Origin of the sequence: Nocardia sp. NPDC058499, from assembly GCF_042719915.1 — a bacterium.
Taxonomy (GTDB): domain Bacteria; phylum Actinomycetota; class Actinomycetes; order Mycobacteriales; family Mycobacteriaceae; genus Nocardia.
On sequence record NZ_JBHXMZ010000012.1, the window covers coordinates 57,672 to 159,763 of the forward strand.

A 102,092-nucleotide genomic window follows, 5' to 3' on the forward strand; every position below is an offset into this window, starting at 1 on the left:
TCGGCGGCAACGCTGGTAACCAGGCGGCAATACCGGTGACCACGAGTGCTCCGTCATCGCCGCACAGGTTTCTCGTTCACGGCCGGGATACCGACCGCAGTCCGGCCACCGCACACGAAAGGTCCCAGCGTGGTCCTGCGAATATTCGGTTTATCCCTGGTCGTCACAGTGCTGTCATTGGGGGTGGCGTTCCTCTACGGCGGCCCCACCGCCCTGGTACTGTGCATCCTCCTCGCCATCCTCGAGATCTCCCTCTCGTTCGACAATGCCGTGATCAACGCCACCATCTTGGAAAAGATGAGTGAGTTCTGGCAGAAGATCTTCCTCACCATCGGCATCCTGATCGCCGTCTTCGGTATGCGGCTGATCTTCCCGCTGGCGATTGTCTGGGTGACCGCGGGACTGAACCCGGTCCAAGCCTTCGACCTGGCCCTCAACCCGCCGGCCGACGACGCCGCCTACTTCCCCGACGGCAGCCCCAGCTACGAAACCCTGCTCACCGACGCCCACCCGCAGATCGCGGCGTTCGGTGGCATGTTCCTGGCAATGCTGTTCCTGAACTTCATCCTCGCCGAACGCGAACTGACCTGGCTGACCTGGCTGGAACGCCCGCTGGCCAAGGTCGGCAAACTCGATATGGCCGCCGTCGTCGTCGCCGGTATCGGCCTGATCCTGGTCGCCGAATTCCTCGCCGAGGCCGACGACCGCTCCACCGTGCTGCTGGCCGGCCTGATCGGCATGGTCGTCTACATCGCCGTCAACGGGCTCGGCAACATGTTCCATGTCGAAGAGCACGCCGAAGAAGCCACGGGTGGGCCGTCCACCCTCGCGAAGGCAACCGGTAAGGCCGGATTCTTCCTGTTCCTCTACCTGGAAGTCCTGGACGCCTCGTTCTCGTTCGACGGTGTGATCGGTGCGTTCGCCATCACCTCGGATCCGATCATCATCGCCCTGGGCCTGGGCCTCATCGGCGCGATGTTCGTCCGGTCGATCACGATCTACCTGGTGCGCAAGGGCACACTGAGTGAGTACGTCTTCCTCGAGCACGGCGCCCACTGGGCGATCGGCGCGCTGGCACTGATCCTGATGGTCTCGATCGGCGTGCACGTCAACGAGATCGTCACCGGCCTCATCGGTGTCGCGTTCATCGGTGCCGCGGTGATCTCCAGCATCCGCCGCAACCGCAACGAAGGCGAATCGGAGAAGACGCTGACCTCGGAGCCCACTCCGGTCGCCTGACCCGGCAACCGAGTAGCAGAAGCGGGAGCGGACCATACGGTCCGCTCCCGCTCTCCTTTTCACAGGCACCCCGGCTCTCTTCTTCACATGGCCACCCCGGCCGGGACGTCCTGATCGCGCGGGCCGGCCAGGTGGGCGGGGTCGAGATCGAGGTTGCGCAGCAGTTGGGCGTTGAGCGCGACGACGATCGTGGACACCGACATGAGCACCGCGGCGACGGCGGGAGAGATCGCGATACCGGCGAAGGCCAGCACACCCGCTGCCAGCGGGACGGCGATGATGTTGTAGCCGGTGGCCCAGAGCAGGTTCTGCCACATTTTCCGGTAACTGGCGTGGGACAGTTCGATGATCGACAGCACCGCGCGCGGGTCGTTGGCGGCGAGGACGACGCCGGCGGATTCGATGGCGACATCGGTGCCGGCGCCGATCGCCACCCCGACATCGGCGCGGGCCAGTGCGGGAGCGTCGTTGACGCCGTCACCCACCATCGCGACCTTGTGCCCGCGGTTGTGCAGTTCGGTGACCTTTGCGTCTTTGTGTTCGGGCAGCACTTCGGCGAACACCTCGTCGATACCGAGGTCGGCGGCAACGGCGTCGGCGACCTGACGGGCATCGCCGGTGATCATCGCGACCTTCACACCGCGGGCGTGCAACGCGTCGATGGCTCGGCGGGATTCTTCGCGGACGGCGTCTTCGAGGGCGACGGCGCCCAGCACCCTGTCACCCTGGACGATATGCAGCACCGAGGCGCCGCGTTGTACCCAGCCGCGGGTGACGGTGGTGACGTCGTCGGGTACCGGCACCCCGGAATCGGCGAGCATGGCCGGACCGCCGACGGTGACCTCTGTGCCGTCGACGCGGGCGCGTACCCCGCGGCCGGGCAGTGAGCGGAAGTCGCCGGCGGTCGGCTGTTCCGATGCCGGGACGCGGGCAACGGCTGCGGCCACGACGGCCCGCGCGAGGGGGTGTTCGCTATCGGCTTCGACGGCCGCGGCAAGCGCGAGCAGATGCTCTTCGCTCGTGCCGGCGGTGGCGGTGACCCCGGTGAGCTGGTGACGTCCCTGGGTCAGGGTGCCGGTTTTGTCGAACAGCACCACATCGACGGTGCGCATATGTTCGAGCGCGAGACGGTCTTTGACGAGTACCCCGGCCTTTGCGGCCCGTTCCGTGGAGATCGCGATGACCAGCGGGATCGCCAAACCCAAGGCGTGTGGGCAGGCGATGACGAGGACGGTCACCGTGCGCACCACCGCCTCGTCGAGGTTGCCGAGCAGCGCCCAGATCGCGAAGGTGAGTACGCCGGTACCGGCGGCGAAATAGAACAGGAATGCGGCGGCTTTATCCGCCAGCGCCTGGGCGCGTGAGGAAGAGGCTTGGGCGTCGGCGACCATGCGCTGGATTCCGGCCAGGGCGGTGTCTTCGCCGATCGCGGTGATCCGCACGCGCAGGGCGCTGTCGGTGGCGACGGTGCCCGCGACCACGGTCGCACCGATATCGCGGGTGACAGTCTTGGATTCGCCGGTGATCATGGATTCGTCGACCTCGGCGCGGCCGTCGGTGACCGTGCCGTCGGCGGGTACCCGCGCCCCGGCCCGCACCAGCACCAGATCATCGCGGGACAGCTCGTTCAGCGGCACCTCGTCGATACCGTCGCCGCTGATTTTCTCCGCGGTGTCGGGCAGCATCGCGGCCAGGGCGTCGAGTGCCCCGGACGCCGAACCCAGCGCCCGCATCTCCAGCCAGTGCCCCAGCAGCATGATGACGATGAGCAGGGCCAGTTCCCACCAGAAGTCCAGTTCGAACCCGCCGATCCCGAGCGTGGTGACCCAGGAGGCGACGAACGCGACCGTGATCGCCATGGCGATCAGTAGCATCATCCCGGGCCGGCGAGAACGGAGCTCGGTCCAGCCGCCGGTGAGGAACGGCATCCCGCCGTACACGAAGATCACCGTGCCCAGGACCGGCGGAATCCACGAGACGCCCGGGAAGTCCGGCAGCTGGTAGCCCAGCAGTTCGGCAACCATATGGCTGAACCCGACGACCGGCAGCGACAGGATCAGACTGACCCAGAACCGGCGGCGGAACATCTCCCCATGCCCGGCATGCCGATCGTGACCACTGCCCTCGGTCCGGCCGCCGTGCCCGGAATGACCGGCGGGCCCAGGGTGGATGTCGTGGCCGAGGTGGCTGTCGTGGCCGGCGGTGACGGAGCCGGTATGCCGGTGCTCTGGATGCGACATCGAGAAGCCTCCTGACTATTCGACCGGAGTCTGCTGCAGGGGAATCTTCCGCTTCTGGGTCGTCGTAGCGTCCTCCCACTCATCCTCCACGCCATTGCTGGCGGTGAGCCATCACAGCCCGGAACGCGAGCCAACCGTAATGCCCGCTCCCGCAGCCCAGCGGCCGAGCTCAGCGACGTATCGGGCTTGCCGGTTCGCGTCCCTTCCGGTCGATACCATCGGGCACACCGTCTCCGGCGGTCCCTTCGGGCTGTGACCGGTCGAGCCGGTACAACGCCGCCGCCGCCGCTGCCCCGATGAGACCGAGCCCGGCCCATACCGCCCAATCCGCACCGGCGGTGCGCGCGGCGCCGACGACCGCGCCGGTGGCGAGGTTGCCGGCCAAGATGCCGATACCCACGATCGTGTTGTAGAAGCCGTAGTGGGTGGCTACCAGTTTTCCGTCCGCGAGCGAGACGACGGTATCCATTTCGAAGGGGAACACCGCGGCGGTTCCGACCGCGAGCACCGCCGTGGACAGGAGCAGTGCGACGATCGCGGCGGGGACACCGAACCGCCCGGGTCCGGGTACCAGGAGCAACGGCAGGAACGCCGCCGCCAGTATCGCCATACCCACCGCCAGGCTGCGCCCGGTACCCCAGCGCGCCCGGAACCACCCGGTGATCCGCAGCTGCCCGGCCACGGCGACCACCCCGGAGACCACGAACAGCGCCGATACGAGCACTTGCGATTGCGCACCGGCCAGATATTCGGCCTGCAGCGGTAAGGCCAGATACACCTGGAACGACAGCACATACGAGCCGATCATCGTCAGCGAGAACAGCAGGAAGCGGCGGTTGGCCGCCACCGCGCGCCAGTCCTGCAGCACCGAGGTCGGTTCGGTGGCCTTCTGCTCGCGGCGCGGCGGCAGCGCGAACAGCTGCGCGACGGTCAAGGCCGCGAATACGACCGCCGCGGCCGCGGCGGTCACCCGGAAATCCAGGAACATCAATGCCAGGCCCACCAGCGGCCCGGCCAGGATGCCGGCTTGGTAGAAGATGTTGAACACCGCGAACGCTTCTACGCGCCGTTCCCCGGTATCGGCCGCCAGATAGGCGCGAACCGCCGGGTTGAACAGCGCCCCGGCGAAACCTGTTGCGGCGGAGGCGATGAGCACCCAGGGCAGCGAGGTGGCGAACACCAAAAGGGCGAACCCGCCGGTACGCAACAGACAGCCTGCGACGATCAAGGGTTTGTAACCGAGCCGGTCGGCGAGAGTGCCGCCGATGAGGAACATCCCCTGCTGGGAGAAGTTCCGCACCCCGAGTACCAGGCCGACCGCCCAGGCCGCCAAGCCCAGCGGTCCGGCGAGGTAGCCGGCCAGATACGGCATCAACATATAGAAGCCGAGGTTGATGCCGAACTGGTTGATCATCAACAGCCGCGCGGCGAGGTCGAAGCTGCGGAAGCTCCTCAGTACGGTCACGATTCGGCTCCTCCTGCCCGGTCGGTGGCGTACGGGTCGACGACGGTGGTGCAGCGGGTCCACGAGTGCACCACCCGCTGACCCGGATGCGCGATAACGTCGGGTTCGATCGGCGGATCGGTATCGAGCAGGCCGTGCTCACGGCAGTAGTCGTCGTTGTAGACGGTGTCGAAGTAGCGCTGCGGCCCGTCCGGGAACACCGCCGCGATCCGGGTACCGGCCGGCCGAGTACGTGCGACCCATCCCGCGACCAACGCCACGGCACCCACGCTCCAGCCACCGGTCGCATAATGCGTACCGGCCAGCGCCCGGCACGCCCAGACGGCCTCGGCCGGTGCCACCCAATGCACTTCACGGAACGCCGAATAGTCGACGTTGCGCGGGAAGATGCTGGACCCGAGCCCGCGCATGACCCGAGGACCGGCGGGCTGGCCGAAAATCGTGGAAGCGACCGTATCCACACCGATCAGCTGCAGGTCCGGATTGACTCGGCGCAGCACCCGCGCGACACCCGCGGAGTGACCGCCGGTGCCGACGGCGCACACCAGCACATCGATCTCGCCCAGCTGCTGTATCAGCTCCCGCCCGAGTGATTCGTATCCGTCGATATTGTCGGGATTGCTGTACTGGTCGGGGCACCAGGCCCCGGGCTCGGCCGCCATGAGTTCGGCGACCCGCTCGCGACGTGCTTGCTGCCAGCCACCGCTGGGATGCGGTTCGGCCACCAGCTCGACCCGCGCACCGTAGGAGGCGAGCAGGCGATCCACGATCGGTTCGAGTCCCGGATCGGTCACCACGGTGACGGGGTGGTGGTACACCGCCCCCGCCAGCGCCAGCCCCAGTCCGAGAGTGCCGCTGGTGGATTCGATGATGCGGGCCCCGGGCGCCAGATCTCCGCGCTGTTCAGCCCGCTGGACCATGTGCAGGGCGGGCCGGTCCTTCATCCCGCCGGGGTTGAAACCTTCGAGTTTCGCCCAGAAACCGCGACCGGCGGGCGCCAGCGGCTCCCCCACCCACAGAACGGGGGTATTGCCGACCAGCGAACTCGATTCCCGCGCCGGAGCAGGCGGGGTGAGCACAATCGAAGCAGGTTCGGCCGACTTGCCGAACACGATGTCGTTCATGATTGTCGCTTTCTGTATCCGAACCGCCCCACAGGGCGGTCGAGACGGTGAGCGGGCAGCGAACACCGGCCGACGACGGGAAGGTCTCGGCCTGGCGCTGACCGATCAGCGTCGGGAGATACAGAAATTCGCGAGAATGGCTTGCCCGTTCAACACGGGCAAGCCGCCGCCCGGTGGGCCCCGGATCCCGCGCGTACCGGCGGATACCAGGGCGAGCGCGGTGAAGAGGGCCATCCCGATCAGCACCGTCAACAGCAACTGCTGGACGGTCGCGCCGCCGGAGGGCAGCACCGATTTCTCGACGCAGTGGATCATGTGCTGATCACAGTGATCGAGGTGACCGCTCATACCGTGCAGGTGACCGGTGTAGGCGCTACCGATGGCCGCCGCGGCAACCGGACCGCTGTGCTCGTCTTCCAGATGCAGAGTGCAGTCGAGGATCGGGGCGATGAGTAGCACCGCCATCACCAGTGCCACCGATACGCGGCGCAGCCGAGCGGATATATTCACCGCGGAGCACTCGGATCCGGGCGCCTGAGGCCCTGCGTCGGTGCATCGACCCCCGGAGACCGTGCGCCGCGGTCCCGGACATGATCTTCGCGTTCACGCTGTCCATCGACGTGTACGAATTTCCCGGTCGTCACCGCACCACCTCCTTCTCTTCGCCCAATTGTTCTCGCGGCGAGGCCGTATCGGCGAAGTAAACCGCACCGGTCGCCAAACAACCTACTCGCCACACCCACCCCGACCCGCCATCCTGTGATCAGGGCCACCGGCGGCGCCGACCATGGGAAGAGCGCCCCCGGTACGCGGCGACCACTCGGCGCCGCATACCGGAGGCGGCCCGACCCCAGCGTCTCTCACGAGGCGCGGGGACCGAGCCTCGCCGGGGCTCACTCAGGCGACGACGCGGTAACCGGCAACTTCCACAGCTTTCCTGATGGCATCGCTGCCGACCGCGCCCTCTGCCTCGACGGTGACCCGGCCGGTCGCCGGATCGGCGTCGACTCGGGTGACACCGGCGAGGGCCCCCACCTCTTTCTTTACTTTGGAAGCGCAACCGCCACAGGTCATTCCGGCGACTGTGATGATCGAGGTATTCATATCGTTTCCTATCGATCTGTTGAATCCCACGGAGCCATCCGAATCCGTGACGCCCGCTCGCGGGAAGGACGCTACATAGATACAATACCCCCGTTAGGTATGCAAGGTCTACAAACGGAGTCGGGCGGTCGATGCGGACACCACCCGGCGCAACACCGTAGTGCTACATGCTGTAGTAGAAAGGGAAGGTGGCGAAACGTCCTTCAGCACGAACAATGGCGCCGTGGGCTGCTTTGACCTCGGCGGCGATCGGGTGCGTCGCGATAGGCGCATGGCAGTGGGACCAGCTCGAGAGCGCAAGCGGTGTCGACCAGAACGCCGGCTATGTGCTGCTATGGCCGGTATTCGGCGCATTCCTGTTCACCGCCGGCCTGACCTGGCGACGACTACAACGAGCAGCTACCGGCTCCGCCCACACCACGGCAGCTCGTCTCGAAACCCTGGCGACCCGGGAGCTGCCGCCCGGACTGCTACCCGGCCGCGCCACGACGCTCCCGGAAACCGATGACGCGACCGCCCGCTACAACGCATACCTCGCCACCCTGAACGATCGCGATCTGCGACAACAGCTCCGCGCGGCCGGGCTCGACAACCCCGGCCGGAGCCGTCGCGATTGACGACCGATCGCGGAACCCCCGATCGGTCACCGGAACCGCCGCTGTAGGGTCCAAAAACCCGTGACATCCCACAGCGCCGCCACCTGCAGCTTTCCAAGTTGCCTCATGACCTGGCCACCATCGTCTGTCTCGAGAATCTGACATTTTCCAGAGGGAGGAGTTGCTCAGCGTCTCGCGCGCTCATGTCCAGGTATGGCAGAACGAGGCGCTCGCGGTCAGTGAGTTGGTCGTGCATCCTCGCAGCTTGGTCGCCGACGACGACCTCGTCGTATGACCGTTGCGGGGCGGGGTCGAGTGCGTCTACATCCGTCATGGCCGAAACGACCCGGAGCTGCACCGTTGGCCGATGTCGCCCGAGGGGCCGACAGGGACTCGTGTCGGCAGTCAAGCGACCTGGGGCAGTTCCGGTAGCGGTTGGGAGATCAGCCGTTGCGCGGTGCGCTTGTTCATGCCGAACATTCGCAGCATGCGGTAGGTCATCTCGTCGGAGAGGGCGTCGGCGTCGGCCGCGGGGCGGGCATCGAGCAACTGGAGCAGGCCGAGTAGAGCGCCGCCGGCGGCCATGACGGCCATATCCGGATCCATCGGCTCGAACCGTCCGCTTTCTTGGGCGGCGAGGATATCGCGGCGCGCTCTCGGGGCCAGGCCTTCGTCGCGAAGCATGATCGAGATTCCGCTGTTGAGTACGACGCGGACCATCTCCGGGATCTGGCGTTGCAGGCGGCCGGTCATGCGAAAGCTGACGGCGAACACTTCGGCCGGGTCGTCGTAGAGGGCCACGATCGCGTCGCGCATCTCGCTGTAGGCCTGGAGTGCGGATCGAACGGCCTCGTCGAACAGCTGATCTTTCGAGTCGAAGTGGTTGTAGAACGAGCCGAAGCCGACGTCGGCGGCATCGGTGATCTCCTGGATGCTCACCGCGGAACGTCCTTCGGACAGGAACTTGCGCGCGGCGCCCAGCAGGGCATTGCGGGTGCGCTCGCGGCGCCGATCGGCGCGGGTGCGCACCTCGGGTTCGGCAGTCATCGGCCCCTCCACCTCGGATCGTCACCGCGATCGTAACTGACGAAACCATCAGACACGATTTCGCCACCAAGACGATCCGATGACAGCGGACGGTAGCGGGCAGCGTTTTTGATTATTTCATCATTTCTTCTTGACAAAGGATTCGATCTGGACTGATGATTTCATCATTAACTCCAGTGGAGGTGGCCGTGACAAGCACAGACAATGGCGTCGAGGCCGGACGGACGGTCCGGGTCGGCGACCGCGACATCTTCTTCACCGAATCGGGCTCCGGGCCGGTGGTCGTGCTGCTGCACGGCGGCGGGCCCGGAGCCTCAGGCCTGTCGAACTATTCCCGCAATATCGAGGCGCTCGCCGTCCGATTCCGGGTGATCGTGCCGGACATGCCCGGCTATGGTCGGTCGACCAAACGGATCGATCAGTCCGATCCGTTTGGTGACCTTGCGGCTGCGATCGGCGGTTTGCTCGATGCCCTCGAGATCGAGTCGGCACATCTGGTCGGCAATTCCTACGGTGGTGCCGCGGCGCTGCGGCTGGCCATGGATCGCCCGGAGAAGGTCGGGAAGCTGATCCTCATGGGTCCCGGTGGTATCGGAACCACCAGGGCACTGCCCACGAAGGGTTTGCAATCGCTGTTGTCCTACTACGGCGGAAGCGGGCCCAGCCGAGTCGAGCTGGCCGACTTCATCCGCGAATACTTGGTCTTCGACGCCAGTGCGGTAACCGAAGAGATGATCGACACCCGGTACCAGGCCAGTCTCGACCCTGAGGTGATGGCGAACCCGCCGCTGCGGCGGCCCTCGGGTCCGTCCGCGCCGAAGACGCTGTGGCGGATGGACTTGACCAGGGATCCGCGACTGGCGAAGGTCACTCATCCGACGCTGGTGCTTTGGGGTGCGGACGACAAGGTGAACCGCCCGGCCGGGGCGCGGATGCTCGCCGAGCGGATGCCGAACTGCGATATCTACCTGCCCGCGCAGACCGGGCACTGGGTGCAGTGGGAACGGTCGGAGCTGTTCAACTCCCTCGCGGCAGCCTTCTTGGAGCCCACGTCGTGACCGGCTTCCTGCACCCGAATTGCGACGGCTCGGTGTTCGGTGCTGTGCACCTGGGATACCTGGCAGTGCAGTCGCGCAGACTCGCCGAATGGCACCGGTTCGGTGCGCTGGCGATCGGCTTGCACGTAGACGAACTCGACGCCGATACGCTGCGATTCCGGCTAGATGATCGAGCGTGCCGCTTCCTGATCCAGCGTAGCCCGGCCGAGGATGTGACCGCGCTGGGCTGGCAGGTCGACGACCACGAAACCTTCGACCGGATTCTGGCCCGCGTCAGCGACCGTGGGGTGCCGATCGAGGAAGGAACCGCTGAACAGGCGGCCCTGCGCGGTGTGGAGCGGTTGTGGCGGTTTCCCGGTCCGAAGGGGATCGCGACCGAGATCTTCACGACCGCGGTGACCACCGCCGAACCGTTGCGGATGCTCAGTTCCGGCTGGGTGACCGGCGAGGCGGGGATGGGGCATGTGGCGATCGTGTCCCGGGAGCCGGAGTCGATGCACGGCTATTACCGCACACTGTTCGATTCGCGGTTGTCGGATCTCATCGACGAGAACGTCTCCGGGCTGAAGATGAAGATCCGATTTCTGCGGGTCAACGAACGCCACCACTCGATCGCGGTCGCCAATATCCGCGGCATCAAGATCGATCCGATCCGTACCCGGGTGCAGCACGTCAATATTCAATCCGCGACGCTCGACGATATGCTCGCCGCCTTTGGACGAGTCACCGACCTCGGATTCCGGATGGCGTGGTCGGTCGGCCAGCACACCAACGATCGCGAACTCTCCTTCTACTGCGTCACCCCCTCGGGGTTCGAACTCGAAGTCGGCTGGAACCCACTCGTGCTCACCCCCGACGTCGAAGCCGCGTGGAAGCCGGTCACCCATCAGGGCATCAGCATCTGGGGCCATCACACCGTGTCGGAGACCGTGCTGGACAAACTCGCGCGAGCCCGGACCGTCGCACGCCGGCTCCGTGCCCCGGAGATCACGATCCCGGCACTGACGGAAAGCCTGCCCCGATGAGCGGAATCGACTACGAGGTGGTCATCGTCGGTCTCGGCCCCACCGGCCTGACCCTCGCCAACCTGCTCGGACGCCGCGGAGTGCGTGTGCTGGTCCTCGAACGCGAACCGGTGTACTACGGGCTGGCACGCGCGGTCTACACAGACGACGAATGCCTGCGAATCTTTCAAACGGCCGAACTCGCCGACGAACTCGCCGCCGATATGAACGTCGACTCGACCGTCCAATGGGTCCGCGGCAACGGGAAGGTCCTCGCCCGGTTCAACGAGACCGAACAACCGTTGAGCTGGCCGGTATCGAACTTCCTCTACCAGCCCTACCTGGAGACCTCCCTGGAACGCGCGCTGGCACGCTACCCGCACGTCACGGTGCGCCGCGGCCGGGCGGTCACCGACTTCGACCAGGACAGCGCACTGGTCAGCGTCGAACACGCCGAATGCCCCGGCTCCGGCTACGGCAAACGGGAAGCCACAACCGACCCCCGTACCGCCGAACGGGTGCGCGCAAGATTCCTCGTCGGCTGCGACGGCGGCCGCAGCGTCGTGCGGACCCGGCTCGGCATCGAGATGTCGGGCACCAGCTTCCCCGAACGCTGGCTCGTCGTCGATCTGAAAGCACGCGACGGTGTCGACGCGTTCCGGCATCTGCCGTATTTCGACTTCGTCTGCGAGCCCGAACTACCGATCGTGTCGTGCCCGCAGCCGGGCGGACATCATCGTTTCGAGTTCATGCTGCGCGCCGAACAGTCCAAAGAGGAGATGGAGGACCCGGACACCGTGCGACGCCACATCTCCCGCTACGTCGACCCCGACGAGGTCGAGGTCCTGCGCAAGCTCGTTTACACGTTCAATGCCGTGGTCGCCGACCGCTGGCGCGACGGCCGGATCCTGATCGCTGGGGACGCGGCGCACATGACCCCGCAGTTCATCGGCCAGGGCATGAACTCCGGGGTCCGCGACGCCGACAATTTGTCCTGGAAGCTCACCGCGATTCTGCGCCACGGCGCCGCGCCGGCGATCCTGGACAGCTACGAAAGCGAACGCCGGCCACACGCGAAGGCCATGATCGACTTATCGGTGGTCAACAAGAACATCGTCTCTGTCGACAAACCTGCTCTGGCGAAAGCGCGCGATATCGGGCTGATGACGGCGATCCGGGTGCCGGGCCTCGGCGGTTGGATCAAGGGCGCGAAGATGAAACCCCGCCCGCGCTTCCGCCGCAACGCCTACCTCGGGCTACCCCGCCCGATCCTGCGCGGTGTCGCGGGCACGCTGGCCCCACAGCCCGAGGTCCGCACCTACTACGGCCGCCACCAGCGACTCGACGATGCCCTGGGTATCGGGTTTGCAGTCCTCGGTTACGGCGCCGACCCCCGCCGTGCGCTGTCCGCCGCCGACCTCGCCACGCTGCGCGCGCTGGAGGCCACATTCGTCACCGTCTACCCCCTCGGCGGGCGGCCACAAGGAAAGCCGGGGGATGGGCGCGACGATATCGTCGATGTCGAAGACCACACCGGTACGTTGACCGGATGGTTCCGCAAAGCGCGGATCGGCCCCGGCGGCCTGGTCCTATTGCGTCCGGACCGGTTCGTCTTCGGCACCGCGGCGAGCGCGGACAGCGCGCCACTGATCGCGCAGTTGCGTCACCAGCTGGGTCTCTCTCCGCAGTTGGTCCCGTCGGTGGCGCAACTACCCGCAGAACAATCCGGTATTGCTGCGGTCTCCGACTGAACCCGCTGACCTCGATTGTGACTTGTTGTCCGACACCAGAAAGTTGGCCTTGATGAGCAACCCTCGCTCCGCTGGTTCGACAAGCCGGCGGCGTCTACTCGGCGGCGCGGCTGCCGGAACCGTGGGCATCGCCGCACTGGCGGCATCGGGCCTCGGCGTCCCGGAAGCGCAGGCGCGCCTGCGTCGACAGTCCCCGCCGCCGACCGGCTCCTACCGAATAGACCTGCATGCTCACTTCTTGCCGCCGGACTACCGCGCGTCGCTGATCGAACACGGGCACTTCACCATCGGCGGCTACCCGACCCCGAACTGGTCACCGGAGGAAGCCCTCGGGTTCATGGACTACTACGGCATCCAGGCCCAGGCCCTCTCGGTCTCCGATCCCGGAGTGTCCTATCTGCGGGGCCGGGAGGCCAACGATATGGCGCGCTACTGCAACACCTACGCCGCCGACCTGTTCAAGAAGTTTTCTACGCGTTTCGGTGCGTTCGCCGTGCTACCGATGCCGGATGTCCCCGCCTCCATCGAGGAGGCGATTTTCGCCTTGGATACCCTGCGTCTCGATGGGGTGGTGCTGCTGTCCGCCTACGACGGCATCTACCTGGGCGACCCGCGGTTCGAACCGCTGATGGTTGCGCTGAACCAGCGCAAAGCCTATGTGTTCGTGCACCCCGCCGCGATCCCCGCAGGGGCGAAACCTGAACTGCCGCTGCCGGATTTCCTGGAAGAATTCACCTTCGACACCACACGCGCAGCAACTCTGATGGTCGCCACCGGAATGACTCAACGGTATCCCGACATCCGTTTCCAGCTCGCCCACGCCGGTGGCACCCTGCCGTTCTTGTCCCACCGAATCGGTGTCGCCTCACAGACCGCTGCCGGACAATCGTGGCCTGCCGATCTGCCCAAACCTTCGCTCCTCGATACCGAGCGGCAGATCTCGCGCTTCTACTACGACACCGCGCTGAGCGCCTCACCCGCCGCCATGGCCGCCACCCTCGCCGTGACCGGCCGCGACCACATCGTCTTCGGCTCCGACTGGCCCTTCAGCGCCTCGACCCTGCCACAGACCGGCGACAACGACCCCGCACCGCGGCTGAGCGAAATCTTCGACACAGATCAGCGCATGGAGATCGAACGCCATAACCCGCTGCGGCAGCTGCCGCGTCTGGCCGAAGCTGTCGGAGGATGAACGCTATGGGCAACGACCGTATCGACGTCCATCAGCACCTCGTCCACCGATGCATCGGGATGCACTGCGGAACCATGGCGTAGCGACGGCCGGGGGCCGGGAGGTACCCGAGTGGAGCATCGAATCCGCGCTGCAGCTGATGAGCACTGCGGGAATCGCCTCGGCGGTGCTGTCGGTGTCCACACCCGGCACCACCTTCCTGCCCGACTCCGGCGAAGCGGCGGCGCTGGCACGTGAACTGAACGACTTCTCGGCGGAGCTGGTTGCGGCACGGCCACAGCAGTTCGGGTTTTTCGCCACGCTGCCGATGCCCCTGCGGCCGCGACCGAAGCCCGCCGGGCGCTGGATGTTCTCGGCGCCGACGGAGTGGTGCTACTCGGCAATGCCCGCGGCAGCTACCTCGGTGCCGAGGCGCAGGACGAGCTGTTCGGCGTGTTGCGACGAGAACGACCGCGACACTTCACGCTCGTCATCGCACCGGAAGGCGACCTCGACAGAATCGGCACTGACCGACTCCACGGACCTGGACTCTTTCGACACCGGCAGCTCGATTCTCCGATGTAGCGATCCGAACGGTGCATCCATCCGTCTCGCGCCACCATGGTGAGGAACCGCGCTTGGAATCCCGCCGAAGGAAAGTCTCGAAGCCGTGTCACATATGACAAGCCGGCGACATTCGCTTTGAGATTGCGACACGGATTTCGAGACCGTACACCCGCGGTCAGCCGCGGGCCATATCCACGAACCGGGAGAGATGCAGCTGGTGAGCGACGGTAATAGTCGCTGTGGGGCCGTTACGGTGTTTACCGAGAATCAGGTCGGCCTCACCGCCACGCGGATCGTCCCGCTCGAACGCATCGGGCCGGTGCAACAGGATCACCATGTCCGCATCCTGTTCCAAAGACCCCGATTCGCGCAGGTCAGAGACCTGCGGGCGCTTATCCGTCCGCTGCTCCGGCCCGCGGTTCAGCTGGCTGATCGCGACCACCGGAACCTCCAGCTCCTTGGCCAGGAGTTTGAGATGCCGCGAGAATTCCGAGACTTCCTGCTGCCGCGATTCGACCTTCTTACCGGAGGTCATCAGCTGGAGATAGTCGACCACAACGAGTTTCAGATCGTGCCGCTGTTTGAGCCGCCGCGCCTTCGCCCGGATCTCCATCATCGTCAGGTTCGGTGAATCGTCCACGAACAGCGGCGCCTCACTGATCTCACTCATCCGCCGCGCCAGCTTCGTCCAGTCGTCGTCGCTCATCCGCCCCGACCGCATATCCCCGAGCTTGATCTTCGCCTCCGCCGAGAGCAGACGCATGACGATCTCGGTCCGGCTCATCTCCAGCGAGAAGATCACGCTCGCCAGCCCGTGCCGAATCGAGCAACTGCGCATGAAATCCATTCCCAGCGTCGAATTGTGGGTCGGGATCATGGATCGTCCGGCCAGGTACATATGTGCGTCGTTGTCCACCTCGACACATCGGACCGGAACGGAATCGACCCGGCGGACATCGACGATGAACCTCGAGTCAGCTCGCGACTCGCGGCCCGCACGCCGTTCCTTGTGCAGTGCTGCCTTCCGGTAGAGCCCGAAGACGACATCGTCGGTGGAAAAAGTGAGTGTGTAGGCAATAGACCGCTGCGGATTTCGGCCGGCGACAGACTTTGTCGAAACGCCACAACGATAGCCGAGACCGACCACGAGCTCGCGAACGTCGAAGAACAACCGCTCGTCGGTGACGGAAAACTGAACGCAACCACTCTGGGTCACCGTCCCGTCCGTATCGAGCAGCCCGGCCAGCATAGCGCGGCGCTGGGCTTCCGATGACCGCTGATACTCCATGGGGATGTGTTTGGAGTTGAGTACGCCGATCGTACGAAGACGCGCTTGAAGGCTGCCCACTCGGTTGCGGCACTCCTGGCACATCCGCAGACCTATCGACGGGCCGCCACAGCGAGGGCAGGTCGGCGCGGCCACCGGAGCGGAAACAAACCGTGCTCGGCCACCGCACGAACGGCCGCAGGTCCGGACCTCGCTGGTGAACGGTACGAAGGATTTGCCGCATGCGACACAGACTCGCTCAGATATCGGCTCGTCGTCCGGCAGACGCAATTGATAGCGGATTTTCGCCGTGGGGGACGGCACCGCAACGATTCCTTCCCCCTCTATACGGGCAATGATCTCGGGATCGACAGAGGTGATTTGAGCAGCAGCTGTCGTACCGTCCCCCAGCCAGGCACCGAGTGTGTACGGCGGGACGAGGAAATCCCGCTCGGGTAGCTGCAATGGCTCGGAGTTGGTCACCGAGTGGTTCAGTCTGCGGTCGGCCGTTGCACATCGGAGTGTGGCCGCGATCTCGCCGGTGGTCCGGACCTCTGCGAAAGTGCGCTGGTTACGTTGTCGGTTGCGACCGTCGGCCGCCTGTTGTGCGGAACGTCGCGACGCTCGCGTTTCGGTCAGCCACAGATGCTGTTCGTCGGCAACGATCACGGTGCCATCGGAGAACTCGACCTCGTAGCAGGGTCGATCGACCATCACTTCGGTCGCCGCGACAACCCGGGTGGGTCGGCCTTCAGCGTCGATAAGTTCATCTCCCACCTGAACCTCGCCCATGGTGGTCCAACCCGCCGGGGTCGGCACGGGCGTGTCCAGCGCCAGCGCCTTACCCACACCGGGCCTCGCCGCGACGATGATCATCTGCCCGGGATGGAGGCCGTTGGTGAGCTCGTCGAGTTCGGTGAAACCGGTGGGGACGCCCAGAGAGATACCGCCGCGGGAGGCGATCGAGTCGATTTCGTCCATGGTGGGCTGGAGGAGGTCTTCCAGCGGGAGGAAATCTTCGGAGGTCCGGCGTTCGGTGACCTCGTAGACCTCGGCCTGGGCGCGGTCGACCACCTCGGCGACATCTTGACCGTCGGCGCCGGCGTAGCCGTACTGCACGATGCGGGTACCGGCCTCGACCAGGCGGCGCAGGATCGCCTTCTCGGCGACGATTTCGGCGTAGAAGCCGGCGTTCGCGGCGGTGGGGACGGTCTGGGTCAGGGTGACCAGGTAGGGCGCGCCGCCGATTCGTTTCAGTTCGCCGCTGCGGTCCAGGCCGGCGGCGACGGTGACCGGGTCGGCCGGTTCGCCGCGACCATAGAGATCGAGGATCGCATCGTAGACGGCCTGATGGGCGGGGCGATAGAAATCGCCGGAGCGCAGCACCTCGATCACATCGGCGATGGCGTCCTTGCTGAGCAGCATGCCGCCCAGGACCGACTGTTCGGCGGCCATATCGTGCGGCGGCTGACGCCCGAAATCCTCACCGGGCGGCTCGGGTGGGAAATCCGTGTGCCCGCGGTCATCGACGACTGCCATCAGACTCGACCGTCCTCTCCTCCAGACCGGACGCACCCCTGTGCCGAATGGTTCTACCGCACGGGTCCGACAGTTTCGCCGGGGCGGGAAGTGTCTGCGACCAGTGTTCAGACATCCCAGCTATCGACCGGATAGATCCGTTCCGCCGGCTTCCGGCGGAGGCGTTGACGTGGTGCTGCGATGAACCTAGGCGAGGTTCTATCCACATGCCAAACAGCCCTGTGGATAGACCTGTGGATAACCTGGGGATAGTTCACCCCTTGTTGTGTACAACCTGTGGACAACCTGGGGAAAACGCAGGTCAGGCCGGAAAAATACCCAGCTAGACCGGGGTTTTCGGCGTCAACACAGTGTGGATAAACAAAGTGTCGGCGTGTCGGAGTTGTTGAACAGCCGGGCGTGTTGAGTTAACGGACAGGCGAACAGATATGAGCTGGGTCACAATACGTCCGGTTGGTTTTGTGATTGATCCACAGGATCCACATCCTGTGGATAACGCGGACACACCAATGACGGACCTCGACGGCGCCGCCGTGAGTGTCCATCCGTAAACAGAACCAGCTAACTGCTGGCTAACACCCCCGAGAGAAGAGCACACGACCGGAGACCACGCGGCTGCGTGATCCCCGGTCGAAGCGTGCCGATAACCGCGGCTCAGCCCGCGGCCACGACCTCCAGGGCGAATTTCGCGGCGACATCAGGGTGCAGGTGCACCGTGACCTGATGCTTACCGGTGGCCTTGATATGCGACTTCGGCAGTTCGATGCTGCGCTTGTCCAGCACCGGCCCACCGGCCGATTTGATCGCCGCGGCGATATCGGACTGGGTGACCGAGCCGAACAGCTTGCCGGTACCGGCGGTCTTGACCGACAGCGATACCGACTCCAGGTTCTCGATCGCCTGCTTCAGTTCGTTGGCATGGCCGAGATCGCGCACCCGACGGGCCTCCTGGGCCCGGCGGATTCCCTCGACCTGCTTCTCGGCACCACGGGTGGCAACGATCGCCAGCCCGCGGGGCAGCAGGTAGTTACGGCCGTAGCCGTCCTTGACCTCTACGGTATCGCCGGGAGCGCCGAGATTGTCGACGTCGGCAGTCAGGATGAGCTTCATATGCTTGACCGACCTTTCTCAGCGAGCCGTCGAAACGTAGGGCAGCAGCGCCATCTCACGCGAGTTCTTCACCGCGATGGCGATATCGCGCTGATGCTGCACGCAGTTGCCGGTGACCCGGCGGGCACGGATCTTGCCGCGCTCACTGACGTACTTGCGCAGCAGCGGCGCATCCTTGTAGTCGATATTGACAGGTCCGGTCTTGCTTTCTTTGCAGAAAGTGCAAGCCTTCTTCTTGAGCACCTTTTCGCGCGCCGGTGCCTTGGCCATTTTCGTTCACTCCGTTTTCTTGGCGACCCGCCGACGCGGGTCTGTGCGGGCCGTCTCAGAACGGCGGTTCATCGTCCATCCGGCCGCCGCCCCCGAAGGAGCCGGCCGCGGGCGCGCTACCCCACGGGTCTTCCGCTGCGCCCTGTCCGGACCGTCCACCGCCGCTGTTGCCGGCGTTGTAGTTTCCACCACCACCGCTGTTGGAACCGAATCCACCACCGCCACCGCCGCGGCTGGTCTTGTTGACCTTGGCCGTGGCGTACTTCAGCGAAGGACCGACCTCGTCGACCTCGAGCTCGACTACTGTGCGCTTCTCACCCTCACGGGTTTCGTAGGAGCGCTGCTTGAGCCGTCCACTGACGATCACCCGGGAGCCCCTGGTCAGACTTTCGGCGACATTCTCCGCCGCGTCGCGCCAGATATTGCACCGCAGGAACAGTGCCTCGCCGTCTTTCCATTCGTTGGTGTTCCGGTCGAAGATGCGGGGCGTCGAGGCGACGGTGAAATTCGCCACTGCCGCGCCCGCGGGCGTGAATCGAAGCTCGGGATCGGCCGTCAGATTTCCGATGACCGTGATGACGGTATCGCCTGCTGCCATGGTGGGTTCCTCCTGCTCGGTGTGCAGTCCGAGTGCACTCGCTGTTTGCGCTAGAGCCTAGAGACAGACTCCGACTAAACTGCGGTACCGCCGGAACTACTTTTCGTTGCGCAGAACCTTGGTGCGCAGCACCTGCTCGTTGAGGCCCAACTGGCGGTCGAGTTCGCTCACCGTGGCGGGCTCGGCGGTCAGATCGATAACCGCGTAGATGCCTTCGGCGTTCTTGCTGATCTCGTAGGCGAGACGCTTACGGCCCCAGATATCGACCTTGTCGATTTTCCCGCCCTCGGTGCGGATAACGCTGAGCATATTTTCCAGGGACGGCCCGACGGTGCGCTCGTCCATGCTCGGATCGAGGATGACCATCACTTCGTAATGACGCACGAACCAATCACCTCCTGTGGTCTGGATTCGGCCACGGACGGTCCGTGGCAGGAGGTCGTCGCGTCAGCAACCGGGCAAGAGTACCCGAGGGGGTGGGTCACCACGAAATCGATCCGGCCGACTTCGCGACCGCACTCCGCGCGGCGCGGAAGACGATTTCCCGGTATCGGGAAAGAACCGGAATTCGCGACCGATACGGCAGGGTGCAACCTGGTATTACCGCCCGTGCCGTGGGTGCCGGTGTCCACTCTCGGGCGCTCGGCACCGCACCCCCGACACTAAGGTGATCGGTATGTCGATCGGAGCGGCCGCGCGCGCGTTCGCGACCGGTCGCGTTTCCCGGCAGACCGCGGTGATTGCGGCGGTTCTGCTGTGCGCGATCACACTGACAGTGGCGTTTCTCAACAAGGCTCGTTGCGCCGGAGCGCCATTTCGCGCCGACGGTCGCAGTGTCGCGTTCGACTACGTGAAGGACGCCCGGGTCTGCTACTCCGATATCCAGTTCCTGTGGCTGGGGCGCGATATCGATCAGCATATTTTCCCGTATGTACACGGCGGCATCACCGCCGACGGATCGCTGATCGGCGGGGCCGTGGAATACCCGGTGCTCAGCGGCCTACTGATGTGGCTCGGCGCCTTGGGTGCGGACAACGACGCGATGTTCCTGCTGTATTCGGCGCTGCTGCTGGCTCCGTTCGCCTTGTTGACGGCGTGGTTGCTGGCCCGGATGGCCGGCCGGGCCGCGCTGCTGTGGGCGGTGGGGCCGCCACTGGTGCTCTACGCATTCCACAACTGGGAACTGCCGGTGGTGTGCACGACCGTGGCGGCGATGGCGGTGATGGTGCCGAGCCGGCGGCCGGTGCGGTCGCGGGCGATAGTCGCGGCAGTACTACTGGGGCTCGGATTCTGTTTCAAGATCTATCCGGCCATATTCGTGCTGCCGTTGATGCTGTATGTACTGACCGACGGCGACCGGGGACCGGATGCCAACGGCCGCACCCGCCTCGATATCCGGGGCGCGCTGTGGACCGGTGCTGCCGCGGCGGCCACCGTCGCGGTGGTCAATCTGCCTTTCGCGATCGCCGGATACGACGGCTGGCGGGCATCGATCGAATTCCAGCAGCAGCGCCAGGCCGATATCACCACGAACTCGATCTGGTTCTGGGGGCTGCGGCCGCTGTTCGGTACCGATCGGGTCGGTACCGCGGCTTTCGCCGATACCGTGGCGATCGCCTCACCGATGTTGATCATCGCCTCGTTCGTCCTGGCGTTGTACATCGGGCGCCGCCGGTACCTCGAAACGGGTGTGTATCCGTGGATCGGTGTCAGCGGGGCGATGCTGTGCGGGTTTCTGCTGTTCCACAAGGTGCATTCGCCGCAGTACACGCTGTGGTTGATTCCGTTCCTTGTCGTTCTGGCGGTGCCGTGGCCGGTGGTGTGGAGTTATCTCGTCGCCGATATCGCGATCGGAGTGGGGGTTTTCCGCTATTTCTATGCGATGGGCACCGGGCATTCGGTCGAACTGATGGAAGCGGTGGTGCGCTTCGGAGTGTGGGGCCGCGCCACCTTGCTGGTGTTCCTGTTCGTCCTGTTCCTGAAGGTTCCGCTGCGGAAGCCGCGCGACCGGGCGGCGCCCGCCGAGGCGCCGGCGGGCGGGGTCGAACCTGCGCCGGCAATCGCACCGGCGAATCGGTTCCAATAAAACTAGAACGTGTTACATTCAAGGTATGGCACCTGCAGGACCCGTGCGCACGCCTCGCCCGCACCCATGGCACGCGGCGCTTTCGGGTCCGCGAGGTGACAGCGGCCGGATCAGCCGCCGCGCGGCAATTGTGTAACTTGTTCCAGGCATAGGGAGACCAGCAGCGCCATGCGTACCGATATCTGCGACCGGCTGGGGATCGAGTTCCCCATCTTCGCCTTCACCCATTGCCGCGACGTGGCGGCCGCGGTCAGCAACGCCGGCGGTCTCGGCGTCCTCGGCGCGGTCGGGTTCACGGCCGAAGAGCTCGAGGTCGAGCTGGCCTGGCTCGACGAACACGTCGGCGACAACCCCTACGGTGTCGACCTGGTGATCCCCTCGAAGTACGAGGGCAAGGGCATCGACGGACTCTCCCCCGAAGAGCTCGAGGCCGAACTCGCCAAGCACGTCCCGCAGGGTCATCGCGATTTCGCCGAGAAGATCCTGGCCGATCACGGCGTGCCGAAGCTTCCCGAAGAGGAAGTACACCCGCAGCTGCTCGGCTGGACCGCCACCACCGCGGCGCCGCAGGTCGAGGTGATCCTGAAGCATCCGAAGGCCAAACTGGTCGCCAACGCGCTGGGCACCCCGCCGCCGGAGTTCGTCTCGCAGATCCAGGAGTCCGGGCGGCTCATCGGCGCGCTGTGTGGTTCGGTGAAGCACGCCATGAACCACAAGAATGCCGGCCTGGACTTCGTGGTCTGCCAGGGCACCGAGGGCGGCGGGCACTGCGGTGAGGTCTCCTCGCTGGTGCTGTGGCCGCAGGTCATCGACGCCGTGGGCGATCTGCCGGTACTGGCCGCGGGCGGTATCGGCGACGGCCGCCAGGTCGCGGCCGCCATGGCGATGGGCGCCGCCGGCGCCTGGACCGGTTCCATCTGGCTCACCGTGGAAGAGGCCAACGTGCCGCCCGCGCAGATGCAGACCCTGATCGACGCCTCCAGCCACGACACCATCCGCTCCCGTTCCTGGACCGGTAAACCGGCCCGGATGCTGCGCAACGAGTGGACCGACGCCTGGGAATCGGCCGACAACCCGGATCCGCTGCCCATGCCGCTGCAGATGATGGTCGCGCTGGACGGCGTGAAGCGCGGCCACCGCTATCCGGAGGCCGCCAAGGACGTGAACTTCAACCCGGTGGGCCAGATCGTCGGCATGATGAACAAGACCGAGCGTTCGGCCGATGTGATGAACCGCCTCGTCGAGGAATACGTCAACTCCTGCGAGCGCCTGAACAAGCTCAACGACGCCGGATAGTCACCGCGTTCGGCCGGGCGGGGCCGCCCGGCCGAACGTGCCCGGCCGTGGACCGGCCGCACCGTGGTGGGTCCCGCGCCGGCCTGCGTGTCCTCGCCCGCGCCCACACCTGTAGCCAGATGTGGGCGGGGTCGGCGAGCAGGGTCCGCCACCACATCGCGTCGACGGTAGAGACGCGGAACCTGGACCGGCGATAACCGAGAGGTCCGAGACCTGGCCCCGGCTCGTGCCGCCCAGCAGCGCTCGTGTCCGGGCAGGAGCCGAGGTTTCGACCGTCCACCTCTGAGACGCCCGACCGGACGCTTGCCTCATCGGCGCGCGGACCGGCTGGGCAAACTGTTCGGTTCGGCTCTCGGCGTACTGGACGCCCCCACCGCCGACACTCCCGGGTTCAGCGAGGCCCTCGTGAGGTTTCGCTGCCGAGCACCGCTGACGGGCGCGACCGCACTGCGGAAAACCCGGGCCCGTTCAGGCTGTGACGGCGTGGATTTGCGGTTCGCCCTGTGCTCCGAGGAGTTCCTCGAAGCGGTTGATCACCTTGTGGTGATAGATCCCGAAGAGATCTTCGAACAGGGCCAGTTGTGCGGGTGAGGGGCCGGATTCCGATTCCCATACCGCGATCAGCGCCCGCCAGACCAGGACGTGCAGATCGGCCGCGCCGGCGAAATATGCCTCGACGGCCTGCGGCACCTCGAGGACCATATCGCCGATCGAATTCAAGATGGCGCGCTGCAGGCTGGATTCGAGGGTGACGAGCAACCGTCGCACGATACCGATTTCGATGGCCAGAATGCGGCGGTGATCGGGTACGTCGGTGCGGGCGAGGGTTTCGAGCGCATCCACTTCGGCCTTGAGTTCGGCGAGATCGAAACCGGCCGCGACCGGCCCGCCCGGCGCTGCGCCGGTGTAGGCGAGCAGCGCGTCCATGACGATCCCGCGCTCGACCTCGACGATATCCCGGAACATCTCGATCGCGACCTCGGGCATCGGGATGGAGAAGCGGAAGAGGTGGCGGTAGACGTCCAGCCCGCCGGCCGAACGCACCTCACGAATGGTGAAGCCCTTACCGCGCCTGGCCTCCACGAAGCCGTAGGATTCCAGCCGGCCGAGCGTGAGCTGCGCCGTGGCCCGGTTCATTTCGAACTCGTCGGCTACCTGACGAACCGAGGGCATCAGTTCCCCCGGCTGATATTCCCCTGCGGCGACCCGCCGGGCCAGTTCGTCGGCGACGTCGGCGACTACCGTGCGGGACCCCATGGAGACACCTCTCTCGGCAGTTGTTACGTCCCAGACAGTCTATGCACAACTATGCCAGACTGCACAGGAGAACAAAGGATTCGGTTCGGGGATAGAGGTATGAGTGAGTCAGGCCCGGAGGCGGCAGCGGAGCGTAACCACGCAGGGCCCTCACTCATACCCAATGGACGCAGTATGAGTGAGTCAGGCCGGAGGACGCAGCGCAGCGCCACCACACAGGGCCCTCACTCATACCCGGAGGACACAGCATGAGCAGTCGACGCGATTCCGGCGCGCCACCGGTACGCCCGGCGCTGCGCAGCGCCAAGCTCATGGCGCTGCCGGTCGCCTATGCGGGCCGGCAGGCGGCGGGGGCGGGCCGCCGGGCGCTCGGGCGGCCCGCGCTGGAGGTGAACCGCGATATCCAGAGCCGCACCGCCGAGCATATGTTCGCGGTGCTGGGTGAACTGAAGGGCTGCGCCGCCAAACTCGGGCAGTTGCTGGCGATCTATCAGCTCGCGCTACCCCGCGATATCGCGGCGCCGTACCAGGCTGCGCTGGCCCGGCTGCAGGATTCGGCGCCGGTGATGCTGCCCGCGACCGTGCACGGTGTGATGGCCGATACGTTCGGCCCGCACTGGCGCGACCTGTTCCGGGAGTTCGACGATCGCCGGGCCGCGGCGGCCTCGATCGGTCAGGTGCACCGCGGGGTGTGGCACGACGGACGTGAAGTCGCGGTGAAAGTGATGTATCCGGGCGCCCGGGTCGCGGTGGAATCGGATCTGGTGCAGTTGCGGCGGGTTTCGATCCTGGCGTCGGTGCTGCTGCCCGGTGCGGATGTGAAATCGGTGACCGAGGCACTGTGCGAGAGCGTGCGCGCCGAACTGGATTACGCGGGCGAGGCGGAGAATCAGCGGACTTTCGCGGCCTTCTACCGCGACAGTGCCGAGTTCTATGTTCCGGACGTGCTGGAACAGCGTGGCGATGTGCTCATTTCGGAGTGGGTGCGGGGCACCCCGGCGACCCGGATCATCGGTTCGGGCACCCGGGAACAGCGCGACCGGGTCGGCGAGCTGATGATGCGGTTCGTCCTCACCGGCTGGGAACAGCACGGGTTGCTGTACTGCGATCCGCATCCGGGCAATCTGTGGCTGCTGCCCGACGGCCGGCTGGGTGTGGCCGATTTCGGGGCCTGTGCGCCCTGGCCGCATCCGGGGTTCATCGATTTGGCCGTGCAGATGTGCGATGCGATTTTCAACGGCGGACCGTCGGCGCTGGAAACGGCGGTGCGTAAGCACGGGTTCGCGTTACCGGGCCGGGAGTTCGACGCGGTCGCGCTGGAATCGGCGCTTTCGGCGTGTGGTGAGCCGGTCCGCCACGAGCGTTTCCGGCTGACCACGTCCTGGTTGCGTAAGCAGGTGCTGCGCACCACGAGTCTGCGGCTGACCAATGTGATGCGGGAGCTGACGCTGCCGCCGGCGTGCACCCCGTTCGCCCGGGCCTCGCTGACTCTGGTCGGTACGTTGAGCCAGCTGGAATGCGAATGCGATTACGGCGCGGAGCTGGTGCGGTCGGTGCCCGAACTCGGGGAGGTCTTCGCCCCGGTGCGCCGCGGTTTCATTTCGGGCGTATCCGCGAGCTGAGTCGCGGCGTACCCCAGCCATTCGCGCCAGTCCGGCAGCAGCAGTTCCGCGAACGCGGTGTATCCGGCCGCCCCGGGATGTGCCCCGTCACCGGCTCGTACCTGTTCCATCCAGACCGTATCGGCCGCCAGACGGTGACAACTGCTGACATAGGGGACCCCGTGCTCGGCGCAGACCTGCCCGAAGCGTTCGTCGAGGTCGGCGGTGCGGAGGTTGTGCTCCACATCGTCCACCGGCGGCGGGCCCACCATGAGAACAGGCCACGATGCGGTGTGCGTGCCCGCGAGCATCGTGCGCAGATTCGCCACCGAGGTGTCGGCGGCCACTCTGGTCCGGCCGTCGATCAGCATGGTGTCGTTGACCCCGAACGAGAACACCACGCGCCCCTGGGCCTCGCGGGGCAGCCGCTGCCGGCATTCCGCCTGCCAGCGCCCGGCGATATCGGTCGAGGTCTGCCAGCGGACGCCGAGGTTGTATGCGGTGGGCGCGATGCCGGCGGCGTGCGCGTCGACCGTCAGTCGCCCGCTCCAGCCCAGCGCCTCGGGGTCCCCAACTCCGGCGACGAAGGAATCCCCTACGAAACAGATGCGCAGATCATTGCTCACCGACAGATTCTGGCAGCGTGTTGGTGTGTATCGTCCGGCTCGGCCTCCTGCATACTCACGGTCTGGTGTGTGCGGGCGGCCGACCGGCTTCACCTCGATCCGAAAGTACCGATACGACATGCGAGTCGATGGGCGGGAGATCCCGGTAACGGGCAACCTGCTACAACCGCTCACCAGGCGGACCAGCGATATTCTGCGTGTCGTCTTCGCGATCGCCGGGGTGGCCGTGGTCATCGCCGGATCGTTGATCACCCGGCCCGAATGGCTGGCGCTCGAACGTTCCGTCTCCAATATCGTCGGATTCCTGAACCCGGACCAGTCGAATCTGGTCTACCTGCTGTACGGGATCGCCATCCTGATCCTGCCCTTCGCGATCCTGGTGGAGCTGGTGTGGGGCGGGCAGTGGAAACTGCTCACCGGATACGCCACCGCCGGTCTGGTGGCCGGGCTGCTGCTGTCGATCACGCCGAACGGTTTATCGGCTCCGCAGTGGCATCTGCAGGTGCCGGAGAATCTGGCCGATAAAACCTTCCTCCAGCAGTTCCTCGACGATCCGCGCTGGATTGCCATGCTCGCCGCCGTGCTCACGGTGTCCAGTCCGTGGCTGCCGGTACGACCCCGCCGCTGGCTGTGGGCGCTGATCCTGGCCTTCGCGCCGATGCATCTGGTGGTCAGCACCGTCGTCCCGGCACGCGCCATGTTCGGGCTGGCCGTCGGCTGGCTGGTAGGCGCGGTGATCGTATTGCTGGTCGGGACCCCGGCGCTGGAGGTTCCGCTGGAGGCGGCGGTCCGGCAGCTGGCCCAACGCGGCTACACCGTCAACCGGCTCACCGTTGTCCGCCCGGCCGGCCCCGGCGCGCTCATGCTGTCGGCGACGATCGAAGAGCGCGAGCGGGCGCTGGTGGTCGAACTGTACGGAAAGAACCAGCGCACGCTCAGCGCGGTGCGCCAGCTGTGGCGGCGGCTCACTTTCCGCTCCAGCGAGACCGCGCCCCTGCACGGTTCCATGCATCGCGCCGTGGAGCACCGGGCCCTGATGGCGATCGCGCTGGACGAACTGGGGGTCGCCGCACATCGGCCGGTGACGGTGGCGGGGCTTCCCCGCGGCTGGATGCTCTACGCCCATACCCTGCCCGCCGGTCGCTCGATCGAACAGGATCCCGCCGATACCGCCGCATTGGACGCGGTCTGGCGGGCACTCACGGTTCTGCGTGAACGCGGGATCGCACACGGGGAACTGCGGCCCGCGGAGATCCGGGTGGGCGAGCAGGGCGCGGTCTTCGGTGGTTTCACAGCGGCCGAACTGTGCGCCTCCGATGCCCAGCTGCAATCCGATATCGCCCAGCTGCTCGTCTCGATGACCGCGGTGTTCGGTTCGGAAGCCGCGGTGCGGTCGGCGATCGAGGTCCTCGGCGAACAGACCGTGCTCACCGCCTCGCGCCGGCTCACCAAATTCGCCATGCCGCGCGGTATCCGCGCCTCCATCCCCGAATGGAAATCGGTGGTGACCGCGGCCCGCGACGAAGTGCGGACGCAAACCGGCCAGGACCGGATCGAGGCCGAACAGATCACCCGGTTCAACCGCAAGAGCCTGCTCCAGCTGGTGCTGCTGATCGGCCTGGTCTATGTCGCCTACCCGTTCATCAGCGCGGTACCGACCTTCTTCACTCAGCTCCGGGAAGCCAACTGGTGGTGGGCACTGGCCGGTCTGGCGCTGTCCTCGCTCACCTATCTCGGCACGGCGGCCGCGTTGTGGGCCTGCGCCTCGGGCATCGTGAAGTACTGGCCACTGGTGCTCATGCAGATCGCGAACACATTCGCCGCCACCACCACGCCGGCCCGCGTCGGCGGTTTGGCACTGAGTGTGCGATTCCTGCAGAAGGGCGGGGTCGGGGCGGTCCGGGCCACCGCGGCGGTCGCGTTACAGCAGGCCGTACAGGTATCGACCCATATCGGGCTGCTGGTGCTGTTCAGTGTCGCGGCCGGAACCACGGCGGACCTCTCGCATTTCGTGCCCTCCCCCACCGTGCTGTACCTGATCGGCGGCGTGGGGGTCGGCATCATCGGCACATTCATGTTCGTGCCGAAACTGCGCCGCTGGCTCAACACTTCGGTCCTACCGCAGCTGCAGGAGGTGGTCGGAGAGCTGGCCCGGCTGGCCCGTGACCCGAAACGCTGCGCGGTCATCGTGCTCGGCTGTGCGGCCCTCACCCTGGGCCAGGCCCTGGCGCTGTGGGCAAGTGTGCAGGCCTTCGGTGGCGGCACCACATTCGTCACCGTCACCATCGTGACGATGATCGGCGGCACCCTGGCCTCGGCCGCACCCACACCGGGTGGTGTGGGCGCGGTCGAGGCCGCGCTGATCGGTGGTCTGGCCGCGTTCGGCCTGCCGGCCGAGGTCGCGGTGCCATCGGTACTGCTCTACCGGGTGCTCACCTGCTGGATCCCGGTTTTCTGCGGCTGGCAGGTGATGCGCTGGATGACCGATAAGAACATGATCTGAGCTGTGTTTATGGCGCCGCCTCCGGCGGCGCGGGGTTCGGGGCCCCCTTGGTCTCGTTCTTCACTCCTCCGCTCCTCCGCTTCGCTCCCCCGCTCCGTCGCTCCAGAACGAGACGGGCCCCGAACCTTTGGGGTGGGCCCTGGATACGGACTTTCCGAAGTGGCGCGCGCGGAACGGGCTTGGCGATCGTGACCCGCGAAGCGAACCTCGAGCAGCGCGCCCCACGAAGCGAACCTCGGGATGGGCTGCGGTATCAGCCGTTGTGGAAGGCGTCTGCTGCGGTCCGCAGACCTGCGCTGACCAGTGCGATATTGGACAGCGAGGCGGTGTGTACCTGGGGGTCGGCCGCGGTGACACAGTCCGCGACCGTGTAGACGGTGAAGCCGAGATCGGTGCCGTGGCGCGCGGTCTGCTCGACCGTGAGGTTGGTGGCGACACCGGTGAGGAACAGGGTGTCGATATCGTTTTCCACCAGCCAGCGCGGGAGGTCGTTACCGGCCAGGCCCGAAAGCTTCTGGTTGTCGACGATATGGTCGGCCTGATCGGCCATCTCCTCGATCAGCCGGCTACCCGGGGCCTCCGGCCGGAACTCGTGCTGCGCCGCACCGACCGATTCCATGAAACCGGTGTTGCGCACCAGCCGGCCCTCGTCCTCGGGGACGGTGAACCGGGTGAAGACGATCGGCAACCCCAGCTCCGCGGCCTGTTTGTGGAAATCGGCGGCGCGTTGCACCACTCCGCTGGCGGCCACCGGTTCGGCGAGCATCGGACCGAAGAAGCCCTCCGGCCGAATGACATTCACCTGCCAGTGCAGGGCGAGAACAGCAGCGTTTTGTTCCGGCATGCCGTAGATACTCGACTATCGGCGGCCGTGCCGCACAACGGGTCGGAAAAATCCCAGGACATCGGCGCTACGCGAAACGACACCGGGCCGCCCGGTCCGGAAACCGTCCGGCCCGGGCGTGCTCGGATGATGCGGGGACTACGCGCCGTCCTTGCGCAGCTCCACCTTCACGACCTTGCCGCTGGCGTTGCGCGGCAGTTCCGCGACGATCACCAGTTCCTTCGGATGCTTGTAGCGGGCCAGGTTCTCGTTGAGGAACGGTTCCAGTTCTTCGAGGGTGAGCGTGCCGTCGGCATCGTCCAGCGCGACCACGGCCACCGGGACCTCGCCCCACTTCTCGTGCGCCCGGCCGATGACCGCGGCTTCCCGGATCTTCGGATGCGCGAACAGGACGTTCTCCACCTCGGCGCAGTAGATGTTCTCGCCGCCGGAGATGATCATGTCCTTCTTGCGGTCCACGACGTAGACGAAACCTTCGTCGTCCTGGCGCACCAGGTCGCCGGAGTGGAACCAGCCACCGGCGAAGGCGTCCGCGGTGGCTTCCGGCTTGTTCCAGTACCCCGACATCATCGTGGGGCCGCGGTAGACGATCTCGCCGACCTCGCCGGGCGCCACATCGTTCATCTCGTCGTCGACGATCCGGGCCTGGATGGTGGGGATGACTTTGCCGACCGAGCCGAGTTTGCGGATGGCGTCCTTACCTTCGAGGACGCAGGTGATCGGCGACATCTCCGTCTGTCCGAACACCGCCACGTTGAATGCGTCCGGGAATGCGTCGGCCATTGCCTTCAGCACGGTATCGGACGCGGGGGCTGCGCCCCAGCTGAGCGCCTTCAGCGCCAGTTTGCGCTGTTTCACCGTCGGCTCGTCGCAGATCAGCTGCCATTGCGCCGGTACGCAGAATGCCGTGGTGGCCTGCTCGGCCTCGACGGCGTCGAGGAATTCGGTGGCGCTGAAGGCGCCCAGCGGATGCAGCACCGTCTTGGCGCCCAGCATGAAGGCCGGCGCGAGGCTGCCGAGGCCCGCGATATGGAACAGCGGAGACGTGCAGAAACCGACCGATTCCTGGTCGATCGCCAACGCCCGGATACAGGTGAGCGCTTGGGCGTTCATATTGCCGTAGGACAGGACCGCACCCTTGGGGCTACCGGTGGTTCCGGAGGTGTACATGATGAGGCACGGCGTGTCCTCGGGGATATCGAGCGGAGTGTGCGCGGCGCCCTCCTCGGCCAGCGCGTCGTCGTAGCCGATAACACCCGCACCGCTGCTCCCGCCGATCACGAAGACGTGGTCGAGCCCGGTGGCCTGTGCCTGCACCGCGGTGGCAAGCGGCTGCAGCACCGCATCGGTGACCACGGCCTTGGCACCGCTGTCGCCGACGATATAGGCGACCTCGGGTGGGGTGAGCCGGAAGTTCACCGGGACCGCGATCGCGCCGAGCGCGTTGATCCCGAACACGGCCTCCAGGTATTCGGGGTAGTTGAGCGCCAGGAGGAGCACCCGGTCACCGGAGCCGACGCCGCGGCGGGCGAGCGCGTCGGCGAACTTCTGCGACCGTTCGTGCAGCTGCCGCCAGGTGGTGTCGGCACCGCGGAAACGAATCGCGACCTCGTCGGGCCGCATCACCGCATGCGTGGCGATCTGGTTGTTCCAGTGGTTGCGACGCGAACGGATCGGCTCGTCGAGGGCCTGCGCACCGGTGGTCATCCCACGTACTCCTCTCGGTACCGCGTGACCCACCGGAGTGTCCGGCGCCACACGCGGTGTGAACGTGTCGGCAGAATAACAATTCACATCGGCACCGGCAAGGAATTCAGGGCCGAATGGCCGTTAATTCCGAGGAACCGGACCGTGGAACAGGTTCACGCGCGTTGACGCGCGTATTTGCGACGATACCGGCGTACCAGCGCACCTGCCAGCTATCTTCCAACTCGGTCACTTATGCGAATCACGACTCACTTCCGGGGTTGATCGGGTCGCGATCGGCATGGCACCATGCAGCATGCGCGGACTATCCGCGGAAAGTGAGGAGAGCAGGCGATGCTGCGGACCAGGTTCACCGAGACTTTCGGTATCGAACATCCGATCGTGCAGGGCGGAATGATGTGGGTCGGCCGGGCCGAACTCGTCGCCGCCGTGGCCAACGCCGGGGGGCTCGGTTTCATCACCGCACTCACCCAGCCATCCCCCGACGATCTCCGGCGCGAGATCGAGCGCACACGCGAACTCACCGATAAGCCGTTCGGGGTGAATCTGACCATCCTGCCGTCGATCAACCCGCCGCCGTACGAGGAGTACGTGCGGGCCATCGTGGACAGCGGTATCAAGATCGTGGAGACCGCGGGGAGCAACCCGGAGCCGTTCCTGCCCGCCTACCGCGAAGCCGGCATCAAGGTCGTGCACAAATGCACCAGCGTGCGGCACGCGCTCAAGGCACAGAGGATCGGCGTGGACGCGGTCAGCATCGACGGTTTCGAGTGCGCCGGACACCCGGGTGAGGACGATGTGCCCGGTCTGGTGCTGATTCCCGCGGCCGCCCGCGCGCTGACCATCCCGTTCATCGCTTCCGGCGGTATCGCCGACGCCCGCGGCCTGGTTGCGGCGCTGGCACTCGGTGCCGACGGCGTCAATATGGGCACCCGATTCCTGTGCACCCAGGAATCCTCCATCGATCAGCAGGTCAAAGAGCAGATCGTCGCCAACTCCGAGCGCGATACCCAGCTGATCTTCCGCACCATGCGCAACACCGCACGGGTCGCTGACAACGAGATCAGCCGCAAGGTCGTCGAGATCGAGAAGGCCGGCGGCAAGTTCGAAGACGTCCGCGAACTCGTCTCCGGTGCCCGCGGCCGGCGGGTGTTCGAGGAAGGCGATCTGGACGCCGGGATCTGGTCGGTGGGGCTGTGCCAGGGCCTGATCGACGATATTCCGACCTGCGCCGATCTGATCGGCCGGATGGTCTCGGAGGCCGAGGAACTGATCAACGCCCGGCTGGCTCGGTTCGTTTCGGCCTGAACCGGCCCGTAAGCCGCGCCGGAGGTTTGGCGATCGATCCGGCGCCGGGTGTGGGAAGCCGTCTCATAGCAGCCGGCTTCCCGCACCGTAGCTCCAGCTTGCCGCTCCCGGCTCGACCACGATTACGTCGCGACGACCCGGCCGGAACCGCTGCGCCCGCCGCCGCGGCCTGAGCCTCGGCACGGCCCGCGGGCTGCGGCCACTCGGCCCGGCCCAAAGCGCTGCATCCGCCCTTCGCGAGCGGATGCGTCCGCGGCCATCGACACTGTGAAGCCGCGTCAGTGGGCGGCATCGACGACAGCGCCGCACCGACGCGGCCGTGAACACCGTGCGGCCGCGTCAGCGAGATCAGTGGGCAGCCAGTGCGGCGACGGCATCGTAATCGTGCGCGGCCACCACTTCGATATCGGCCGGTAGCGCGTGCAGTCGGTGGATGGTTTCGAAGGCCCGATCCCGATCGGCGTCGAACAACTGACCGGGCATCGGCGCCTTCTCCCGGACGAGTTCGATCTGCAGCCGATTCCACACCGCATCTCCGGCCAGCAGCACCCGGCGACCGCCGGCGGTGGCGAGGAGTACACCGATACTGCCCGGGGTGTGCCCGGCCAGATCCACCAGTAGCACCGATCCGTCGCCGAACAGGTCCAGGCTGCGCTCGAAGGTGAGCACGGGCGGTCCGTCCAACTCGAGCGGATCCAGCGATCGTCCCAGCAACGGGCCCCGCACCACCCCGGCCGGTGCGTGCGACCCCTCCAGCGCCCAGCTCAGCTCGGCCGCAGGCAGCCGCACCGGCACCGATTCGGGCAGTTCGAGCAGGCCGGAAATATGGTCCCAGTGCAGGTGGGTCGGCAGCACGAAATCGATGGTGGCCGGATCGATATCGCGGGCGGCGAGCGCATCGGCCAATCCGAGTACCGGTTTGTCCGGCGCGACCAGCAGCGGAATCGGGAACGGCAGATCCGGCAGCACCCGCCGGTGAACATGGGCGCAGAGCGCGGGATCGACCAGGAAACGCGCATTCGGATGTTCGACCAGATACGCGCCCATCGCCATCGGCAGATGCCCTAGACTGCGCACCCCTTCGGCCACGATGGCGGTCGGCGCCTGCATCCGGCCCTGCAACAGCACGGTCAGTTCGACACTCGCCCGGGCCGGCGGCGGAGATACCGATTCCAGCCGTGACAGCAACAGCGTATCGGCCTTACGGGGCCGCAGCAGCCGCGCCGGTGTGGCGGCCAAGGCCGCGCAGCAGCGCAGCAGCGTGGGGAAGGTCGGGGTTCGTCCGTCGACGGAAGCAGCCACATCGCAACGGTACCGGCCGCCCGGCGGTGGGCGGCGCGAACGAACACCGAGTCCGGCACGACGGCAGACAGAGTTCACCCCGAGGTCGAGGACGACTTCCATACCGTCGACCAAGTGGCCGCTGACAGACCGTCGCTCATATCGGCGCTCGGGCCCCACAGGTTCCCGGCACGGAATCTGTCACTCCGGGACAATCCGACCGGGCCTCGTAAGGCCGCTTCCACGGCGGTTGTTCCATCCCGCGGCAGCGCACAAGAACGCCACGGCATGCCGGACTCCGGATCAGCGACCTCGACGACCCGATCGAGTCCGCGGCTCTGCGAACGGGCGGTAACACTGCCGCGCGCTGGACATCCGTTGCGCCGAAGCTACGGCCCGGCCGCCGAGCGATTCGGCGGATCCAGGCTCGCCATATGTTTGCCGGACATTTGCGTCGAATTCTTCCGGACGGCAGCAGTTTTCGTAACGCCGCGGCCGGTCGGTGACGGTGGATTCTTCCGGCATAATCGTGGCGTGAGGCGGGACACGCAGCTGCTGTGCTGGATTCACGGCTCGCCGAGCGGCCGGTGGCGCGTGCGCACCGCTCGCCCCGGCCGTAGCCGCACCCCGTCGTACCTGCCGTCGTGCCGATGACCGATTCTGCGGGCGGCGTGGTTTTCCTGTTCTCGCCGGAAGGTGGCGAACACGCGCGGATGGGGCGCACCCTGGCCGGGCGGTACCCCGTTTTCGCCGCAGCCGTGCTCGACACCAGTGATGCCGTCGTGGCAGCGGGCGGACCGCGGGTGTGGACTCCGCGCCATGGTTTCCGCCACCCCGGTGCGGCGCAGTGGCCGGACCGGCGCCGGCGGGATCCCGTGTTCGCCCAGGCCGCACTGTTCACCTACCAGGTGGCCACGGCGACACTGCTGATCTCGTGGGGTGTGCGGCCCGACGCGGTGGTCGGGCACGGTATCGGGGAGGTGGCGGCGGCAGTGACCGCCGGCGCTCTCCCCCTGTCCGATGCCGTCCGTGTAGTCCTCGCCCGCGCCCACGCCGTGCGCCGGGTGGCGCAAACCGATGTCGTTGCCGAATTGCGGACCTCGGTGCCGGAGGCGCGGCGCCTGGTGGATCCCGTGCGCGAACAGGTCGTGCTCGCCGCCGTTCATGGACCCGACTCGGTACTCGTCTCCGGGCCGCCGCGCTATATCGATGCCGTGGTGCGCCGGGCCGGACGCCGCGATATCGCGGCGCAGCGCTGCGATGCGTTCGCCCCGGCGATCGGTCGATCGGCGGCCGAATCCGTCGCCGCCCTCGGCCCGCTGCACCCCACGACACCGGTTATCCCGATGTACTCCACCGCCCGCGGCGGTGCGGTTATCGATGCACCGATCACTACGGGCGGCTATTGGATCGAGAACTTCACCGGACCGGTACAACTCGCGACCGCACTGGAGCGGGCTGCCGCGGGCGCGGATACGACCATCGTGCTGGAGGTCGCCCCGCACCCGATTCTCTGCGATGTGCTGCGCGAACTCCCGCGGTTCACCCATACGACCTATCCCACCGCCCGCGGTGACGACGAAGGAACCACGTTCCTGACCTGCCTGGCCCAGGTGCAGGCAACTCGGGCCACGGCGGGACACCGAACCCGGCAGCTCCTGGAAGGCTCCACCGGCCGCGAACCGGATACCGGAACGAGCAACGGCCGGCCCCGGCTCGGTGGCGGATACGTAAACGATTCTGCCTCAATGGCTTCAGCGAACACAGGGGCGCCGGATGGAACGACGGCCGGCCTGTCGGCGAACCGGGGCCATCAGGTTCCGGAAGCCGCGGGAATCGGCCCGGCGGGAGGAGATATGCGGGCGGAGGTCACGGGCGCCGGAACGCTGGCTTCGATACGGCTCACCGATAACCTCCCACCCACAGATATCATCGCATGGACTCGAATGGTCGACGCCAACAGGGCTATCCGCTTCCTGGCGGCCCAGGTCGCGCTGGATCCGCCGATGCAGATCGATACGGCCGGCACCTATGTGGTCAGTGGTGGACTCGGCGCGCTCGGCTCGGTCATGGTGCGCCGGCTCCTGGTATCCGGTGCCCGCGATGTTCTGGTGCCCACCCGTTCACCGCGCCCGGTGCCCCCACTGCTCGAGGGATTCGAGGACCGGGTCGTGGTGGTGCGCTGCGATACTGCCGACCGTCACGATCTCGACAATGCGCTGCGTGATATTCGCGAATCGGGATGCACCATCCGCGGCGTGGTCCACGCGGCCCAGGTTTTCGAGGACACCGTCGTGGCCGCACTCTCCGCGAATACCGCGACGGGTTCGGCTCGGATAGGGCCGACGCCTGCCGAATCGCCGGAGCCGGTCTTGGATGCGGGGCGGCTCGCGCGGCGATTCGCGCGGATCTCGCCGGCCGCGGCCAATCTCATCGAACTCACCGCCGCGGACCCGGTGACGTTCATTGCCGTGTTCTCGACACCGTTCGGCGGCATTACCGCGCACCAGGAAATCGGCGCCCCTACATCGGTGGATGCACTCGGACACGATTCGCCATCCTGAACGGACCCCAGTGGTCGGTCCGGGTGCGGACCCGAGCACGTGGGCCACACCCGGCGGAGCTGTTCGGGCGGGGCCCGATGCCCGTCGATGGGTTCGAGAGTGAATCGCCGTGCACATAGTGCGCGGCGCGAATCAGCGTTCGGTCCGCCCCAGCAGGCGATCGGTTTCGCGGCGATCCCGCTTGGTGGGGCGACCGGTCCCGCGGTCACGTTGCGGGAGGGAGGCGAGGACTTCCCGCGGCGGCGGAGGTGGACTGCGGTCGATCAGGCATTGGGCGGCGATCGGAGCACCGACCCGTTTGGTGATCACCCGTTCCACGATGACGATCCGTTCGATCCCCGAGCTGCGGATACGGATCTCGTCACCCGGCCGCACCGGCTGAGCCGGTTTGGCTGTCGCACCGTTGACACGGACATGACCGCCGCGACACGCAGCCGCGGCAGCCGATCGTGTTTTGAACAACCGCACGGCCCATATCCAGGAGTCGACCCGGGCCTGGGCCGGACCATTGTCCGGAACAGAGGGAGCTGGACTCACCCTTTACACGATACGACGCGCGGTGACCACTTCGTCGGCGGAAAGATTGGTGTAGGACACCGGCTCACCGGACTGCACCGCGTTCAGGAGCTTGCCGTCACCGGCGTACAGGCCGACGTGGCCGCCACCGTTGGTGATGACGATATCGCCGGGCTTCAGATTCTGGAATGCCACCGGCGCGCCCACATGGGACTGTTCGAAGCTGGTGCGCGGCAGTTTGATGCCGGCCTGCTTGAACGCCCACTGCACCAGGCCGGAGCAGTCGAAGTTGTAGGGGCCCGCGGCACCCCAGGAGTACATGGCGCCGACCTTCGTCTTGGCGGCGTCGAGGGCGACATCACCGGCCGTCTGCGGCTGCGCCGGCGCGGGCGGGGCGAAATTCGGCAGCGCGGGTGCCGCCGGCATTGCCTGCGGGGCCGCCGAGAGCGCCTGGTTCAGCTGCTGGTTGAGCTGCTCTGCCTGGGCTGCGTACTGATCCGGGACCTCGACATCGAACTTACCGACGCCGGGAACGTCGATCGTGGTGGTCGCGGCATTCGCGATAGCGGGCATGGTGCCCGTGGTCGCGGCGAGAGTGCCCATGACGAGCGCGCCCTTGACAGAATTTGGCAGCTTGGATTCTCGCTGCAAGCTGTGCTTACCCACCGAGCTCCGTCTCCGATCTTCGTGCTCTCCCACCATCGTCGGACGCGCGTCCTACGCATATCGCGACGGCCTGCGATGGCAGCGACCAGTGGCGCCGCCTCACTGACGAAACGACTCGACTCCACTAAGTCACAAAGAGGTTACGATGCCTGCCCGGTGTTGTCCAGCCGAACGGGCCGACTTTTCTCGCGAGCTGGGAGTACAGACGTAAAGTACTGTGCGCGAAGGGATTTTCAGCACGTCGATAGGTCACGGCGAGGTATCGGCGGGCGTGTCGGTTCGGCTACGGACCTTGTCCACGACCGCGAGGCGGTTTCCCGGCCATCTCCGGATAGCCGCGTCTAGGACACGGCATAGATTCGCCCATATATACGGATAGGCGCGCTACGGTAGGGGAGTTATGGACCCCGTGCGCAACCCGTATGCACCCGGCGCAGGCCAGCGTCCACCCGAACTTGCCGGGCGCGGAAAGCAACTCGACGCCTTCGACGTCGTCTGCGAACGTATTGCGCGGGGCCGGCCGGAACGCAGCGTGATGCTCACCGGACTCCGTGGCGTCGGCAAGACCGTTCTGCTCAATCAGTTGCGATCGGCCGCCGGCGCCCGTGGCTGGGGTACCGGAAAGATCGAGGCGCGACCGGATCAGGAGCTGCGGCGGCCGCTGTCTTCGGCGCTGCACATGGCGGCCCGGGCCATCGCCAAAACCCATAGCAACAGTGAACGCGTCGACGATTTCCTCGGCATACTCAAGGCATTCGCTCTCCGCGCCACCGCGGACAAAGGAATGCGGGAACGCTGGCAGCCGGGTATCGACGTCCCGGCCGTCACCGGCCGAGCCGACTCCGGCGATATCGAAATCGATCTGGTGGAACTACTGACCGAAGCCGCCGGGCTGGCCGCGGATATCGGCGTGGGTATCGCCATCTTCATCGACGAGATGCAGGACCTCGCACCGACGGATATCTCGGCCATCTGCGGCGCCTGCCACGAGTTGAGCCAGGACGCCGCGCCACTGATCGTGGTGGGCGCGGGCCTGCCGCATCTACCGGCCGTATTGTCGGCGTCCAAGAGCTATTCCGAGCGGCTGTTCAGTTACCACCGGATCGACCGGCTGGATCGTGAGTCGGCCGATCTGGCCCTCATCGCCCCGGCCGAACGCGAAGAGGTGAAGTTCTCCGACGAGGCGCTGGCGGCGCTGTACCGCAAGGCCGACGGCTATCCGTATTTCGTCCAGGCCTACGGCAAGGCGACCTGGGACCAGGCACCCGGTAGCCCGATCACCGCCGAGGACGTGGTGGTCGCCGCGCCGACCGCCGAGGAGGAACTGGCCGTCGGGTTCTTCGGTTCCCGCTACGAACGCGCGACGCCGGCCGAACGCGAGTACATGCGCGCGATGGCCGACCTTTCCGGTGACGAGGGCCCGGTCGCGACCGCGGCGGTCGCGGCGGAACTGGGTCGCAAACCCGCATCCTTGTCACCGGCTCGCGACGGCCTGATCAAAAAGGGACTCATCTACTCCGCCGAGCGCGGGACGATCGGGTTCACGGTGCCGCATTTCGGGCGTTACCTGCGCAGTGTGACCACCTGAGTCGGCGATTCCGATTTATCCGGCCATCTAGCGGTTGCACTAGACAAGACCAGAGAACCCGACAGAGGTCCGGTCGCGCAACGAACCGCACCGGACAGCAGGCCCTCGATCGGAGTATCTAACCGCATCTAGTGATTTCTCCAGAAACCCAGATATTGCACTCGCTCCGTGGTTCCGTGGTCATTTCTTCCCCGCTCTAGGGAAAACCGTAGTTTCCACTAGAAACATCTCGACACCGCGAACTCACCGCTGCCGACCGGATACCGCAGCCATCACCGGACCCGGCAGTTGTGCACATCGGCTCCCAACCGACACCTGATCTTGACCATCCGACGAGCCGGAATCGAGTTTTTGCCGTACTGTGTTGTAGATCACCTTGTGTGGTCGGTCACAAGCTACGCCGGATGGCCAGCGCAGCCCACGCGGCGTCACCCACCGCGACCGGTGAGCAAATCAGGAGGTATCCATGACACGTAGCGACTTCGCGGAACTCCGGTACGCCGTAAACCAACTCCGGCAGTCCATCGGAGTGTTGCGCGCCCACTACGGGGACGCGGGCACGATCCGGCGGCTGGAGAACGACCTGGAGCGGCTCTGCATCGATGCCGACGAGTTCGAACAGAGCCCGCCGCCACCGGTCGCCGGGCGCGCCCAGGAACCCATCTACGTACCCGACAGCAAATCCGACGAGTCGGCGTGGATGGGTGCCCAGGACGAGGGGCTCGGCTTCCATTCGCGGCCGCGCACCCAGTAGCACCACCGGGTTCACCACCGGATAACTGAACCTTCCGCCCCGGGCCGCAGGCCGGGGCGTCGAGAGCGGCCGGTCGCCGGAGAGGCGGCCGGCCGCTCGTGTTTGCGGTGTATTCACCCGACAAGATCGGCAGTAAATGTGTCGCAAATCACTACGCCTGGAGACCCCCGAGATTGCGCGGACCCCGCTCGACCGATAGCGGCCCTGCCGTATGGTGCTCAGCATCACATTCGATCGCGGAGGTCTACCGGCCTTCCGCACCGCCGATCAGTGAGGCATCGACCAGTGAGTGCCGCGACAACCACGAACGCTCCCGAATCGGGAACAGGCGTTTTCAGCAAGACCCGGGCCCGGATCAGCGCCCGCACCCTACGTACGGACCGATGGTGGCTACCGCCCCTGATCACGGTGATCGGGCTCGGCGCCTTCGTCATCTACGCGACCGTCCGATCGTTCGTGCGCACCGCGTACTGGGTGCCCGACTATCACTACTTGACGCCGTTCTACTCGCCCTGCCTGAGTACTTCGTGCGTCGAGGGCGCGAGCCATTTCGGCACGCCGTTCGGCGATCTCCCGATGTTCATTCCGCTCGGGTTCCTGGTGCTGCCGTTCCTGCTCGGGTTCCGGCTCACCTGCTACTACTACCGCAAGGCCTACTACCGGTCGGTGTGGTTCTCTCCGCCGGCCTGCGCCGTAGCCGAACCCCACGCGAAGTACACCGGGGAGACGCGGCTGCCGCTGATCATCCAGAACGCGCACCGCTATTTCTTCTATGCCGCGGTGATCATCTCGGTGATCAACACCTACGACGCGATCGGCGCCTTCCACGGGAAGTCCGGTGGTTTCGGAATGGGCCTGGGCAGCCTGATCCTCACCGGGAACGTGATCCTGCTGTGGGCCTACACCCTGTCCTGCCATTCCTGCCGGCATATCGCGGGCGGCCGGTTGAAGCATTTCTCCGCCCACCCCGTGCGGTACTGGTTCTGGACCCAGGTCTCCAAGCTCAACACCAGGCATATGCAGCTGGCCTGGATCACGCTCGGCACCCTCGTGCTCACCGACTTCTACGTGATGCTGGTGGCGAGCGGCACGATTTCTGATCTTCGCATCATCGACTGAGGAGTTTGGACGGCTATGCCCGAAGTGGAACGGCACACCTACGACGTGGTCGTGATCGGTGCCGGAGGTGCCGGACTACGTGCTGTGATCGAGGCCCGCGAACACGGCCTCTCGGTGGCGGTCGTATGCAAATCGCTGTTCGGCAAAGCACATACCGTGATGGCCGAAGGCGGCTGCGCGGCGGCCATGGGAAACGCCAACGAGAAGGACAGCTGGCAAACTCATTTCCGCGACACCATGCGCGGCGGGAAATTCCTGAACAACTGGCGGATGGCCGAACTGCATGCGCTGGAAGCCCCGGACCGCGTCTGGGAGCTGGAAACCTATGGCGCCCTGTTCGACCGGACCGCCGACGGCCGGATCAGTCAGCGCAATTTCGGTGGTCACACCTATCCGCGGCTGGCCCATGTCGGCGACCGGACGGGCCTGGAACTGATCCGCACCATGCAGCAGAAGATCGTTTCGCTGCAGCAGGAGGATTATGCCGAAACCGGTGACTACGAGGCGCGGATCAAGGTCTTCGCCGAATGCACCATCACCGACCTGCTGAAGGACGGCGACCGGATCAGCGGCGCATTCGGCTACTGGCGCGAATCCGGGCGTTTCATCCTGTTCGAAACGCCGGCGGTGGTACTGGCGACCGGCGGTATCGGCAAGTCCTACAAGGTCACCTCGAACTCCTGGGAGTACACCGGTGACGGGCATGCGCTGGCCCTGCGCGCCGGTGCGCGGCTGATCAATATGGAGTTCCTGCAGTTCCACCCCACCGGGATGGTCTGGCCGCCCAGTGTGAAGGGCATCCTGGTGACCGAGGGGGTGCGCGGGGACGGCGGGGTGTTGAAGAACACCGAGGGCAAACGCTTCATGTTCGACTACATTCCCGCGGTTTTCAAAGGCCAGTACGCCGAAACCGAGGAGGAGGCCGACCAGTGGCTGCGCGATAACGATTCGGCCCGTCGCACCCCCGATCTACTCCCCCGCGACGAGGTGGCACGGGCGATCAACGAGGAGGTCAAGGCCGGCCGGGGCACCCCGCACGGCGGGGTCTACCTCGATATCGCCTCCCGGCTGACTCCCGAGGAGATCACCCGGCGGCTGCCGTCCATGCACCACCAGTTCAAGGAACTGGCGGACGTGGACATCACGAAGGAACCCATGGAGGTGGGCCCGACCTGCCATTACGTCATGGGTGGTATCGAGGTCGACCCGGATACCGGTGCGGCGCAGGTACCGGGTCTGTTCGCCGCCGGGGAATGTTCCGGGGGTATGCACGGCTCCAACCGGCTCGGCGGCAACTCGCTGTCGGATCTGCTGGTGTTCGGCCGCCGGGCAGGGCTCGGCGCGGCGGAGTACGTCCGGCAGTTGCCCGGCCGGCCGGCGGTATCGGAGACCGATATCGCGGCAGCGGCGGAGATCGCGCTCGCCCCGTTCGATCCGCCCGAAGGCGGTTCGGGGGAGAACCCCTACACCTTGCATACCGATATGCAGCAGACCATGAACGATCTTGTCGGCATCATCCGCAAGGAGCAGGAGGTCCGCGAGGCGATCGCCCGGCTCGACGGGCTGCGCGAGCGGTTCGCCCATGTCACCATCGAAGGGCACCGCCAGTTCAATCCGGGCTGGCATCTGGCCCTCGATATGCGCAATATGCTGCTGGTCAGCCGATGCGTGGCACAGGCCGCGCTACTGCGCACCGAGAGCCGTGGCGGCCATACCCGTGACGACCATCCGGGCATGGACCCGCAGTGGCGCAACAAACTGCTGGTCTGCGCGATCGGCGGCGAATCGGCCGAATCCGGTGTCCCCGATGTCTCGGTGACCGAACGCGAGCAAACGCCGATGCGGCCCGAACTACTGGCCCTGTTCGACCTCGGGGAGCTGGAGAAGTACTACACCCCGGACGAACTCGCCGGGCATCCGGCGGCCCAGGGCGGTTCGGCCGCGCCGGGCCGCGAAGCGAAGACCGAGGAGGCGTGAGGCGATGAGTTACGACGCCCAGTTCCGCGTATGGCGCGGCGATTCCGAGACCGGAGAACTCCGGGATTTCACGGTGCCGGTGAACGAGGGCGAGGTGGTTCTCGACATCATCCATCGGCTGCAGGCGACCCAGGCGCCCGATCTGGCTGTCCGGTGGAACTGTAAGGCCGGGAAATGCGGGTCGTGTTCGGCCGAGGTGAACGGCCGGCCGCGCCTGTTGTGCATGACCCGGATGTCCACCTTCACGCCCGAAGACGTTGTCACTGTGACACCTCTGCGGACCTTCCCGGTGATCCGCGATCTCGTGACCGATGTGTCCTACAACTACGAAAAGGCGCGGGAAATCCCGTCTTTCACACCACCGGCGGATCTGAAACCGGGCGAGTACCGGATGCAGCAGGTGGATATCGCTCGATCGCAGGAATTCCGCAAATGCATCGAATGCTTCCTGTGCCAGAACACCTGCCATGTGGTCCGTGACCACGACGAGAACAAGGAATCGTTTGCCGGGCCGCGGTATCTGATGCGTATCGCGGAGCTGGAAATGCATCCGCTCGATGTGGCCGACCGCCGCGACGAGGCGCAGGAGCAGCACGGCCTGGGCTACTGCAATATCACCAAATGCTGCACGGAAGTGTGCCCGGAGCACATCAAGATCACCGACAATGCGTTGATTCCGATGAAGGAACGGGTCGCCGATCGTAAGTACGACCCGATCGTCTGGCTCGGCAACAAACTGTTCCGCCGCTGAGCACGCCACACGGCGGCAGGGTTCACGGCCGAACGGGTGTGGTCACAGCATCGTGACCACACCCGTGGCCACCAAAGCCACGAGCACACCGACGAACAGTGCCGAAAGCACCGATCCGGTGAGTACGAACACCCCCACCGCGGCCGCCGCGAAGAGCAGCCCGACGATCAGCCACGCCACACCGTCGCCGGGCCCCAACTTGCGCAGCCGAGGATGGGAATTCTTGATCCCTCGGTCCACATATCGTTGTCTACCCGTTATACGACCTGGTAAACCCGCCGTGACCCGGTCGTATCGGACGGTCGCAGGGCCCGGACGAGGTCAGGGGCGATCGAATTCGCCGTCCCGTACACCGGCCGTGAAGGCCGCCCATTCACCCGGGGTGAAAACCAGCACCGGACCGTCGGGATTCTTGCCGTCCCGCATACCCACATGACCGTCGGCGAGCATCGCGATCTCGACGCTGTGCGAGCCGGGCGCACCGTCCGGGGGGCTGCTCAGCCATTCGGCGCCGGAAAGGTCCACCTTCGTACCGTTGTCGACGCTCATTCGGGTTCTCCTCCATCATCCGCACTATGTCCCGTCGAGGGGCGGCGCCGCCCGCACCGGCACCGAGCGCGATGCTACGCGCACGGACGGACACTCCGGGCCGGATACCGGTGGCGTACCGGTGCAATACGAATTCGATGCGGGCAATACCGCCGAAAATCACCCGTTCCGGACGGTTCTCGGCCTATGGTGAGCTGTTGGTCGTATGTGCACACCCGGAAACCCACCGCGGACAACAGGATCGCCGCGGGTTCACAAGGAGGTTGTGTGTGATGCGGTTGAATCTGAGTACCCAGATCCCGACCCTGCTCGACTGCGGGGACGATCCGGGGGACATGACCGCCGAGCAAGCTCATTCGGCGATGCAACTGCACCTGGACTGCACCGTAGATATGTGCCGGGTACGCCGCCGGGCCCGGGCGACACTTGTGGACTCCGGCCGCTGCGTACTGGACAACCGCGCACTCCAATAGGTCGCCGCAGCCCGCGACGCCCGCCTCGGCAGTGCCCACACCAGTGGGTTCAGCGCCCCAACCCGTTCCGGACCAACAAACCGGTACAGCAACGCCACGCCGCCCCCACGACAACGCCGACACCGGCGGGTCCAGGCCCCCTCGCGTCCCGGAACGACCGACCGCGTAAGCAAACGCATCGCAGCCATCGCCGAGGCCCACCCCAATAATCCGGGGCCCGTCTCATTCCGGAGCGACGGAGCACACGCGTCGCAGCTCCCTCGATGAGGCCCACCCCAATGGTTCGGGGCCCGTCTCGTTCCGGAGCGACCGACCGCAAAAACAAACGCGTCGCGGCCCTCGCCGATGCCCACCCCATGGTTCGGGGCCCGTCTCGTTCTGGAGCGACAGAGCGGGGGAGCGAAGCGGAGGAGCGGCGGAGTGAAGAACGAGACCAAGGGGGCCCCGAACCCGCGACGCCGGAGGCGGCGCCAAAATTTCAGCGCCGGCTGTGGTCGGTGATCGGAGCGCGTGGGCCGAATCGCGGTTTCCGGGCCTGACCGCTGACCTCCAGTAATCGGATGGTCCGATAGCGGTGCGGACGCACCGGCTCGAGGAACTCGACCATCTCGGTGTCGTCGATATCCCGGCCGAGTAGGGTCCAGCCCACTACCGATGCCAGGTGGTAATCGCCGACCGACAGGGCATCGGCATCACCGAAGGCGCGCTGCGCGGTTTCCGCGGCTGTCCACTCCCCTATACCCGGGATGGTCCGTAATTTGCGGGCGGCTTCCGCCGGCGGGAGCCCCGCCGTGCGCTCCAGCGAATCGGCCACCCGCGCGGCCCGCACGATGGTCTGCCAGCGCTGCGGCCCCACATTGGCGCGGTGATAGCTCCATGAGGGTATGCGCGCCCAGGTCGCGGCGGCCGGCGGGACCCGCATACCGTCCGGCGCGGGGCCCGGCGCCGGATCACCGAAACGATGCACCAGCGCCCGCCAGGCGGCATGCGACGACACGATGGTGACCTTCTGCTCCAGGATCGCCGGGACGAGCGCCTCGAACACCCGGCCGGTGCGCAGCATGCGCAAACCGGGATTCCGCTGATGAGCGGCGGCGATCGTGGGATGGATGGGCACGAAATCGTCCACGTTCTCGTCCAGGCAGAACATCGAATCGAGCTGGTCGAGAAATTCCGTGGCACCCGAGCCCCAGGCGTCCGCGCTGACGGTGTGGGGTGCGGTCTGGGTCAGCCGGTAGGTCACGGGCCCGGCCGGCATCCGCGATACCCGCCAGTGCGCACCGTCGCCGTCGATCTGGTGACAGGGGTCGGCGGGCCCGCGGCGTAACGGCGCCAGGGTATGCGCGAGGTGGATGGGCCCACCGGCGGTCAGCACGCGCGTGGCCGGCGCGGACTCGGCCGGGGATCCTGCGGATCGAGAAGGCACCCCGCCATTGTGCCCGCAAAACAGAGAACGCTGTGCCCGCAAAAGAAACGCAGTCGTTTCCTTCCGCGGTAACGACGGTGGTTTGCGGGACGATATGAACCGAGTTGAGCAAATATGTGGCTGCTGCCACGATTGGAGGGTTTCATGATCACCGAGGCACTCAATTGGCTGCTCGATCTGTGGGGCAGCGTTTTCGCCGGTAGTTCCGGTTACGAAATCCAGCCGGGCACTCTGCCGTCCGGAAGCTGATCCCCGGCCGCGGGTGACCGGGCCCACCGCTCGGTTACCCGCACGCCCGGCCAGTTGCCTCGATACCGTGAAATCACCAGTGGTCCAACAGGATCTGCGCTAGGTGCCGGCCGCGGCCGGCTGCCAGCTGGACTGCCTGGGTGCGACACGAGAAGCCGTCGGCCACGAACACGGCGTCGGGGGGCGCGCCGGCCAGCGCCGGCAACAAACCGTTTTCGGCCACCGACACCGATATTTCGTAGTGGCCCTGCTGCATTCCGAAATTCCCGGCGAGGCCGCAGCATCCTGCGATTTCGGTCACATTCAGACCCATCCGGGCAAATATCCGGCGATCCGGCTCGAAGCCCAGAACGGAATAGTGATGGCAATGCGGTTGCACCACTATCGAACGTTCGGGGCGGCTGGGTGGAGACCAATCAGGTTGGGCCAGCAAGAACTCGGCGAGCGTACGCACGGCGGCGGCGACCGGGCGGGCGCGGGGATCGCCGGGGAGCAGCTCCGGTAGGTCGGCGCGCAGCGCGGCCGTGCACGACGGTTCGAGGCCGATCACGAGGCCGCCGGCGGCGACATGGGCATCGAGCCGGTCGAGGGTACGCCGTAGCCGGGCACGCGCCCCGTCCAATTGCCCGGTGCTGATCCAGGTCAGCCCGCAGCACACCTGCCGATCGGGCAGTACCACCCGGTATCCCAGCGAATTCAGCAGCGTTACGGCGGCCTGCGCGATCTCCGGGTCGAAAGCATTGGTGAAGGTATCGACCCAGAGCAGCACGGTTCCCGCCGCCGGGCCCCGCACCTGCTGTTGCGACGATTCCTTTCGCCATATCCGCCGGAACGGGCGCCGGGCCAGCTCCGGCACCGCACGCCGCGGATCGGCCCCCGCCGCGCGCATACCCCAGCGGCGCAGCGGGCCCACCCGCGCGGAGGCATTCACCAGACGCGGTAGGCGAGTCGCTCCGGCGAGCCAGCGCGGGAGCATCCCCAGCGCGTAGTGGTCGCGCGGGCGGAGACGGCGTCGGTAACGGCGGTACAGGGTCTCGGATTTGTAGGTCGCCATATCGACGCCGGCCGGGCAGTCGGTACCGCAGGCCCGGCAGGACAGGCATAAATCCAGGGATTCGGCTACTGCGGGCGCGGACCAGTCCAGTTCGCCCCGGACCACCTCCTGCAGCACCCGGGCCCGGCCGCGGGTGGTGTCCTTCTCGTCGGCCGTCGCGAGATAGGACGGGCACATGAAACCGCCGGCAGCGCGGGTATCGGCCCGGCATTTGCCCACCCCCACGCAGCGATGCACCGCGGTGGACAGGTCGCCACCGTCGCCGTCGAGCGCGAAACCACCGGCGGACGCCACCGGACCCAGCCCGCGCAGCCGGAGATCGGCGTCCAGCGGCCGGGGCTGCACCAGCACTCCTGGATTGAGGACACCTGCCGGATCGAACAGCGCCTTGAATCCCGCGAAAACGGCGCGGACCTCGGACGAGTACATGATCTCCAGCAGTTCCGAACGGGCCCGTCCGTCGCCGTGCTCACCGCTCAGCGAACCACCGTGCCGCACGACCAGATGTGCCGCATCGGTCAGGAAAGCACGGAAGCGGCCGGGCGCGCCGGCGATGGGCAGATCCAGCCGCACATGCATACAACCGTCACCGATATGCCCGTAGAGCAAACCGTCGACCTTGTGCTCCCGCGTCAGCTCCTCGAAATCTCGCAGGTAGGCGCCCAGGCGAGCGGGCGGCACGGCAGCATCCTCCCAGCCGGGCCAGGCCGGCTGCCCGTCCCGGGTACGTCCGGCCAGGCCGGCGCCGTCGGCGCGGATCCGCCACAGTGCCGCGGCCGCGCCGGGATCGTCGATGACACGGCTGTCGAGAGCACCGGCGGTCCGGCACAGCAGGTCGGCCGCTGCCCGGGCGGCGGCCCGGCTCTCGCCCGCCAATTCGACGAACAACCAGCCCTGGCCGCGCGGGAGATCCGGTACCCGCCGGCCGTGGGCGCGCACCATATCGACCAGGCGCGCGTCGATACCCTCCACCGCCACCGGCGCCGCCGAGACCACCGCGGCGATATCGTCGGCCGCGGTCGCCAGATCCTCGTAACCGAGCACCACGAGCAGGGTCGCGGCGGGTATCGGCACCAGGTCCACTTCGGCTTCCAGCAGCACACCGCAGGTGCCCTCGGTGCCGACGAAGGCACCGGCGACCGAACTCCCCCGCTCCGGAAGCAGGTACTCCAGACCGTAACCGGAGGCCTGGCGGTCGAACCGGCCGAGATCGGTACGCAGAACCGCGAGCGCGGCGCCGGTGAACTCCGGCAATCCGGGGACCGCGGCCATATCGCCGGCAAGCCGGCGCTCGGTGCCGGTCCCGTCGAGAATCCGCAGTTCACGGACTTGATCAGAGGTGCGCCCCCAGGCGATGGCATGTGGTCCGCAGGCGTTGTTGCCGATCATCCCGCCGAGGGTGCAGCGGTCCTGGGTGGACGGGTCCGGACCGAACCGCAGCCCGTGCGCCCGGGCCCGGCGCTGCAGATCGGCCAGCACCACGCCGGGCTGCACCCGCGCGGTGCGACGTTGCGGGTCGATTTCGGCGATACCGTTCAGGTACCTGCTGAAATCGCAGACGATACCGGGTCCCACGGCATTACCGGCCACGGAAGTTCCGCCGCCGCGCGGGGTGAAGGGCACGCCTTCGGAACGGGCGAGCTCCAGCGCCGCCGCCACATCGGCGTCCCCGCGCGGGAACACGACAACTTCCGGCAGCACCCGGTAGTTCGATGCATCGGAGGAGTACTCGACCCTGCGGCGAGGGGAGATATCCACTGCCTCCGCACCGATCCGGGCACGCAGCTCCCGCGCGAGCGCATCCCGCCGCCTGTCGTGGTCGGTCACGTCGACCAGCCTAGGCGCACCTTCGGTTCCGTTCCGGTCTCACGCGTCGATATGCCGGCCCCGAACACACCGGCACCGCATTCGCGCGCCGGGTACAGACAGGGTGCGATCAGGAGTCGCCGAGGTCGCGTTCGACGGACCGCACGGTGCCCTGGGCGAGTGCGCACTGCACGGGGTCGGAACCATCCGATTCGGCGGTGATCACGCAGTTCACCACGGCCTGGCGGCGGGTGGACCCGGTGACCGTGGCGACGGCGCGCAGGCGGTCGCCACGTGCGGGACGCAGATAGGTGACCGAGAAACCACCGGTGAGCACATTCGCGCCGAGCACGGTTCCGGCGGCGAAAGTGATCGCGTTATCGGCCAGGTAGGACAGCACGCCACCGTGGACATAGCCGAACTGCTGGGCGAGTTCCGGGCGGATCGGCACGCTCAGGGTCGCGGAGCCGGTTTCGAAGGCGGCGAGCTCGGTGCCGACGAGGTTCGCGAAGGGCTGGGCGGCCAGCACTTTCGCGGCCAGGTCGAAATCGAGCGGGGCTGGATCGGGCATCTTCGCCTTTCGGTCGGTGAGCGAGTGCGCCGCGGTGGGTCTGCGAACGCGCCGCCCGAGTGGAGCCGCGCCCACTGCCGGGCGGTGTGACCCAGTCTGCCGCCCGGCGGACCCGCCCGCGCCCCCACCGTGCAACTCCCCGCCGGTCCTCCGGCGAGCCTGCGATGTCGCCGATCGGACGGGGCCGCCCGGCGGAGTCTCGGCCGCCGGGCCGGTGGGCCGGCCTTCAAGTCCCTCGCCCAGGTCCTGCGAACGGCATGCGGCCCGGGAAGGACACCGTCACCGCGCGTCTGCATGAGCAGGACAACCGGAACACTCTCTATCGCAGGACCAGCACGGTCCGGGTGATATCCCCCGGTTGTCACCCGGGAGGAGTAAGACTGCATACGTGGCCAAATGGCTGTTGCATGTCGACCTCGACCAGTTCCAGGCCGCGGTGGAATTCCGGCGGCATCCCGAATTGCGCGGGCTGCCGGTGATCGTGGGCGGGAACGGGGACCCCGAGGAACCCCGCAAGGTCGTGACCTGCGCGTCGTATCCGGCCCGAGCCTATGGGATCCGGGCCGGGATGCCGCTGCGGACGGCGGCGCGCAAATGTCCCGAAGGTGTTTTCCTGCCCCTGGATCCGCCCAGCTACGACGAGGCTTCCGAGCAGGTCATGGCGCTGCTGCGGACCTTCACCGATCAGGTGGAGGTGTGGGGCTGGGACGAGGCGTTCGTTGCGGCCGAGACCGATGCCCCGGAAAGCCTGGCGGCCGCGATCCGCGCCGGGGTCGCCGAACTCGGCCTGACCTGCGCGGTGGGTATCGGGGACAACAAGCTCACCGCCAAACTGGCCACCGGGTTCGCGAAATCGGTCGGTAAATCCGCCGATACGCCGGCCGAGCAACCCGGCGCCCACACCGGCATGTTCCGGTTGACGGCGGCGAACTGGTCGCAGGTGATGGCGCATCGGCCGACGAACGCGCTGTGGGGAATCGGTACCCGGATCGCGGCCCGCCTGGGCGAGTTGGATATCCATACGATCGGCGAACTGATGGCCGCGGACCGGGCCGTGCTGGCGGCCGAGTTCGGGCCCACCAACGGTCCGTATCTGTGGGTCATGGCTCGCGGGGCAGGCGATACCGAGGTGGTGACCAAGCCGCCCCCGCCGGTGGGGCGCAGCAAATCGGAGACCTTCCCGCGCGACCTCACCGAACGCGACGAGATCAGCGAGCAGGTCGCCCGGCTGGCGGCGGAGGTCACCGCGGAGATCGCCGCGGCGGGCCGGAACGCGGTCCGGGTGGCGGTCACGGTGCGGACCAGCACTTTCTATACGCGCAGTAAACAGTCGAAACTGGCCGAACCCACGACGGATGTTCCCACCATCGTCGATACCGCGTTACGCATTCTGGACCGGTTTCCGCTGGACCGGCCGATCCGGCTGCTCGGCGTCCGGCTCGAACTGGCGCCTGTCCCCGGCCCGACCGCTTGACCTGAATAAAGGTTGAGCTTTTAGTGTCGGTGCACTGGAGTTGAATCGGCCTCCGGAGCGGAAGGACATGTCGGATGAGCATGGAATCGGTTGCCTGGGATCAGATGTACCGGCGGATGCACGCCCCCGAGGAACAGCGGGCGTTCAGCCTTGCCACGGCCCGGCGCATCCTGGTGTTCGCGCGGTCGCACCGGCGCCGGATGGGCGCATTCCTGGCGCTCAGCGTCGTGGCGGCGGTCCTCGCGGTGGCCACACCACTGCTGGCGGGGCGAGTGGTCGACGAGATCATCGGCGGCTCCGCCGCCCGGACGGTGATCATGCTGGCCCTGGGCATCGCCGGCCTCGCCGTTCTCGATGCCGGGTTGGGTCTGGCGATCCGGTGGCTGTCGGCCCGTATCGGGGAGGGATTGATCCTGGATCTGCGCACCGCCGTGTTCGATCACGTCCAGCGCATGCCGATCGCATTCTTCACCCGGACCCGGACGGGTGCCCTGGTCAGCCGCCTCAACAACGATGTGATCGGGGCCCAGCGCGCGTTCAGCGACACGCTCTCCGGAGTGGTCGCCAATCTCGTCACCGTCGTCCTCACGCTGGTGGTGATGCTCCAGCTGTCGTGGCAGATCACACTGCTCGCCCTGCTGTTGCTACCGGTCTTCGTGATACCGGCCCGCCGGATGGGTGATCGGCTGGCCGATATCCAGCGCGAGGCCGCCGGCCTGAACGCGGCCATGAGCACCCAGATGACCGAACGCTTCTCGGCACCGGGCGCGACCCTGGTGAAACTGTTCGGCCGACCGGACCAGGAGTCCGGCGAATTCGCGCTGCGCGCGCGGCGGGTACGCGATATCGGGGTCCGCACCGCCATGCTGCAAACCGTATTCGTCACGGCATTGACACTGGTCTCGGCCCTGGCGGTGGCACTGGTGTACGGCCTGGGCGGCTGGTACGCACTGCGCGGGCAGCTCGACGCCGGGGCTGTCGTCGCCCTGTCGCTGCTGCTGACCAGGCTGTACTCGCCGCTCACCGCGCTCGCGAGCGCCCGGATGGAGGTCATGTCGGCGCTGGTCAGTTTCGAGCGTGTCTTCGAGGTCCTCGATCTGAAACCGCTGATCGAGGACGCGCCGGATGCGCGGCCGGTCCCGGCCGGGGGCGTTGCCGTGGAATTCGACGATGTGCGCTTCGGCTACCCCGCGGCGGACAAGGTCTCGCTGGCTTCGCTCGAGGAGGTCGCGACCCTGGACACCCGGGGTGGCGAGGAGGTGCTGCACGGAATCAGCCTCCGCGCCGAACCCGGTGAGCTCATTGCTCTGGTGGGTTCCTCCGGCGCCGGTAAATCGACCGTCGCCCAGCTGGTTTCGCGACTCTACGATGTCGATTCGGGTTCGGTACGGCTGGGCGGCACCGATGTTCGCGAGCTGAGCACCGCCTCCATCCGGGAAACGGTGGGCCTGGTAACCCAGGACGGGCACCTGTTCCACGACACCATCCGGGCCAACCTGCTGCTCGCCGCGCCCGACGCGGACGAGGAGCAGCTGTGGGATGCGCTGAGCCGCGCCCGCTTACGCGATCTGATCGCCTCACTACCCGACGGCCTGGACACAGTGGTCGGCGAACGCGGCTACCGGCTCTCCGGCGGCGAACGCCAGCGTCTCACCATCGCCCGGCTGCTGCTCAAACAGCCGCGGGTAGTGATTCTCGACGAAGCCACCGCCTCCTTGGACTCCACATCCGAAGCAGCGGTACAGGCAGCACTGAACGAGGCCTTGCAGGACCGCACCGCGCTGGTGATCGCCCACCGCCTCTCCACCGTGCGCGCCGCCGACCAGATCCTGGTGGTGGAGGCAGGGCAAATCGTGGAACGCGGAACCCACCCGGAGCTGCTCGCGGCGAACGGCCGCTACGCCGAGCTCTACCGCACCCAGTTCGCCGGCGCACCGGAACCGGCCGCAGCCTGAAAAACCAACCGGACGCCGCGCACAGTGGTCGCCGAGAGCCGGCACCGTCCCGGCCCTCGGCGACCGCGTGCGCACGCGATGACCGCCGATCGACTCGCGGACATTCCCGTCGCCGCTCCTGCACCTTGCTGCCGGTAAGGGTCACTTATCGGCGGCCAGAATTGACACACCCTCGATATCTTCCGGAGCTACAGCGGCGCGGTTCGGTGGGCCTCTGGAGGCTCTCGCCACTACAGGCCGCAGGCCGCAAAGCGGGGCCGGGATCGACTGCGGCACGGCGCTTACTCGACGCGGAAGGTCCGAGTGTGCCAGCCGGTGGCGCCGTCGGGTACCGGGTCGGCCCGCTGTTCTGTCTGGATGCGGCCTTCACCGTCGGTGGCGCGGACTCGGAGGGTGTGGTCGCCGGGTGTCGCGTCCCAGCGCCAGGTCCACTGACGCCAGGTGTCCGAGGAGTATTCCGGTGCGAGTTCTGCCGGCTGCCATGGGCTGTCGTCTACCTGGACTTCTACGGCGGTGATACCGCGGTGCTGGGCCCAGGCCACACCGGCGACGACGGCCGGACCGGGGGCGATCTCGGCGAACGGGGCGGGTACGTCGATTCGGGAGGCGGTTTTGATCGGGCCGCGCGCCGACCAGCCGCGGCGGGTCCAGTACGCCTGGGCCTTGTCGAATCTGGTGAGTTCCAGGTCTACCACCCATTTGGTCGCGCTGACGTAGCCGTAGAGCCCGGGGACCACGAGCCGGGCCGGATAACCGTGCTCGACCGGTAGCGGTGCACCGTTCATCCCGACGGCCAGCAGCGCGTCGCGACCGTCGGTGAGGGCCGCCACCGGTGTTCCGGCGGTGAATCCGTCAGCGCTGGTGGACAGCACCATATCCGCGTCGGGACGAACGCCGGCCTCGGCGAGCAGGTCCGCCAGCGGGTATCCGATCCACCGGGCGTTGCCGGCCAGATCGCCGCCTACCTCGTTGGAGACGCAGGTCAAGGTGATCATCTTTTCCACGGCGGGGCGGCGGCGCAGCTCGTCCATGGTCAGTTCGATCTCGCGGTCCACCATGCCGTGGATGCGTAGCCGCCAGTCCTCGCTGGTCACCGCCGGAATTCGCAGGGCGGTGTCGATCCGGTAGAACGTGTCGTTGGGCGTGACGAATTCGGTGAGACCGCGGACCGGTGGGTCGGTACCCGGTGGCGGTGGTGCCGCCGCGGTCACGGGACGCGGCAGCACGAAACGTTCCAGATCGGCGGTTACGGCGCGCATTCGTTCGCCGACCCAGCGTCCGGCGGCCGCGCTGCCGGCGGCTACTGCGGCGGCACCGGCCACCAGCACCAGGAACCGGCGCCGGGACGGGTCGACCGACACCTCGCCCAGGGGCGTCGGGGCCGGTGCTCGCGCTATCAGAAAGCGCAGTGTGACGACCCCCGCCGCGATACCGAGCAGGGTCGGAATCGCGAACACCGCAGTCGCGTTGGGCCGTCCCAGCACGGCCACGCAGACGATCAGGCCGAATGCGATCAGCAGCGCACTACCGTATGGTCGCCGCCGTTCCAGCAGGCCGACCACGACGGCGAGCACCGCCATCACCACACCCATCGATACGAACAGCACGACTTTGTCAGCGGTGCCGAACTGTTCGATAGCGAACTCGCGCAACGTTTCCGGCGTGTGGTCGACCACAGTGGCACCGGTCGCGACGAACGGCGAGGCGTCCGGATCGATCAGACCCGCGAACAGTTCCGCGATACCGAGCACCATCCCGGCGGCCACGAGACCGCACAGACCCGCCGCCACAACCCCCGGCGTGCGTTCACTCGCCGGCTCCCGGGATCGTTGCGCGATTCCGGGCGAATCCGGTACATCCTGCATCGGCAACCTCGTTCCGCCATCGGGCCGTGGGCCCGCCTGCCTCGGTGTTCGTCGTACTGCCTAGCTGCGGATGGTGTCATTGTGGGCACGGTTGGGGAAGATGCCCGGGCACAGCGTCACCGAACCGTCAGGAATTCGCGGGCGGCGACGACCCTGCCGTGACCGGCCGGACACCAGACAGGAACCGAGCGGCGGCCTGGAATCCGCCGGCCACTGGTCCCGGATCCGGGGTGCCACCCCTGTCGATACCGCCCCTGTCTTCCCCGCGGATCCGTGGTTCCGCCGCGGATAGGCGCTGTTCACCGCGAGCCGTGTCCGGTACGAACTGCCGACCGCCCTGCCTGGCTCTGGCCCGAGCCGACCGGGTGGCTCACCCCAGCGTGACCGCCCCGAGCGGTGTGCTGGTCGGCGCGGGCGACCCGCCGTCTGGTTCGAGCGTTACCGCGAGCTGTTCGGAACCGCTGAACTCGGTGATATAGGGCGCGTCCGCGGCCGGCAGCTCGGGCAGCACCCCGGCCGGTTGCGGAACACCGGTCGCATCGATCAACCACAGCTGGTAGTCGCTGCCGTCCGGTGGGGCCGGTACGGCATCGAAGGCGACGGTGGCCGCGCCCAGTTCGGCGGAAAAGCGCACCGTGAGGGTCCCGCCGACACCGACCGGGGTCGTGGATGTGCGGGCGTCGGGCTGCTCGAGGATCTGCTGTGCGGTGACGGCTCCGCCCGGCTCGTCACCGGTCTGCCGGCCGAGAACCCCGAAACCGATACCGATAGCAACCACCACCGCGGCCGCGGCCGCGAGTCCCGACAGCCGACGCCGCCGCCGCCGGCGGGCTCGGGCCAGTTCATCGGCGTCCGCAGGCCCCCCGCTCGGGCCGGATCCCGCTGTATCCCCCCGCGAATCCCGCGGTCCCGTCGCGGATGGCACCCCTTCACCAAGACCGGTGCGCCGCGCACCGGTGTGCACATCCGAACGTGCGCCGGGGCGAGCGGCGAGGGCGGCGAGTATGCGCGCCTCCACCTGGGCGGGCGGCTCCTGCGCGTCGAGGACCGACAAGGCGCTCATCGCTTCCCGCACATCGCGTACGACACTGTCGAAGGCCCGGACAGTCTCTTGATCGGCGGCGCGTAACCGTTGTTCGATATCGGCGGTCTCGGCGGCCGAGACGGCGTCGAGTGCGTAGGGGAACGCCAGGTCCATTAGGTCACCGTGGTTGTCCGGCGAATCGGGCGGGGAAATATCAGGCATCGGAGACAACCCCTGAGAGGCAGTTCTGGAGCCGTTTCAGACCGTCGCGGATGCGGCTCTTGATGGTGGGCAGTGGCGAGTGGAGCTGATCGGCGACCTCGCGGTAGGTGCGCCCGCTGTAGTAGGCCAGCGCGACCGCCTCCCGCTGCGTGGCGGTGAGCACTTCGAGGCAATCGCGGACAGCCTGCTCGTCGAACTGCTGGTGCACCGTTTCGGAGACGATGTCGTGGTCGCGACCCAAATGGGTGTGGCCGTAGACGATATCGCGGACGGCGGCCGATTCCTCGGCGCGCACCCGGTCGACGGCTCGCCGGTGGGCGATCATCATCAACCAGCCGATTGCGCTCGCCCGCGCCGGGTCGTAGCGGGCGGCGGCCGACCAGACCTGCAGATACACCTCCTGGGTGGCTTCTTCGGCGGCGGCCGGGCTGCGCAGGATCCGCCGCGTCAGCCCGAACACCCGGGGACTGGTCTCCCGATAGAACAGGGTGAACGACTCACGGTCGCCGTTCCCGGCTGCCTGTAGCAGGTCGGCGAGCCGGCGCTGGGTCGCACTGTCGTCGTGGCCTGCGCGGCGGACGGGGCACGCCGCCCCTTCTTCGGTGCCGGTGTGCTCCGCGTCGACGCTCCGGAGCCGGATCGCCCCGGAGCCGGATTCCGGCCACTTCGTCATGATCGTGCCCTCGACTGCATGGCAAGGTGTTCGCCACCCGCGGCGCCCAGGATGGACACCGAGCTCGGGTTGTAGCGCAGGTCACATCTGTGGGCGCAAGGCGTCATCGGCCCAGTCTCGGCCACCGGACCATGGCGCGCGGAGAAATCGGTCAGGCGGGCGGCATGAGGACCTCGTCGATCATGTAGACCGTCGCGTTCGCGGTCTGCACGCCGCCGCAGATCACCGACGCGGTCCCGGCCTCGATCGTTTCGCCGTCGCGGGTCACGGTCACCGTGTCACCCTGAACGGTCGCATGGTCCCCGGCGATATCGCCGGGCGCGATCCGGCCCGGGATCACGTGGTAGGTGAGGATATCGGTCAGCGTGGCGGAATCCGTTTTCAACGTCTCCAGCGTTGCCGGATCGACCTTCGCGAAGGCCGAATCGACCGGGGCGAAAACGGTGAATTCGCCGCCGTTGAGCGTATCGACGAGGTTCACCTGCGGATTCAGTTCGCCCGATACGGCCTGGGTGAGGGTTGTCAGCATCGGGTTGTTCGAGGCCGCCACCGCGACCGGATCCTGCGCCATCCCGCCGACCGATCCCGCGCCGTCGGGCACCTGTGCCGCGTAATCGGCACATCCGGGTCCGACGAGGCCGGCCGCGGGATCGCCGGCCGCCTCGGTCGCCGAAGACGATGCGGGAGCGCTGCTGGTCGACGTCGCTTCCCCGGCCCCTTCGTCACCGGAACATGCTGTCGCCCCCAGGAGTGCGGTCGTGGAGACCACCGCGGCCAGAAGCACAACGCGCTGCATGCTTTTCATGAGTTTCCATCACTTTCGGCCAGGACGACCACGCTGCCGGTCGTACCGCGAACATTGCTGGACGGAGTTCGGGTGGACCGGCCGGGCGGATGGGAGCCATTCGCGGAAACGCGAACGGGCCGCGGTAGCCGGTGATGGCTACCGCGGCCCGCGGGAGGATGTCAGGCGGTGGCCGCCAGGGACCGGTCATCGAAGGCCGGTTCCCGGAACGGCTCTATCGCATGCGCCAGGATCTCGGCCACGTCGGCCACCGGCCGGACATCCAGTTCGGCCAGCACATCGGCGGGAACGTCGTCCAGATCCGCCTCGTTACGCGCCGGGATGAACACCGTCTTCAGCCCCGCACGCTGGGCGGCGAGCAATTTCTGCTTCACCCCGCCGATCGGCAGCACCCGGCCGTTCAGCGTGACCTCACCGGTCATCCCCACATCCGAACGCACCGGACGCCCGAGCGCCAGCGATACCAGCGCGGTCACCATGGTCACCCCGGCGGACGGACCGTCCTTGGGCACGGCGCCCGCGGGGACGTGCAGGTGCAGGCTGCGTTCGAGAACACCGGGTTCGATACCGATCTCGCCGAGATGCGAGCGCACGTAGGTCAGCGCGATCTGCGCCGATTCCTTCATCACGTCTCCCAGCTGCCCGGTGAGAGTGAGGTTGCGCTCCCCTTCCGCGGTGTTCGCCTCGATGTAGAGGACGTCACCACCCAGTCCGGTGACCGCGAGGCCGGTCGCCACACCCGGCACGACCGTCCGTTCCGCCGAGTCCGGGGTGAACCGGGGGCGGCCCAGGTACTCCTTCAGGTCGGCAACATCGATACGCAGGCTTTCGCCTAGCGCGGTGACACCGTCCGCGGCCTTCCCGCCCGGGCCGTAACCCAGTTCGGGGTCGTACCCCAGACCGCGCGCGGCATCCGCACCACGCTCGGTATCGGCCTCGAAGCCGCTCGTAGCGTCGTCCCCGAGACCGCTCGGGGTCGTACCGGAGATTCCGGTTTCGGATAACCGGGTTGCGGCCTTGCGCAGGATCTTGGCGATGAGCCGTTCCATCTGCCGGACCCCGGCTTCCCGGGTGTAATCGGCCGCGACCTCACGCAGTGCGGCATCGGTGACCTGGACTTCCCCGGCGGTCAGCGCATTGCGTTCCAGCTGGCGGGGCAGCAGGAAATCGCGGGCGATGGCCACCTTGTCGTCCTCGGTGTAGCCGTCCACGGTGATCACTTCCATCCGGTCCAGCAGCGGGCCGGGGATGGTTTCCATCACGTTGGCGGTCGCCAGGAACAGGACATCGGAGAGGTCGAGGTCCATATCCAGATAGTGATCCCGGAAGGTGTGGTTCTGGGCCGGGTCGAGCACCTCGAGTAGCGCCGACGCAGGGTCACCGCGGAAATCGGCACCCAGTTTGTCCACCTCGTCGAGCAGGACGACCGGGTTCATCGAACCGGCTTCCTTGATCGCCCGCACGATCCGGCCGGGCATCGCACCCACATAGGTGCGCCGGTGACCACGGATTTCGGCCTCGTCCCGGACACCGCCGAGCGCGACCCGCACGAACTTGCGGCCCAGCGCCCGGGCGACCGATTCGCCGAGCGAGGTCTTACCCACTCCGGGCGGCCCGGCCAGCACCAGCACCGCGCCCGACCCGCGACCGCCGACGACCTCGAGCCCGCGCCGGGCACGCCGCGCCCGGACCGCCAGGTACTCGACCATCCGGTCCTTCACCTCGTCCAGGCCGTGATGGTCGGCGTCGAGCACCGCCCGAGCGGCGGCGACATCGGTGGAGTCGGTGGTTTTCACCTGCCACGGCAGTTCCAGCACGGTATCGAGCCAGGTGCGGATCCAGCCGGTTTCCGGGCTCTGATCGCTGGACCGCTCCAACCGGGTCACCTCGCGCAGAGCCGCCTCCCGGACCGATTCCGGCAGATCGGCCTGCTCGACCCGGGTGCGGTAGTCGTCGGCGCCGTCCGGTTCGTCCTCGCCCAGTTCCTTGCGAATGGCGTTGAGCTGCTGGCGCAGCAGGAATTCGCGCTGGCTCTTCTCCATGTTCTCGCGAACCTCGTCACCGATCTTCTCGGTGACCTCGGCCTCGGCGATATGCGCGCGGGTCCATTCGATGAGCCGGTTCAGCCGCGCCGTGACATCCGGGGTTTCGAGCAGTTCCCGTTTCTGCTCGGCGGTGAGATAGGCGGCGTAGCCGGCGGTATCGGCGATGGCCGAGGGGTCGGTGAGCTGGTTGACGGCATCGATCACCTGCCACGCTTCACGGCGTTGCAGTACCGAGACCACCAGCTTCTTGTATTCGTCGGCCAGTTCCCGGGTGCGGCCGTCGGCGTCGGGGGTTTCGACCGGTTCGGCCTCCACCCACAGCGCGGCCCCGGGCCCGGTGACCCCGTGGCCGATCTTCGCGCGCCGTTCCGCCTTGAGCACGGCGGCGGGGGTACCGCCGCGCATCCGGCCGATCTGCTCGATGGTGGCGAGCACACCGTAGGCGGCGTACCCCTCGGTCAAGCGGGGAGCGAGCAGTACGGTTCCGGTCTTCGCGGCCTGCGCGGCATCGATCGCGGCCTGCGCGGATTCGTCCAGTTCGATCGGGACGACCATGCCCGGCAGCACGATGGGATCGGTCAGGAACAGCACCGGAAGATTCAGTGGTGTAGTCACGAACACAACCTCCAATAGTTGAGCTATCCCGACTCAACTTCTCGAGGTTCGTCGTTGTTCCACCCCGGCCCCGTGTTCGCCCAGGGCGAAGAAGCGGCGGCGCTCGACCGCATCAACAACGGCTCGGCCTCGGCACATCGCCGGCCGGCTCGTGTCGACGACGTCGGCCGGGCGCAGGATCGGTGTGAACGAACAGTGTGACACCCGCGAACACGCCGGTCCCGATGTAGACAGGGCACCGTGGTGACCTTCACATGGTCGTGGCCCCACAGGACCGGCGTGTTCAGTGGTACATGGCTTCGATCTCGGCGGCCTACTTCTCGGTGATGGCCTTGCGCTCGAGTGACATCTTCGGTGTGAGTTCATCACCGCCCGGCTCCCAGATCACCGGTAGCACGGTGTGTTCCTTGATCTGCTCCACGTTGCTCGGTCATAGTACGTTCTCCATTCGAAGCGGACGGCTGGACTCGGTGCAACCAGGCCGCGTGCGAGCCGGCGGAGGAGTCATGCGATCTCGCGGTGGCCGAGCTCGCAGTCGAGGAGCATGGCGGCGACAGCGTCGGGCGCATCCACCTGTGGGCAGTGTCCGACTTCGGGCAGAATCCGCACCCTCGCGGACGGAAATCGGTGTCGGGCGCGAATCGCGGCGGACGGCGGTATCAATGTGTCTCTGCCGCCGTGGACGATCAGGGTCGGCGGTAATGCTCCGGCCGGGTAGCCGGCATCGAACTCGCGCAGTAACGCACGACCGCAGGCAATCAAGCTGCCGATCGGCCGGGTACGCGCGAAGAGCTCGAGAAACCGGGTGACGTCTTCGGCAGAATTCGGCCGGTCACGCACGTAGAGCACGCGGTTGGCGACAGCCACTGCGCCACGACCGCGAAACACGGCAGCAGGCACGCGGATACGCGCGAGCAGCGATTCGGGGGGCCCGTACCGGCCGACGGTCACGGTGACCAGCGGCCGGTATCCGAAACCGGGAGCATCGCAAGGGACGGATGCCCGCACGGGCAGTTGCGGATTCAGCGCCGCACGCAGAGCAAGTCCCGCTCCCATCGAGTTGCCCCCGAGCACCACGCCTTCGGTGCCTGCGTGAGCACGCACCAGTGCGGCGACGTACGCGTCCAGGAGGGGCAATATCGGTTCGCCGGTACGGCGGCCGTTCACCGGCGGCAGATCCACCGCCACCGCGCGACGCCCCGCCTCGGCAAGGCGTTCGAGCACTCGCCGCCAGGTATCGGCGCGGTCGTAGATTCCATGCAACAACACCATCGGCGGACCGTCGCCCGCGACGCTGAGCTGACGCGTTCGCCAACCGTCGTAAACTTCGACCGATTCTGTCACCACATGGTGACCACTGCCTGGCTTCATTGCCATGTCTTCAACCTGGGTTGCCGGATCGATCTGCCTGGAAAACACCCGCCGCGTCCGCTCACGATCACACCGAGCCGCCGGTGGGATGCGAGCGGATGCGGCCCTGCGCGGCTCACTGGGCGAGCAATCCGTTGGCGACGTGAGTCACCTGGATTTCGTTGCTGCCGGCGTAGATCATCAGCGACTTCGCGTCACGAGCCAGCTGCTCGACCCGGTATTCGGCCATGTAGCCGTTGCCGCCGAACAACTGCACCGCTTCCATCGCGACATCGGTCGCCGCACGGGTGGAGTAGAGCTTCATCGCCGATGCCTGGGCGAGGGTCGGCAGTTTGCCTGCGGCGAAGCTCTCCAAGGCGTTGAACACCATGTTCTCGACGTTGAGGCGCGCGACCTCCATCTCGGCCAGCTTCAGCTGGATCAGTTGGAACCGGCCGATCTCCTGCCCCCACAGCGTGCGGGACTTGGCGTAGTCGATGCACAGGCGGCGGCACTCGTTGATAATGCCCAGCGACAGAATCGCGCAACCGACCCGTTCGACGATGAAGCTCGACCGGGCGCTTTCGCGGCCGTCGCCGCCCTTGTGGTCCTCGGTCTCGCCGAGCAGGCGATCCTTACTCAGGCGCACGTTGTCGAAGAACAGCTCACCCGTGGGCGAGGAGTGCATGCCCATCTTCTGGAACGGCTTGCCCTGAGTGAAGCCCTCCATACCCTTGTCGAGGACGAAGGTGAGAACCTTGCGCTCGCGTTTGCCGGCCCCGTCGCCCTCGTCGAGCTTGGCGTAGACCACCACTGTGTCGGCGTAGGGACCGTTGGTGATGAAGGTCTTCTGACCGTTGAGGATGTAATCCTCACCCACGCGGCGGACGTAGGTTTTCATACCACCGAACGCGTCGGAACCGGAGTCGGGTTCGGTGATCGCCCACGCGGCGACCTTCTCCAGCGTGACAATATCCTTCAGCCAGCGCTGCTGCTGCGCCGGCGTGCCCCGGGTCGCAATGGTCGCCGCGCCGAGACCGAGGCTGACCCCGACCGCCGCGACACTGCCCAGAGTGACCCCGGTCAGCTCGCTGATGAGCACCGCCGCCATGCTGCCCTGCGCGGCCAGTGAGTTGCCGGCGGTCTTCTTCTTATCGCCCGGCTTCTTCTCCGGTACCGGCTCGCCCGCGGCGATGCGGTCGGCTTCGGCCTGCTGCGCGGCCAGCATCTTGTCCACGGCTTCGCCGGCCATGGCAGCGATACCGAAGTCCGCGAACAGCTTGCGCATGATGTCGTACGGCGGCAGATCGCCGTGCTCGAGCTCGTCGAGATGGGGACGTACTTCCTTGTCGATGAACGCGCGCACGGACTCGCGGATCATCTCGTCGGTTTCAGACCATTCGAACATCGTCGTTCACTCCAGAATCAGGGCTCAGGGCAATCGCGCGGCGATATCGTCGATGGACCACGCCTCGTCGGTCTCGATGGTCTTCACGTCGTGCCAACCGGCGAGTTCGCTGATCGCGCCGCCCTGCACCGCGAACACCTTGCCGGTGACCGGACATTTCTCGGTCGCCAGGTAGGCGGCCAACGGCGAGATGTTGGCCGGACTGAAGGAATCGAAGCCTCCCTCGGCCTCGGCGGCCTCGGCCGCCATCAGCGCACCCATACCCGGGGTGGCCAGGGTCAGGCGGGTGCGCGCGATCGGGGCGATCGCGTTGGCCCGCACGCCGTAACGCTGCAGCTCGTCGGCGGCAACGAGGGTCAGCGCGGCGATGGCGGCCTTGGCGGCACCGTAGTTGGCTTGGCCCGCGTTCGGCATGGTCACTCCGGAGGCCGAGGCGGTGTTGATAATTGCCGCGTTCGGCAGGCGGCCGGCCTTGGATTCGCCCTTCCAGTACGCCGAGGCGTGATGGATAACCGCGAAATGGCCCTTGAGATGCACCGCCACGACGGCGTCCCAGTCGGCTTCCGACAGGCCCGGGATGAAACCGTCACGCAGGATCCCGGCGTTGTTGACGACGATATCGAGGCCACCGAACTCCGAGATCGCCTGCGCGACCAATGCCTGCGCGCCCGTCCAGGTGGCGATGTTGTCGGAGTTGGCGACCGCGCGACCGCCGGCGGCGACGATCTCGTTCGCCACCTCCTGCGCCGGCCCGGCATCGACGCCGTCACCGCTGTTGCTGCCACCGAGGTCGTTCACCACGACGGCGGCCCCCTCGCGGGCGAACAGCAGTGCGTGCTCACGTCCGATGCCGCGGCCGGCGCCGGTGATGACGGCGATCCGACCTTCCAAAGCACCCATGTCTACTCCTTCGTACAAAGTCTCGTTCTGCCGCGACGGATGTAGCGGCAGGCAGGCGGCGCCGCGACGGGCGACCGCACCGACGGTTCTGCGCCCCACGGGTGGCAGACCGCTATCGGTTCGCGATTTCGGCGATGCCGTTGCTGAGGACCACGTCGGATCCACGCACGGTCTCGAACGCGTAAGTGGTGACGTCGTTTTCGGTGCCCGCCTGCCAGATGCGGGTGTCGAGGTCGTCGCCGGGAAAAACGAACTTGGAGAACCGGACGGCGAAACGTCTGATCCGGTAGACATCGGAGTCGGCTACTCCGGCGAGTACACCCCACCCGGCCATCGCCATCGTGCACAGACCGTGCGCGATGATGCCGGGCAGACCGGCGTCCTTCGCGACTTCCTCGTCCAAGTGGATCGGTACCGGGTCGCCCGAGGCCGGCGCGTACCGGAACGTCTGGTCATCGTCCACATGGTGGGCGGCCTCGGCCAGCGGCGACGAAGCCTTGAGCTCGGTGTACGGCTCGATGAGCGGAATCGCCTCCCCCACCTTCGGACCGGCGTCGACACCACGGAAGAAACCGGACAGGTACTGCTCGTTGACCAGTTCGCCGGTCTCCTCGTCTTTGCAGGTGAGATGGATATAAACCAGCGAGCCGGTCGACTTCGTCTCCCAGCCGATGACCCGTCCCTGCGACACCAGTCGATCGCCCGGCTCTATCGGCCGATGGAAATGGAAGTCCTGCTCCCCGTGAGTGATCCGGCCGAAGATATCCATCGGGACCACATCGACGGCAGGCGCCATCAGTGCGTCGAAGGCCGGGACGATGGCGAACACCGGCGAACCGATGTCACCGGCGCGGTGCGCGGCGATCGGGTCGTTGGTAGCCGCGGCGTACTCGGCCAGCCGCTCGCGGGTGACCTCGAAACGTTCCTCGTCCGACCACAGGTTCAGGCCGTCACGGTCGAATTCGAATACATCGGCCATGCTCAGGCCCCGGCGGCGAGAGCGGCCAGCTTGTCGAGCGAGGCCTGCAGCTGCTTGGTGCCGTCCTTCTCGACGGCCTTACCGAGCGCGCCCTTGATCAGCGAGCCCTCGAAATCGCCGGAGACCCGCACCTCGGTCCGGTCGCCGGCCGGGGTCAGATCGAAGGAGAAGGTTGCCTTCACACCGGCCATCCCGGTGCCCGACAGAACCAGCTTGGCCGGCTCGGCCTCCCCGACGACCCATTCCATCTTGTTGGCCATGCCGAGCATGAAGATCTTCGCGGTCAGCGCCGCGCCCGCGGTCAGGGTGGCCGGCGGCTCGACCATCCAGCGCTCGTGGATGGTGAACCAGTCACCCCAGGTCGTCGGATCGGTGATCACGGCCATCAACTTTTCGGCGGGGGCGGACAGGGTGGCGGTCTTCTCGATGTGACCCATGATTGTTCTCCTACGAAAGGGATTGTCATGTAAGGGGATTGAGAACGGTCAGCGGTTCGCGCGCTGGTAGGCGGTGACGACGGCGGCGCCACCGAGGCCGATGTTGTGCTGCAGCGCGGCGGTCACGTTGTCGACCTGACGCGCGTCGGCGGTGCCGCGCAACTGCCAGGTCAGCTCGGCACACTGCGCCAGACCGGTCGCGCCGAGCGGGTGGCCCTTGGAGATCAGGCCGCCGGAGGGATTCACCACCCATTTGCCGCCGTAGGTGGTCTGGTTGTCGTCGAGCAGCCGGCCTGCCTCACCGGGCGCGCACATGCCCAGGGCTTCGTAGAGCAGCAGTTCGTTGGCCGAAAAGCAGTCGTGCAGCTCGATGACCTGGAAATCCTCGGCGCCGAGGCCGGCCTGCTGGTAGACTTGCGCGGCCGCGGCGACGTTCATGTCGTAGCCGATGATGTTCTTGCAGCTGCCGTCGAAGGTCGATACGAAATCGGTGGTCATCGACTGGCCGACGATCTCGACCGCCTGATCGGCCAGATTGTGCTTGTCGACGAAGTCTTCACCGGCCAGGATTGCGGCGCCGGAACCATCGGAGGTCGGCGAGCACTGCAGTTTGGTCAGCGGGTCGTAGATCATCCGCGAGTCCAGGATCTGTTCCAGGGTGTACTCGTCACGGAACTGCGAATACGGGTTCTGCACCGAGTGCTTGTGGTTCTTCCAGCCGATCGCGGCGAAATGCTCGGCGGTGGTGCCGTACTGCCGCATATGTTCGCGACCGGCCGCGCCGAACATCCACGGCGCGGGCGGAAACAGCACCTCGGAGATCTCGGCGAGCGCCATCATGTGATTGCCCATCGGCTGCTCGCGGTCGTCGAAGGTCGAGCCCAGGGAACCGGGCTGCATCTTCTCGAAACCCAGCGCCAAGGTGCAGTCGGCAAGGCCGCCGCGGATCGCCTGCGCCGCCAGATAGAGCGCGGTCGAACCGGTCGAGCAGTTGTTGTTCACATTGACGACCGGGATGCCGGTCATCCCGAGTTCGTAGACAGCGCGCTGCCCGGACGTGGACTCGCCGTACACGTACCCGACGTAGGCCTGCTGCACCTCATCGTAGGAAATACCGGCATCGGCCAGAGCCTTCGTACCCGACTCGCGTGCCATGTCCGGGTAGTCCCATATGCTGCCGTCGTCGTTGAGTCGTCGACCCGGCTTCTCGAATTTCGTCATGCCGACGCCGACGACGAATACCCGCTTCGTCACAGGAAGTTCCTCTCCTCAGGCCAGCTGTCCAGCTGCCCCTATGACGCTATGGGTGCGAATCCGGCCCCGGAAGGACTACAACGGGCCATTTGGGGGACCGAAACGATCATCGTCACTGGTACGGTACGAGCCCGCTCAGCGATGCCGAAGGAGCCACCGTGGCGCACACGATTCCGATGCGGTTCTTCCGGGCCACCGTCGAATCGATGATGAAACGCGGCCTCGATGTGGAACAGGCACTTCGTGGTGCCGGGCTCGACTGGCGGCTCTATACCGAGGACCGCGCCCGGATGACACCGGAGCAGGCGACCGGTGTCATCCGGGCGCTGTGGGAGCAAACCGACGACGAACTGCTGGGGCTGGGACCACGACCGGTGGCACGCGGGACACTGCGACTGGCCGGTCTGACCATCATCCACACCCGGGACCTGCGCACCGCGCTGGCGCGGATGCTGGAGTTGACCACTGTGACCACCGGTATCCGCTGGACGCTGCGCACCGACGAGGCGGGTCTGGCCATGGTCACCAGCGAAGAGCAACCGGTTCCGCACATCGACCCGGTGGTCGTCTTTGCCATGGCCGGTGGCCTGCACCGTTTCGCCGGATGGCTCATCGGATCGCCGCTTGCCCTGCAGTCATTGGAGTTTCCCTTCGACGCGGAGTACCTGAGCGAGGACTACGCGCTCATATTCGGCGTACGGCCCAGATTCAGTGCGCCGCGGGCCGCGATATCGTTCGACGCCGGGTTGCTGACCAAACCGGTTGTGCGAGACGAAGCCGACCTCAAGCGGTTCCTTCGCGACGCGCCCGGTGCGCTCCTCTATGCGCCACAGCAAACTGCGACCACCGCGGCACGTGTGCGCACGATCTTGGAACGCAACCCGCAAGGACCCTGGCTCGGTGCCGGCGAACTCGCCCGGCGTTTGTCGATCAGCCCACCGCATATGCGACGACTACTGCGCGCCGAAGGCACCACCCAGCGCCGGATCCAAGAGGAGATCCTGCGCGACCGCGCCGTCGAAGCGCTGGTGCACGGCGATGAGTCGATCGCCGATCTCGCAGTCCGCCTGGGCTATTCCGAACCCAGCGCGTTTCGTCGCGCCTTCCACCGATGGACCGGAAGTGCACCGATCGACTATCGCCGGTCCCGGTCCTCCGGTCCACATCACTGAACCGGCCCGCAACTGCCCGGGAGGTCGCGGCGTTCGCCCAGGCGGCGGTGTCGATGATCGCGGCTGATCAATGGCCGGCGAACGCCTCCGCCAGCCACCAGGCCCCGCCGTCGCTGGTGATCTTGGCGTCGATCACCAGCGGTCGCGACTGCCCGTCCTTCCGATACTGCCGCACCCACTCGCGGATCGGCGCCAGATCGCCGACCGAGCGCACCGTCACCCCGGTGGCACCGAAACCTTCGGCGATGGCGGCGATATCGGTTTCCGGGAAGGTCACCGTGGCGTGATCGGCGTCGCCGAAATGATGGACCTCGGCACCGTAGGCGGAATCGTTGTACACGATCGCCACCAGCGGTAATCCGGCGCGGACCGCGGTCTCCAGTTCGGCGATCGCCATCAGGAATCCGCCGTCTCCGGCACCCAGTACCGGGATCCGGCCGGGCTGCGCAAAGGCCGCGCCGACGGCGGTGTGCAGACCGAGGCCGATCGATTGGAAAGCCTGGGTGAAACAGAAACCGAACTCGTCGGGCACCGACAAGTGGGTCGCCGGGTAGCCCATGAAGTTCCCCGAATCGATCGAGACGATCCGCTCCGGCGGCAGGATCTCGTCGAGCGCGATTGTCAGCACCCGGGGATCGATCCGCTCCGCAGTGGAACTGTCGACGACCGGAACAGCCTGCCAGCGCGATTCTTTCGCGATACGCTCCGCGATATCACCGGTGCGGTAACCGATCTGGCCGGCCGAACCGGACGAACGCAATTCGGTGAGCACATCCCGCGCGGTCGCAGCGCAATCGCCGAGAACCCCGAAATCGACCGGACGATGCGCGCCGAGGGCATCGATATCGTCGTCGACCTGAACAACCCGCGCGTCCGCGCCGATCAGACGGCCGTGCCGCATCGTCCAGTTGTTCAGCGCGCACCCCCAGCCGACGATCAGGTCCGCGCCGGCAATGAGTTCGGCCGTGGCCGGCGACGAAAAACCGCCGGAGATACCCAGGGCGAATTCGTCATCCGCGAACAAGCCGTTCGCGACCGCCGACGTGGCGACCAGTGCACCGCAGGCCCGCGCCAATTCGGCGACGGCGGGGCCGGCGGCTCGGGCGCCGCGGCCCGCGACGAAGACCGGTTTCCGCGCGGCGCACAAGGTTTCGGCGAACCGGGCCACCGACCCGCCATCCGGCCGGACCCGCGCCGGTGCCACGACTGCCGTCACCGGCCCGGTCACCGAACACGCCGCGGCGGCGATATCGATGGCCACATTCAGCACCACGGTGCGCCGCTGCGCGACGGCGGTCCGGAACGCGCGCGTCACATCGGCAACCGCGGTCGCGGCCGAATACACGCGGTCGCTCACCGCGCCCACACTGCGGACCAGCGCGTCCTGATCGATCCGGAAATTGGCGCGCAGCGCCGCGGCCGGGCTGTCGGCGGTCAGCACAATCATCGGGGTGCGGCTCTTGGCGGCCTCGCCGATACCGGTCATCGCATTGGTCAAACCGCAACCCTGATGCAGCGACACCACGCCGACCCGCCCCGACATCCGGGTATACGCGTCGGCCATGGTCGCGGCGCCGCCCTCGTGCCGGGTCGCGGTGAACGGCACACCGCCCCGGCGCAGCGCCTCGGTGAGCACGAAGTTCCCGCTACCGACGACCCCGAAGACATGACCGGCACCCAGGTCGGCCAGTGCACGTCCCACCACATCGGCGACAGTGGGGCCGTATATCAGCTCACCCTCCGCGCCGGCCGGATACTGCACAGCCGTCATCCGAGAGCACCGTCCGGATCTATCACGGCGAGCACCCGCGCCGGGCTACCGGTGCCGCCGACGATCGGCAACGGGGTCACCACCAGCATCGCGCCCACCGCCGGCAACCGGCCGAGATTGCGCAGCGAGGTGATGCCGTACTTGTCGTTGCCGAGGAAGTAGTGGTGCACCGGGAAGGCCGGATCGAACCCACCGGCGAGCCCCGCGTCCACCCCGACCGTCTCCACACCCAGCCCCGTGATCTCCCGTTCGGTGGCCAGCCACCGGGCACAATCGACCGCCACGCCGGGCGTATGGGAACCGGTGTCGTCGGCGTTGAGGAACGCTGCCTCGGAATCGCCCCGGGATTCCCAGCCGGTGCGCAGCAACAGCCACGTCCCCGCGGTCAGCCGGCCGTGGGTCCGTTCCCAGGACTCGACATCGGCGACGGTGAGCAGGTAATCGGGATCCGCGGCGACCTGCTCGGTCAGGTCGAGAACGGCCGCCCGGCCGATCAACCGCCGCACCGGAATCTGCGATACATCGTCGCCGTCGCGGCCGGTGACCCAGTGCACCGGTGCGTCGAGGTGGGTGCCTACATGTTCCCCGGTGTGGATGTTGTTGTGCCGCCAGAACGGGCCGGGTTCGTTGTAGGCGCTGACCTCCTCCAGGCTGAAATCGATCAGATTGGCGAAGGGGGCGGGCAGGCGTAACGCCGGGGTCGAACTGCTCAGCGCGGTGGTCAGGTCGACCACTTCCAGGTTCCCGGTGGTGACGGCGTCGAGGAAGGTCGACAGCGCGGTGGCGGCGGCCTGAGGATCGGTCATGTGGGCACCTTATTCCGGTTCCACCGCGGTGGGTGGTGGATGTCCACCTTCGGGCCGCCCGCCCGGCAGCGGTGCCCGGCGGCGAGGTGGGGGCGCTGATTGACACTCGAGACGGCCCGGTGACAATGTGATCATCGAATCCACAATCCGGCCCAAGGGGAGCGCGCGATGATCTCACTCTCGTCCGGAGTGTTGATCGATTGGGAGGAACTCACCGGGCAGACCAAATTCGTGGTCGACCTGATCAGTTTTCCGATATTCAGCGCGGCGGCCGGCTGGTTCACCAACTGGACCGGTGTGGTGATGCTCTTCTGGCCGCTGCTGTTCCGCGGGGTCCGGATTCCGGGGCTCGCGGTGCTCTACCCCTATCTCCCCCGCCGGGTGCAGGTGCTGCCCACATTTTCCGAGGACGGTTCCCGGCTCGGGTTCCAGGGTTTCATTCCGGCCCGGGCCGAGAAAATGGCGAGTATCTGTGTCGACAAGGCATTGATGCGAATCGGTAGTCCCCGCGATTTCATTCACGAACTCGATCTCGACGGTATCGCCGACTATGTCGCGGCCCTCGCCGGTAAACAGGTGAAGCCCATCGTGGACGAGGTGATGAACCGGGAGAACCCGGACTTGTGGCAGAGCCTGCCGCGGCCGATGCGCCAGCTCATCTATCAGCGGGTCGAGCGGGAGATGCCGGAACTGTGCGAGAAGGCGTTCACCTCGCTCGGCGACAATGTCGATCAGCTGATCGATATCAAGGGTTTCGTCATCCGCTATCTGCAGGACAACCCGCATATCCTCAAGGATCTCACCACCACCATCGCGGCTCCGGAGCTGAAATTCATGGTCCGGGTCGGTTTGCTCGGTGCGCCGTTCGGATTGCTGCTCGCGTTGTATCTGCATATTCATCAGGACATCCCGGTATGGGGCTGGGTCCCGGCCTGGGTGATCGTCCTGCTGGTGACCGCGCTGATCGGTGTGGTGGTGAATATCATCGCCATCCGGGTGGTGTTCACCCCGGGTGATCCGCAACCGCGCTACAAATACTTGTGGAAGCAGGCCCTGCTGGCCAAACGGCAGCCGCAGGCGGCCACCGATCTGGCGCATATTCTCGCCTATCAGGTACTGACCTTGCCGAACCTGTCCAACGAACTGTTGAACGGTCCGAACGGTGACAAGACCCGGCGACTGCTCGAACAACTCATCTCCGACGAGATCCACCGGCAACTGGGGCGGACGACCTCGGTGGTCCGTGCCGCGTTCGGCCGCCGCCAGTTCGACAATCTGAAGGTGGGCGCGGCCGGTGCGGCCGTGGGGCTGGCGCCGGCGCTGGTCGGGGATGCCGATTTCATCCGGGAGCAGGCCGAGAAGATCGACGAGTTCGCCGCCCGCAAACTCCAGCAGCTGACCCCCGGCGAGTTCATGGAGATGTTCTACGCGTCGGTCGAACAGGACGCCTGGCTTTTGTATCTGCACGGTGCAGTACTCGGCCTGTTCGTGGGCGCGACCCACCTGCTGATCTTCGGCTGGTAGGCCCCCGGCCAGAAAATACAAGCACGCTTGCTTGTATTTGGCCCGCGCCGCTGGAATGCTGAGCCCATGGCCGACCTGTTCACCCTGCTCGACGACCTGCGTGCCGAGAGCGCCGCACTCGAAGCATTGGTCGCACCGCTCCCACCCGCAGAATGGGCCCGGTCCACCCCGGCCGCCGGCTGGACCATCGCCCATCAGATCGGCCATCTCGCCTGGACCGACGAGGTCGCCGGGCTGTCTGCCACCGACGCGCGAACCGGGGGTACGACCTTCACCGAACTGCTGACCGAGGCCGCCGACCGGGTGACCACCTTCGTCGACGACGCCGCGGCCGAAGCCGCCGATATGCCGGTCCCCGCCCTACTACAGCGCTGGCGCAGCGGCCGGACGGCCCTGGACGCGGCATTGCGCGGCATAGCGGGCGATGCCAAGGTCGCCTGGTTCGGGCCGCCCATGCGCCCGGGGTCGATGGCCACCGCGCGGCTCATGGAAACGTGGGCCCACGGTCAAGATATCGCCGACGCGCTCGGCGTCCGGCGTGAACCGACCGATCGGCTACGCGCGGTCGCGCATATCGGTGTACGCACCCGGGATTTCGCCTATATGGTCCGGGAACTGCCGGTTCCGGCGGCGGAATTCCGGGTCGAGCTCGTCGCACCGTCGGGCGCGCTGTGGTCCTGGGGTCCGCCGGATGCGCAGCAGCGGGTCACCGGACCGGCGCTCGATTTCTGCCTGCTGGTGACGCAGCGGCGCCATCCGGACGATCTGGCACTCCAGGCGACCGGCAGCGATGCCACCCGGTGGCTGACGATCGCACAGGCCTTCGCGGGGCCGCCGGGGGAAGGCCGGAAGCCCGGAATGTTCGCTTGATACGGGGCCGGCGAGCGCCGGACCAGGTTTCCCGCGCAGCCGGACATCATCGGCCGGGGTGCCTGCGCACGGCAGTCGAGTACGGCGCTCGCCGGCTGCTGTTATGTACCCCTGACACCGCCCGCGAAAACCTGCGGCGCATATGGTCACCGGATCCGGCGACAGCCGCACCGGTGTGATGCTCGTCTCCGTGGAACGTACGCTGGTCACACCAGGTTCGATGCCTACCTGCTCTGATACGATTCCGGCACGATTCGGCCGTACATCACATACGCGCCGCACGGCTATCGATTCCCGGACTGCCGGAAATAAAGCGGAAGGCTATAGTATTTTTGTCGGGCAGCCGTGGAGGGAGGGCCCGTGGGCTTCATCAAGTACGCAAGCGATGTGACGGCGCCGATCACCGTGGCTTTCGCTTATGCCGACGACCCCCGGTCCATGACGGAGTGGCTGACGGGTGCCGAACACGTTTCGATGCAGGGCGAAATCGACCGCGGGCTCGGCGCCCGGTACGGCATCCGGTTCCGGTTCGGGCTGTGGCGCCCGGTGTTGAACTGCGAGGTCACCGAACACCGCCAGGACGCGGTGATCGGCTACACCCTGATCGGCGGACCGCTCAGCGCCTGTCTGACACTACGTTTCGATCCACTCGGCCGCGGCAGATCGGTACTCACCTCGGAGCTCGACTACACCGGTTCACGGGGTTTCGCGGCCCCCTTGCGCGATCGTCCACGCAAGGCGCTGCTGCGCACCGCGCTGCGCCGCAGCGAATCGAGATTGCGCGCGGCCATCGAAGAATTGCACGGTACAGATCTTGTCGGCCGACTTGCGTAGGGTACTGCCATGATCATCGTGAGTACCGACGGTTCATGCCTGCGAAACCCCGGCGGGGCCATCGGCTGGGCGTGGGTCGATCATGCAGGTGGCGCCGAAAGCGGCGGCGCGGCAACGGGTACCAATCAGATCGCGGAGTTACGCGCGGTCCTCGAGGCCATCCGCTCCCACCCCGGCTCCGACCCGCTGCTGATCGAGAGCGATTCGCTCTACGCGATCAAATGCGCTTCCGAATGGCTGCCCAACTGGCGTAACAACGGCTGGCGCACCTCCACCGGCGGCGCGGTGAAGAATGTGGAACTCATCCGCGATATCGACCACGCCATCGCCGCCCGGCCGGGCCCGGTCCGGTTCCGCTGGGTGCGCGGACATGTGGGCAACTACTTCAACGAACAGGCCGACGCGCTGGCCGGTGCCGCCGCCCGCAAGGCAGCGGCGACCGCCCCGCGCGACAACCTCCCCACCACCGGCGCCCGCCCGGCCATCAGCGAGAAAACCACCATGAGCGCGACCGCCGGCGATCCGGCCGGTCCACGCCCGGTGCTCGAAACCTCCGCGGCAGCAGGGAAGGCTGCGGAACCGGCGGCCGGCCCGGCCGCCGACTACGCGACAACAGCGCAGGCACTGCACCTGTTCTGAATCAGGTGCGGCGCCCGCGCTGTTGTCGCCGTGGTACGGATATTTGGATACCGCCCGAATAGCCTCCGGCGGTGGTGGCTCGACCCACCGCCGGAGGCGCCCAAATCAGTTGCCCGGCAACGGCGCCGGAGCCGGCTGGCCTTCCGGGGCCGCCGGAGCGGGACCGCCCGGTGCCGGAGCACCCGGCGCGGCCTGGGCCGGATCGCCGCCCACGCCCGCCAGCATGGCCAGATCCCACTGGTTGACGATCCAGCGGTCACCGTCCTTCTCCAGACCCGCGACCACCGCAATATCCTGCCGCTTCGGTTCGGGTGTTACGGCATTCGTCTTCATCAGACCGATATTGACCAGGACCTTGGCGCTTTTCTCGTCACCGGACTGGAAACCGCAACTCGCTTCGTCGACCCAGGACTTCACCTTGGATTCGGTGAGCAACTGGCGCAGCACGTCCCAGTTCTGCTCCACCGAGCCCACGACATCAGCGGTGGCGCCGTCCTTCATTGCCCGCATGAAACCGTCGAGGTCGCCCTCGAAATCGTAGGTGTTGGTCGCCCGGGCGAAATCGCAGGCCGTCCGGGTGGATTCGTCCTGCGCGGCGAGTTCGCCGTTGTTCTGCTGGTAGGCGCGGAAGTACAGCACCCCGGCGGCGACCAGCGCCACCAGCACCACGCCGGTGACGAAGGCGATCACCACCGGGAGCAGCCCGGATTTGCCGTCGGTGTCCTGCGCTGCCGCGGTCTCGTTCTTCGCCATAGCTTCGAGTCCTAACTTCTGATTCGTCTCGCGGCCGGGAGCTACTGCTGCATCATCGGCGTATCGAAATTCGCCACCATCCAGCGACCGTCGACTTTCTCCATATCGACATTGGCCGCCACCTTGACCCGGCCCGGAGCCTGCTGCTGCGGGCCGCCGGCGGTGGTGAACTGCTGGTCGATCACCAGCACCACGCGTGCTTTGTCACCGTCACCGGATTCGTAACCGCACTGCACTTCGGCGGCGGTGGAGTTCACCTGGGTCTCGGCGAACCGGGCCTTCAGGTCGGGGCCGATCTGCGAAACCAGTTTCTTCCATTCACCGGTCGCGTTCTGATCCAGTCGTGATACGTAGTCGTCGGCCTTGTCGCCGGTATAGGTGGCGAAGCTGTTCCCGAAATCGCAGGCGGCCTTGGTGGCCGCGGCACGCCGGTCCAGTTCGGTCTGGCGATCATTGGCGAGATAGAAGAAAACACCGACCGCGACCAAGGCCGCGATCACCAGCACGGCCGCGCCGGCCAGCACCGGCAGCGGGAACCGCGAGCGCAGGCCGGAAGACTTCGCCGCCTCGGCGCCGGTTTCCGGTTCGCCCGCACCGGACTGCTGCGCCTGCTTTACGGCATCTTCGCTGCCCGCTTCGGCCGCTTTTCCGGCTGCGGATTTCCCGAGCGCGACCGTCGGTTCCGCGGCGGCCGATTCGCCTTTTCCGCCGCCGGCCGAGTCCGGGCCGTCGATCTTCGCCGTGGCGTCCGCGTCGGCGGGTTCATCGACCTTCGCCGTGGCATCGGCGTCCGCAGGCTTCCCGATCTTCGTTGTGGCGTCGGGGTCGGCAGGCTTTTCGTCCTTCACCGTGGCATCGGCGTCCGCGGATTTCCCGGCCTTCACCGTGGCATCGGGGTCGGTTTTCGCGGCCTTCTCCGTAGCGTCCGAATCGGCGGACTCCCCGGCTGCCTTGTCCGCTGGTTCAGCCGGACCGGCCGGATCTGCCGCCGCGGCGCTGTCGGTCGATGAACTACCGGAGGGTGTGGTGTGCTCAGCCGCGTCGTCCGCCGGCACACCAGTGCCTTCCGGCTCCAAGGGGTCGGAGCTGGGTTTTTTCGAGGACATCTGTACTGTTCACACCTTCCCGGCGCCTCTCTGCGGACGCGCCGTAATCTACCGGCCGGAAAACGAGCGCCGGGTGTGGCGGGCATCTCTGCGAGAGTATGCACCGTCGCACCCGGCACCGGACGACCGGTCTCCTACTACCGCACGGGCGGCAGCGTACGTTCGTTCGGATCCACACCCGGCGGGATGTGCGCGCCGTTGTTCGGCACATCCGGTCGCGGTGCGTTGGCCGCGCCGCGGATCTGCTGGCCGGGCGGGGGATTGTCACAGTAATTCCACTTCGGCAGCGTGCCGTCCTGGACGATCTGGGTTTTCACCGGAGTGGACTGGTACTGGCAGTAGGGCCGGAACCAGATATCGAGCATGGCGTGGAATTCGTTGTCATGGGCGGGTACGCCCAGTGCCGCGCCACCGAGTTCGAGCGCCGGGAACAGCGCCGCCAGCGCCGGCTGACGCAATTGCGCCGCACGCGTGACGGCGACGAAGTTGTTCAGCAGCGTGGTGATCGGATCGCTGGTGGCGTCCAGCGTCGCGGTCACGCTGGCGAACTGTCCGGGCGCCTGGTCCAGCACCTTCACCAGCTCGGCATTCGCCTTGTTGAACTGGTCGAACAGTACCTGCGAGTTCGCGGTCAGGGTGCCCAGGTCGGGCTGGGCCTGGGAGGTGGTGGCCGCAATCGTCTGCAGATTCGCGATCAGGTTCGTGGTCTGCGGCAGCAGATTCTCCAGCCCGGCCGAGACCAGGCTGACGCCCTCGATCAGCGAACGCAGCTGATCGGGTCCACCGCTGAGCGCGATATCGAGCTCGTTCAGGATCACCGAGAAATGCTCCGGGTTCACCTGCGCGATGAGGTCGCTGGAGTTCTCCAGGACCGATGAGATCGGGACCGGAGTGCTGACCCGCTCGGGGTCGAAGGTGATCTCCGAACCGTCGGTCAGGAACGGCCCCTGGTTCCCGGCGGGCCGGAAATCGATGTACTGCTCGCCGGCACCGGACAGGGCCTGCACCGCGACCTTCGTATCCACCGGGATATCCCACTTGGATTCGATCTCGGCTTCGGCCTGGATTCCGGCACCGTTGCCGACGAGTTCGAGGCTGCTCACCTCGCCGACCCGGTAGCCGCGCAGCGTGACGTCGTTACCTTCTTGCAGGCCACCGGACCGGTCCAGGTTCACGATGACGGTGTAGGTGCTGCGCAGCGGGTTCACCCGCATGACGTTGACCATCAGATAGGTTCCGCCGATGAGCAGCGCCAGCACGATACCGAGGTTCGACCACAGGATTTTGTTCTTCAACATCACTGGCCTCCCACGCGCTGCTGGACGACCTGGAGGATCTGGATCAGGCTGCCCGCGAAATCCTGTAGATCACGCACGTCGTAGAAGTGGCTGGTGCCCGGGGCAGTGAGCATCGCGATATCGAGATTGGTGACATTGACCTGAGCGGCGAGGCTGCTGCCGCGGAAGGTGGCATCGACGGGACCGCGCAGTTCGTGCAGGATATCCATCAGCGCACCGAACTTGTCCCCGGTGGCCGCGAGCGCCGCCATCAGGCTGTTCAGACTGTCGAGGGTGCCCGCGAGATCGCCGCCGGAGGTGTTCGCGTAATCCCCGAGCGCGGCGCTCGTGGTGGAGATCTTGCTCAGCAGATCACCCAGCGCCCGGTTGTTCTCGGCGACCGCGCCGATCATATCCGGCAGCGTATCGGCGACCTGGCCGAGTTCGTTGCGGCGGCTTTCGAGAGTGCCGGCCAGCACGCTGAATTCGCCGAGCACACTGTCGATTCGCGCGGAGTTCGCGTTGATACTGGAAACCACGCCGGTGATCTGGTTGACCAGATGGACTACCTGGTCACTGCGCCCGCCGACGATGGAATCGAGTTCGGTGCCGAGCCGCGTGAGGTGGGCGATACCGCCGCCGTTGAACATCAGCGATACCGACAGCAGCAATTCCTCCACCGTGGCGCCGGCCGAGGTCTGCTCGATGGGCAGGGTGTCGCCGTCCTCGAGCAGGGCCGTCCCGGGCTCGGTCTGCGGTTTGGCGACCGCGATGAAGACATCGCCGAGTGGGGTCGCCTGGCGCAGTTCGGCGGTGGTCCCGATCGGGAGTTCGATATCCTTGCGAATTTCCATATCGACGATCGCCTGGAAATTCTTGGTTTCGATATTGGTGACCACGCCGACATCGGAACCGCCGACCTTCACCTTGGCCTGGTCGGGCAGGTTCAGCGCATTGTCGAATACCGCCCGCAGCCCGAGGGTTTCCCCGCTCGCGCCGGGCTTCGGCAGCGGAATATCCTCCACCGTCAGGCCGCAACCAGAGGCCAGCGCCACCGTACCGGCCGCCACCAGGACGGCTACGGTGCGGCGGGCGCGTCGGATTGTTCGTATCATTTCGTCAGTCCCAGCAGTGCGGCGGTGAGTCCGAAGTCCGGTCCGAAATCTTCGGGCCGGCCGGTCCGGCAGCCGTCGGATCGCATCTGAATCCGTTCGCAGAACAGGCTCACGAGTTCGCCACCCGCGAGGTTGGTGCCGATCAGCGCGTGCAACCGGACGTAGCCCTGCTCGTAGTTCATCGAGCGGTGGATGTTCTGCAGCAGCATGGGCGCGACGTCGACCACCTCGGTGACGCCGTGCGCGTTCTGCCGCAGCTGCTCGATCACGGTGTTCATCCGGGTCAGCGTGTCCACCAGCTGATCCTGATGCTGCCCGAAGACCGAACTGGTGTTGTTCAGGAAGTCGTAGAGCTGCTGCAGCGTGGCCTGCAGACCGGGTGCCTGCTCGGCCAGCATGGTCGTCATCTGGGTGGCCTGGTTGCTGAAATCGCGGACGGCCTGGTCGTTCTCGGCCAGCATCGTGGTCAGCTCGTTGAGCTTGGTGATGATGTTGGCGATGGCGCCCTTGTTGTCGACACCGACCTTCAGCGCACTGGACAGCGCGTTGAGAGTGTCGCGCATCTTCGTGCCCTGACCGTTGAGCATCGGGTACAGCACCCGGCCCGACAGCGGGCCGATCCCTTCCTGGCCCTCCTGTGGTTTCAGTGCGTCGGCGAACTGATCGATGGTCTTGAGCATGGTGTCCAGCTCGACCGGCACATCCGTTTTCTCCAACGGCAGGTGGTCGCCGTCTTCGAGTGTTTCGCCCTCGACGTAGCGCGGCGTGAACTCGATATGCCGGTTGGTGACGATCGACGGGGATATCACCACGGCCTTGGCGGATTTCGGGATCTCCACATCGCCGTCGATGCTCATATGGACTTCCACGAGATCACCGTGCGGGATGATCTTGTCGACCTTGCCGACCTCGAGCCCGAGCACGGTGATCGGGTTGCCCTCGTACATACCGGCGATGTTCTCGAAATCCGCGGTGATCTTCATATCACCGCCGACCACGCTGTTCACCATCGAACAGCTGCCCAGCGCCAGCGCCGACGCGCCGATGACCAGCGTTTTCGCGGCCTTCTTCACGAGGTCGATGTTCAACGGATTCATCCCTGGCACCCCTCGGCGACTTGGGCGAAGCACAACCAGTTGTCCGGGAACAACCACGGGATACCGACCTCGGCGTAGTTGCCGTTACCCCAGGCGTTGGCCAGGTAACGCACCGACGGCGGCATGATCGACAGCAACCGGTCGAGGTTGTCCTTGTTCTTCTGCAGGCCCGCGGCCATGGTGTTGAGCTGATCGAGCGTGGTGGTGAACTGATTGTTGTTCTGCGCGCCGATCGCCTGCAGCTGCGCGGTCAGGGTGGCCACATTGTCCAGCAGGGTCCGCAGCAGTTGCTGGCGTTCCACCACCCGCGAGGCGATGGCCTCGCCCTGGGTGATGATGAGAAGGGCACTGTTGCGGTTGTCGGCCAGGATGGTGGTCACCCGGTCGAGGTCCTTCAGCAGCTGCTCGACATCGTCCTTGCGGCTGTCGATCACCTTGGCCAAGGCTCCGATGCTGTCCAGCGACTGGGCGACCAGCTCCGGGGAGCCCTCCAGCTGTTCGTTGAACAGGTTCAGCGATTCGGCGAGTTTGCCGGGGTCGAGCTCCTGGAATTCCGGGGTGCCCTTGTCGACCACATCGGCGAGATCGTAGGGGACCGCGGTATTGGTCTTCGGGATGCGGTTATCGGACAGGCCCGTACCGTCACCGGGTTGAAGGTCGACGTAGCGGGCGCCGAGCAGGGTGGCCATCTTGATGGCTGCCCGCGCATCGGGTCCGAGTTCCACATCATTGGAGACCTGGAGGGTGAGCAGGACGTGGTCGCCCTCGAGTTCGGCCCCCGATACCCGGCCCATCGGCACACCGGCCACATTGACCTTGTCGCCGACGGAGATACCCGCGGATTGGACGAACTCGGCCTTGATCGACTGCTCGCCGATACCGAGGTTACGGAAGCCACTGGAGACCAGAACCAGTACGGCGACCACGATGACGCCGATGATGCCGAGCCCGAAGTAGCGGTTGTTGTTGAACCAGGTTTTGAATTTGGTCATCATGGCCGGCACACCGCCGATTGCGAATTGCCGCCGATCTGCGAGAACAGACCGCGGGGGAACAGGACTCCGTACAGCGAGACATCCAACCGGCAGATATACGCGTTCGCGTAGGCTCCTTCGGAGGTGAATCGTCCCGCGTCGGCGAGGATGGCGGGCAGGTCGATCGCGGCCTGATCCAGTTTGGCGCCATTGGCCAGGAACAGGGTCAGCGCGTCACGTGTCGAATTCTGGACCGCCTCCAGTTTGGGCTGGATATTGCCCACCATTCCGACGAGCGCGGTGGTGGCACCCGCGATCTGCTCGGTCGAGGAGAGCAGCGATTGGCCCTGCTCGTACAGACCGCCGATCAGCGCCCTCGTCTGAGTTATCAGCGTCTCCAATTCGCCCCCTCGTTTGGCCAGGCCCGCCATCACACCGCTGAGGTTGGTGATCACATCGCTGAGAATGGCGTCACGCCGCTGGAAATCGGTGGCCATGGTGGCCGCCTGGGTGATGAAGGAACTCAACGAGACCCGGTCACCCTGCAGGGCGAGGATGAAGGTCTCCGAGAGCCGGTTCACCTGTTCGGGTTCGAGAACCTCGAACAGCGGCTGGAATCCGTTGAGCAACGCCGAGATATCGAAGGACGGCTCGGTGCGATCGACGGGAATGGTGGCGTCCTCCGCCAGCTCGGTCGTATCCCCGCCGGAGCCCGGCGCCAGCGCCACATAGCGCTGGCCGATCAGGTTCTGGTACCGCACCAGCGCTTTGGTGTTACCGAACAGGGTCTGATCGTCCTGGACGATGAAGCTGACCTCGGCCTTCGACTCGCCGGTCAGTTCGATCTTCTCGACCTTCCCGACGCGCACGCCCGCCATCCGGACATCGTCGCCCTCACGCAGACCCAGCACATCGGTGAAGACCGCGGAATACGATTTCGTATCACCGTCCACGGTGCGGGCCAGCGTATTCCACACAAGCACGGTGACCAGCACCGATACCACTGCGAACAGGCTGAAGCCGATCAGCGGTTTCCGGACGCCCTTCACGCGGACGCCTCCTCGGTCACTCGCAAGGTTCCGCCTTCGAGAATCGAACTCAACATCAGGTACTCCACTGAGGTCGGCTGCCGGCCGAGCAGGGCCGCCACCGCCGCATCGCCCTCATAGGAGGCGATCGGCCGGGCCGCGGGAGCGGCACCGTTCTCACTGTCTGCCGCCGGTGCGGCCGCACCGGGTTCGGCCGGCGGGGCCGGCGGCTGGTCACCGGGCTGGGCGGCCGGCGCGGGGGCCGGGGCACCGGGCAGGCCCGGAAGCTGCGGCAGACCCTGCGGGAACAAACCTTCCAGCGGCGTACCGGCGAACGGGTTGTTCGCAGGCGGTGCCGCCGGGGCGGGGACGCCGACCTCGCTGGTGACACCGGGGATCGGCGGCAGACCGGGGATCGGCGGCAGCACCGGCAGGCCGTCGGCGGCGGGCAGCCGGCGCGGTTTCATCTGCTCGGGCAGGTACCCGGGATCGGCCACGGCGGGCGCGGTGAAACAACTCGGTCCGGCGAGGTCGCCGTAGCGGGGGCAGTCCGCGACGGTGTTCGGATTGAACGGGGTGAACGAAACACCGGCGTTCCACACCATCTGCTGCTGCGGACCCCAGGTGAACGTCGTGCGCAGGTTGCGCGCCGAGGTATTCAGATTGCTGATCGCGTTGGTGATGGAGGCGGGGTTCGCGGCCAGCGCACCGAAGGTCTGGTTCAGTCCGACGGTCAGCTCTTTACCGGTATTCGGGTTCCGCGCGAACAGATCGTTGACCTGATCCACCATGCTGCCGGCGCCGGAGATCACATCGACCAGTTGCTCGCGCCGGTCCGCGATGGTCTTCGCCGTCTGTACCGAGGACGCCAGGACGTCCATCAGTTCCGGCGCCGACTCGTTGAGCGCATGCGTCGAATCCGCGAAATCCTGCAGGAAGACACCGAGGTCCGGAATCGACTCGTCCACCGAGGTCAGCCAGTGGTCGATCCGCTCGATGGTCGATCCGGGCGCCCGGCCGCTGCCGTCGAGGGCATAGGAAAGAGTGCCCAGGACACGGCCGAACTGCATCGGGTCGATCCGGTCGAGGATGTTCTGAACCGTGGTCAGTGTGTCCTGCAGGGCGATCGTGCCCTGGCTCTTGTCCTCCGGGATCTGCGAGCCCTCTTCGAGGTGAGCCTCGGCAGGACCGTTGTACAGGAACTCCACGGAGGTGACGGCGAACAGGTTGCTGGGCACCACCCGGGCGGTGACGTTCGCCGGAATCTGATCGACGAACTCGGGCTTCAGCTCGATATTCACCTGCTGGAGTTCGCCCTGGGCGGCCACCGACACCGTTTCGACAGCACCCACGAGGACACCGCGGAACTTCACATCCGCCTTCTGTGGCAGTCCGTCACCGGTAGTTGTGAGGTTCGCGGTGACCCGCACCTTCTCCACGAAATAGCCCTGGTAGCGGGCCATCAGGAAACCGAGGACCACTGCGAAGACAACCAGGCCGCATACGCCGGCGATGAGCAATTGCTTCATCGTGGGCCCGCGCCCACTCGGATCGATGATCATTGCGCTACCCCGAGATCCGGATACCGGGGTCGACACCCCAGATGGCCAAGGTCATGAAAAGGTCGACGAAAACGACCACGATGATGCACATCTTGATCGCGCGACCGGCCGCCACACCGACGCCCTCCGGGCCACCGGAAGCGAAAAAGCCGTAGTAGCACTGGATGAACGTGGTGATGGCGACGAAGAGTATTGCTTTGAGCAGCGAATACAGGACATCTGTCGGGATCAGGAACTGATAGAAGTAATGCTGATATGTACCGCTGGCGGTATCGCCGATCACCTGCACCGTGAGAGAGCAGGAGATGTAGGCCATCGCGAGACCCAGGCAGTACAGCGGCAGGATGGTGATCATCGCGGCGATCATCCGGGTACTCACCAGGTAGGGCAGCGGCCGGATCGCAATCGATTCCAGCGCATCGATCTCTTCGGAGATCCGCATCGCGCCGAGTTGTGCGGTGAATCGACAGCCCGCCTGGGCGGCGAAGGCCAGCGCGGCGAGCAGGGGCCCCAGTTCGCGTGTCGTGCCGAATGCGGAGATCGCGCCGGTCAGCGGACTCAGGCCGAGCAGGTCGAGCGAGGTGTAGCCCTGCAGGCCGACGGTGATACCACCGAACGCGCTCAGAATGAGCACCACGCCGATGGTTCCGCCACCGACGATGAGGTTTCCGTTGCCCCAGGTGACATCGGACAGCAGCCGCCATACTTCCTTCGGGTACTGCTTGAACGCCAGCGGCATGGAACCGATGGACCGCAGGAAGAAGAAAACCTGGTGTCCGAGCCGCGCGAGCATATCGACCGGAGCGCCGGCCGTTTTACGCAGCTGCTGAAGTGGTTTCAGCAGCGGAGGTACATAGGTTGCGGACACCGGTTCACACCACCTGAGGTGGGAACAAGGTGTTGTACACCTGGGTGAAGATCACATTCACTCCGAACAACATCACCGCGGACATGACAACGGCGGTATTCACCGAGTTGGCGACACCACCCGGACCACCGCGGGTATTCAATCCGGTATCACAGGCGATGATTGCCGCGAGCAGACCGAACAACAGCGATTTCAGCAGAGCTACAAGCAGATCGAGCGAAATTGCGAACGATGCGAAGGTCGAGATATACGACCCCGGGGTGCCGCCCTGGACGAAAATATTGAAAATGTAGCCGGTCAAAAATCCGACGAAGACAACGAAACCACAGAGGAGCACGCTGACGACCATTGCCGCGCCGAGACGGGGCGCGACCAGTCGGCGCAGCGGATCGACACCCATGACTTTCATGGCGTCGATTTCCTCGCGAATGGTCCGGGATCCGAGGTCGGCGCAGATGGCCGAACCGACGGCACCGGCGATCATCAAAACGGTGACAAGTGGCGCACCCTGCTGAATGATGCCCAGGCCGTTGGCCGCACCGATGAACGAGGTGGCGCCGACCTGCTGCGCAACCGATCCGACCTGGATGGATACGATGACGCCGATCGGAATGGCGACCAGCAGAGTGGGTGCCGCGGCCACATTGGCCATGAACGCACACTGCCGGATGAACTCCGCGAGCGGGAAACGGCCGCGGAAGATACTGACCACGAGCTCGGTAACGGCCTCGACACCCATCGTCATCTGACGGCCGAGGGTCTCCAAAGAACGCCGGGGGTGGTCGCGCCAATAGTCCCGCGTCCACTCGACCGCTCCGCTCAACCGAGAACCTGTTGGTGGACTCTTGGTCGACTGCACTGACTAACCCCTCTCGACGTCGGTTACCTACCCCGACGACTGGTTTGCTTGAGGCACCTTACTACGTAGTAGTGCGGAACACACCTTAGACGGGTGAGGGCTGTCACAGACGTTCATCACTCCGTGGCGTGACCATCGAGTTATCCAGCACTTCTTGGTACGTATCCCAATGAGAGTTCCACGATTCTGGAAGAACATACAGCTGACCGGCGGATAAGCGCGCCAGAGATGTAGATCGGCAGAGAATGGCCGTTCACATAAATAACGGATAATTTTCCTGAAAATTACCGATTCGCGGCAACATGGAGATTCGACCGTTACTCGACGCGCGTAGCAGGAACGGGGGCAATTAATAGCGTTGAGCTATTCTTCCGAAGGTATCGTGGCCGGAGTTTCGCGCAGTCTCCGCCGAACACGGCGCTCACCGGCCGAATGCTCGACCGAACAGCCGAATCACCCAGGGACACAAGGTAACCCGCGGGTAGCGGTGTCTCGGGGCGCGCGTCGCGGCCGTTGCTGCCACGATGAGGTGCCACACATTGATATCGTGCGGGCTTCGAGGTCTGGAGGGATATGTTCAGGAAACTAGCCCAGGCGGCCGGTGCCGTCTTCGCCGTCGCCCTGAGTGCGGCACTACTCGGACCGGGGACGGCGGCAGCCGATCCCGGCCGGCCCGTACTCGGCGGCGGATCAGGGCTGATCGTCTCTTCGGAGCCGGGTCATATGTCCGATATGGCGATTCAGTGCACGCTCACCACGATCGGCCACGACGGAGCCGGCCGCCTGGTCGGGCTCACCGCGGGACACTGTGGAACACCTGGGCACGAGGTCTATTCCGAACAGGATCCCGGTGCGGGAACGCTCGGCCGCTTCGTGTACTCGAACCAAGAACTCGACTATGCGGTGCTGCAGTTCGACCCGGGCCGGGTCACCCCCGTCAACCGGGTCGGCAACCTCAGCATCACCGGAGTCGGCGGGCCCGCACAGTTCCCGAATATCGTCTGCAAGGAAGGACGCACCACGGGCAACACCTGCGGTATCGCCTACGGCGATATCTTCGCCAGCAGTATCGAGACCTGGTCGCAGATGTGCGTGATGGAAGGCGATTCCGGCGCGCCGGTCGTCGTCGGCTCGACACTGGTCGGCATGGTCAACGCCTATCTCGCGATCGCCTGCTTCGGCCCCGAGGTGGGGACGAACATATCCACCATCATGGGCGATATCGACAACCGGGCGGGTGTCGGTTCCGGCTTCCGGCCCATCTGACACCGGATCCTCCGGTACCGGAAAACGAGCGGGTCCCGCGGGCCCGCTCGTTTTTTCGTACCCGGCGGGCCCTCAGAGCTCCTCGACGCACACCACGAAGCGGCGTTCGGAATACACGTACCCGCTGCTGCCGGCCCCGCAGGCATTGACATCGTCGGCGTTCTCCTCGATGGCGACCACCTTCACCCCGTCCACCGCAGTGGTTTCGGTGCAATCGATACGCTCCGGCCCGGTGCTACCGCTGCCCACATCCATACAGCCGCCGATCACCCAGTCGATATCCAGGCACAGGGCGCCCGTCTCGATCCCGTTGCGGCTTTCGGCGTAGAAGTTGTCGGCGTCGCCGACGCAGTCGCTGCTGCGCGCGGCCTTCCCGATCACCCGATAGTTCGAAGTGGCGGTACCGCAGGACGCCTCTTCGATATCGGCGTCGGTGGTGGTGCCACCGAGCAGTACGCAATCGCCGACCTCGGCGTCGAAGCCGGCGATACCGTCTTCGTCGGTTTCGGTGGTGGTCGGTGCGGTGGTGGTGGTTGTGGTTGTTGTCCGGTCACCGGCATCGGGGGTGGTCGTCACATCCACGGCGTCCACGGTCCCGGTTTCGGTCGCCGGTAGCGCCCGGCCCTCGATGGTGGAGCTACAACCCGCCACCGCTATCGCGGCCGCCATACCGGCGAGCGCCACCGTCCATCGAGACGAAGTCCATCCTGACACGCACAGTCCTCCCGCTGCGACGCCGAACTCTTCCCCCGTCGAATCCGAACCTCACTACAGCCTTGCTTGGCACAACACGCCATGAATACACCATGGCGGCGCGAGCGTCGACTCGGTGAGACCACGCACCACCGGGGAGCGAACGGGGGACGCCGACCGTATCTTGTCACCGCCGGGTCCACGTGACATATGTCATCGACAGGTTTGACCGCCGATACGTCCTTTTCCGGCCATATGGCGGTCGATGGCGGGAAAAGGCGCGGGTAGCGGGCGTTCCCTGGTAGCGATCGATCCCACCACAGGGCGCAAGTGGCTCAAACCACCGGTCATGCATAACGGCTATGTAACGGAATCGAGGGTTGGTCACGAAGAGATGAAGGCAGTAGGAAGGAGCTCGGAGCGGAGGCGCACCAGCATGGATGGAACGACTTCCGCGATGCTCCACCGCCCGTCGGGACCGCTCCACAACTCCACGTACCGGTGCGCCACCGGCCGCCGTACGCTCCAGAGTCGAATGGACGGACGAACACTCTTATGCATGTCACCGAGAACACCGGGTCGCTGCCGACCACTCGCCGGGTTGCGCGCCGGCTCCGCCAAGGTGTCCTGTTGACGGCGGCGATCGCGACCGCCACCACCGTGGCCACCGCGCCCGCCTACGCACTGCCGGAACTGCCCACCGGTTCGGCCGCCGGAGCCGTCGATCCGGCCCCGCCCGCGGCGAACTTCGCACCGCCGGCGATCAACCCCTCCGAGGGCGAACAGGTCGGCATCGCACAGCCGATCATCATCAACTTCAAGGAGCCGATCACCGATCGCGCCGCGGCCGAACGGGCCATCAAGATCACCCCGTCGACCGAGGTAACCGGGAACTTCTACTGGTGGAGCGATAAGCAGGTGCGCTGGCGGCCCACCGAGTTCTGGCCCGCACAGACCGATGTGGTGGTGGAGGCCGGCGGTAGCCGCAGCGCCTTCCACATCGGCGACGCCGTGATCGCCACCGCCGACGACAACACCAAGACCATCACCGTCACCCGCAACGGCGAGATCGTGCGGACCATGCCCACCTCGATGGGCAAAACCGGCCACGAAACCCCCAACGGCACCTACATCGTGGGTGAACAGCGGCGCGAGATGGTCATGGACTCCTCCACCTACGGGGTGCCGATCGACGACCCCGAGGGCTACAAACTCGACGTCGAATACGCGACCCGCATCTCCAACAGCGGAATCTTCGTGCACGCCGCACCATGGTCGGTCGGATCGCAGGGCTACGCCAACACCAGCCACGGCTGCCTGAACGTGAGCACCGAGGACGGCAAATGGTTCTACGAGAACGTGGGCAAGGGTGACGCGGTGGTCGTGCAGAACACCGACGGCGGCACTCTGAACGCAGGCGACGGGCTGGGCGACTGGAACACTGTGTAATTCGGCGTGCTTCCGACGTGAGGGCGGCTCCGGTGCGAGCCGCCCTCACTGGGATCCCGGTGGCGGGTTGGGCCTGTAAACAGCCTGCTCTCGGGTAGGCCAGCGGTGTTGTCTCTGCTCGCGGGGCGGACCGTCCGTGAAGGGGCGGGCTGTGATTTTGGAGACGCTCCGCGTCTCGAGGGTGGGGCCCTTATAGGCCCGGTTCTTCACTCCTCCGCTCCTCCGCTTCGCTCCCCCGCTCCGTCGCTCCAGAACCGGGCGGGCCCCACCCCGGAGGTGGTTGAACCGTCCGGGGAGGTGGGGAGGGCCGGGGGACTCCTCCGGGTGAAGAGAGATCGGGGCCAGGGGCCTCGATTCGGGTCGGCGCCACCAGCGCGGCGGACCTTCCGGGCAAAGCTTTGAGCGGCGGTGCATCCATGGGATGCACCGCCGCTCTTTGTTCACCGGGCGTGGGTTACCAGATCTTGACGCGTTTTTCGGGGGCCAGGTAGAGGGTGTCTTCGGGTTTCACCTCGAAGGCCTCGTGGAAGGCGTCGATATTGCGGACCACGGCGTTGCAGCGGAACTCCGGCGGGGAATGCGGGTCCACGGCCAGGCGGCGGACGGCCTCTTCGTGCCGGGTTTTGGTGCGCCAGACCTGGGCCCAGCCGAAGAACACCCGCTGCAAACCGGTCAGTCCGTCGATCACCGGCGGTTCCTGCCCGTTCAGGGAGATCCGGTAGGCCTGTAGCGCAATCGAGAGGCCACCCAGATCACCGATGTTCTCGCCGATGGTGAACTCGCCGTTCACAGTGTGCTCGTCGGGCAGGTCGGCGGGGGAGAGGATGTCGTACTGGTCGATCAGCGCGCGGGTGCGTTTACCGAATTCGGTGCGGTCGGCATCGCTCCACCAATCGACCATATTGCCGTCGCCGTCGTACTTCGCGCCCTGATCGTCGAACCCGTGCCCGATCTCGTGGCCGATCACCGCACCGATACCGCCGTAGTTCGCGGCGTCGTCGGCGTTCATATCGAAGAACGGGGGTTGCAGGATGGCGGCCGGGAAGACGATCTCGTTCATTCCCGGGTTGTAGTAGGCGTTCACCGTCTGCGGTGTCATGAACCATTCGTCGCGGTCCACCGGGCCACCGAGCTTGTTCAGGTCCCGGTCGTGTTCGGCGGCATACCCGCGCCGGTAGTTGCCCACCAGATCGGCCGGATCCACGATGATGGCCGAATAGTCGCGCCAGCGGTCCGGATAGCCGATCTTGGGGGTGAACTTGTCGAGTTTGGCCAGCGCCGCCTTGCGGGTGGCCGGGGTCATCCAGTCCAGTTCGGTGATATTGCGCCGGTAGGCCTCGCGCAGGTTCTCCACCAGCCGGACCATCGCAGCTTTGGCCTCCGGCGGGAAGTGCTGGGCGACATACAGTTTGCCGACAGCTTCGCCGAGTAGATCCTGCACCAGCGAAACCCCGCGCTTCCAGCGTTCGCGGTTCTCCTGGGCACCGGTCAGGGTGCGGCCGTAGAAATCGAAATTCTCTTCGACCAGGGCCTCGGTGAGATACGGAGCCCGGGCGCGCAGTACCCGCCACTGCGCCCACAGCCGCCATTCCTCCAGTGGCACCGACTCCCAGGTCTGCGCGAAAGTACGCAGGTAGTCGGGTTGGCGGACCACCAGTTCGGACAGCAGCAAGGAGCCCTCGCCCGAAACACCGGCGGCCAGGCCTTCGGCCCACGCGCCCCAGTCGAATTCCGGGTTCTGCTCGGCGAGCGCGGTGAAAGTGGTCAGGTTGTAACCGAGTTCGGCGTCGCGGCGGCGCACCACATCCCAGTGACCGGCGGCGAGCTTACGTTCCAGTTCGAATATCCGGGTCCCCGCCGATTGCGTGTCGAGCAGTTGCGCGACAGCCGGATCCGCGGCGGCCAGGGCGAACATCCGATCGATATGGGCGATATAGCGTTCCCGCACCTCGGCGTACTCGTCGGAGCGGTAGTAGGACTCGTCGGGCAGGCCGATACCGGATTGGGTCGCATTGACCAGGTAGCGCTGGGAGTTCTTGTCGTCGGTATCGACGTAGACCGCGACGGCACCGGACACGCCGGTCCGCTGCAACCGGCCGATCAGTGCGGCGAACTCGCCGCGGTCGGTGGTGGCCGCCAGTGCGCGCAGCTCGTCGGCCACGGGAGTCAGGCCGGCCGCCTCGACGGTCCCGGTGTCCATGAAGGAGGCGTACAGGTCGGCGATCTTGCGGGCATCGCTGCCCGGTTCGCCCGCGGCGGTGCGGATGATCTCCTGCACATCCAGCTCCGCGCGGTCGTACAACGTGCGGAACGCACCGTCGACCGCCCGGTCGGCCGGGATCTCGTACCCGGCCAGCCAGGCGCCGTTGACATGCGTGAACAGGTCGTCCTGCACCCGGACGGCCGGGTCGAGATGGGTCAGATCGATACCGGAGGGGCTGGTCACGTCGGAAGTCACACAACCCAGTATGCCGGTGCCCGCTGTGGCGCGGGGCGATCTGCGGGCTGCCGGGCCGGTCAGTTCGTCGGCACGGGGGGTTCCATCGTCACCCCGAACTGGTCTTCGAGACGCTGGTTGAACTGATCCTCACACTGTGCGATCTGCTGCTGGTCACCACCGGCGCGCGAGACGCAGTCGGTGAAATCCTTGCCGCCGGAATCCTCCCAGAAGTTCCAGAAGAACACGCCGAACACGATCGCCGCGACGATCGCGACCACGCCCAGGATCAGGGCGATCACCGCCATCACGCCGCCACCCCCGGTGCCCCGGCGGACCTTCATCCCGGCGATCGCACCGAGGATCACGGCGAGGAGCCCGAACAGGATGCCACCGACGATGGTGCAGAAGCTGATCGCGGCCAGGATGCCGCAGACCAGGGCGGCGATCGCGAGACCTTTGCTCTTGGGGGACTCCTGCCAGTACTGGGGCTGTTGTCCGGGCCCCGGGTACGGCTCCGGCGCGGGGTATCCCGGGGGCGGTGGGTAGGTCATCGTTCCTCCTCGGCTGGCGGTCACGAGCACGGCGGTTCGCTGCGACGACACCGCGGATTTCGCCCCACCATTGTCACGGGTCGCGACGGCAGCGGCGAGTTCCGCACCCGGTTCGGCGCGGCCGAGGCGCCGGGGCACGGCTCATCCGGCGCCGAGGCGGGCGTGCATTTCCCAGATCAGTACTTCCGCCGGTTCTGTCGCGGTGAGCCGTCGGCCGCCGGAATGGGTGAGGCGTACGGCGTCGCCGGTGTCCAGGCGGCCCACTCCCTCCAGGTCGACTGCCCCGCGCGCGACGAAAACGTGCAGGTAGGGCGCGGCCGGCAGGTTCGCGGTACGTTCGGCATCGGGGGACAATTTCGCCACATGCAACGCCGAATGGCTGCTGTTGATGGCGATCGCGGTGCGGTCGCGGTAGCGCGGCAGACCGGAGGCCACGGTGATCAGCCCGCCCGCGGCCAGTTCGTCGTCGATCTCGAGCTGCTGATAGCCGGGCTCGATACCGGGTTCGTCGGGCAGCACCCACATCTGTACGAAATGCACCGGCTGCTCGTGAACGGCCCGGCCCGGGTCGACTCGCCAGGAATCGTTCTTCTCCGAATGCCGGATCCCGGTGCCGGCACTCATCCGCTGTGCCAGGCCCGGATAGATGACGCCGCTGTGCCCCAGCGAATCCTGATGGACCAGCGAACCCTCCAGCACCCAGGTCACGATCTCCATATCCCGGTGCGGATGGGTATCGAAGCCCTGACCGGGCAGGACGATATCGTCGTTGTTCACCATCAACAGGCCGTGATGGGTGTTCTCGGGGTCGTAATGCTCGCCGAAGGAGAACGAATGTTTGGAATCGAGCCAGGATATCCGCGTTTTCATCCGGTCGCCGCCACGATGGACATCGATATGCGAGATGGGCGGTGTGGACATCACACGCCTCCTTTCCGGCTCGGGCACAATTACCTTTTCCGCAGGACACTCGATGCCCCACTTCGGCGATTGTCCGCTCCCGGTATTTTACGCGAGCGACCTCGGAGTGAACGGCCGGTGAGCAGCGGCGGACGGTAATGGCGGTACGGCACGCGGTCGTCGAAAATGGATATACCGGACCGGGAGGTGAACGATGCGACCCGAAGCACTCGCGCGGATCGAGCAGCGGCTTCGTGCCGGTGCACGCCGCGACGGTGTCACCGATCTGGTGGTCGGTGTCGCGGTGTTCCGTAACGGAAAGCTTCTGGTGGTCCGGCGGGTGCCCGGCGCGGACCTCGGCGGAATGTACGAGCTGCCGGGCGGGGGAGTGGAGAACGGGGAAACACTCACCGAGAGCGCGGTACGCGAACTCTTCGAAGAAACCGGATTGGTGGCACGTTCCATCACCGAATTTCTCGGCTGGTTCGACTACGCCACCCGGACGAAACCGAAGGTGCGCAAATTCAGTTTCCTGGCCGAAGCCGAACCCGGTGATGTAACCCTGGAACCCGACGAACACGACGCCCACGCCTGGATAGACGCCGCCGCCCTGGGCACCCTGCCCATGGCCCCGGATATGCGCGAAGCCGTGGACCTGCTGATCACCGAGGAATGCGGACCGGCCGGAATACGTTCGGGTCCGCCGAACAGGTAGCGTCGCGGCCGTGTCCACCGCTGCGCCCGAACCTGCCGCACCGGACCGGGTGGCCGATACGGGCGAGCGTAGACACGATCTGCGGGCGATCCGCGCCGCGGTCCGGGCGAGCCCCGGTGCGCTGCGGCTGACTCTGGTGCGGTTCACCAGCCAGTTCGGTGACGGAATGTTCCAGGCCGCGCTCTCCGGTGCGATTCTGTTCAACCCGGAACGCGAAACCGACCCGCTTGCCGTCGCAGCCGGTTTCGCGGTGCTGCTGCTGCCGTACTCGGTGATCGGACCCTATGCGGGCGCCTTGCTGGATCGGTGGGACCGGCGGCTGGTGCTGCTGGTGGCCAATATCGTGCGGGGGCTGCTGATCATCGCGGTCACGCTGGGGCTGCTGGCCGGTGTCGGTGCGAGTCCACTGTTGCTGCTGGCTCTGGCGGTGGTCGGGATCAGCCGGTTCACCGCGGCCGGGGTCTCGGCGGCGCTGCCCCGGGTGCTCGCGCAACAGTGGCTGGTACCGGCGAACTCGGTACTGGCGACGGCGGGTTCGGCCTGTGCGGCGGTGGGGGCGGCCGCGGCGGTCGCGGTGATCGGAGTGATCGGGGCCGGGGATACCGGCTCGGCGGTGGCGGTCGCGGTGAGCGCGACCGGTTCGGTGGCCGGTGTGCTGCTCGCCGCCGGATTCCGGCCGCGCGCGCTCGGCCCGCAGACGCAGCCCGGTAGGACGGTGGGTGCGGTGCGTGCGGTGCTCACCGGGCTGCTGGTGGGGGCGCGGGCGGTACGCGGCTCGGTGGATGTCTCCACCGCGATGATCGGTATCGGCGCGCACCGCATCGTTTTCGGCGCCAATACGCTGATCATGGTGCTGGTGCTGCGGGAATCGCCGTCCGGTGCGACCACGGTCGAGGGCGGGCTGGTCGGTTTCGGTGTCGCGATCAGCGCCACCGCCGCCGGTATGCTTCTCGCCGCGCTGCTGACGCCGTTCCTGATTCCCCGGCTGGGCCGGGCGCGCACGGTTCTGCTGGGGCTGTCCTGCGCGATCGTCGTACAGCTCGCCCTGGTATTGCCGACCGCCCTGGCCGATTCCGCCGATGCCACCCGCCGCGCGCATCAACTGCTGCTCGCCGGCGCATTTCTGTTCGGTCTGGCCGGTCAGACCATCAAACTCACCGGTGACGCGGCCATGCAGATCGATATCGCCGACGACCGCCGCGGACAGGTGTTCGCACTACAGGACACGGTCTTCAATATCGCGTTCGTGCTGGCGGTCGCACTGACCGCGGTGGTGGTCCCGGCGGACGGCAGATCGGTCGCGGTGATCGTGACCGGGGCGGGGTGCTATGGGGTGGGTATCGTCGCCCTGTTGCTGAACAACCGGCGCCACAAACGCCGAGCGGGCGCATCCCGGCAGGATGCGCCCGCTGAATCCGCGGCGGTCGACGATCAGGGCTGACCGGTCGCGACAGCGGTCAACGCATCGATGAAAGGCTGGCCACCCATCGCGGCGCCACCGGCCAGGGCGCCGACCACGGTGCCCACCGGCCCGGTGACGATGCTGAAGATGCCGAGACCCAGCAGACTGCCGATGAAGCCGCCGAGCACACCGCCGGCGATCATCCCGATCAGGTTCTGATTGGCCTGATCGAGGAAGCGGTCGAAGGAGCTGATGTCCTTCAGCTCGGCGATATCGGCCGGCGCGACCTCCGGCGTCAGGGTCAGGCTGCGGCCGTCGTCGGCGATCTGGTGACCGACCGGGATCGACCGGCCCGCCACCTCGAAGGTGAGCGGGACCTCGGTGACCTCCGCGCCGTCGGCGGCGATCAGGCTGACGGTGGTGCCGTTGTCGGTGAGCGCGAACGTGCCCGCATCGACGGTGGTGGTCACCTCGCGCGCATCGCTGGAAAGCGTGCTCTGGTATTCGATACCCTGCTGCTGCCCCACGGTCGTCACACCCTCGGCCGCGGTGGCGGGCGCAGCATTCGCGGAACCGGCGGTGATACCGACGGCGGCGACGGCCATGAATGCGACAGCACCGAACTTTCCGAATTTCATTTCGATCCTCCCCAGGAATTCGGCCACCCTGTGTTGGGCCGGCCGCGGCCAGACAGTACTACGGGCTCGAGCGGGTTCCGCAACTTCCGGCCGGCTGTCCGAGCGGCACTGCGCGGCAATGGCTTCGGGTTCTGCGTCCATTGATTTGCCCCAGAATAGCTTCGCGACCGCGCCCGGGGGCCGGCGTGACACCGGGTGCCGGACAATGCAGGGTATTCGAGCCGCCGGTACCGACAACACAGCAATTGCCGATAGTTCTCACCCATTCGCCGGTACGCCTGAAATGACGTGGTGAGCACCGCAAGAAATTCCGGTGCGGCCGACCCGGTTCCATACAAAGCCGAGTTTTTATGTGAAAAGGATCACTGGTCATACATTCCGCACGTCGACAATTTCTTCCGCGTAATTCGGATCCGGCAGAACTCGCCATCACCGGCCGGTCGAGGGTGTCGTGTGAGCGGTGGGCGGGAACAATGGGGACAGGCGGAAGGAGGATCGTGTGGGACTCGATCTGAACAGCGACCTCGGCGAAGGGTTCGGGGCTTGGAGCATGGGCGATGATGCCGCGATGCTGGATATCGTCACCAGCGCGAATATCGCCTGCGGATTCCATGCCGGCGACCCTTCCATCATGCGACGCATCTGTTCGCTGGCGGTGGAGAAGGGTGTGCGGATCGGAGCGCATATCGGGTACCGGGATCTTGCGGGGTTCGGCCGGCGGGCCCTGGCCGTCGCCCCGGCGGAGCTGCGGGACGAAACGTTGTACCAGATAGGCGCATTGGACGGTTTCGCGCGGGCCGCGGGGGACCGGGTGCGATATGTGAAACCGCACGGAGCGCTCTACCACGCCGCGGCGGCGCAGCCGGCCCTCGCGGACGCCGTCGTCGCCGCGCTCCGCGAATACGACTCGGCGCTGTTCCTACTCGGTCCCGCGGGAACGCATCTGCAGGAGTCGGCGGCGCTCGCGGGTATCCGGTTCGTGAGCGAGGGGTTCGCCGATCGCGCCTATACCGCGACGGGCGGGTTGGCTGCGCGCGATACCCCGGGCGCGGTCCTGGACGCGGATATGGCGCTGGCCCAAGCCGTGATGCTGGCGGAAACCGGGGCCGCGCGGGTTGCGGGCGGTGGCACTGTCACGGTGTCGCCCGACAGTATCTGCGTACACGGCGATACCCCAGCGGCAGTGGAGATGGCGCAGCGGATTCGGGCCGCCCTCGCGGACGCGGGGATCGCGGTAGCGTCGTTCACCTGAACGAGCGGGAACGAGGTGAGTGCGCTGTCGCGGTCCCTACGAAGCCGGGACGAGGTGGGTCCGGTGTTGCGCCCTGCCGGCGATCGGGCATTCCTGTGCATCGCGGACCCGGACCGGGTCGCCGATCTGGCCGCGGAGCTGCGCGAACGGTCGCTGCCCGGGGTCGTCGATCTACTTCCTGCGGCGGAAACCGTTCTGGTGACTTTGGATTCGCCGGAGTCGGCGTACCGGCTGCGACCGGAAATCGAGCGGCTGGTCGCCACGGTGAACCAGGCCGTTCCCGGCAATGTTTCCCGTGGAACATTGCCGCGCGGCGAACCTGTGCTGATTCCGGTCCACTACGACGGGCCGGATCTGCCCGCGGTGGCCGATGGGCTCGGCCTGCGTCCCGACGAGGTCGTCGCGGCGCATACCGGCACGGTGTGGCGGTGCTCCTTCGTCGGGTTCGCACCGGGTTTCGGTTATCTGGAACCCCCGGACGAGCGGCTCACTGTCGCGCGGCGGGCGGCCCCGCGCACCCGGATCCCGGCGGGTTCGGTGGCACTGGCCGGCGGTTATTCGGCCGTGTATCCCCGGGAAAGCCCGGGCGGCTGGCAGCTCATCGGCCGTACCGATCTGGTCATGTGGGATACCGAACGCGACCCGCCCGCGGTGATCCGGGCCGGCGGGCTCGTCCGGTTCGTCGATGCGGCGGCCGGCCGATGATCGTGATCGAGGAGGTCGGCCCACCGGCCACCGTCCAGGATCTGGGCCGGCCGGGTTGGTTCGATTCCGGTGTCGGACCGGCCGGAGCGGCCGACCGCGGGGCACTGCGGCTGGCGAACCGGCTGGTGGGAAACCCGGAGCACGCTGCGGGTATCGAGGTCCTGCTCGGCGGCCTGGTGCTCCACGCCGAGGAGCCGGCGCTGGTCGCGGTCACCGGAGCGCCGGCACCGGCGACCGTCGACGGGACTCCGGTCGGCCATGCCTGCGTGCTGTACCTGGACGCGGGGCAGGTCCTGCGGCTCGGTTTCGCGCGGACCGGCCTGCGCAGTTATATCGGGGTGCGCGGCGGCATCGATATCGCGCCGGTCCTGGGGTCACGCAGCTACGACACACTTTCCGGAATCGGTCCGCCGCCGTTGCGCACCGGGACCCGGCTGCCCACCGGTCCGCCACCGCGGAACTGGCCGAACATCGATCAGGCACCACAACCCGGATTCCCGGAGCTCATGGAGATCCGGGCCCTGCCCGGCCCACGGGACGACTGGTTCACCGACCCCGCGGCGTTGTTCACCGGATATTGGACGGTGGGTCAGGACACCGACCGCGTCGGTGCACGCCTGGACCGCGCCGAGGGGCCACCACTGCAACGGGCCGCCACGACGGAGCTCCCGACCGAGGGAGTTGCGCTCGGGTCGGTGCAGGTCCCACCCGGCGGGCAACCGGTGGTTTTCCTCGCCGATCATCCGATCACCGGCGGTTATCCGGTGATCGCGGTGATCCTGGACGCCGATATCGACCTGTTTGCGCAGGCCCGGCCGGGTCAGCGGATACGGTTCCGCCGCGCCGGGACGGCCTGAGTGGGGGATCAGTCCGGCGGAATCAGGCGGGCATGCATCAGGTACACGTTGTAGGAATCCCACTCCGAAAGCGTGAAGTACAGATCGCGGCCGGTGGACCACGGGTGGATGAACCCGCCGTATGCCTTGGGATAGTCGGCGGTGGACACCAGCGGCACCGGCTCGGTCCAGAGCCCCTGCGGCTGTGCGGCGGTGCGCAAGACGATCGCCCCGCGCGCGGAATCCAGGTAGGACATCTGCCACAGCCCCGATTCGGTATCGAACCGCACCGAGAGCTCACTGGCGATACCCGGCACCAGTGGGGTGGCCAGGTTCTCCGACGCCGGCGCCCACGTGCCGTCGACCCAGTACTGGTACGCGGATTTGTTCAGCACCTGATCCTTGGGCACCCGGGCCAGGCCGATCACACCGATCCGGCCGTTGGGCGTTCCGAACATGTACACGTGGTCGCCGTGCGGCACCATCGCCGCGACCTGGAACCGGCCCAGCCCGAACAGGTTCTCCCATTTGGCGTGCTGATCCTTGACCCAGGTGCTGCCGTTGTCGTCGGAGTAGGCGATACCGCCGTAGTTCGTCCACCACAGACCCGGTATCCGGCTCCACCGATTCACCGACATATAGCTCAGGTACTGGCGGTCGCCCAGGGCGAAACCCGAGGTCGGGATGGTGGTGGTCTCCCAGTTCTTGATCTTGCGGCTGCCCAGCAGTTCGGCGGCGTGACAACGGCTGTCCTGCACCATGGTGTCCAGGCGCAGCCCGTCGGAAAGGTCGCTGTCGGTGCTGTAGGCCAGTACATTGCTGCGCCAGTCCGCGCCCTCACCACCGGCACCGCCGGGCACCCAGCCCTGGCCGAAGGTATCGCCGAACACCACCGCGACCTCGCCGGGTTTCGTCTCCCACATCAAACCCAGATCGGTGCCGTCGACCTGCCAGCGCATATCGGTCCGGTTCGGCGAACCGTGCCCGGTCACCTGCTCGACCAGCCGCACCGACTCCACCCCGGGCAGCGCCACCGGACCCGCGACGGGACCGGGTTCGGCCGGATGGACCACTGGCGGCGGTGCGGGTTGCGGTGGGTCGCCCGGTTCGCCGGGGACGGGGATCGGGATGGGCTCGATCTCCGGTTTGAACTGGATCCTCGGCAACTTCACCGGATCACCGGAACCGGAACCACCGCCCCAACTGCTCCCGGTCGCCGAACCGCTGCCGGAACCGGTTTCCGGCGGCGCGGGCGGTGCGGCCTCGTTCTCCTCGGCCGGCTCCGGGCCGGGCGTGTGGCGGATATCCGGGCACGGGTTACGGCACGGGTCGGCCGGTAGTGGCTCCTGAGCGATCCGCGTGTTGTCGTGCGGCGGATCGGGCACCGGCACCGGAGTGAGCTGCGGTACCGGGATCGGGATATCGATCTGCGGCGGCACCTGGATCGGCGGAGGTGGCGGCGCGGAGGGGTCGGGCGCGCGGTCGAGCGGATCGAAGCCGACCTCACCGCACTCGTTCACCGGCGGGGGAGCCCACGGATGTGGCGCCGCCTGTGCGGGCACCGGTATCCCCACATACCCCGTAAGCACCAATCCGAGGAATACGAGCCGGCAACGACCCGGCCGGAAACCCCACACCACCTCGGTCAACAGCTCACTGTCTCCTGTCGAGTCCCATTGTCGCAGTGAACCTACCCGAGCCTCGGCGCTATCGCGCTCATTGATGATCGTGACGCACCGGTAACGACCGGAGCCGGATGCCGCGGATCACCCACCGGGCCGGTCCGGCGGCGCGGTGACGCGGCCGACTACATATGGTGGCGGGCCGGACCGGGCCAGTACCCTCGGAGATGATCATGGCGGCACAATCCGACCCCCGATCGACCTCCCCGTTCTCCCCACTGTGGGCGGTCGACCTCGGCAGACGACTGTTCGAGCAGTCCCGGCTGGAACAGTGGATCAGCTATACCACCGCCTGGGTCGAACCCGTGGCCGACCTCGGCGCCGGCACAGTTACCGCACTGCTGCCCGATACCGTGCTCACCGTGCTCAGCGAGGGAATCCTGAGCCGGTTCGGCGGCCGGGAGATCAGCGCGACCCTGCTCGATCATCACCTCACCGGCACCCTCGACGTGCTGAAAGTGCGCCGCCGCGGCGCGCATTTCCAGACCAAGACCGTGCTGCGGGCCCTGAACTGGGACGGCCTGGCGATCGACGAGGTCACCGTTATCGCGCACGAGGTCCGGCTGGTACCGGGTGTACCGACCAGAATCCGCGCCTCCCGGGTCGATATCGAAGGCACCGTCACCTTACCGGCACTGCTGGGCCGGTTCGCGGATCACGCGCGCGGGTGGGAACTGACGCCGACCGAGCAAGGGCTCGTCCGCGCGGTCCATCGAGTCCGGCGGATCAGCGCCGAACTGGACGCCTCCATCACCGACGACATCCTCGAACTCGATATCCGCCGAGCCACCTGGTTCGGTATGCCCGTACCTCGGCGGTGGCGCACCACCGAACCCCTCCGGATACCGGAACTGCCCAGCGGGGCACGAGTACGGCACGCTGTCCGCGACGGCGAACTGGTCCGCTTCCGGGTCGAAGTGGCACCGGTCAGCGGATCGTTCGACCTGGCGCAGATCCGCTCGGCCATCGTGGCCGGCACCACCCTGATCGTGTTCTGACCCGCCGGTTCACTGCTGCGACTGCCACCATTGCCGCAGGGCCTCCTCGGCCTCGCCGTGGGTCAGCGGACCGCGATCGAGCCGCAGCTCTTTCAGATACCGCCACGCGCGACCCACCTCGGGCCCCGGCGGCAGCCCGAGCAACTCCATGATCGCGTTACCGTCCAGGTCCGGCCGGACCCGCGCCAGATCCTCCTGCTCCTGCAGGCGGGCGATCCGCGCCTCGAGATCGTCATAGGTGGCGCGCAACGCGGCGGCGCGCCGCTTGTTGCGCGTGGTGCAATCGGCGCGCACCAGCTTGTGCAGCCGCGGCAGCAGATCCCCGGCGTCGGTGACATAGCGACGGACCGCGGAATCGGTCCACTGGCCCTTCCCGTAGCCGTGGAACCGCAGATGCAGGAACACCAGCCGCGCCACATCCTCGGTGAACTGCTTCGGATATTTCAGCGCCCGCATCCGCTTACGCACCATTTTGGCGCCCACGACCTCATGGTGGTGGAAGCTCACCCCGCCCCCGGGCTCATTGCGTTTGGTATCCGGTTTGCCGATATCGTGCAGCAGCGCCGCCCAGCGCAACACCAGGTCGGGATCGCCCTCTTCCTGGTCGATCGCCTGCTCCAGCACAGTCAGCGAATGCCAGTAGACATCCTTGTGCTGATGATGCTCGTCGATCTCCAGTTTCATCGCCGGAACCTCGGGCAGCACCCGCTGCGCCAGCCCCGTTTCGCACATCATGTCGATGCCGTCGATCGGGTAGGCGCCCCCGATCAGCTTGTCCAGCTCCGTCCTGACCCGTTCCGCGGTGATCCGCTCGATCTCCGGCGCCATCTCCGATATCGCATCCCGCACCCGCGGATGCGCCACGAACCCCAGCTGGGCAACGAAACGGGCCGCACGCAGCATCCGCAGCGGATCATCGTGGAACGAATCCTCGGGGGCGGCCGGCGTATCCAGCACCCCTGCCAGGAGCGCCGCCATCCCGTTCAACGGATCCACGAATTCCAGCGCACCGTCGGCCGCGACCTTCACCGCCATCGCATTCACGGTGAAATCGCGGCGGACGAGATCACCCTCCAAACTGTCCCCGAAACTGACCTGCGGATTTCGCGAAACCCGGTCGTAGGTATCACTACGGAAAGTGGTGATCTCCAACTGCTGGCCACTCTTGGCCGCGCTCACGGTCCCGAACGCCAGCCCACCGGTATCCCACAACTGATCCGCCCAGCCGTCCAGCAACTGCTGCACCTGCTCAGGCCGCGCATCGGTGGTGAAATCCAAGTCGGTCCCGAGCCGCCCCAGCACCGCATCCCGCACACTGCCCCCCACCAGATACAAGTGGAAACCACGAGCGGCGAACATCTCCCCCAGCGGAGTCAGCACATCGGAAAGCCGGCCCAGCGTGACAGCCGCCGCCGCCAGCAAACGAGTACGGCGATCCAGCACTGCATCCTCGGACTCCGTCGAAACCACAGCAAAACCTTACTGTGTTTGTTGGCGCGCCTTCGGCGCGCGGGGTTTGGCCCGCGTTGTGCTTCAGCCCGCGATACTCGCGGCTGCGCCGCATTGTCTCGCGGGCTGAAGC

General features: G+C 66.6%; 87 protein-coding genes. 34 read left to right on the forward strand and 53 right to left on the reverse strand.

The window, feature by feature from the left end; genetic code table 11:
- The first annotated feature begins 129 nt into the window (after positions 1–129).
- A complete protein-coding gene (locus ACFWPH_RS29005) occupies positions 130–1,239 on the forward strand; it encodes a DUF475 domain-containing protein (RefSeq protein WP_378755349.1) in 1,110 nt (369 codons plus the stop codon).
- Between the two features lie 83 nt (positions 1,240–1,322).
- Here the strand turns inward: ACFWPH_RS29005 and ACFWPH_RS29010 are convergent, their stop codons facing one another.
- The 5 genes from ACFWPH_RS29010 to ACFWPH_RS29030 form a co-directional block, all read right to left on the reverse strand.
- Positions 1,323–3,479, reverse strand: coding sequence for a copper-translocating P-type ATPase (locus ACFWPH_RS29010; RefSeq protein WP_378755350.1), 2,157 nt, complete (start codon positions 3,477–3,479; stop codon positions 1,323–1,325).
- A gap of 169 nt (positions 3,480–3,648) precedes the next feature.
- The gene (locus ACFWPH_RS29015; RefSeq protein ID WP_378755352.1) at positions 3,649–4,944 is read right to left on the reverse strand and encodes an MFS transporter; all 1,296 of its coding nucleotides are present in this window, start codon (positions 4,942–4,944) and stop codon (positions 3,649–3,651) included.
- A complete protein-coding gene (locus tag ACFWPH_RS29020; protein ID WP_378755353.1) occupies positions 4,941–6,068 on the reverse strand; it encodes a PLP-dependent cysteine synthase family protein in 1,128 nt (375 codons plus the stop codon). The genes ACFWPH_RS29015 and ACFWPH_RS29020 overlap by 4 nt, the downstream gene beginning before the upstream one ends.
- A gap of 105 nt (positions 6,069–6,173) precedes the next feature.
- Complete coding sequence (locus tag ACFWPH_RS29025) at positions 6,174–6,578, reverse strand: hypothetical protein (protein ID WP_378755354.1); 405 nt, start codon at positions 6,576–6,578, stop codon at positions 6,174–6,176.
- 387 nt (positions 6,579–6,965) lie between these two features.
- Positions 6,966–7,172, reverse strand: coding sequence for a heavy-metal-associated domain-containing protein (locus tag ACFWPH_RS29030; protein ID WP_378755355.1), 207 nt, complete (start codon positions 7,170–7,172; stop codon positions 6,966–6,968).
- A 188-nt stretch (positions 7,173–7,360) separates the two neighbouring features.
- Here ACFWPH_RS29030 and ACFWPH_RS29035 point away from each other — a divergent pair, with 188 nt between their 5' ends.
- Positions 7,361–7,789, forward strand: coding sequence for a transcriptional regulator (locus ACFWPH_RS29035; protein ID WP_378755356.1), 429 nt, complete (start codon positions 7,361–7,363; stop codon positions 7,787–7,789).
- A 384-nt stretch (positions 7,790–8,173) separates the two neighbouring features.
- Here the strand turns inward: ACFWPH_RS29035 and ACFWPH_RS29040 are convergent, their stop codons facing one another.
- Complete coding sequence (locus tag ACFWPH_RS29040) at positions 8,174–8,815, reverse strand: TetR/AcrR family transcriptional regulator (RefSeq protein ID WP_378755357.1); 642 nt, start codon at positions 8,813–8,815, stop codon at positions 8,174–8,176.
- A gap of 188 nt (positions 8,816–9,003) precedes the next feature.
- On the opposite strand from ACFWPH_RS29040, the gene ACFWPH_RS29045 reads away from it, so the two are divergent.
- From ACFWPH_RS29045 to ACFWPH_RS29065, 5 genes are all read left to right on the forward strand, one after another.
- Positions 9,004–9,873: an alpha/beta fold hydrolase gene (locus ACFWPH_RS29045; protein WP_378755358.1), complete on the forward strand. Its 870-nt coding sequence runs from the start codon at positions 9,004–9,006 to the stop codon at positions 9,871–9,873.
- Positions 9,870–10,898 carry a VOC family protein gene (locus ACFWPH_RS29050; protein ID WP_378755359.1) on the forward strand — a complete coding sequence of 343 codons (1,029 nt, stop codon included), beginning with the start codon at positions 9,870–9,872 and terminating at the stop codon, positions 10,896–10,898. Before ACFWPH_RS29045 ends, ACFWPH_RS29050 begins: the two co-directional genes overlap by 4 nt.
- On the forward strand, positions 10,895–12,628 hold the full coding sequence (locus ACFWPH_RS29055; protein ID WP_378755360.1) for a bifunctional 3-(3-hydroxy-phenyl)propionate/3-hydroxycinnamic acid hydroxylase: 1,734 nt from the start codon (positions 10,895–10,897) through the stop codon (positions 12,626–12,628). Before ACFWPH_RS29050 ends, ACFWPH_RS29055 begins: the two co-directional genes overlap by 4 nt.
- 52 nt (positions 12,629–12,680) lie before the next feature.
- Positions 12,681–13,820 carry an amidohydrolase family protein gene (locus ACFWPH_RS29060; protein WP_378755361.1) on the forward strand — a complete coding sequence of 380 codons (1,140 nt, stop codon included), beginning with the start codon at positions 12,681–12,683 and terminating at the stop codon, positions 13,818–13,820.
- 166 nt (positions 13,821–13,986) lie between these two features.
- A complete protein-coding gene (locus ACFWPH_RS29065) occupies positions 13,987–14,427 on the forward strand; it encodes a hypothetical protein (protein WP_378755362.1) in 441 nt (146 codons plus the stop codon).
- Between the two features lie 114 nt (positions 14,428–14,541).
- On the opposite strand, the gene dnaB is transcribed toward ACFWPH_RS29065, so the two are convergent.
- From dnaB to rpsF, 5 genes are all read right to left on the reverse strand, one after another.
- Positions 14,542–17,172 (reverse strand): replicative DNA helicase, encoded by a 2,631-nt coding sequence (gene dnaB / locus ACFWPH_RS29070; RefSeq protein ID WP_378755363.1) that lies wholly within the window; start codon positions 17,170–17,172, stop codon positions 14,542–14,544.
- Between the two features lie 654 nt (positions 17,173–17,826).
- A complete protein-coding gene (gene rplI, locus ACFWPH_RS29075; protein WP_062978911.1) occupies positions 17,827–18,282 on the reverse strand; it encodes a 50S ribosomal protein L9 in 456 nt (151 codons plus the stop codon).
- A gap of 18 nt (positions 18,283–18,300) precedes the next feature.
- Positions 18,301–18,552: a 30S ribosomal protein S18 gene (gene rpsR, locus ACFWPH_RS29080; protein ID WP_033246575.1), complete on the reverse strand. Its 252-nt coding sequence runs from the start codon at positions 18,550–18,552 to the stop codon at positions 18,301–18,303.
- A gap of 55 nt (positions 18,553–18,607) precedes the next feature.
- Positions 18,608–19,150, reverse strand: coding sequence for a single-stranded DNA-binding protein (locus ACFWPH_RS29085; protein ID WP_280460461.1), 543 nt, complete (start codon positions 19,148–19,150; stop codon positions 18,608–18,610).
- A 96-nt stretch (positions 19,151–19,246) separates the two neighbouring features.
- Positions 19,247–19,534, reverse strand: coding sequence for a 30S ribosomal protein S6 (gene rpsF / locus ACFWPH_RS29090; RefSeq protein WP_378755364.1), 288 nt, complete (start codon positions 19,532–19,534; stop codon positions 19,247–19,249).
- A gap of 292 nt (positions 19,535–19,826) precedes the next feature.
- Here rpsF and ACFWPH_RS29095 point away from each other — a divergent pair, with 292 nt between their 5' ends.
- Together ACFWPH_RS29095 and ACFWPH_RS29100 are read left to right on the forward strand one after the other, a co-directional pair.
- Positions 19,827–21,236: a hypothetical protein gene (locus ACFWPH_RS29095; RefSeq protein WP_378755365.1), complete on the forward strand. Its 1,410-nt coding sequence runs from the start codon at positions 19,827–19,829 to the stop codon at positions 21,234–21,236.
- 168 nt (positions 21,237–21,404) lie between these two features.
- Positions 21,405–22,532 carry an NAD(P)H-dependent flavin oxidoreductase gene (locus tag ACFWPH_RS29100; RefSeq protein ID WP_378755366.1) on the forward strand — a complete coding sequence of 376 codons (1,128 nt, stop codon included), beginning with the start codon at positions 21,405–21,407 and terminating at the stop codon, positions 22,530–22,532.
- A 468-nt stretch (positions 22,533–23,000) separates the two neighbouring features.
- On the opposite strand, the gene ACFWPH_RS29105 is transcribed toward ACFWPH_RS29100, so the two are convergent.
- A complete protein-coding gene (locus ACFWPH_RS29105) occupies positions 23,001–23,789 on the reverse strand; it encodes a GntR family transcriptional regulator (RefSeq protein ID WP_378755368.1) in 789 nt (262 codons plus the stop codon).
- Positions 23,790–24,037: 248 nt separating this feature from the next.
- Here ACFWPH_RS29105 and ACFWPH_RS29110 point away from each other — a divergent pair, with 248 nt between their 5' ends.
- The gene (locus ACFWPH_RS29110) at positions 24,038–25,411 is read left to right on the forward strand and encodes an ABC1 kinase family protein (RefSeq protein ID WP_378755369.1); all 1,374 of its coding nucleotides are present in this window, start codon (positions 24,038–24,040) and stop codon (positions 25,409–25,411) included.
- Here ACFWPH_RS29110 and ACFWPH_RS29115 read toward each other — a convergent pair.
- Complete coding sequence (locus ACFWPH_RS29115; protein ID WP_378755370.1) at positions 25,318–26,016, reverse strand: GDSL-type esterase/lipase family protein; 699 nt, start codon at positions 26,014–26,016, stop codon at positions 25,318–25,320. The two genes, ACFWPH_RS29110 and ACFWPH_RS29115, sit on opposite strands and share 94 nt — an antisense overlap.
- A 118-nt stretch (positions 26,017–26,134) precedes the next feature.
- Between ACFWPH_RS29115 and ACFWPH_RS29120 the strand changes: the two genes are divergently transcribed.
- Positions 26,135–28,519, forward strand: coding sequence for a lysylphosphatidylglycerol synthase domain-containing protein (locus ACFWPH_RS29120; protein WP_378755371.1), 2,385 nt, complete (start codon positions 26,135–26,137; stop codon positions 28,517–28,519).
- A 253-nt stretch (positions 28,520–28,772) separates the two neighbouring features.
- Here the strand turns inward: ACFWPH_RS29120 and ACFWPH_RS29125 are convergent, their stop codons facing one another.
- Together ACFWPH_RS29125 and fadD5 are read right to left on the reverse strand one after the other, a co-directional pair.
- On the reverse strand, positions 28,773–29,363 hold the full coding sequence (locus ACFWPH_RS29125) for a cysteine hydrolase (RefSeq protein WP_378755372.1): 591 nt from the start codon (positions 29,361–29,363) through the stop codon (positions 28,773–28,775).
- 138 nt (positions 29,364–29,501) lie between these two features.
- Entirely contained in the window at positions 29,502–31,070 is a 1,569-nt protein-coding gene (gene fadD5, locus ACFWPH_RS29130) for a fatty-acid--CoA ligase FadD5 (protein ID WP_378755374.1), read from the reverse strand.
- Between the two features lie 333 nt (positions 31,071–31,403).
- Here fadD5 and ACFWPH_RS29135 point away from each other — a divergent pair, with 333 nt between their 5' ends.
- On the forward strand, positions 31,404–32,378 hold the full coding sequence (locus ACFWPH_RS29135; protein ID WP_378755375.1) for an NAD(P)H-dependent flavin oxidoreductase: 975 nt from the start codon (positions 31,404–31,406) through the stop codon (positions 32,376–32,378).
- A 348-nt stretch (positions 32,379–32,726) separates the two neighbouring features.
- On the opposite strand, the gene ACFWPH_RS29140 is transcribed toward ACFWPH_RS29135, so the two are convergent.
- On the reverse strand, positions 32,727–33,680 hold the full coding sequence (locus ACFWPH_RS29140; protein ID WP_378755376.1) for an MBL fold metallo-hydrolase: 954 nt from the start codon (positions 33,678–33,680) through the stop codon (positions 32,727–32,729).
- 629 nt (positions 33,681–34,309) lie between these two features.
- Between ACFWPH_RS29140 and ACFWPH_RS29145 the strand changes: the two genes are divergently transcribed.
- Positions 34,310–36,223 carry an acyltransferase domain-containing protein gene (locus ACFWPH_RS29145; RefSeq protein ID WP_378755377.1) on the forward strand — a complete coding sequence of 638 codons (1,914 nt, stop codon included), beginning with the start codon at positions 34,310–34,312 and terminating at the stop codon, positions 36,221–36,223.
- 132 nt (positions 36,224–36,355) lie between these two features.
- Here the strand turns inward: ACFWPH_RS29145 and ACFWPH_RS29150 are convergent, their stop codons facing one another.
- Together ACFWPH_RS29150 and ACFWPH_RS29155 are read right to left on the reverse strand one after the other, a co-directional pair.
- On the reverse strand, positions 36,356–36,760 hold the full coding sequence (locus ACFWPH_RS29150; protein ID WP_378755378.1) for an RNA-binding S4 domain-containing protein: 405 nt from the start codon (positions 36,758–36,760) through the stop codon (positions 36,356–36,358).
- Between the two features lie 3 nt (positions 36,761–36,763).
- Complete coding sequence (locus tag ACFWPH_RS29155) at positions 36,764–37,342, reverse strand: C40 family peptidase (RefSeq protein ID WP_378755379.1); 579 nt, start codon at positions 37,340–37,342, stop codon at positions 36,764–36,766.
- A 463-nt stretch (positions 37,343–37,805) separates the two neighbouring features.
- Between ACFWPH_RS29155 and ACFWPH_RS29160 the strand changes: the two genes are divergently transcribed.
- The 5 genes from ACFWPH_RS29160 to ACFWPH_RS29180 all read left to right on the forward strand — a co-directional run bounded on the left by ACFWPH_RS29160 (position 37,806) and on the right by ACFWPH_RS29180 (position 43,594).
- Entirely contained in the window at positions 37,806–38,993 is a 1,188-nt protein-coding gene (locus ACFWPH_RS29160) for an AAA family ATPase (protein WP_378755380.1), read from the forward strand.
- A 466-nt stretch (positions 38,994–39,459) separates the two neighbouring features.
- On the forward strand, positions 39,460–39,747 hold the full coding sequence (locus ACFWPH_RS29165) for a hypothetical protein (protein WP_033246586.1): 288 nt from the start codon (positions 39,460–39,462) through the stop codon (positions 39,745–39,747).
- Positions 39,748–40,032: 285 nt separating this feature from the next.
- A complete protein-coding gene (locus tag ACFWPH_RS29170) occupies positions 40,033–40,866 on the forward strand; it encodes a hypothetical protein (RefSeq protein WP_378755381.1) in 834 nt (277 codons plus the stop codon).
- Between the two features lie 15 nt (positions 40,867–40,881).
- On the forward strand, positions 40,882–42,843 hold the full coding sequence (locus ACFWPH_RS29175) for a fumarate reductase/succinate dehydrogenase flavoprotein subunit (RefSeq protein ID WP_378755382.1): 1,962 nt from the start codon (positions 40,882–40,884) through the stop codon (positions 42,841–42,843).
- Between the two features lie 4 nt (positions 42,844–42,847).
- On the forward strand, positions 42,848–43,594 hold the full coding sequence (locus ACFWPH_RS29180) for a succinate dehydrogenase/fumarate reductase iron-sulfur subunit (protein ID WP_280414403.1): 747 nt from the start codon (positions 42,848–42,850) through the stop codon (positions 43,592–43,594).
- 42 nt (positions 43,595–43,636) lie between these two features.
- On the opposite strand, the gene ACFWPH_RS29185 is transcribed toward ACFWPH_RS29180, so the two are convergent.
- Both ACFWPH_RS29185 and ACFWPH_RS29190 read right to left on the reverse strand, forming a co-directional pair.
- Entirely contained in the window at positions 43,637–43,834 is a 198-nt protein-coding gene (locus ACFWPH_RS29185; protein WP_280414402.1) for a hypothetical protein, read from the reverse strand.
- Between the two features lie 81 nt (positions 43,835–43,915).
- Entirely contained in the window at positions 43,916–44,143 is a 228-nt protein-coding gene (locus ACFWPH_RS29190; RefSeq protein WP_033246591.1) for a DUF397 domain-containing protein, read from the reverse strand.
- Between the two features lie 272 nt (positions 44,144–44,415).
- Between ACFWPH_RS29190 and ACFWPH_RS29195 the strand changes: the two genes are divergently transcribed.
- Positions 44,416–44,616, forward strand: coding sequence for a hypothetical protein (locus tag ACFWPH_RS29195; RefSeq protein ID WP_033246592.1), 201 nt, complete (start codon positions 44,416–44,418; stop codon positions 44,614–44,616).
- Between the two features lie 478 nt (positions 44,617–45,094).
- Here the strand turns inward: ACFWPH_RS29195 and ACFWPH_RS29200 are convergent, their stop codons facing one another.
- The 3 genes from ACFWPH_RS29200 to ACFWPH_RS29210 all read right to left on the reverse strand — a co-directional run bounded on the left by ACFWPH_RS29200 (position 45,095) and on the right by ACFWPH_RS29210 (position 49,722).
- Entirely contained in the window at positions 45,095–46,042 is a 948-nt protein-coding gene (locus tag ACFWPH_RS29200; protein ID WP_378755383.1) for a DNA-3-methyladenine glycosylase family protein, read from the reverse strand.
- Between the two features lie 322 nt (positions 46,043–46,364).
- Positions 46,365–49,172, reverse strand: a complete 2,808-nt coding sequence (locus ACFWPH_RS29205; RefSeq protein WP_378755384.1) for an FAD-binding and (Fe-S)-binding domain-containing protein — start codon at positions 49,170–49,172, stop codon at positions 46,365–46,367.
- Positions 49,173–49,281: 109 nt separating this feature from the next.
- Positions 49,282–49,722, reverse strand: a complete 441-nt coding sequence (locus ACFWPH_RS29210) for a PaaI family thioesterase (RefSeq protein ID WP_378755386.1) — start codon at positions 49,720–49,722, stop codon at positions 49,282–49,284.
- Between the two features lie 388 nt (positions 49,723–50,110).
- On the opposite strand from ACFWPH_RS29210, the gene ACFWPH_RS29215 reads away from it, so the two are divergent.
- A complete protein-coding gene (locus ACFWPH_RS29215) occupies positions 50,111–51,196 on the forward strand; it encodes a DNA polymerase IV (protein WP_378755387.1) in 1,086 nt (361 codons plus the stop codon).
- A gap of 74 nt (positions 51,197–51,270) precedes the next feature.
- Entirely contained in the window at positions 51,271–53,151 is a 1,881-nt protein-coding gene (locus ACFWPH_RS29220) for an ABC transporter ATP-binding protein (RefSeq protein ID WP_378755388.1), read from the forward strand.
- Between the two features lie 281 nt (positions 53,152–53,432).
- Here the strand turns inward: ACFWPH_RS29220 and ACFWPH_RS29225 are convergent, their stop codons facing one another.
- The 11 genes from ACFWPH_RS29225 to ACFWPH_RS29275 form a co-directional block, all read right to left on the reverse strand.
- Positions 53,433–55,016 (reverse strand): molybdopterin-dependent oxidoreductase, encoded by a 1,584-nt coding sequence (locus tag ACFWPH_RS29225; protein ID WP_378755389.1) that lies wholly within the window; start codon positions 55,014–55,016, stop codon positions 53,433–53,435.
- Between the two features lie 370 nt (positions 55,017–55,386).
- The gene (locus ACFWPH_RS29230) at positions 55,387–56,262 is read right to left on the reverse strand and encodes an anti-sigma factor domain-containing protein (protein WP_378755390.1); all 876 of its coding nucleotides are present in this window, start codon (positions 56,260–56,262) and stop codon (positions 55,387–55,389) included.
- A complete protein-coding gene (sigK, locus tag ACFWPH_RS29235; protein ID WP_378755391.1) occupies positions 56,255–56,935 on the reverse strand; it encodes an ECF RNA polymerase sigma factor SigK in 681 nt (226 codons plus the stop codon). The genes ACFWPH_RS29230 and sigK overlap by 8 nt, the downstream gene beginning before the upstream one ends.
- A gap of 151 nt (positions 56,936–57,086) precedes the next feature.
- The gene (locus ACFWPH_RS29240; RefSeq protein ID WP_378755393.1) at positions 57,087–57,740 is read right to left on the reverse strand and encodes a fasciclin domain-containing protein; all 654 of its coding nucleotides are present in this window, start codon (positions 57,738–57,740) and stop codon (positions 57,087–57,089) included.
- 161 nt (positions 57,741–57,901) lie between these two features.
- Entirely contained in the window at positions 57,902–60,340 is a 2,439-nt protein-coding gene (gene lon, locus ACFWPH_RS29245; RefSeq protein WP_378755438.1) for an endopeptidase La, read from the reverse strand.
- Positions 60,341–60,904: 564 nt separating this feature from the next.
- Entirely contained in the window at positions 60,905–61,672 is a 768-nt protein-coding gene (locus ACFWPH_RS29250; RefSeq protein WP_378755394.1) for an alpha/beta fold hydrolase, read from the reverse strand.
- Positions 61,673–61,886: 214 nt separating this feature from the next.
- Positions 61,887–63,158, reverse strand: a complete 1,272-nt coding sequence (locus ACFWPH_RS29255; protein ID WP_378755395.1) for an acyl-CoA dehydrogenase family protein — start codon at positions 63,156–63,158, stop codon at positions 61,887–61,889.
- A 24-nt stretch (positions 63,159–63,182) separates the two neighbouring features.
- On the reverse strand, positions 63,183–64,058 hold the full coding sequence (locus tag ACFWPH_RS29260; protein WP_378755396.1) for an SDR family oxidoreductase: 876 nt from the start codon (positions 64,056–64,058) through the stop codon (positions 63,183–63,185).
- Positions 64,059–64,170: 112 nt separating this feature from the next.
- A complete protein-coding gene (locus ACFWPH_RS29265; RefSeq protein ID WP_378755397.1) occupies positions 64,171–65,037 on the reverse strand; it encodes a MaoC/PaaZ C-terminal domain-containing protein in 867 nt (288 codons plus the stop codon).
- A gap of 2 nt (positions 65,038–65,039) precedes the next feature.
- The gene (locus ACFWPH_RS29270; RefSeq protein ID WP_378755398.1) at positions 65,040–65,474 is read right to left on the reverse strand and encodes an SRPBCC family protein; all 435 of its coding nucleotides are present in this window, start codon (positions 65,472–65,474) and stop codon (positions 65,040–65,042) included.
- 48 nt (positions 65,475–65,522) lie between these two features.
- Positions 65,523–66,728 (reverse strand): lipid-transfer protein, encoded by a 1,206-nt coding sequence (locus ACFWPH_RS29275; RefSeq protein ID WP_378755399.1) that lies wholly within the window; start codon positions 66,726–66,728, stop codon positions 65,523–65,525.
- Between the two features lie 158 nt (positions 66,729–66,886).
- Between ACFWPH_RS29275 and ACFWPH_RS29280 the strand changes: the two genes are divergently transcribed.
- Positions 66,887–67,900 carry an AraC family transcriptional regulator gene (locus ACFWPH_RS29280; protein WP_378755400.1) on the forward strand — a complete coding sequence of 338 codons (1,014 nt, stop codon included), beginning with the start codon at positions 66,887–66,889 and terminating at the stop codon, positions 67,898–67,900.
- 67 nt (positions 67,901–67,967) lie between these two features.
- On the opposite strand, the gene ACFWPH_RS29285 is transcribed toward ACFWPH_RS29280, so the two are convergent.
- Together ACFWPH_RS29285 and ACFWPH_RS29290 are read right to left on the reverse strand one after the other, a co-directional pair.
- Positions 67,968–69,671, reverse strand: a complete 1,704-nt coding sequence (locus ACFWPH_RS29285) for a thiamine pyrophosphate-binding protein (RefSeq protein WP_378755401.1) — start codon at positions 69,669–69,671, stop codon at positions 67,968–67,970.
- Positions 69,668–70,477: a cyclase family protein gene (locus tag ACFWPH_RS29290; protein ID WP_378755402.1), complete on the reverse strand. Its 810-nt coding sequence runs from the start codon at positions 70,475–70,477 to the stop codon at positions 69,668–69,670. The genes ACFWPH_RS29285 and ACFWPH_RS29290 overlap by 4 nt, the downstream gene beginning before the upstream one ends.
- A 168-nt stretch (positions 70,478–70,645) precedes the next feature.
- Between ACFWPH_RS29290 and ACFWPH_RS29295 the strand changes: the two genes are divergently transcribed.
- The 4 genes from ACFWPH_RS29295 to ACFWPH_RS29310 all read left to right on the forward strand — a co-directional run bounded on the left by ACFWPH_RS29295 (position 70,646) and on the right by ACFWPH_RS29310 (position 74,344).
- Positions 70,646–72,001, forward strand: coding sequence for a hypothetical protein (locus ACFWPH_RS29295; protein ID WP_378755404.1), 1,356 nt, complete (start codon positions 70,646–70,648; stop codon positions 71,999–72,001).
- A 66-nt stretch (positions 72,002–72,067) separates the two neighbouring features.
- Positions 72,068–72,871 carry a TIGR03084 family metal-binding protein gene (locus ACFWPH_RS29300; protein WP_378755405.1) on the forward strand — a complete coding sequence of 268 codons (804 nt, stop codon included), beginning with the start codon at positions 72,068–72,070 and terminating at the stop codon, positions 72,869–72,871.
- A 360-nt stretch (positions 72,872–73,231) separates the two neighbouring features.
- Positions 73,232–73,705: an SRPBCC family protein gene (locus ACFWPH_RS29305; protein ID WP_378755407.1), complete on the forward strand. Its 474-nt coding sequence runs from the start codon at positions 73,232–73,234 to the stop codon at positions 73,703–73,705.
- A 9-nt stretch (positions 73,706–73,714) separates the two neighbouring features.
- Positions 73,715–74,344 carry a ribonuclease H gene (locus tag ACFWPH_RS29310; RefSeq protein WP_378755408.1) on the forward strand — a complete coding sequence of 210 codons (630 nt, stop codon included), beginning with the start codon at positions 73,715–73,717 and terminating at the stop codon, positions 74,342–74,344.
- Positions 74,345–74,449: 105 nt separating this feature from the next.
- On the opposite strand, the gene ACFWPH_RS29315 is transcribed toward ACFWPH_RS29310, so the two are convergent.
- The 10 genes from ACFWPH_RS29315 to ACFWPH_RS29360 all read right to left on the reverse strand — a co-directional run bounded on the left by ACFWPH_RS29315 (position 74,450) and on the right by ACFWPH_RS29360 (position 84,947).
- The gene (locus tag ACFWPH_RS29315; RefSeq protein ID WP_378755409.1) at positions 74,450–75,097 is read right to left on the reverse strand and encodes a hypothetical protein; all 648 of its coding nucleotides are present in this window, start codon (positions 75,095–75,097) and stop codon (positions 74,450–74,452) included.
- A gap of 41 nt (positions 75,098–75,138) precedes the next feature.
- Positions 75,139–76,203: a hypothetical protein gene (locus ACFWPH_RS29320; RefSeq protein ID WP_378755410.1), complete on the reverse strand. Its 1,065-nt coding sequence runs from the start codon at positions 76,201–76,203 to the stop codon at positions 75,139–75,141.
- A gap of 137 nt (positions 76,204–76,340) precedes the next feature.
- Positions 76,341–77,501 carry an MlaD family protein gene (locus ACFWPH_RS29325; RefSeq protein ID WP_378755411.1) on the reverse strand — a complete coding sequence of 387 codons (1,161 nt, stop codon included), beginning with the start codon at positions 77,499–77,501 and terminating at the stop codon, positions 76,341–76,343.
- Positions 77,501–78,595, reverse strand: coding sequence for an MlaD family protein (locus tag ACFWPH_RS29330; protein ID WP_378755412.1), 1,095 nt, complete (start codon positions 78,593–78,595; stop codon positions 77,501–77,503). The genes ACFWPH_RS29325 and ACFWPH_RS29330 overlap by 1 nt, the downstream gene beginning before the upstream one ends.
- Positions 78,592–79,692: an MCE family protein gene (locus tag ACFWPH_RS29335; protein ID WP_378755413.1), complete on the reverse strand. Its 1,101-nt coding sequence runs from the start codon at positions 79,690–79,692 to the stop codon at positions 78,592–78,594. Before ACFWPH_RS29335 ends, ACFWPH_RS29330 begins: the two co-directional genes overlap by 4 nt.
- Positions 79,689–80,687 carry an MCE family protein gene (locus ACFWPH_RS29340; protein ID WP_378755414.1) on the reverse strand — a complete coding sequence of 333 codons (999 nt, stop codon included), beginning with the start codon at positions 80,685–80,687 and terminating at the stop codon, positions 79,689–79,691. Before ACFWPH_RS29340 ends, ACFWPH_RS29335 begins: the two co-directional genes overlap by 4 nt.
- Positions 80,684–81,715: an MCE family protein gene (locus ACFWPH_RS29345; protein WP_378755415.1), complete on the reverse strand. Its 1,032-nt coding sequence runs from the start codon at positions 81,713–81,715 to the stop codon at positions 80,684–80,686. The genes ACFWPH_RS29340 and ACFWPH_RS29345 overlap by 4 nt, the downstream gene beginning before the upstream one ends.
- Positions 81,712–83,256, reverse strand: coding sequence for an MlaD family protein (locus ACFWPH_RS29350; RefSeq protein ID WP_378755416.1), 1,545 nt, complete (start codon positions 83,254–83,256; stop codon positions 81,712–81,714). Before ACFWPH_RS29350 ends, ACFWPH_RS29345 begins: the two co-directional genes overlap by 4 nt.
- A gap of 4 nt (positions 83,257–83,260) precedes the next feature.
- A complete protein-coding gene (locus ACFWPH_RS29355) occupies positions 83,261–84,124 on the reverse strand; it encodes an ABC transporter permease (RefSeq protein WP_280417910.1) in 864 nt (287 codons plus the stop codon).
- 4 nt (positions 84,125–84,128) lie between these two features.
- Positions 84,129–84,947 (reverse strand): ABC transporter permease, encoded by an 819-nt coding sequence (locus tag ACFWPH_RS29360; protein WP_195055954.1) that lies wholly within the window; start codon positions 84,945–84,947, stop codon positions 84,129–84,131.
- Positions 84,948–85,556: 609 nt separating this feature from the next.
- Between ACFWPH_RS29360 and ACFWPH_RS29365 the strand changes: the two genes are divergently transcribed.
- A complete protein-coding gene (locus tag ACFWPH_RS29365; RefSeq protein WP_378755417.1) occupies positions 85,557–86,249 on the forward strand; it encodes a serine protease in 693 nt (230 codons plus the stop codon).
- 72 nt (positions 86,250–86,321) lie between these two features.
- Here the strand turns inward: ACFWPH_RS29365 and ACFWPH_RS29370 are convergent, their stop codons facing one another.
- Positions 86,322–86,963, reverse strand: a complete 642-nt coding sequence (locus ACFWPH_RS29370; protein ID WP_378755418.1) for a hypothetical protein — start codon at positions 86,961–86,963, stop codon at positions 86,322–86,324.
- Between the two features lie 534 nt (positions 86,964–87,497).
- Between ACFWPH_RS29370 and ACFWPH_RS29375 the strand changes: the two genes are divergently transcribed.
- Entirely contained in the window at positions 87,498–88,391 is an 894-nt protein-coding gene (locus tag ACFWPH_RS29375) for a L,D-transpeptidase (protein WP_378755419.1), read from the forward strand.
- 454 nt (positions 88,392–88,845) lie between these two features.
- Here the strand turns inward: ACFWPH_RS29375 and ACFWPH_RS29380 are convergent, their stop codons facing one another.
- The 3 genes from ACFWPH_RS29380 to ACFWPH_RS29390 form a co-directional block, all read right to left on the reverse strand.
- Positions 88,846–90,849, reverse strand: a complete 2,004-nt coding sequence (locus ACFWPH_RS29380) for a M13 family metallopeptidase (RefSeq protein WP_378755420.1) — start codon at positions 90,847–90,849, stop codon at positions 88,846–88,848.
- 59 nt (positions 90,850–90,908) lie between these two features.
- Positions 90,909–91,382: a DUF4190 domain-containing protein gene (locus tag ACFWPH_RS29385; protein WP_280417905.1), complete on the reverse strand. Its 474-nt coding sequence runs from the start codon at positions 91,380–91,382 to the stop codon at positions 90,909–90,911.
- A gap of 141 nt (positions 91,383–91,523) precedes the next feature.
- Positions 91,524–92,303, reverse strand: coding sequence for a pirin family protein (locus tag ACFWPH_RS29390; protein WP_378755421.1), 780 nt, complete (start codon positions 92,301–92,303; stop codon positions 91,524–91,526).
- Positions 92,304–92,496: 193 nt separating this feature from the next.
- Between ACFWPH_RS29390 and ACFWPH_RS29395 the strand changes: the two genes are divergently transcribed.
- Together ACFWPH_RS29395 and ACFWPH_RS29400 are read left to right on the forward strand one after the other, a co-directional pair.
- Positions 92,497–92,997 carry an NUDIX hydrolase gene (locus tag ACFWPH_RS29395; RefSeq protein WP_378755422.1) on the forward strand — a complete coding sequence of 167 codons (501 nt, stop codon included), beginning with the start codon at positions 92,497–92,499 and terminating at the stop codon, positions 92,995–92,997.
- Positions 92,998–93,046: 49 nt separating this feature from the next.
- Entirely contained in the window at positions 93,047–94,438 is a 1,392-nt protein-coding gene (locus ACFWPH_RS29400; protein WP_378755439.1) for a hypothetical protein, read from the forward strand.
- On the opposite strand, the gene ACFWPH_RS29405 is transcribed toward ACFWPH_RS29400, so the two are convergent.
- Positions 94,429–95,037: a hypothetical protein gene (locus tag ACFWPH_RS29405; protein WP_378755424.1), complete on the reverse strand. Its 609-nt coding sequence runs from the start codon at positions 95,035–95,037 to the stop codon at positions 94,429–94,431. The two genes, ACFWPH_RS29400 and ACFWPH_RS29405, sit on opposite strands and share 10 nt — an antisense overlap.
- A 499-nt stretch (positions 95,038–95,536) precedes the next feature.
- Here ACFWPH_RS29405 and ACFWPH_RS29410 point away from each other — a divergent pair, with 499 nt between their 5' ends.
- From ACFWPH_RS29410 to ACFWPH_RS29420, 3 genes are all read left to right on the forward strand, one after another.
- A complete protein-coding gene (locus ACFWPH_RS29410; RefSeq protein ID WP_378755426.1) occupies positions 95,537–96,289 on the forward strand; it encodes a LamB/YcsF family protein in 753 nt (250 codons plus the stop codon).
- A 63-nt stretch (positions 96,290–96,352) separates the two neighbouring features.
- Positions 96,353–96,994 (forward strand): allophanate hydrolase subunit 1, encoded by a 642-nt coding sequence (locus tag ACFWPH_RS29415; RefSeq protein WP_378755428.1) that lies wholly within the window; start codon positions 96,353–96,355, stop codon positions 96,992–96,994.
- Complete coding sequence (locus ACFWPH_RS29420) at positions 96,991–97,851, forward strand: biotin-dependent carboxyltransferase family protein (protein ID WP_378755430.1); 861 nt, start codon at positions 96,991–96,993, stop codon at positions 97,849–97,851. Before ACFWPH_RS29415 ends, ACFWPH_RS29420 begins: the two co-directional genes overlap by 4 nt.
- Positions 97,852–97,859: 8 nt before the next feature.
- Here ACFWPH_RS29420 and ACFWPH_RS29425 read toward each other — a convergent pair whose 3' ends face one another.
- Entirely contained in the window at positions 97,860–99,419 is a 1,560-nt protein-coding gene (locus ACFWPH_RS29425; RefSeq protein WP_378755440.1) for a DUF4185 domain-containing protein, read from the reverse strand.
- 266 nt (positions 99,420–99,685) lie between these two features.
- On the opposite strand from ACFWPH_RS29425, the gene ACFWPH_RS29430 reads away from it, so the two are divergent.
- Positions 99,686–100,510, forward strand: coding sequence for a hypothetical protein (locus ACFWPH_RS29430; RefSeq protein WP_378755431.1), 825 nt, complete (start codon positions 99,686–99,688; stop codon positions 100,508–100,510).
- 9 nt (positions 100,511–100,519) lie between these two features.
- Here ACFWPH_RS29430 and ACFWPH_RS29435 read toward each other — a convergent pair whose 3' ends face one another.
- The gene (locus ACFWPH_RS29435; RefSeq protein WP_378755433.1) at positions 100,520–101,980 is read right to left on the reverse strand and encodes a CCA tRNA nucleotidyltransferase; all 1,461 of its coding nucleotides are present in this window, start codon (positions 101,978–101,980) and stop codon (positions 100,520–100,522) included.
- Positions 101,981–102,092: the final 112 nt, after the last annotated feature.

Coding starts and splice junctions, on each gene's coding strand:
- ACFWPH_RS29060 (WP_378755361.1), top strand. CDS start 12,681: ATGAGCAACCCTCGCTCCGCTGGTTCGACAAGCCGGCGGCGTCTACTC.
- ACFWPH_RS29110 (WP_378755369.1), top strand. CDS start 24,038: ATGAGCAGTCGACGCGATTCCGGCGCGCCACCGGTACGCCCGGCGCTG.
- ACFWPH_RS29145 (WP_378755377.1), top strand. CDS start 34,310: ATGACCGATTCTGCGGGCGGCGTGGTTTTCCTGTTCTCGCCGGAAGGT.
- ACFWPH_RS29260 (WP_378755396.1), bottom strand. CDS start 64,058: ATGGGTGCTTTGGAAGGTCGGATCGCCGTCATCACCGGCGCCGGCCGC.
- ACFWPH_RS29385 (WP_280417905.1), bottom strand. CDS start 91,382: ATGACCTACCCACCGCCCCCGGGATACCCCGCGCCGGAGCCGTACCCG.
- ACFWPH_RS29155 (WP_378755379.1), bottom strand. CDS start 37,342: ATGGGCACTCTCGCCGCGACCACGGGCACCATGCCCGCTATCGCGAAT.
- ACFWPH_RS29350 (WP_378755416.1), bottom strand. CDS start 83,256: ATGATCATCGATCCGAGTGGGCGCGGGCCCACGATGAAGCAATTGCTC.
- ACFWPH_RS29270 (WP_378755398.1), bottom strand. CDS start 65,474: ATGGGTCACATCGAGAAGACCGCCACCCTGTCCGCCCCCGCCGAAAAG.
- ACFWPH_RS29310 (WP_378755408.1), top strand. CDS start 73,715: ATGATCATCGTGAGTACCGACGGTTCATGCCTGCGAAACCCCGGCGGG.
- ACFWPH_RS29230 (WP_378755390.1), bottom strand. CDS start 56,262: ATGCCTGATATTTCCCCGCCCGATTCGCCGGACAACCACGGTGACCTA.
- ACFWPH_RS29095 (WP_378755365.1), top strand. CDS start 19,827: ATGTCGATCGGAGCGGCCGCGCGCGCGTTCGCGACCGGTCGCGTTTCC.
- ACFWPH_RS29405 (WP_378755424.1), bottom strand. CDS start 95,037: ATGAAATTCGGAAAGTTCGGTGCTGTCGCATTCATGGCCGTCGCCGCC.
- dnaB (WP_378755363.1), bottom strand. CDS start 17,172: ATGGCAGTCGTCGATGACCGCGGGCACACGGATTTCCCACCCGAGCCG.
- ACFWPH_RS29100 (WP_378755366.1), top strand. CDS start 21,405: ATGCGTACCGATATCTGCGACCGGCTGGGGATCGAGTTCCCCATCTTC.
- ACFWPH_RS29160 (WP_378755380.1), top strand. CDS start 37,806: ATGGACCCCGTGCGCAACCCGTATGCACCCGGCGCAGGCCAGCGTCCA.
- ACFWPH_RS29320 (WP_378755410.1), bottom strand. CDS start 76,203: ATGTCCTCGAAAAAACCCAGCTCCGACCCCTTGGAGCCGGAAGGCACT.
- ACFWPH_RS29255 (WP_378755395.1), bottom strand. CDS start 63,158: ATGTTCGAATGGTCTGAAACCGACGAGATGATCCGCGAGTCCGTGCGC.
- ACFWPH_RS29325 (WP_378755411.1), bottom strand. CDS start 77,501: ATGTTGAAGAACAAAATCCTGTGGTCGAACCTCGGTATCGTGCTGGCG.
- ACFWPH_RS29295 (WP_378755404.1), top strand. CDS start 70,646: ATGATCTCACTCTCGTCCGGAGTGTTGATCGATTGGGAGGAACTCACC.
- ACFWPH_RS29210 (WP_378755386.1), bottom strand. CDS start 49,722: ATGCCCGATCCAGCCCCGCTCGATTTCGACCTGGCCGCGAAAGTGCTG.
- ACFWPH_RS29430 (WP_378755431.1), top strand. CDS start 99,686: ATGGCGGCACAATCCGACCCCCGATCGACCTCCCCGTTCTCCCCACTG.
- ACFWPH_RS29030 (WP_378755355.1), bottom strand. CDS start 7,172: ATGAATACCTCGATCATCACAGTCGCCGGAATGACCTGTGGCGGTTGC.
- ACFWPH_RS29390 (WP_378755421.1), bottom strand. CDS start 92,303: ATGTCCACACCGCCCATCTCGCATATCGATGTCCATCGTGGCGGCGAC.
- ACFWPH_RS29010 (WP_378755350.1), bottom strand. CDS start 3,479: ATGTCGCATCCAGAGCACCGGCATACCGGCTCCGTCACCGCCGGCCAC.
- ACFWPH_RS29240 (WP_378755393.1), bottom strand. CDS start 57,740: ATGAAAAGCATGCAGCGCGTTGTGCTTCTGGCCGCGGTGGTCTCCACG.
- ACFWPH_RS29220 (WP_378755388.1), top strand. CDS start 51,271: ATGAGCATGGAATCGGTTGCCTGGGATCAGATGTACCGGCGGATGCAC.
- ACFWPH_RS29365 (WP_378755417.1), top strand. CDS start 85,557: ATGTTCAGGAAACTAGCCCAGGCGGCCGGTGCCGTCTTCGCCGTCGCC.
- rpsR (WP_033246575.1), bottom strand. CDS start 18,552: ATGGCCAAGGCACCGGCGCGCGAAAAGGTGCTCAAGAAGAAGGCTTGC.
- ACFWPH_RS29340 (WP_378755414.1), bottom strand. CDS start 80,687: ATGATGACCAAATTCAAAACCTGGTTCAACAACAACCGCTACTTCGGG.
- ACFWPH_RS29300 (WP_378755405.1), top strand. CDS start 72,068: ATGGCCGACCTGTTCACCCTGCTCGACGACCTGCGTGCCGAGAGCGCC.
- ACFWPH_RS29315 (WP_378755409.1), bottom strand. CDS start 75,097: ATGGCGAAGAACGAGACCGCGGCAGCGCAGGACACCGACGGCAAATCC.
- ACFWPH_RS29020 (WP_378755353.1), bottom strand. CDS start 6,068: ATGAACGACATCGTGTTCGGCAAGTCGGCCGAACCTGCTTCGATTGTG.
- ACFWPH_RS29395 (WP_378755422.1), top strand. CDS start 92,497: ATGCGACCCGAAGCACTCGCGCGGATCGAGCAGCGGCTTCGTGCCGGT.
- fadD5 (WP_378755374.1), bottom strand. CDS start 31,070: ATGACCACCGGTGCGCAGGCCCTCGACGAGCCGATCCGTTCGCGTCGC.
- ACFWPH_RS29330 (WP_378755412.1), bottom strand. CDS start 78,595: ATGATACGAACAATCCGACGCGCCCGCCGCACCGTAGCCGTCCTGGTG.
- sigK (WP_378755391.1), bottom strand. CDS start 56,935: ATGACGAAGTGGCCGGAATCCGGCTCCGGGGCGATCCGGCTCCGGAGC.
- ACFWPH_RS29290 (WP_378755402.1), bottom strand. CDS start 70,477: ATGACCGATCCTCAGGCCGCCGCCACCGCGCTGTCGACCTTCCTCGAC.
- ACFWPH_RS29125 (WP_378755372.1), bottom strand. CDS start 29,363: ATGCCGGAACAAAACGCTGCTGTTCTCGCCCTGCACTGGCAGGTGAAT.
- ACFWPH_RS29165 (WP_033246586.1), top strand. CDS start 39,460: ATGACACGTAGCGACTTCGCGGAACTCCGGTACGCCGTAAACCAACTC.
- lon (WP_378755438.1), bottom strand. CDS start 60,340: ATGGTCGTCCCGATCGAACTGGACGAATCCGCGCAGGCCGCGATCGAT.
- ACFWPH_RS29250 (WP_378755394.1), bottom strand. CDS start 61,672: ATGGTGTTGTTGCATGGAATCTACGACCGCGCCGATACCTGGCGGCGA.
- ACFWPH_RS29055 (WP_378755360.1), top strand. CDS start 10,895: ATGAGCGGAATCGACTACGAGGTGGTCATCGTCGGTCTCGGCCCCACC.
- ACFWPH_RS29180 (WP_280414403.1), top strand. CDS start 42,848: ATGAGTTACGACGCCCAGTTCCGCGTATGGCGCGGCGATTCCGAGACC.
- ACFWPH_RS29175 (WP_378755382.1), top strand. CDS start 40,882: ATGCCCGAAGTGGAACGGCACACCTACGACGTGGTCGTGATCGGTGCC.
- ACFWPH_RS29335 (WP_378755413.1), bottom strand. CDS start 79,692: ATGAATCCGTTGAACATCGACCTCGTGAAGAAGGCCGCGAAAACGCTG.
- ACFWPH_RS29225 (WP_378755389.1), bottom strand. CDS start 55,016: ATGCAGGATGTACCGGATTCGCCCGGAATCGCGCAACGATCCCGGGAG.
- ACFWPH_RS29265 (WP_378755397.1), bottom strand. CDS start 65,037: ATGGCCGATGTATTCGAATTCGACCGTGACGGCCTGAACCTGTGGTCG.
- ACFWPH_RS29195 (WP_033246592.1), top strand. CDS start 44,416: ATGCGGTTGAATCTGAGTACCCAGATCCCGACCCTGCTCGACTGCGGG.
- ACFWPH_RS29105 (WP_378755368.1), bottom strand. CDS start 23,789: ATGGGGTCCCGCACGGTAGTCGCCGACGTCGCCGACGAACTGGCCCGG.
- ACFWPH_RS29085 (WP_280460461.1), bottom strand. CDS start 19,150: ATGGCAGCAGGCGATACCGTCATCACGGTCATCGGAAATCTGACGGCC.
- ACFWPH_RS29375 (WP_378755419.1), top strand. CDS start 87,498: ATGCATGTCACCGAGAACACCGGGTCGCTGCCGACCACTCGCCGGGTT.
- ACFWPH_RS29420 (WP_378755430.1), top strand. CDS start 96,991: ATGATCGTGATCGAGGAGGTCGGCCCACCGGCCACCGTCCAGGATCTG.
- ACFWPH_RS29190 (WP_033246591.1), bottom strand. CDS start 44,143: ATGAGCGTCGACAACGGTACGAAGGTGGACCTTTCCGGCGCCGAATGG.
- ACFWPH_RS29135 (WP_378755375.1), top strand. CDS start 31,404: ATGCTGCGGACCAGGTTCACCGAGACTTTCGGTATCGAACATCCGATC.
- ACFWPH_RS29040 (WP_378755357.1), bottom strand. CDS start 8,815: ATGACTGCCGAACCCGAGGTGCGCACCCGCGCCGATCGGCGCCGCGAG.
- ACFWPH_RS29120 (WP_378755371.1), top strand. CDS start 26,135: ATGCGAGTCGATGGGCGGGAGATCCCGGTAACGGGCAACCTGCTACAA.
- rplI (WP_062978911.1), bottom strand. CDS start 18,282: ATGAAGCTCATCCTGACTGCCGACGTCGACAATCTCGGCGCTCCCGGC.
- ACFWPH_RS29285 (WP_378755401.1), bottom strand. CDS start 69,671: ATGACGGCTGTGCAGTATCCGGCCGGCGCGGAGGGTGAGCTGATATAC.